Annotated in this window: 88 protein-coding genes and 7 pseudogenes; 43 read left to right on the top strand and 52 right to left on the bottom strand. The window is 69.2% G+C overall.

Annotation, left to right across the window (positions count from 1 at the left end; genetic code table 11):
- Positions 1-52: 52 nt before the first annotated feature.
- A complete protein-coding gene (locus AB0D14_RS26625) occupies positions 53-1,339 on the top strand; it encodes a PH domain-containing protein (RefSeq protein ID WP_362783689.1) in 1,287 nt (428 codons plus the stop codon).
- A gap of 114 nt (positions 1,340-1,453) precedes the next feature.
- Here AB0D14_RS26625 and AB0D14_RS26620 read toward each other — a convergent pair whose 3' ends face one another.
- On the bottom strand, positions 1,454-3,289 hold the full coding sequence (locus AB0D14_RS26620) for a hypothetical protein (protein ID WP_362783613.1): 1,836 nt from the start codon (positions 3,287-3,289) through the stop codon (positions 1,454-1,456).
- Between the two features lie 337 nt (positions 3,290-3,626).
- Positions 3,627-4,751 carry an alpha/beta hydrolase-fold protein gene (locus AB0D14_RS26615; RefSeq protein WP_362783610.1) on the bottom strand — a complete coding sequence of 375 codons (1,125 nt, stop codon included), beginning with the start codon at positions 4,749-4,751 and terminating at the stop codon, positions 3,627-3,629.
- Positions 4,752-4,953: 202 nt separating this feature from the next.
- Between AB0D14_RS26615 and AB0D14_RS26610 the strand changes: the two are divergent.
- The 6 genes and pseudogenes from AB0D14_RS26610 to AB0D14_RS26585 form a co-directional block, all read left to right on the top strand.
- Positions 4,954-6,561: pseudogene (locus tag AB0D14_RS26610) on the top strand (phosphatidylglycerol lysyltransferase domain-containing protein); the annotation flags it as partial.
- Positions 6,562-6,816: 255 nt separating this feature from the next.
- Positions 6,817-7,731: a dihydropteroate synthase gene (gene folP / locus AB0D14_RS26605; protein WP_362783607.1), complete on the top strand. Its 915-nt coding sequence runs from the start codon at positions 6,817-6,819 to the stop codon at positions 7,729-7,731.
- Entirely contained in the window at positions 7,728-8,231 is a 504-nt protein-coding gene (locus AB0D14_RS26600) for a nuclear transport factor 2 family protein (protein WP_362783604.1), read from the top strand. Before folP ends, AB0D14_RS26600 begins: the two co-directional genes overlap by 4 nt.
- A gap of 224 nt (positions 8,232-8,455) precedes the next feature.
- Complete coding sequence (gene folB / locus AB0D14_RS26595) at positions 8,456-8,815, top strand: dihydroneopterin aldolase (protein WP_362783601.1); 360 nt, start codon at positions 8,456-8,458, stop codon at positions 8,813-8,815.
- On the top strand, positions 8,812-9,420 hold the full coding sequence (gene folK, locus AB0D14_RS26590; RefSeq protein ID WP_362783598.1) for a 2-amino-4-hydroxy-6-hydroxymethyldihydropteridine diphosphokinase: 609 nt from the start codon (positions 8,812-8,814) through the stop codon (positions 9,418-9,420). The genes folB and folK overlap by 4 nt, the downstream gene beginning before the upstream one ends.
- Positions 9,421-9,504: 84 nt before the next feature.
- Complete coding sequence (locus tag AB0D14_RS26585) at positions 9,505-9,990, top strand: DUF3180 domain-containing protein (protein WP_362783596.1); 486 nt, start codon at positions 9,505-9,507, stop codon at positions 9,988-9,990.
- Between the two features lie 30 nt (positions 9,991-10,020).
- Here the strand turns inward: AB0D14_RS26585 and folE are convergent, their stop codons facing one another.
- The 6 genes from folE to dacB all read right to left on the bottom strand — a co-directional run bounded on the left by folE (position 10,021) and on the right by dacB (position 17,788).
- A complete protein-coding gene (gene folE / locus AB0D14_RS26580; protein ID WP_362783593.1) occupies positions 10,021-10,626 on the bottom strand; it encodes a GTP cyclohydrolase I FolE in 606 nt (201 codons plus the stop codon).
- 153 nt (positions 10,627-10,779) lie between these two features.
- Entirely contained in the window at positions 10,780-12,810 is a 2,031-nt protein-coding gene (gene ftsH / locus AB0D14_RS26575; protein ID WP_362783590.1) for an ATP-dependent zinc metalloprotease FtsH, read from the bottom strand.
- A gap of 234 nt (positions 12,811-13,044) precedes the next feature.
- Entirely contained in the window at positions 13,045-13,605 is a 561-nt protein-coding gene (gene hpt / locus AB0D14_RS26570; RefSeq protein WP_362783686.1) for a hypoxanthine phosphoribosyltransferase, read from the bottom strand.
- Positions 13,606-13,711: 106 nt separating this feature from the next.
- Positions 13,712-14,752: a tRNA lysidine(34) synthetase TilS gene (tilS, locus tag AB0D14_RS26565; protein WP_362783587.1), complete on the bottom strand. Its 1,041-nt coding sequence runs from the start codon at positions 14,750-14,752 to the stop codon at positions 13,712-13,714.
- 172 nt (positions 14,753-14,924) lie between these two features.
- A complete protein-coding gene (locus AB0D14_RS26560; RefSeq protein WP_362783584.1) occupies positions 14,925-16,064 on the bottom strand; it encodes a zinc-dependent metalloprotease in 1,140 nt (379 codons plus the stop codon).
- Between the two features lie 77 nt (positions 16,065-16,141).
- Entirely contained in the window at positions 16,142-17,788 is a 1,647-nt protein-coding gene (dacB, locus tag AB0D14_RS26555; protein WP_362783582.1) for a D-alanyl-D-alanine carboxypeptidase/D-alanyl-D-alanine-endopeptidase, read from the bottom strand.
- 79 nt (positions 17,789-17,867) lie between these two features.
- Here dacB and AB0D14_RS26550 point away from each other — a divergent pair, with 79 nt between their 5' ends.
- Both AB0D14_RS26550 and AB0D14_RS26545 read left to right on the top strand, forming a co-directional pair.
- Entirely contained in the window at positions 17,868-18,359 is a 492-nt protein-coding gene (locus AB0D14_RS26550; RefSeq protein ID WP_055512344.1) for an inorganic diphosphatase, read from the top strand.
- Between the two features lie 133 nt (positions 18,360-18,492).
- Positions 18,493-20,148, top strand: a complete 1,656-nt coding sequence (locus tag AB0D14_RS26545; protein ID WP_362783580.1) for a threonine/serine exporter family protein — start codon at positions 18,493-18,495, stop codon at positions 20,146-20,148.
- Between the two features lie 141 nt (positions 20,149-20,289).
- Here AB0D14_RS26545 and AB0D14_RS26540 read toward each other — a convergent pair whose 3' ends face one another.
- Positions 20,290-21,381, bottom strand: a complete 1,092-nt coding sequence (locus AB0D14_RS26540) for a VTT domain-containing protein (protein ID WP_362783578.1) — start codon at positions 21,379-21,381, stop codon at positions 20,290-20,292.
- A 142-nt stretch (positions 21,382-21,523) separates the two neighbouring features.
- Here AB0D14_RS26540 and AB0D14_RS26535 point away from each other — a divergent pair, with 142 nt between their 5' ends.
- Both AB0D14_RS26535 and AB0D14_RS26530 read left to right on the top strand, forming a co-directional pair.
- Positions 21,524-21,889, top strand: coding sequence for a YbjQ family protein (locus AB0D14_RS26535; RefSeq protein WP_362783576.1), 366 nt, complete (start codon positions 21,524-21,526; stop codon positions 21,887-21,889).
- A 287-nt stretch (positions 21,890-22,176) separates the two neighbouring features.
- Positions 22,177-23,583 (top strand): glutamate decarboxylase, encoded by a 1,407-nt coding sequence (locus AB0D14_RS26530; RefSeq protein WP_362783575.1) that lies wholly within the window; start codon positions 22,177-22,179, stop codon positions 23,581-23,583.
- A gap of 126 nt (positions 23,584-23,709) precedes the next feature.
- Here the strand turns inward: AB0D14_RS26530 and AB0D14_RS26525 are convergent, their stop codons facing one another.
- Entirely contained in the window at positions 23,710-24,300 is a 591-nt protein-coding gene (locus tag AB0D14_RS26525; RefSeq protein WP_362783683.1) for a TetR/AcrR family transcriptional regulator, read from the bottom strand.
- Positions 24,301-24,389: 89 nt separating this feature from the next.
- On the opposite strand from AB0D14_RS26525, the gene AB0D14_RS26520 reads away from it, so the two are divergent.
- Complete coding sequence (locus AB0D14_RS26520) at positions 24,390-25,334, top strand: alpha/beta hydrolase (RefSeq protein ID WP_362783572.1); 945 nt, start codon at positions 24,390-24,392, stop codon at positions 25,332-25,334.
- Between the two features lie 195 nt (positions 25,335-25,529).
- Here the strand turns inward: AB0D14_RS26520 and AB0D14_RS26515 are convergent, their stop codons facing one another.
- The 7 genes and pseudogenes from AB0D14_RS26515 to AB0D14_RS26485 form a co-directional block, all read right to left on the bottom strand.
- On the bottom strand, positions 25,530-25,751 hold the full coding sequence (locus AB0D14_RS26515) for a DUF397 domain-containing protein (RefSeq protein ID WP_362783571.1): 222 nt from the start codon (positions 25,749-25,751) through the stop codon (positions 25,530-25,532).
- Positions 25,744-26,157 (bottom strand): annotated as a pseudogene (locus AB0D14_RS26510) (DUF5753 domain-containing protein); the annotation flags it as partial. The pseudogene AB0D14_RS26510 and the gene AB0D14_RS26515, both read right to left, overlap by 8 nt.
- 92 nt (positions 26,158-26,249) lie before the next feature.
- A complete protein-coding gene (locus AB0D14_RS26505; RefSeq protein WP_362783568.1) occupies positions 26,250-27,011 on the bottom strand; it encodes an ABC transporter permease in 762 nt (253 codons plus the stop codon).
- The gene (locus tag AB0D14_RS26500; RefSeq protein ID WP_362783566.1) at positions 27,008-27,961 is read right to left on the bottom strand and encodes an ATP-binding cassette domain-containing protein; all 954 of its coding nucleotides are present in this window, start codon (positions 27,959-27,961) and stop codon (positions 27,008-27,010) included. Before AB0D14_RS26500 ends, AB0D14_RS26505 begins: the two co-directional genes overlap by 4 nt.
- 104 nt (positions 27,962-28,065) lie before the next feature.
- A complete protein-coding gene (locus AB0D14_RS26495) occupies positions 28,066-28,707 on the bottom strand; it encodes a PadR family transcriptional regulator (protein WP_362783564.1) in 642 nt (213 codons plus the stop codon).
- Positions 28,708-28,771: 64 nt separating this feature from the next.
- Positions 28,772-30,232: an aldehyde dehydrogenase family protein gene (locus tag AB0D14_RS26490; RefSeq protein WP_362783561.1), complete on the bottom strand. Its 1,461-nt coding sequence runs from the start codon at positions 30,230-30,232 to the stop codon at positions 28,772-28,774.
- Positions 30,233-30,312: 80 nt separating this feature from the next.
- Entirely contained in the window at positions 30,313-31,137 is an 825-nt protein-coding gene (locus AB0D14_RS26485; protein ID WP_362783681.1) for a helix-turn-helix transcriptional regulator, read from the bottom strand.
- A 364-nt stretch (positions 31,138-31,501) separates the two neighbouring features.
- On the opposite strand from AB0D14_RS26485, the gene AB0D14_RS26480 reads away from it, so the two are divergent.
- On the top strand, positions 31,502-31,978 hold the full coding sequence (locus AB0D14_RS26480; protein ID WP_362783558.1) for an ATP-binding protein: 477 nt from the start codon (positions 31,502-31,504) through the stop codon (positions 31,976-31,978).
- A 224-nt stretch (positions 31,979-32,202) separates the two neighbouring features.
- Here the strand turns inward: AB0D14_RS26480 and AB0D14_RS26475 are convergent, their stop codons facing one another.
- The gene (locus AB0D14_RS26475) at positions 32,203-32,445 is read right to left on the bottom strand and encodes a DUF397 domain-containing protein (RefSeq protein WP_362783555.1); all 243 of its coding nucleotides are present in this window, start codon (positions 32,443-32,445) and stop codon (positions 32,203-32,205) included.
- Between the two features lie 435 nt (positions 32,446-32,880).
- Positions 32,881-32,991, bottom strand: a pseudogene (locus AB0D14_RS26470) (30S ribosomal protein S18); the annotation flags it as partial.
- A gap of 244 nt (positions 32,992-33,235) precedes the next feature.
- On the opposite strand from AB0D14_RS26470, the gene AB0D14_RS26465 reads away from it, so the two are divergent.
- Complete coding sequence (locus AB0D14_RS26465; protein ID WP_362783554.1) at positions 33,236-33,745, top strand: hypothetical protein; 510 nt, start codon at positions 33,236-33,238, stop codon at positions 33,743-33,745.
- 46 nt (positions 33,746-33,791) lie between these two features.
- On the opposite strand, the gene AB0D14_RS26460 is transcribed toward AB0D14_RS26465, so the two are convergent.
- Complete coding sequence (locus tag AB0D14_RS26460) at positions 33,792-36,104, bottom strand: FUSC family protein (protein ID WP_362783551.1); 2,313 nt, start codon at positions 36,102-36,104, stop codon at positions 33,792-33,794.
- Positions 36,105-36,343: 239 nt separating this feature from the next.
- Here AB0D14_RS26460 and AB0D14_RS26455 point away from each other — a divergent pair, with 239 nt between their 5' ends.
- Positions 36,344-36,913 (top strand): DUF4232 domain-containing protein, encoded by a 570-nt coding sequence (locus AB0D14_RS26455; protein ID WP_362783549.1) that lies wholly within the window; start codon positions 36,344-36,346, stop codon positions 36,911-36,913.
- A gap of 1 nt (position 36,914) precedes the next feature.
- Here AB0D14_RS26455 and AB0D14_RS26450 read toward each other — a convergent pair whose 3' ends face one another.
- Positions 36,915-38,138, bottom strand: coding sequence for a DUF2786 domain-containing protein (locus AB0D14_RS26450; protein WP_362783547.1), 1,224 nt, complete (start codon positions 38,136-38,138; stop codon positions 36,915-36,917).
- Between the two features lie 75 nt (positions 38,139-38,213).
- Here AB0D14_RS26450 and AB0D14_RS26445 point away from each other — a divergent pair, with 75 nt between their 5' ends.
- Positions 38,214-38,942 carry a Clp protease N-terminal domain-containing protein gene (locus AB0D14_RS26445; RefSeq protein ID WP_362783545.1) on the top strand — a complete coding sequence of 243 codons (729 nt, stop codon included), beginning with the start codon at positions 38,214-38,216 and terminating at the stop codon, positions 38,940-38,942.
- Positions 38,943-39,070: 128 nt separating this feature from the next.
- Positions 39,071-40,789, top strand: coding sequence for a bifunctional 3'-5' exonuclease/DNA polymerase (locus AB0D14_RS26440; RefSeq protein WP_362783542.1), 1,719 nt, complete (start codon positions 39,071-39,073; stop codon positions 40,787-40,789).
- Between the two features lie 166 nt (positions 40,790-40,955).
- Here the strand turns inward: AB0D14_RS26440 and AB0D14_RS26435 are convergent, their stop codons facing one another.
- Positions 40,956-41,876, bottom strand: a complete 921-nt coding sequence (locus tag AB0D14_RS26435) for a glycosyltransferase (protein ID WP_362783539.1) — start codon at positions 41,874-41,876, stop codon at positions 40,956-40,958.
- Between the two features lie 135 nt (positions 41,877-42,011).
- Here AB0D14_RS26435 and AB0D14_RS26430 point away from each other — a divergent pair, with 135 nt between their 5' ends.
- The 3 genes from AB0D14_RS26430 (at position 42,012) to AB0D14_RS26420 (ending at position 44,749) form a co-directional block, all read left to right on the top strand.
- Positions 42,012-42,959, top strand: coding sequence for a M56 family metallopeptidase (locus tag AB0D14_RS26430; RefSeq protein WP_362783537.1), 948 nt, complete (start codon positions 42,012-42,014; stop codon positions 42,957-42,959).
- A gap of 93 nt (positions 42,960-43,052) precedes the next feature.
- Positions 43,053-43,427 (top strand): hypothetical protein, encoded by a 375-nt coding sequence (locus AB0D14_RS26425; RefSeq protein ID WP_362783535.1) that lies wholly within the window; start codon positions 43,053-43,055, stop codon positions 43,425-43,427.
- A 95-nt stretch (positions 43,428-43,522) separates the two neighbouring features.
- Positions 43,523-44,749, top strand: coding sequence for a hypothetical protein (locus tag AB0D14_RS26420; RefSeq protein ID WP_362783532.1), 1,227 nt, complete (start codon positions 43,523-43,525; stop codon positions 44,747-44,749).
- 50 nt (positions 44,750-44,799) lie between these two features.
- Here the strand turns inward: AB0D14_RS26420 and AB0D14_RS26415 are convergent, their stop codons facing one another.
- From AB0D14_RS26415 to AB0D14_RS26360, 12 genes are all read right to left on the bottom strand, one after another.
- Positions 44,800-47,235 (bottom strand): NB-ARC domain-containing protein, encoded by a 2,436-nt coding sequence (locus tag AB0D14_RS26415; RefSeq protein WP_362783529.1) that lies wholly within the window; start codon positions 47,233-47,235, stop codon positions 44,800-44,802.
- Positions 47,236-47,393: 158 nt separating this feature from the next.
- Positions 47,394-50,522: an alpha-N-acetylglucosaminidase TIM-barrel domain-containing protein gene (locus tag AB0D14_RS26410; protein WP_362783526.1), complete on the bottom strand. Its 3,129-nt coding sequence runs from the start codon at positions 50,520-50,522 to the stop codon at positions 47,394-47,396.
- Positions 50,523-50,547: 25 nt separating this feature from the next.
- Complete coding sequence (locus AB0D14_RS26405) at positions 50,548-51,462, bottom strand: beta-glucosidase (RefSeq protein WP_362783523.1); 915 nt, start codon at positions 51,460-51,462, stop codon at positions 50,548-50,550.
- Positions 51,459-53,615, bottom strand: a complete 2,157-nt coding sequence (locus AB0D14_RS26400; RefSeq protein WP_362783521.1) for a GDSL-type esterase/lipase family protein — start codon at positions 53,613-53,615, stop codon at positions 51,459-51,461. Before AB0D14_RS26400 ends, AB0D14_RS26405 begins: the two co-directional genes overlap by 4 nt.
- Before the next feature lie 9 nt (positions 53,616-53,624).
- On the bottom strand, positions 53,625-54,845 hold the full coding sequence (locus AB0D14_RS26395; protein ID WP_362783518.1) for an SGNH/GDSL hydrolase family protein: 1,221 nt from the start codon (positions 54,843-54,845) through the stop codon (positions 53,625-53,627).
- A gap of 10 nt (positions 54,846-54,855) precedes the next feature.
- On the bottom strand, positions 54,856-56,859 hold the full coding sequence (locus AB0D14_RS26390; RefSeq protein ID WP_362783515.1) for a glycoside hydrolase family 31 protein: 2,004 nt from the start codon (positions 56,857-56,859) through the stop codon (positions 54,856-54,858).
- Positions 56,859-60,596 (bottom strand): beta-galactosidase, encoded by a 3,738-nt coding sequence (locus tag AB0D14_RS26385; RefSeq protein ID WP_362783512.1) that lies wholly within the window; start codon positions 60,594-60,596, stop codon positions 56,859-56,861. The genes AB0D14_RS26390 and AB0D14_RS26385 overlap by 1 nt, the downstream gene beginning before the upstream one ends.
- Complete coding sequence (locus AB0D14_RS26380; RefSeq protein ID WP_362783509.1) at positions 60,593-62,464, bottom strand: glycoside hydrolase domain-containing protein; 1,872 nt, start codon at positions 62,462-62,464, stop codon at positions 60,593-60,595. The genes AB0D14_RS26385 and AB0D14_RS26380 overlap by 4 nt, the downstream gene beginning before the upstream one ends.
- A 131-nt stretch (positions 62,465-62,595) precedes the next feature.
- On the bottom strand, positions 62,596-65,460 hold the full coding sequence (locus AB0D14_RS26375) for a TIM-barrel domain-containing protein (RefSeq protein ID WP_362783678.1): 2,865 nt from the start codon (positions 65,458-65,460) through the stop codon (positions 62,596-62,598).
- 561 nt (positions 65,461-66,021) lie between these two features.
- Entirely contained in the window at positions 66,022-66,810 is a 789-nt protein-coding gene (locus tag AB0D14_RS26370) for a DeoR/GlpR family DNA-binding transcription regulator (protein WP_362783506.1), read from the bottom strand.
- A gap of 387 nt (positions 66,811-67,197) precedes the next feature.
- Positions 67,198-67,533 (bottom strand): MerR family transcriptional regulator, encoded by a 336-nt coding sequence (locus AB0D14_RS26365; RefSeq protein WP_362783504.1) that lies wholly within the window; start codon positions 67,531-67,533, stop codon positions 67,198-67,200.
- A 668-nt stretch (positions 67,534-68,201) separates the two neighbouring features.
- Entirely contained in the window at positions 68,202-68,954 is a 753-nt protein-coding gene (locus AB0D14_RS26360) for an SDR family oxidoreductase (RefSeq protein ID WP_362783501.1), read from the bottom strand.
- A gap of 142 nt (positions 68,955-69,096) precedes the next feature.
- Between AB0D14_RS26360 and AB0D14_RS26355 the strand changes: the two genes are divergently transcribed.
- Positions 69,097-69,687, top strand: a complete 591-nt coding sequence (locus AB0D14_RS26355) for a TetR/AcrR family transcriptional regulator (RefSeq protein ID WP_362783498.1) — start codon at positions 69,097-69,099, stop codon at positions 69,685-69,687.
- 163 nt (positions 69,688-69,850) lie between these two features.
- On the opposite strand, the gene AB0D14_RS26350 is transcribed toward AB0D14_RS26355, so the two are convergent.
- Positions 69,851-71,197 (bottom strand): hypothetical protein, encoded by a 1,347-nt coding sequence (locus tag AB0D14_RS26350; protein WP_362783496.1) that lies wholly within the window; start codon positions 71,195-71,197, stop codon positions 69,851-69,853.
- Positions 71,198-71,614: 417 nt separating this feature from the next.
- On the opposite strand from AB0D14_RS26350, the gene AB0D14_RS26345 reads away from it, so the two are divergent.
- From AB0D14_RS26345 to AB0D14_RS26315, 7 genes are all read left to right on the top strand, one after another.
- Complete coding sequence (locus AB0D14_RS26345) at positions 71,615-73,135, top strand: prenyltransferase/squalene oxidase repeat-containing protein (protein WP_362783493.1); 1,521 nt, start codon at positions 71,615-71,617, stop codon at positions 73,133-73,135.
- Positions 73,135-74,559, top strand: coding sequence for a cytochrome P450 (locus AB0D14_RS26340; RefSeq protein ID WP_362783490.1), 1,425 nt, complete (start codon positions 73,135-73,137; stop codon positions 74,557-74,559). The genes AB0D14_RS26345 and AB0D14_RS26340 overlap by 1 nt, the downstream gene beginning before the upstream one ends.
- A 5-nt stretch (positions 74,560-74,564) precedes the next feature.
- Entirely contained in the window at positions 74,565-75,230 is a 666-nt protein-coding gene (locus tag AB0D14_RS26335; RefSeq protein WP_362783675.1) for an EthD domain-containing protein, read from the top strand.
- 62 nt (positions 75,231-75,292) lie between these two features.
- A complete protein-coding gene (locus AB0D14_RS26330) occupies positions 75,293-76,945 on the top strand; it encodes an NAD(P)/FAD-dependent oxidoreductase (RefSeq protein WP_362783488.1) in 1,653 nt (550 codons plus the stop codon).
- A 4-nt stretch (positions 76,946-76,949) separates the two neighbouring features.
- The gene (locus tag AB0D14_RS26325; protein ID WP_362783485.1) at positions 76,950-77,930 is read left to right on the top strand and encodes an alpha/beta hydrolase; all 981 of its coding nucleotides are present in this window, start codon (positions 76,950-76,952) and stop codon (positions 77,928-77,930) included.
- Complete coding sequence (locus AB0D14_RS26320; protein ID WP_362783483.1) at positions 77,920-78,396, top strand: DUF4334 domain-containing protein; 477 nt, start codon at positions 77,920-77,922, stop codon at positions 78,394-78,396. The genes AB0D14_RS26325 and AB0D14_RS26320 overlap by 11 nt, the downstream gene beginning before the upstream one ends.
- A 13-nt stretch (positions 78,397-78,409) precedes the next feature.
- Entirely contained in the window at positions 78,410-79,177 is a 768-nt protein-coding gene (locus AB0D14_RS26315) for an SDR family NAD(P)-dependent oxidoreductase (RefSeq protein WP_362783480.1), read from the top strand.
- Here AB0D14_RS26315 and AB0D14_RS26310 read toward each other — a convergent pair.
- From AB0D14_RS26310 to AB0D14_RS26295, 4 genes are all read right to left on the bottom strand, one after another.
- Complete coding sequence (locus AB0D14_RS26310) at positions 79,162-80,328, bottom strand: NUDIX domain-containing protein (RefSeq protein WP_362783477.1); 1,167 nt, start codon at positions 80,326-80,328, stop codon at positions 79,162-79,164. The genes AB0D14_RS26315 and AB0D14_RS26310 overlap by 16 nt on opposite strands.
- 50 nt (positions 80,329-80,378) lie before the next feature.
- A complete protein-coding gene (locus AB0D14_RS26305) occupies positions 80,379-81,473 on the bottom strand; it encodes an NAD(P)-dependent alcohol dehydrogenase (protein ID WP_362783474.1) in 1,095 nt (364 codons plus the stop codon).
- On the bottom strand, positions 81,473-81,604 hold the full coding sequence (locus tag AB0D14_RS26300; protein ID WP_362783472.1) for a hypothetical protein: 132 nt from the start codon (positions 81,602-81,604) through the stop codon (positions 81,473-81,475). The genes AB0D14_RS26305 and AB0D14_RS26300 overlap by 1 nt, the downstream gene beginning before the upstream one ends.
- A gap of 335 nt (positions 81,605-81,939) precedes the next feature.
- Positions 81,940-82,422, bottom strand: a complete 483-nt coding sequence (locus AB0D14_RS26295) for a hypothetical protein (protein ID WP_362783469.1) — start codon at positions 82,420-82,422, stop codon at positions 81,940-81,942.
- Between the two features lie 382 nt (positions 82,423-82,804).
- Here AB0D14_RS26295 and AB0D14_RS26290 point away from each other — a divergent pair, with 382 nt between their 5' ends.
- Complete coding sequence (locus AB0D14_RS26290; protein ID WP_362783466.1) at positions 82,805-83,065, top strand: hypothetical protein; 261 nt, start codon at positions 82,805-82,807, stop codon at positions 83,063-83,065.
- Between the two features lie 1,013 nt (positions 83,066-84,078).
- Here AB0D14_RS26290 and AB0D14_RS26285 read toward each other — a convergent pair.
- From AB0D14_RS26285 to AB0D14_RS26225, 13 genes and pseudogenes are all read right to left on the bottom strand, one after another.
- Positions 84,079-84,200: pseudogene (locus AB0D14_RS26285) on the bottom strand (alcohol dehydrogenase catalytic domain-containing protein); the annotation flags it as partial.
- Between the two features lie 50 nt (positions 84,201-84,250).
- Positions 84,251-84,466, bottom strand: a pseudogene (locus tag AB0D14_RS26280) (transposase); the annotation flags it as partial.
- 136 nt (positions 84,467-84,602) lie between these two features.
- Positions 84,603-87,245, bottom strand: coding sequence for an amino acid adenylation domain-containing protein (locus tag AB0D14_RS26275; RefSeq protein ID WP_362783673.1), 2,643 nt, complete (start codon positions 87,243-87,245; stop codon positions 84,603-84,605).
- A gap of 92 nt (positions 87,246-87,337) precedes the next feature.
- Positions 87,338-88,714, bottom strand: coding sequence for a hypothetical protein (locus tag AB0D14_RS26270; RefSeq protein WP_362783464.1), 1,377 nt, complete (start codon positions 88,712-88,714; stop codon positions 87,338-87,340).
- An 81-nt stretch (positions 88,715-88,795) separates the two neighbouring features.
- The gene (locus tag AB0D14_RS26265; RefSeq protein WP_362783461.1) at positions 88,796-89,026 is read right to left on the bottom strand and encodes an MbtH family protein; all 231 of its coding nucleotides are present in this window, start codon (positions 89,024-89,026) and stop codon (positions 88,796-88,798) included.
- A 3-nt stretch (positions 89,027-89,029) separates the two neighbouring features.
- A complete protein-coding gene (locus AB0D14_RS26260; RefSeq protein ID WP_362783458.1) occupies positions 89,030-89,836 on the bottom strand; it encodes a hypothetical protein in 807 nt (268 codons plus the stop codon).
- On the bottom strand, positions 89,833-91,377 hold the full coding sequence (locus tag AB0D14_RS26255) for a condensation domain-containing protein (protein ID WP_362783455.1): 1,545 nt from the start codon (positions 91,375-91,377) through the stop codon (positions 89,833-89,835). Before AB0D14_RS26255 ends, AB0D14_RS26260 begins: the two co-directional genes overlap by 4 nt.
- Positions 91,378-91,389: 12 nt before the next feature.
- Entirely contained in the window at positions 91,390-92,604 is a 1,215-nt protein-coding gene (locus AB0D14_RS26250; protein ID WP_362783452.1) for a cytochrome P450, read from the bottom strand.
- Between the two features lie 28 nt (positions 92,605-92,632).
- The gene (locus AB0D14_RS26245; RefSeq protein WP_362783449.1) at positions 92,633-93,898 is read right to left on the bottom strand and encodes a hypothetical protein; all 1,266 of its coding nucleotides are present in this window, start codon (positions 93,896-93,898) and stop codon (positions 92,633-92,635) included.
- Complete coding sequence (locus tag AB0D14_RS26240) at positions 93,895-94,137, bottom strand: phosphopantetheine-binding protein (protein WP_362783447.1); 243 nt, start codon at positions 94,135-94,137, stop codon at positions 93,895-93,897. The genes AB0D14_RS26245 and AB0D14_RS26240 overlap by 4 nt, the downstream gene beginning before the upstream one ends.
- Positions 94,134-95,348 (bottom strand): cytochrome P450, encoded by a 1,215-nt coding sequence (locus AB0D14_RS26235; RefSeq protein ID WP_362783446.1) that lies wholly within the window; start codon positions 95,346-95,348, stop codon positions 94,134-94,136. Before AB0D14_RS26235 ends, AB0D14_RS26240 begins: the two co-directional genes overlap by 4 nt.
- A gap of 3 nt (positions 95,349-95,351) precedes the next feature.
- Positions 95,352-96,119, bottom strand: a complete 768-nt coding sequence (locus tag AB0D14_RS26230; RefSeq protein ID WP_362783443.1) for an FkbM family methyltransferase — start codon at positions 96,117-96,119, stop codon at positions 95,352-95,354.
- Between the two features lie 43 nt (positions 96,120-96,162).
- Positions 96,163-96,372: an MbtH family NRPS accessory protein gene (locus AB0D14_RS26225; RefSeq protein WP_362783440.1), complete on the bottom strand. Its 210-nt coding sequence runs from the start codon at positions 96,370-96,372 to the stop codon at positions 96,163-96,165.
- 451 nt (positions 96,373-96,823) lie between these two features.
- On the opposite strand from AB0D14_RS26225, the gene AB0D14_RS26220 reads away from it, so the two are divergent.
- From AB0D14_RS26220 to AB0D14_RS26155, 14 genes and pseudogenes are all read left to right on the top strand, one after another.
- Positions 96,824-98,602, top strand: a complete 1,779-nt coding sequence (locus AB0D14_RS26220; protein WP_362783437.1) for a non-ribosomal peptide synthetase — start codon at positions 96,824-96,826, stop codon at positions 98,600-98,602.
- Positions 98,603-98,683: 81 nt separating this feature from the next.
- Entirely contained in the window at positions 98,684-99,916 is a 1,233-nt protein-coding gene (locus AB0D14_RS26215) for an MFS transporter (RefSeq protein WP_362783434.1), read from the top strand.
- Between the two features lie 6 nt (positions 99,917-99,922).
- A complete protein-coding gene (locus tag AB0D14_RS26210; RefSeq protein ID WP_362783431.1) occupies positions 99,923-101,311 on the top strand; it encodes a condensation domain-containing protein in 1,389 nt (462 codons plus the stop codon).
- Entirely contained in the window at positions 101,308-102,078 is a 771-nt protein-coding gene (locus tag AB0D14_RS26205; protein ID WP_362783429.1) for an alpha/beta fold hydrolase, read from the top strand. The genes AB0D14_RS26210 and AB0D14_RS26205 overlap by 4 nt, the downstream gene beginning before the upstream one ends.
- Before the next feature lie 83 nt (positions 102,079-102,161).
- Positions 102,162-102,869, top strand: a complete 708-nt coding sequence (locus AB0D14_RS26200) for an alpha/beta fold hydrolase (protein ID WP_362783427.1) — start codon at positions 102,162-102,164, stop codon at positions 102,867-102,869.
- A gap of 13 nt (positions 102,870-102,882) precedes the next feature.
- Positions 102,883-103,707, top strand: a complete 825-nt coding sequence (locus AB0D14_RS26195; protein ID WP_362783424.1) for a mycofactocin-coupled SDR family oxidoreductase — start codon at positions 102,883-102,885, stop codon at positions 103,705-103,707.
- A 44-nt stretch (positions 103,708-103,751) separates the two neighbouring features.
- Positions 103,752-106,613, top strand: coding sequence for an amino acid adenylation domain-containing protein (locus AB0D14_RS26190; RefSeq protein WP_362783422.1), 2,862 nt, complete (start codon positions 103,752-103,754; stop codon positions 106,611-106,613).
- An 86-nt stretch (positions 106,614-106,699) separates the two neighbouring features.
- A complete protein-coding gene (locus AB0D14_RS26185; protein ID WP_362783419.1) occupies positions 106,700-107,557 on the top strand; it encodes an alpha/beta hydrolase in 858 nt (285 codons plus the stop codon).
- 215 nt (positions 107,558-107,772) lie between these two features.
- Positions 107,773-107,979, top strand: a pseudogene (locus AB0D14_RS26180) (IS256 family transposase); the annotation flags it as partial.
- A gap of 72 nt (positions 107,980-108,051) precedes the next feature.
- The gene (locus AB0D14_RS26175) at positions 108,052-108,432 is read left to right on the top strand and encodes a helix-turn-helix domain-containing protein (protein ID WP_362783416.1); all 381 of its coding nucleotides are present in this window, start codon (positions 108,052-108,054) and stop codon (positions 108,430-108,432) included.
- An 893-nt stretch (positions 108,433-109,325) separates the two neighbouring features.
- Entirely contained in the window at positions 109,326-113,036 is a 3,711-nt protein-coding gene (locus AB0D14_RS26170; protein ID WP_362783413.1) for a DUF6531 domain-containing protein, read from the top strand.
- Between the two features lie 11 nt (positions 113,037-113,047).
- The gene (locus tag AB0D14_RS26165; protein ID WP_362783410.1) at positions 113,048-113,605 is read left to right on the top strand and encodes a hypothetical protein; all 558 of its coding nucleotides are present in this window, start codon (positions 113,048-113,050) and stop codon (positions 113,603-113,605) included.
- The gene (locus AB0D14_RS26160) at positions 113,602-114,204 is read left to right on the top strand and encodes a DUF4291 domain-containing protein (RefSeq protein WP_362783408.1); all 603 of its coding nucleotides are present in this window, start codon (positions 113,602-113,604) and stop codon (positions 114,202-114,204) included. The genes AB0D14_RS26165 and AB0D14_RS26160 overlap by 4 nt, the downstream gene beginning before the upstream one ends.
- Positions 114,205-114,579: 375 nt before the next feature.
- Positions 114,580-115,257 (top strand): annotated as a pseudogene (locus AB0D14_RS26155) (ISL3 family transposase); the annotation flags it as partial.
- Positions 115,258-115,343 lie beyond the last annotated feature (86 nt).

The raw sequence follows: 115,343 nt of genomic DNA, 5'->3' as shown, positions 1-115,343 counted from the left end.
GCGGGGTACTCGGGAGGCGCGTGGCCCCCGGGCGGCGGGGAAGGACGCGCCCGTGCCGCACGAGCGGCGGCTGCATCCCGTGACGCCGTTGCGACGCGCGTGGGCGCCGGTGGCGGTGATCGCCGGGTGGGCCGTGCACGATCCCGACCAGGCACAGCGGCAGCTGATGCGGCTCACGACGACCGTGCTGCTGACCGCTCTCGCCGCGGCCGTCCTGGGAGCCGCCCTCTACGGCTTTCTGAGCTGGTGGTTCACGCACTTCGCGGTGACCGACACCGAGCTGCGCATCCGTACGGGCCTGGTGTTCCGCCGCACCGCGCACATCCGGCTGGAACGGATCCAGGCCGTCGACGTCACCCAGCCGCTGCTGGCCCGCGTGGCCGGTGTCGCCAAACTCAAACTCGACGTCGTCGGGACCGACAAGAAGGACGAGCTGGCCTATCTGGGCCAGGAGGAGGCCCGGGTGCTACGGGCCGAACTGCTCGCCCGGGCCGCCGGATTCGCGCCCGAGACCGCGCACGAGGTGGGTGAGGCGCCGGTCAGGCAGCTGCTGCACGTACCGGCCAAGGTCCTCGCCGTCTCGCTCGTCCTGACCGGGGCCACCTGGGGGACGCTGGCCGCAGCCCTCGTCGTACCGCCGCTGCTGTGGTTGGCCACCCACAGCGTGTGGACGGTGCTCGCGACGGCGCTGCCCCTGCTCGGCGCGGCGGGCGCGAGCAGTGTGGGGCGGTTCGTCGGCGAGTACGACTGGACCGTGGGCGAATCGCCGGACGGGCTCCGCATCGACCACGGGCTGCTCGACCGTACGCACGAGACGGTGCCGCCCGGGCGCGTCCAGACCGTACGCATCGTCGAGCCGCTCCTGTGGCGGCGGCGCGGCTGGGTCCGGGTCGAGCTGGACGTGGCGGGTTCGTCCAACTCCGTGCTCGTACCCGTCGCTCCGCGCGAGGTCGCCGAGTCGGTCATCGCGCGGGTGCTGCCGGGGGTGACGCTGCCGGTCGAACTCGCGCCGCCGCCGCGCCGGGCGGCCTGGTGCGTGCCGTTCTGGTGGCGGGGTTACGGGCTCGCCGTGACCGACACCGTCTTCGTGGCCCGGTACGGGCTGCTGCGCCGCAGTATCGCGCTCGTGCCGCACGCCAAGGTGCAGAGCGTGCGCCTGCAGCAGGGGCCGTGGCAGCACCGTAAGGGGCTCGCCGACGTCCGTGTGGACACCGGGGCCAACAGGACCGTGACGGCCCGTCTGCGGGACGCCTCGGAGGCGGCTGAGCTGCTGTACGCGCAGGCGGACCGGTCGCTCACCGGCCGGCAGGAGGCCCGGCCGGACCGCTGGATGGCCTGAGGGCAGTGGCTGATCGCCACTGCCCTCAGATCGCGCCCTCAGATCGCTGCCCTCAGGTCACCCGCCCTCACGTCGGAGGTGCTGCCCGCACGTCGGCTGCCCGCACGTCGGGGGTCAGGAAACCGCGCTCCGCAGTTCCGTCAGGTCGATCTGTTCCGTCTCGTCGTGCGCGGTCAGGTCGATGACCTGGCCGACACCGCGGGACTCCTCGCCCGCGGGCTTGAACTCGGCCTCGGACTCGGCCTTGTGGAGCGCGAGCGCCTCCTGGCCCACCACGTCGGCGAGGTCCTCGTTCTGCACGGCTTCCAGCGCCTCCGCGCCCTTCTGCGTACCGAAGAAGTCGAAGCCGCCCTCGACGGCCTGGCGCCGCGCGGGCGTGGCCGGCGCGACCGCCACGGCCGTGGGCACGGTGAAGTGCCCGGCGGGGCGCGGGGGCCGTGCGGCGGGCGTCAGTGCGGACGCGCTCGCCGGGGACGGACCCGCTCCGGCCGCGGGCGGCTGCTCCACGCGGGCCACTTCCGACGGGGCGGGCCGCGCGAGGACGGAGCCCGGCGACTCCTGCGGCGTGGTGGCGGGAGCGGTCCGGGGCGTCGTACGGGTCGCGGTGGACTGCGTGGACTGCAGGGACGACACGCCGGTGGAGGCGAACCGTGTGCGAGGCCGTACGGTCTCGGCGGGCCGTGCGTGGGCCCGTCCCGTCTCGGCGGTCTGCGCGGGCGCCGGTTCGGTCGCGGCGGCCGTGCGCTCGTGCCCGCCGGCCGCCTCGGGCTTCCCCAGCGTCTCGCCCTCCTGCCGGGCCTCGCCCTTGGACGGAGCGCCCGTCATGGTTCCGCCCGCCGTGGACGCGCCCTTCGGGGCACCGCCCGGCCGGGGCGCTCCCTTGCCGGGGCCGCCCGGGGAGGGCGTGCCCTTCCGGGTGCCGCCCTTCGCGGGAGTCCGCTTGACCACCGGGCCGCCCTTGGGAGGCGTGGTCGGCGCGGGGTCGTCCGGAGCCGGCCCGTCCAGGACCGAGCCGTCCTTCGCCGCGTCCGTCGTCGCGTCCGTCGCGGCAGCGGCCTGCGTCGCACCGGCTTGGGCACCGGCGTCGGCCGCCACGGTCTCGGCCGCTGTGGATTCATCCGCCGGAGAACCGTCCGGCACCGGGCCGGTCTCCTCCGTCACGTCTTCAGCGGTGGCGTCGCCCTCGGACTCGCCGTCGGACTCGGCGTCGGACTCGGCGTCGGACTCGGCGGTGGGCCCGGCGGTGGGCCCGTCCTCGGCCGAGCCGTCCGCCGGAGCGGCGTCCTCGTCGGCTCCGGAGAGCCGTCGCAACGCCGCGTTGGCCTTCACGTAGAGAACCGAGGCCGCCGAGGACGCCGCGAGGGCCGCCTGGACCGTCGCCGCCGTCGCCTCGGGCACCGCTGCCCCGGGCTCCGTGTCGGCCGACGCCCCGGGATCCGTCTCCTCGGAAGCGGACCCCGGCGAACCCGCTGCGGACAGCGCCGGGACCGGAGCGCTCGTCTCTATCTCAAGGAGTCGGCGGCCCTCCAGCGCGGTGGCCCGCTCTGTCTCCGCCGTGGCGTACCGCCGCAACAGCGCGGCGTGTTCGTTGCGCAGCCCGGCCAGCTCGGTCCGCTTGGCACGGAGCCGTTGCTCCAGCTTGGTACGCAGTTCGCGCGACTCGTCCAGGTCGCTCTCCAGCTCGGCGACCCGCTCCTCATGACGCCACTCGTCGCTCGCTCGCCCGCGCGCGAGGTCCGCGACGCGCATGCCCGCCGACGCGTCCCAACGGCGCATGACGATCGCGCCCACGACAGCCGTCACCGCGGCGCCCGCAGCCAGCCCGCGAAGCGCCCATGGTTCGGAGAACAGCCATGGCCCGACGGCGCAGACGGCGGATACGCCTGCGATCGCCGAGGGGGGCAACAGCCGGTGCAGAGGTGGTGAATGGCGGTGACGTCCTCGTGGCATGGCCAGAAACTTACCGCGCGTAGGCGAATGATGGTGCCTCGCGTGGCAAAAACGCAGCCACACCGAAACCTTCTCGCCGCCCCTTCACCGAACAATCCCCGCACCGGTCACTCCCTGACCACCACTTCGGCCAGGCACCGGCACTCCCATCTGCCACACGCCGTCCGCCGGTTTGCCCAGGCCTTCTTCTCCGCCTTCTCCCCCTCTCCGTGCTCTCCGCCTTCTCTGCCCGAGTTCCCGAGATCCGAAAAGGATCTCCCTGCCGGCGCCGGGGAATTCCGCGCACCGCGCCGCTTATTCGAGAACGGCGTCGACAGCGCCCTTCCGGGGCGGTGGCTCAGCGGTCGTCCAGCCGCCCGCTGAGCCACTGGAGGGTCGCCGGGATCTCACGCCGCCAGGTGTTGAAGTTGTGCCCGCCGCTGTCGAGGATGACCGACGAGATCCGGGTCGGTTTCCTCGCCCCGGCCAGGTCGATGAACCGCAGCGTCTCCCGGTAGTTGTGCTCGCCCTGTCTGCTGCTGCTGACGAGCAGTGAGGTGTCGGGCGCGGGCCTGTGCTTGAGGAACCACATCAGGTCGGCGCTGTCGCGCGCCTCCTTGTCACCGTGGAAGAGATCGCCCGTCGTGGAGTCGTTCGGCGGCCGGTAGTACGGAGACAGGCCCGCCCCGGCGGCGTACGTCTCCGGGTGGTGGATCGCGAGCTTCAGCGCGCAGTACCCGCCGGTCGAGTCACCGACGATTCCCCAGCTCCCGGGCTTTGTGCCCACTCTGTAGTGATGTGACACGGCGTCGGGGAGGTCCTCGGCGAAGAACGACTCGGTCCGCGGGCCGCCGGGGACGTCCACGCATTCGGTGTCGCGCGGCGGCGCGACGGTCGGCCGCATCATGACCAGGATCATCGGCCGCATCCTGCCGCTCTTGGCCAGCGCGTGGGCGGTCTGCGGATAGTGCAGACCCTTGATGAGCGCCTCCGCGGTACCCGGATAACCCGTGAGCACGACAGCGGCCGGAAAGGTACGGGTGCGGTACTGCGGCTGGAAGTACTCCGGCGGCAGATAGACGTACGCGGAACTCGCGATACGCGTCCGCCGGCCCACGACGTCGACCTTCTGGAGCTGGCCGCCGATCCGCGGCCGCGCCCCACCGGACACGTCGACCTGCCGGGTGCCGACCACCTTGAGCGGTCCGGCCGTACCCGCGGCGTCGTGGTCGGCCACGACGCCCTGCCCGGACTCCTGGCCGAAGAGGTCGGCCCAGCTCGCATAGAACCCGAAGGCCTGGTTGGCGGCGAGGCCGACCGCCGCGAAGACCACGATCTGAGTGGCCGCCAACAGGCCGATCCGCCCTGCCACCGCACGCCAGTCGCGGCGCGCGAGGAGCGGCCAGAACCACACCGTGCCGACGAACAGCAGCACCGCGATGAGAACCACCAGTGCCAGCAGCTTGTTACTCGTGAGACCCATGGGCTGTTCCTGCCTGCGCTTTCCGGCCGGTGGCCGACGCCGTTTCCTTCACGGTGCCTTGCCCCGTCTTTCCTCGCCCTTTGGAGCGGTTTTCCGCAAGGGAGTGAACCTGGCTCCCCAAGGAACCGTCCTAGAGGGCGCAATGTCGCCGGATGCCGGATTGGCACCGGATTCAAGGTCTCTCGCAGAACCACGGGATGCGATGTCTGTCAGGATAGATGGGGAAAAGTCGGGCCGGATTCCAGATCGAACAGGCCGTCCGCAGGGGGTACCCCGCGGTCCACAGGAGGTGCTCCGCCGTCCGCGGGGCATACTCCGCGGCCCGCGCCCCGAGGCCGTCCCCACCTGGGTCGCCGGAGCCTGCACGCTCGTAGGAGTCCTGGACATCGCCGCGGGCGTCGTCCCGCGCTTTCACCACAGCCGCATGCACACCCTCGCGGAGGTGCTGCCCGGTGCGCTGGGCCCGATCGCCGCCGCCCTGTCGCTCAGTACGGGCGTTCTGCTGCTGCTCCTGGTCCACGGGCTGCGCCGGCGCAAGCGGAGGGCGTGGCGGGCCGCCGCGGTGCTGCTCCCGGCGGGCGCCCTCGCTCAGTTCACATACCGGCACTCGCTCGTCGGCGTTCTCATCTCGCTCGCGCTGCTGGCCCCGCTGCTGCGCCACCGGGACGAGTTCACGGCGCTGCCCGACCCGCGCAGCCGCTGGCGGGCGCTCGCCAACTTCGTTCTCATGGGCGCCGGTTCCCTCGTTCTCGGCCTGGTGATCGTCAGCGTCCACCCCCACCGCATGGTCGGCGACCCGAGCCTCGCGGACCGGATCGCCCATGTGCTGTACGGCCTGTTCGGACTGGAGGGGCCCCTCGACTACACGGGCACCACGTCCTGGACGGTGGCCTTCTCCCTCGGCGCGCTCGGCCTGCTGACCGCCGTGACCACGATCTACCTGGCCTTCCGCCCCGAACACCCGGCCGCGCGCCTCACCGAGGACGACGAGAGTCGTCTGCGGGCCCTCCTGGACAAGCACGGCGGACGCGACTTACTCGGCCACTTCGCGCTCCGCCGTGACAAGGCGGTCGTCTTCTCGCCGAGCGGCAAGGCGGCCGTGACCTACCGGGTCGTCTCCGGCGTGATGCTCGCCAGCGGCGACCCGATCGGCGACGTCGAGGCCTGGCCTGGCGCGATCGAACGCTTCATGGACGAGGCCGTGGCCCACTCCTGGACGCCCGCCGTCATGGGCTGCTCCGAGACCGGCGGCGGGGTCTGGACCCGCGAGACCGGCCTCGACGCCCTCGAACCGGGCGACGAGGCGGTGGTGGATGTCGCGGATTTCTCCCTGGCCGGTCGCTCGATGCGGAACGTGCGCCAGATGGTGAAACGCATCGAGCGCGCCGGCTACGAGATCCGCGTACGGCGCATCCGTGACCTGGGCGAGGGCGAGCTGGACCGGATCCGCGGGGCCGCGGAGGACTGGCGCGGCACGGACACCGAGCGCGGCTTCTCCATGGCACTCGGCCGCATCGGCGACCCGGCGGACGGCGACTGTCTCATCGCGACGGCGCACAGGATCGAAGAGGCGGCGCGAAAGGAGCCCCCGCACGCGTCCGGCTCCGGCGAAGTCACCGGCGGGGCGGCAACAGCGGACCGGTACGGGTGGGGCGTCGGCGGCCCCGGACCGTACGGCGACCTGAAAGCCGTACTCCACTTCGTCCCCTGGGGCAGGGACAGGGTCTCCCTGGACCTCATGCGCCTCGACCGCGCGGCGGACCCCGGCATGAACGAACTCCTCATCGTGGCGGCCCTCCAGGCGGCTCCATAAGAGCGGCGTGACCGCCTCCGCCGCGTCCCCTCCCCCACCATGAACCCCGGCCGCCTCGCGACGCCCACCCCCGCGCCGCGCGGCGGCCGGCCAGGACGGGCCGGCCAGGCGGCGGGCGGGCCGGCGGGAGAGAAAGAACCGGGCCGCGCACGGGCAGCGCGGGCCGCACCCACCGCACAGCGCCGACCGGTGCGGCCCGGTGCCAACCCGTGCCGACCGGCGACCCGCCCCCTTGGGCCTAGGCTGGGCGGTATGAGCAAGAAGAGCGGGCGAGGCCAAGTGTCAGGGCTTCCGGCCTGGGACCGCTGCGCGGTCATGGGCGTCGTGAACGTGACCCCCGATTCCTTCTCGGACGGCGGCCACTGGTTCGACACGACCGCCGCCGTGAAGCACGGCCTCGACCTGGTCTCGGAGGGCGCGGACCTGGTCGACGTGGGAGGCGAGTCCACCCGCCCCGGGGCCGCCCGCGTCGACGAGGCGGAGGAGCTCAAGCGCGTCATACCTGTCGTCCGCGGCCTCGCCTCCGAGGGCGTCGTGGTCTCCGTGGACACCATGCGCGCCTCCGTCGCCGAGCGCTCACTCGCCGCGGGCGCCGTCCTCGTCAACGACGTCAGCGGCGGTCTCGCCGACCCGGCGATGATCCCGGCCGTCGCCGCCGCGGGCGCCCCCTTCGTTGTCATGCACTGGCGCGGCTTCCTCCAGGGCAGCACCGTGCGGGGGACGTACGAGGACGTCGTCTCCGAAGTCGTCGACGAGCTCCACGCGCGCGTGGAGGCCGTTCTGGCGGGCGGTATCGCCCCGGACCGGGTCGTCGTCGACCCGGGGCTCGGCTTCTCCAAGGAGGCCGAGCACGACCTCATCCTGCTCGCCCACCTCGACCGTCTCCGGGAGATCGGCCGCCCCCTGCTGGTGGCCGCGTCCCGCAAGCGTTTCCTCGGCCGGGTACTGGCGGGCCCGGAAGGCGCCCCGCCGCCCGCCCGCGAGCGGGACGCCGCCACCGCCGCGGTCTCCGCTCTCGCCGCTCACCAGGGCGCGTGGGCCGTCCGTGTCCACGAGGTACGGGCCACCGCCGACGCCGTCCGGGTCGCCCGGGCCGTGGAAGGCGCCCGCACCACGGAGGAAGCCGGCCCCGCAGAGGGACACCGCACCGCTGAGGGAGCCCGGTGAGCGCCCCGCACACGGATGTCGAGCAGGTCGAACTCGCCAACACCGCCTTCTACGAGACGCTGGAGCAGGGCGACTTCGAGAAGCTGTCCTCGATCTGGCTGACCCCGTCCGACCTGGGCCACGACGAGGAGTTCCACGACCCCGCACAGGCCGGTGAGATCTCCTGCGTCCACCCCGGCTGGCCGGTCCTCAACGGCCGCGGCGAGGTCCTGCGGTCGTACGCGCTGATCATGGCGAACACCGAGTACATCCAGTTCTTCCTGACCGACGTGCATGTGTCGGTCACCGGCGACACCGCCCTGGTGACCTGCACGGAGAACATCCTCAGCGGCGGCCCCCCGCCCGAGGACAGTGACGAACTCGGGCCGCTGGTGGGCCAGCTCGTCGTCGCCACGAACGTGTTCCGCCGCACCTCGGACGGCTGGAAACTCTGGTCGCACCACGCCTCGCCGGTACTGGCCGAAACGGACGACGACGAGCCGGACGACCCGTCATCCTGAGGCTCCGCGGTTCGACGCGCGTCAGCGGGTAGGCGTACCCGGGGCGCCTCCCACCGGGCGGCGATCTCCGTCGTAGTACGTTGGTGATCGTGGCGTCGGTCACGGACACGGACTCGCGACGGGGAACGACTGCCCGCCGGCCCGGTCCGGACGTCATCCGCGGCCGGTGTACCGCCCGCACACGGTACGACCTGCCCTTACCGACGATTGCAGGAGTGATTCGCGTGGATCGTGTCGCGCTGCGCGGCCTCAGGGCCCGTGGTCACCACGGTGTCTTTCCCAAGGAACGCGAAGAGGGCCAGACCTTCATCGTGGACCTCACGCTGGGCCTGGACACCCGCCCCGCCGCGGCCACCGACGACCTCACGAAAACCGTGCACTACGGCATCGTGGCGGAGGAGGTCGTGGCCGTCGTCGAGGGCAGGCCGGTGAACCTCATCGAGACCCTCGCCGAGCAGATCGCCCAGACGTGCCTGAAGCACGACGGGGTCCAGGAGGTCGAGGTGTGCGTCCACAAGCCGGACGCCCCGATCACGGTCCCCTTCGACGACGTGACCGTCACCATCATCCGGAGCCGAGCATGACCGCGTTCACCGGGAGCCAGAGCGACCCGACCGTACAGCCGGTCCCCGCCTCGGTGGTGGAGCAGGTGGACGCCGCCGACACGACCCTGCACAACCCGAAGCGCGCTGTGATCTCCCTGGGCTCGAACCTGGGAAACCGCCTGGAGACCATCCAGGGCGCCATCGACGCTCTGGAGGACACCCCCGGCGTCCGCGTCAAGGCGGTCTCCCCGGTGTACGAGACAGAGCCGTGGGGTGTGGAGCCCGGCAGCCAGCCGGCGTACTTCAACGCGGTGATCGTCCTCAGGACGACCCTCCCGCCCGCCTCGCTCCTGGAGCGGGCCCACGCGGTCGAGGAGGCCTTCAACCGGGTACGGGACGAGCGCTGGGGCCCCCGCACGATCGACGTCGACATCGTGGCGTACGCGGACGTGATCTCCGACGACCCGGCGCTGGTCCTGCCCCACCCGCGCGCCCACCAGCGCGCCTTCGTCCTCGCCCCGTGGAACGACGTGGAGCCCGAGGCCCAGCTGCCCGGTCACGGCCCGGTGGCACAGCTGCTCTCCGCGGTCCCCCGGGACGGTGTCGCACCCCGGGCCGACCTGGAACTCCAGCTGCCCGAGTAGTCGTTAAGAGCCTGTGTCACGTCCTCTAAGGTCAGGACGCACACGGGCGGTCGACCGACGACACGTAATCGCGAGGGGAACTGAGTGAAAGAGCTGCGCATCAGGACGCTGGCCGCGGTGTTCCTCGTGGCCGGGGTGCTGTCCTGGGCAGGTGCCCGCCTGTGGAGCTCGGTGGGCACGCTCCCCCAGGTCCCCCTGGCGGCCCCCGTCGTCCTGGCTCTGATCGCCGCGGTCCTGCTGGCCACGGCGCTCTCCCTGCGGACCCGTCTCAAGGCCCAGCGCGAGCGCCGCCCCGGCGCCAAGGGAGTCGACCCCATGATGGCCGCCCGCGCGGTCGTCTTCGGTCAGGCCAGCGCGCTGGTCGCCGCCCTCGTCGCCGGGATGTACGGCGGCACGGGCGCCTTCCTCCTGGAGTCCCTCGACATCCCCGTCCGCCGCGACCAGGCCATCTACGCCGGCTTCTCGGTCCTGGCGGGCATCGCCGTCATAGCGGCCGCCTTCTTCCTGGAACGCGTCTGCAAACTCCCGGAGGACGACGACACGAACGGCAGCACGGCCCCGGCGGCCTAGAAGATCACTGAAAATCTTGGGTTCTGGTGGTCAGCGCGCCACTATCAGGCTCATCGCCTCGGCTCGGGTCGTAGCGTCCCGAAGCTGTCCACGCACCGCCGATGTGATGGTCTTGGCTCCCGGCTTGCGGATGCCCCGCACGGACATGCACATGTGCTCGGCCTCGATGACGACGATCGCGCCACGCGCCTCCAGGATCCGTGTCAGAGAGTCGGCGATCTGCGTGGTGAGTCGTTCCTGCACCTGCGGACGCCGGGCGAAGACCTCGACGAGCCGGGCGAGCTTCGACAGACCGGTGATCTTGCCGGTGCTCGCCGGTATGTACCCGACGTGCGCCACACCGTGGAACGGCAGCAGATGATGCTCGCACAGGCTGACGATCTCGATGTCCTTCACCAGGATCATCTCGTCGTGCCCCAGGTCGAACGTCGTCGTCAGAACGTCCTCCGGCTCCTGCCACAGCCCCGCCAGGATCTCCCGGTAGGCGCGGGCCACCCGCCCCGGCGTCTCCAGCAACCCTTCGCGGTCCGGGTCCTCGCCGATGGCGATCAGCAGCTCTCGTACGGCGTTCTCGGCACGCTTCTCGTCGAACTCGCCGATCACACCCTCGCCGTCCAGCCGCACGGGGTCGGTCATCTCATGCCTCGTTCCTGAGCCTTCGACGTGTACGGATCACACGTCTCATGTGCGGGCATGGAAAGATGCCGCGCCCCCCAGGCTAAGACCTGGGGGGCGCGGCATCCATTCCGGGCCTGGTGAGGGGCCTGGTGAGGCCACCGGGGGCCGGGGTCAGCTCTCGGTGCGGTCCTCGGGGGCCGTCTCGGTCGCCGGGAGCGCCTCAGCGGATGCGTTGGCGTTCGCGGTGATCGCGGGACTCGAACCGTTCGTCAGTGACAGCTCCTTGGGGGAGAGCACCGGCGGGCGGGTGGACGGCGTGCGGCGGGAGGAGCCGGTCCACGCGGGGCGGGCCGGACGCTTGATGATGGGAGTGAAGACCTCGGCGATCTGCTCCTTGCTCAGCGTCTCCTTCTCCAGCAGCTGGAGCACCAGCGCGTCGAGTACGTCGCGGTTCTCGACCAGGATCTCCCAGGCCTCGTTGTGCGCGTTCTCGATGAGCTTCTTCACCTCTTCGTCGACGAGCGCGGCGACCTCTTCCGAGTAGTCGCGCGGGTGCGACATCTCCCGGCCCAGGAAGGGCTCGGTGTTGTCGCCGCCGAACTTGATGGCGCCGAGACGCTCGGTCATGCCGTACTGCGTGACCATCGCGCGGGCCGTGGTGGTGGCCTTCTCGATGTCGTTCGCGGCACCCGTGGTCGGGTCGTGGAAGACGAGCTCCTCGGCCGCGCGCCCGCCCAGCATGTATGCCAGCTGGTCGAGCATCTCGTTGCGGGTCGTGGAGTACCTGTCCTCGTCCGGCAGGACCATCGTGTAGCCGAGAGCACGGCCTCTGGAGAGGATCGTGATCTTGTGGACCGGATCGGAGTTCGGTGAGGCCGCCGCGACCAGGGCGTGTCCGCCCTCGTGGTACGCGGTGATCTTCTTCTCCTTGTCCGACATGATCCGGGTCCGCTTCTGCGGGCCCGCGACCACACGGTCGATCGCCTCGTCCAGCATGTCGTTGTCGACCAGCTTCCCGTTGTTGCGCGCGGTGAGCAGCGCAGCTTCGTTCAGCACGTTCGACAGGTCCGCGCCCGTGAAGCCGGGCGTGCGGCGCGCGACGGCCGACAGGTCGACGTCCGGGGCGACCGGCTTGCCCTTCTGGTGAACCTTGAGGATCGCCAGACGGCCCAGCATGTCCGGGCGGTCGACCGCGATCTGGCGGTCGAAGCGGCCGGGGCGCAGGAGAGCCGGGTCGAGGATGTCCGGGCGGTTCGTCGCGGCGATGAGAATCACGCCGCCCTTGACGTCGAAGCCGTCCATCTCGACGAGCAGCTGGTTCAGCGTCTGCTCACGCTCGTCGTGACCGCCGCCGAGGCCGGCGCCGCGATGGCGGCCGACCGCGTCGATCTCGTCCACGAAGACGATCGCCGGGGCGTTCGCCTTGGCCTGCTCGAACAGGTCACGGACTCGGGAGGCACCGACACCGACGAACATCTCGACGAAGTCGGAACCGGAGATCGAGTAGAACGGGACACCCGCCTCGCCCGCGACAGCACGTGCGAGCAGCGTCTTGCCCGTACCGGGAGGCCCGTACAGGAGCACGCCCTTGGGAATCTTGGCGCCGACGGCCTGGAACTTCGCCGGCTCCTGGAGGAACTCCTTGATCTCGTGGAGCTCCTCGACCGCCTCGTCCGAGCCCGCCACGTCGGCGAACGTCGTCTTCGGGGTGTCCTTGGTGATGAGTTTCGCCTTGGACTTCCCGAATTGCATGACCCGGGAGCCGCCGCCCTGCATCTGATTCATCAGGAACAGGAAGACGACGACGATGAGAACGAAGGGAAGCAGAGTCAGCAGGATGCCGACGAAGGCGTTCTGCTTGGTCGGCGAGACTGTGTAGCCGTCCGGGATCTGCTTGTTCTGGTACTTGTCCTGGAGGGTGGCGGCGAGGGTCACACCCTGGTCGCCGATGTAGCTCGCCTGGATCTTCGAGCTGCCCTCGACCTTTTCGCCGTCTTTGAGCTCGGCTTTGATGATCTGGTCGTCGCCGGTTGTGATCTTGGCTTGTTTGACCTTGTTGTCACTGATCGCCTGGACGACCTGGCCGGTGTCCACCGTCTTGTAGCCGCCGGACGAGCCGACGACCTGCATCAACACGACCACGGCAAGGACGGCCAGCACGATCCACATGACCGGCCCACGGAAGTATCGCTTCACGTCCATCCATACGGAGCGGTGTCGCCCCGTCCCTCCTGCCATAGTGAGTTTGATAAGACTGTTCTTCGGACGGTACCTCAGCATTGTCACCCGAAGCTGCACGGTCCGGCTGACAGACCCCGTCCACGTATGCTCCAACGGCGCGAAACCCGCTGGGGTTCCCGGTCGTCCTACAGGGGTTGAACCCCCGTAGGCGCGACGTCACCCGTCCAGGGTGCCTCAAGAGCCTGTGCCAGGCTCTCAGCCTCCGTAGACATGCGGCGCGAGCGTACCGACGAACGGGAGATTCCGGTACTTCTCCGCGTAGTCGAGGCCGTACCCGATGACGAATTCGTTCGCGATGTCGAACCCGACCCACTCCACGTCGATCGCGACCTTCGCGGCCTCGGGCTTGCGCAGCAGCGTGCACACCTTGAGGGACGCGGGCTCGCGGGAGCCGAGGTTGGAGATCAGCCAGGACAGCGTCAGCCCGGAGTCGATGATGTCCTCGACGATCAGGACGTGCTTGCCCTTGATGTCGGTGTCGAGGTCCTTGAGGATCCGCACCACTCCGGAGGACTGGGTGCCCGCGCCGTACGAGGAGACGGCCATCCAGTCCATGGTGACGGGGGTGGACAGGGCCCGCGCCAGGTCCGCCATGACCATCACGGCGCCCTTGAGGACACCGACGATCAGCAGGTCCTTGCCCGCGTACTCCGCGTCGATCTTCGCGGCCAGCTCGACCAGTTTCGCGTCGATCTCTTCCTTGGTGATGAGCACCGACTTGAGGTCGGTGCCCAGGTCTTTCGCGTCCACCCGCATCACTTTCGGTCGTCCCACCGGCTGCTTCCCGGCCCTCGGCGAAGAGGGTCCGCTCCCCGAAGGGGTTGCCCTTCAGGGGAGTCACCGCCCGAAGGGCGACTCTTTTTCAGCCTTGCCGAATCACCAGTCTGCCACCCTGCCGCTGGGCGACGACCTTGCCCGGGAGGTTGATGGCTCCCTGGCCGCGCCAGCCGGTGATCAGCCGGTCGATCTCCTCGATGTGGCGGGCGAACAGCGAACCGGCGGGCGCCCCGGCCTCGATGGCGGCGCGGCGCAGGATCCGGCGGCGCACGGCGGGCGGCAGCGCGTACAGCTTGGCGCACTCCAGGAGGCCCGCCGCGTCGCGTACCGAGGCCTCGGCCCGGCCGGCCCACGCGTCGAGTGCGTCGGCGTCGTCACGGGACAGCTGGGCCGTACGGGCGAGGGCCTCGACGACGCCCTTGCCGAGCGCCTTCTCCAGAGCGGGGAGCCCTTCGTGGCGCAGCCGGGAGCGGGTGTACGCCGGATCGGCGTTGTGCGGGTCGTCCCAGACGGGCAGCGACTGGACCATGCAGGCCTTGCGGGCGGTCTGCCGGTCCAGGTGCAGGAACGGGCGACGGTAGCGGCGGTCGGCGCCCGGCCCTCCGGAGACGGCGGCCATGCCGGACAGGGAGCGCGTTCCGGAGCCGCGGGCGAGGCCGAGCAGGACGGTTTCCGCTTGGTCGTCGCGCGTGTGGCCGAGCAGGACCGCGGCGGCGCCGTGCCGCTCGGCGGCGGCGTCCAGAGCGGTGTAGCGGGCGTCGCGGGCGGCGGCTTCGGGGCCGCCGTCACGGCCGACGGTCACCGCGATGGCCTCGGCGGGGCCCAGCCCCAGCTCGGTGAGCCGCAGGACGACCTCGCCGGCGCGCAGGTCGGACCCGGACTGCAGACCGTGGTCCACGGTGACGCCGCCGGCCCGGATGCCGAGCTTGGGCGCTTCGAAGGCGAGGGCGGAGGCGAGCGCCATGGAGTCGGCGCCGCCGGAGCACGCGACCAGCACGAGCGGCGCGCCGGGGGGCGTGCCGAGAGCGCGATCCGGGGCGCGATCCGGGGCGTGATCGGTAAGGACGTCGTGAAGTACGCGGCGGACCGCCAGGCGTATCGCCGCGACCGCAGGATGGGGACCCATGTCCGGTTCCCTTCATGAAATTGTCGGGGGGTGAGCCCGGGTTCGGTCACTCAGAGTGTCTCGATGGTGACAGAACCGGGCCGTTCCCCGAGCATTGCACGCCTACCCATGCCTCACGGTCCCTCGGACGGGTGATTGAGGAGGCGCTCACCTGCCGTCGGCCTGATTCAGTTCACGACTCTGCCTTGCGGTGCACCCGCGCGACCCAGTCCGCCGGTTTGGCGATCTCCGACTTGGTCGGGAGGGTGTTCGGCGAGGTCCACACACGGTTGAAGCCGTCCATGCCCACCTCCTCCACGACCGCGCGGACGAAACGCTCGCCGTCCCGGTACTGGCGCAGCTTCGCGTCGAGGCCCAGCAGCTTGCGCAGGGCGAGGTCGAGGCGGGAGGCACCGCGGGCCCGCCGTTGCTGGAACTTCTCGCGGATCTCGGCGACGGACGGGACCACCGCCGGGCCCACGCCGTCCATCACGAAGTCGGCGTGCCCCTCCAGGAGGGACATCACGGCGGTGAGCCGGCCGAGGATCTCGCGCTGGGCGGGGGTCTGCACGATCTCGACGATGGAGCGTGCCTCGTCACCCTCCTCGCCCTCGGGGCGGCCGCCCGCGAGGGACTGGGCGGCCTCGCGGACGCGTTCCAGGACGGTCATGGGGTCGACCTCGGTCTCCCCCAGGAAAGACTGGATTTCGCCCTCCAGGTGGTCGCGCAACCAGGGCACGGCCGTGAACTGCGTGCGGTGGGTCTCCTCGTGGAGGCAGACCCAGAGCCTGAAGTCGTGGGGCTGGACATCGAGTTCGCGCTCCACGTGCACGATGTTCGGCGCCACCAGGAGGAGCCTGCCGCCGCCGTTCGGCGAACCGGCGGGGCCACCGGCCGGGAGTTCCCTGGTGGCCGGGGCGAACGTCTCGTACTGACCGAGAACCCTGGAGGACAGGAAGGACAGCAGCATGCCCAGCTCGACGCCGGTGACCTTGCCGCCGACGGCGCCGAGCACGGCTCCGCCCGGGGTGCTGCCGCGACGTTCCTGCATCTTGTCGAGCAGCGGTTTGAGGATTTCCCTGAAGCCGGCGACGTTCGCCCGGACCCAGCCCGGACGGTCGACGACGAGGATGGGGGTGTCGTGGAGATCGTCCCCGCCCATCCGCGTGAACCCGCGGACGTGCTCCTCCGACGCCTTGGCATGCCGGCGCAGCTCCGCGACGACAGCCCGGGCCTCGTCGCGGCTCACCTCTGGGCCCGGCCGTGCGAGCCGGGTCGCGGTCGCCACCGCGAGATTCCAGTCGACCATCTCCGCACCACGGATGCTCGTCATGCAGTCAACCGTACGGGAGCGCTGCCGCTTGGGGCAGGGGTGGACCGTCGGGGTGCGCCTTGCGGGGACCGCGCGGGTCAGTTGCAGCCGCAGGAGGCCAGGGTCGAGGCCAGGCGGTCCAGGGCCTGCTGGGTGGTCGTGGGGTCCGTGGGCGGATTGGACGATGTCAGGAACGCGAAGGCGAGGAGACGGCCGTCGGTGTCGACGACCGTGCCCGCGAGGGTGTGTACGCCGGTCAGGGTGCCGGTCTTGGCGCGTACGACGCCGGTGCCCGGCCGGCCGGCGTAACGATGGCTGAGGGTGCCGGTGAAACCGGCGACGGGCAGACCGGTGAGGACCGGGCGCAGTTCGGGGCGGTCCGGGTCGGCCGCCTCGGCCAGCAGGGCCGTGAGCAGGTCCGCGGTGAGCTTGTCCGCGCGGTCCAGGCCGCTGCCGTCGGCGAACCGCGTGCCCTTGAGCGGCAGTCCGAGTTTCCTCAGCTGCTCACGGATCGCCGCCGCGCCGCCCTCGAAGCTCGCCGGTTCGCCGGAGACGAGGGCGGTCTGGCGGGCGAGGGCCTCGGCGATGTCGTTGTCGCTGCTGGTCAGCATGCGTTCGACCAGCGCCGACAGCGGCGGGGACTGCACGGTGGCGAGGGTCTTGGCGCGGCCGGTCGCCTTGGAGGTGCCCGGGGTCGTGGTCTTAATCCCCCGGTCGTGCAGGAGATCGGCGAACGCGCGGGCCGCGTCGGCCGCCGGATCCGTACTGCGGTCCGCGGGACCGCTGGAGGAGTCGTCGAGACGGCCCTCGTCGGCCATCAGGGCGCTGACCGGGGCGAGGTTGGTGTTGGCCCCTATCGGGTGCACGGCGGAGCCCGCGTACAGCGAGGTGTCGTACGAGAGCGTCACCTCGCCGCTCTTGCGGGACCTGAGGGCGCGGGCCGTGTCGTCTGCGAGGGAGCGCAGGCTCGCGTTGCCGTCCGCGTCCTTGCGGGCGGTCAGTGTGGGATCGCCGCCGCCGACGAGGACGACCTCCTCGGTGCCGGGTTCGAGGACCGCGCGGGTCGCGATGCGGTGGTCCGCGCCGGCCGCGGTGAGCGCCGCGACGGCCGTGGCGATCTTCGTGGTGGAGGCCGGGGTCAGCGCGTCGTCCGCGCCCTTGCCGTACAGGCGTTTGCCGGTGGCCAGGTCGACGACGGCGCCCGTACGGCCGGAACCCAGCGCGGGGTCGTCGAGCAGCGGCCCGAGAACCCTGGTGAGGGCCTTCTCCGTAAGGGCCGGTGACTTGTCCGCGGCGGACTTCGGGGACTGTCCGGAGCCCGCTGAGCCGCCCAGCCGGGTGAGCACGGACGCGGCGCTGGGTGCGGGCGCCGGCGCCTTTCCGGACGTACCGGACACATGGCCGTGATCTGCGCCACCTGCGCGCTCCCGCGATGCGGCCCAGTCGCGCTCCGCCGTACGCTGACCGCTGGAGTCCCAGGGTCCGGCCGCGGTGACCACGGTGGCCGCCACGACGAGTCCGAGGGTGGCGGCGCCCGTCGTGAACTGCACGGTCGACGGCCGCTTGACCAGCGGCTTCACGACTTCTGCCGCCCGGGTGAGCGGTGGCTTCACGGCTTCTGCCGCCCGAGCCAGCGGTGGCTTCACGGCCTCCGCGGCCCGTACGAGTTGCGGTCTCACGGATCGCGCGATCCGCACCACATGCGGTCGCGCGGCCCGCCAAGCCCTCAGCTCCGGCACGACCACCAGCCCCTTTCGCGATCACACACCTGCGTGAGGGACACTTAACCACCAGAACTATGTGCTGATCATGGAGGAGCAACCGGTGGAGTTCGACGTCACGATCGAGATTCCGAAGGGTTCACGGAACAAGTACGAGGTGGACCACGAGACCGGTCGGATCCGTCTGGACCGTCGCCTCTTCACCTCGACCAGCTACCCGGCCGACTACGGCTTCGTCGAGAACACCCTCGGCGAGGACGGCGACCCGCTGGACGCGCTGGTCATCCTGGACGAGCCGACCTTCCCCGGCTGCCTCATCCAGTGCCGCACGATCGGCATGTTCCGTATGACGGACGAGGCCGGCGGCGACGACAAGCTGCTGTGCGTTCCCGCGCACGACCCGCGTGTGGAGCACCTGCGGGACATCCACCACGTGTCGGAGTTCGACCGTCTGGAGATCCAGCACTTCTTCGAGGTCTACAAGGACCTGGAGCCCGGCAAGTCCGTCGAGGGCGCCAACTGGGTGGGCCGCACGGACGCCGAGGCCGAGGTCGAGCGGTCGTACAAGCGCTTCAAGGAGACGGGCGGCCACTGATCCCCCTGTTTTCTGCGGGCCGCGTGACCCGGACCGGGTCGCGCGGCCCGTTTGTCTGTCAGTGCGCATACTGGGGCGTACTGCCGGGGCGTGCCGGCGGTGCGAGTCGGGAGTCGCGAATCGGGAGTAGCGAGTGACGAATTCGGAGGCCGAGGACCACAAGCCGCAGTCGGACGAGGCACGCAGCGCCTTCGTTCCGCCCAGCGGTGTGGTGGCGCAGGCTCCACCGGTCGAGGAGGAGTCGTCGACGACGTCCGAGTTCGCCCTGCCCAAGGGGTTCGGCGTCCCGCAGACGCCCGCCACCGAGTCCGAGGGTTCGGCGTTCAACATGCCGAGGACGTACAGCGCCAAGCAGGCGCCGGTCGCCTTCACCCCGCCGGGAGGCATACCGCGGGTCGACCTCGTCAAGGACGCCCCCTGGCAGGACCGGATGCGCACGATGCTGCGTATGCCGGTCGCCGAGCGGCCCGTGCCCGAGATCGTGCAGAAGACCGAGGACGAGGGCCCCGCCGTGCCGCGCGTCCTCGACCTGACCCTGCGCGTCGGCGAGTTGCTGCTCGCCGGCGGAGAGGGCGCCGAGGACGTGGAGGCGGCGATGTTCGCCGTCTGCCGCTCCTACGGCCTCGACCGCTGCGAGCCGGGTGTCACCTTCACCCTGCTGTCCATCTCGTACCAGCCGTCACTGGTCGACGATCCGGTGACCGCGTCGCGGACCGTACGGCGCCGGGGCACCGACTACACGCGTCTGGCGGCCGTGTACCAGCTCGTCGACGACATCAGCGACGACGAGACCGAGGTCTCCCTGGAGGAGTCCTACCGGCGGCTCGCCGAGATCCGCCGTAACCGGCACCCGTACAGCGGCTGGCTGCTGACCCTCGCCACCGGGCTGCTCGCGGGCGCGGCCTCCGTGCTCGTCGGCGGTGACGTCATCGTGTTCGTCGCGGCGGTCGTCGGCGCGATGCTGGGCGACCGGCTGGCGTGGCTGTGCGCCGGGCGCGGGCTGCCGGAGTTCTACCAGTTCACGGTGGCCGCGATGCCGGCCGCCGCGATGGGCGCCGCGCTCACGATCGCGCACGTCGACGTACGGGCGTCCGCGGTGATCACCGGTGGGCTGTTCGCGCTGCTGCCCGGCCGGGCGCTGGTGGCGGGCGTACAGGACGGGCTGACGGGCTACTACATCACCGCCGCGGCCCGGCTTCTGGAAGTCATGTACTTCTACGTCGGCATCGTCATCGGCGTCCTCGTGATCCTGTACTTCGGCGTGAAGCTGGGCGCCGAGCTCGATCCGGACGCGGCCCAGCTGTCCTCCAACCGTCCCGGGTGGCAGATCGCCGCGTCGATGCTCCTCACGCTCGCGTTCGCGATCCTGCTCCAGCAGGAACGTTCCACCGTGCTGATCGTGACCCTCAACGGCGGGGTCGCGTGGAGTGTGTACGGCGCGATGCACTACGCGGGCGAGATCTCACCGGTCGCCTCGACGGCCGTGGCGGCCGGTCTCGTCGGGCTGTTCGGGCAGCTGATGTCGCGCTACCGGTTCGCCTCCGCGCTGCCGTACACGACCGCCGCGATCGGGCCGCTGCTGCCCGGCTCCGCCACGTACTTCGGGCTGCTCGCCATCGCCAAGAGCGACGTCGACGAGGGTCTGGTGTCACTCACCAAGGCGGCCGCGCTCGCGATGGCCATCGCGATCGGGATGAACCTGGGGTCCGAGATCTCACGGCTGTTCATGCACCTGCCCGGTGCCACCGCCGGGGCGCGGCGGGCCGCGAAGCGGACGCGCGGGTTCTGAGCGATCGGGTGGGTTCTGAGCGGTCGGGTGGCACCCGTCGTTGTACGTCAGACCGCCGGTGGGGGCTGGTCGCGCCCACGCGGCGGAGCCGCACATCGACGCTGCCCCGCGCCCCTGAAGGGCGCGGGCTCGCCGACCCGGTCAGTTGCGGGGGTAGTCCTGGTTCTGGTCGCCGTACGGGTACTGCTGCCGGCCCTGCTGCCCCTGCTGGTACTGCTGCTGGTCCTCGGGGTACGGGTGGCCGCCCTGTCCGTAGCCCTGGGGGTACTGGGGCGCGTACGGCTCGTTCTGCTGGTAGTGGTCCTGGCCCTGATCGCCGTACGGCTGCTGGTAGTAGTCCTGGTTCTGATCGCCGTACTGCTGGTTCTGCTGGCCCTGGTTGCCGTACTGCTGGTTCTGGTTGCCGTACTGCTGGTTCTGCTGACCGTGGTTGCCGTAGCCCTGGTCCTGGCCGGGCTGCTGGGTGTGCTGCCGGCCGTGCTGCTGGCCGTGGCCGTTCTGGTGGGCCGGCGGCACCTGGCGGAGCTGCGTCGTCCGGTCGTCCATGGCGTGGCCCGCCGGAGGAACGTGGGCGGCCTGGGACCCGGACTGCGCCGGGTTCGCCGGGTTCTTCTTGGACTTTCCGCGGGCCCGCAGGAACTCGATGATGATCGGGACCACCGAGAGGAGGACGATCAGAAGCAGGATCGGCTCGATGTTCTTGTGGACGAACTCGATGCTGCCGAGCCAGGAACCGAGCAGCGTGACACCGGCGCCCCACAGGACGCCGCCAATCACGTTGAAGATCACGAACGAGCGGTACTTCATGCCGCTGACGCCGGCGATGATCGGCGTGAACGTGCGCACGATGGGCACGAATCGGGCCAGCACCAGCGACTTCGGGCCGTACTTCTCGAAGAACTCGTGCGCCTTGGTGACGTTCTCCTGCTTGAAGAGCCGGGAGTCCGGTCGGGTGAAGAGCGACGGGCCGACCTTCTTGCCGAACATGTAGCCCGCCTGGTCGCCGAGGATCGCGGCGACACAGATCAGGGCGACGGCGCCCCACAGCGGGAAGTCCAGGGTGTTGGCGGTGATCAGCATGCCCGCCGTGAACAGCAGCGAGTCACCCGGCAGGAAGAAGCCGATGAGCAGGCCCGACTCGGCGAAGACGATCAGGAGCAGGCCCCAGATTCCGAACGAGTCCAACAGGTAGTCCGGATCCAACCAGCTTGGGCCAAGGGCAAGCGTCGTCACGTTTCCGGGCTCCTGAGGGGTGGTGGATGCGGCGGCGGGCGAAGGTGTGGCCGACCAAAGTTATCAACGCGCCATGACGTGACCAGGTTCCACCGACTCCTACAGGATGCACTGTGCCCCGACTGGGACAAAGCTGTGAGCCATGGGTATCGAAGAATACGGCGGCGGTCAGGGCCCCCAGCCCGACGTGCTGGTCGTGACGACGAACGACGTACCCGGCTACCGGGTCGAGCAGGTCATCGGTGAGGTCTTCGGGCTGACCGTCCGCTCCAGGCATCTGGGCAGCCAGATCGGCGCGGGGCTGAAGTCGATGATCGGCGGCGAGTTGAAGGGTCTCACCAAGACGCTGGTGGAGACCCGCAACCAGGCGATGGAACGGCTCGTCGAGCAGGCACGGGCGCGGGGCGCCAACGGCGTGCTGATGTTCCGCTTCGACGTGACGGACGCGCAGGACGTGGGCACGGAGGTGTGCGCGTACGGCACGGCCGTGGTGATGATCAAGGAATAGCGCGACCCGTCGGTAAGGGTCGCCCGTCCTGACGGTCGCCCCTTACCGACGGCCTTTACCGACGCCGCCTACCGATGGATGCCTTTCACCGACGCCTCTCACCGACAGCGCCTGTCACAGCACCGGCCTCCGTGCCGCGCCGCGTTCGCCTTGATCGCGTCTCGCAGGTGCTCCGCACGTCACGTGAGGTGCAAGCCGGAAATCCATCCTGCGCCATGCCGGTTTCACCCGCTTATGACGAGGGGGTGGCTCACCATGGAGCCCCGAGCCCGACGACCGGAGGCATCATGCCGCTGCACAAAGGCCCCGCGAAGTCCGACGAGCGTCCCTCGACCGTCAATCCCTTCTACGGGGAGGCGAATCCGGTCGGCGGCATGACCGAGGCCCCGCCCCAGCACCGGTTGCCCGACGGGCCGCTGGCGCCCTCCACCGCCTATCAGCTGGTGCACGACGAGCTGATGCTGGACGGCAACTCCCGGCTCAACCTCGCGACCTTCGTCACCACCTGGATGGAGCCGCAGGCCGACGTGCTGCTCGGCGACTGCCGGGACAAGAACATGATCGACAAGGACGAGTACCCGCGCACGGCCGAGCTGGAGCGCAGGTGCGTGGCGATGCTCGCCGACCTGTGGAACGCGCCGGATCCGGCCGCCGCAGTGGGCTGTTCCACGACGGGGTCCAGCGAGGCGTGCATGCTCGCGGGCATGGCTCTCAAGCGCCGCTGGACCAAGCGGAACGCGGACCGCTATCCGGGAGCCCGCCCGAACCTCGTCATGGGCGTCAACGTGCAGGTCTGCTGGGAGAAGTTCTGCAACTTCTGGGAGGTCGAGGCGCGCCAGGTACCCATGGAGGGCGACCGCTTCCACCTCGACCCGCAGGCGGCCGCCGAACTGTGCGACGAGAACACCATCGGGGTCGTCGGCATCCTCGGCTCCACCTTCGACGGGTCGTACGAGCCGATCGCCGAACTGTGCGCCGCGCTGGACGAGCTGCAGACACGCACAGGTCTGGACATCCCTGTCCACGTGGACGGCGCGTCCGGCGCGATGGTCGCGCCCTTCGTCGACGAGGACCTGGTCTGGGACTTCCGGCTGCCGCGCGTCGCCTCCATCAACACCTCGGGGCACAAGTACGGGCTGGTCTACCCGGGCGTCGGCTGGGCGCTGTGGCGCTCGGCCGCCGAGCTGCCGGACGAACTGGTCTTCCGCGTGAACTACCTGGGCGGCGACATGCCGACCTTCGCGCTCAACTTCTCCCGCCCGGGCGCCCAGGTCGTGGCGCAGTACTACACGTTCCTGCGGCTGGGCCGCGAGGGCTACCGGGTGGTCCAGCAGACGACCCGGGACGTCGCCCGGGGACTCGCCGACCGGATCGGAGCCATGGAGGACTTCCGGCTCCTCACCCGGGGCGATCAGCTGCCGGTGTTCGCCTTCACCACCGCCCCGGACGTCACGGCGTTCGACGTCTTCGACGTGTCCCGGCGCATGCGGGAGCGGGGCTGGCTGCTGCCGGCGTACACCTTCCCCGCCAACCGCGAGGATCTGTCCGTGCTGCGGGTGGTGTGCCGCAACGGCTTCTCGTCCGACCTCGCCCAGTTGTTCATTGAGGACCTGGGCCGTCTGCTGCCGGAACTGCGCCGCCAGTCGCAGCCGCAGACACGGGACAAGGAGACGGCGACCGGCTTCCACCACTGAGCCGCGCGCACGGCGCCATAGGAGCGACCCGCACGTCAGGACCCCTCAGCAAGGTTCATCGTCCCAGGTCAGGAAGGCACCTTCGCGTTTCCGCCCCAACCGCCGCCGCACCCAGGCGAAACGGCACTAGCTCCGGGCATGCAAGGCGTGCGAGAGCGCGCTCATGCTGATGTCGATGACCGTGCGGAGCTGCTTCTGGCTCGCCCTGGTCCTGCTCATCACGGCCAGCGACTGGTTGACCGCCGTCATGTGAACCGCGAAGTCGTCGGCATCGCCTTCAGTCAACCGCGCGGCGCTCAAGGCGGTCCGCAGCCGCGCATGCTGAAAGCCCAGAGCTTCGATCGCGCGTGCGGCGATGGCAGGGCTGAGCGCCGGTGCTGCCATCGCGGTCTGTGCGATCAGGCATCCATCAGGTACGTCAGGGTCGGCGATGCGCTGCAGGGTGACCTCGAAGAACGCCCGTACCGCCTGGAGCGGTTCCTCGGACGCACGTGAAAGCGCCTGGTCGTACCTGTTTCCGTACCGCGCGGCGTAGCGGTCCAGGCAGCGCAGGTAGAGCGAGTCCTTGTCGCCGAACGAGGAGTAGATGGAACTGCGGTTCAGTCCGGTCGTCCTGGAGAGGTCGTCGAGAGACGTGTCGGCGTATCCGGCCCGCCAGAACTGGACCATCGCCGCGTCGAGCGCGACGCCCACGTCGAACTGCTTCTTCCCGGCCATCATGCACGCACCTCGTTCTTGGACCAGCCGTTGTGGCCCTGCCCATCCTATCTTGAACTAACCAGTCCAAGATGCAGTAGGCTCAAGGCATGACCGACGACGCCATAGTCCCGAACCGCTCCTGCGACCGGAATCCGGTCCCCGGGCTGCCGCTGCACGACCTTGCGGGTTTCACTCACCGCTGGGTCGACGCGGAAGGAATCCGACTTCACGCCGTGGAGGGCGGCCGGCCGGCCGGTCCCACCGTCGTCCTGCTCGCCGGATTCCCCCAGACCTGGTGGGCTTGGCGAAAGGTGATGCCAGGCCTTACCGAGCGATTCCACGTGATCGCGATCGACCTGCCGGGGCAAGGCCACTCCGACCGCCCTCAAGGGGGCTACGACACGCACACCGTCGCTTCGCGTATTCAGGCTGCGCTGACCGCGCTCAACGTGTCGAAGTACTGGCTCGTCGCCCACGACATCGGGGCCTGGGTCGCCTTCTCGCTGGCCCTGAAGTACGAAGAGCGCCTGCATGGTGTCGCTCTGCTTGACGCCGGCATTCCCGGAATCACCCTCCCGGACTCCATCCCAACGGATCCCGACCGGGCCTGGAAGACCTGGCACTTCGCCTTCCACCTGGTGCCCGAACTGCCCGAGACTCTGCTCACCGGCCGCGAGCGTGACTACGTCGGCTGGTTCTTGAAGGTCAAAACCCTGTCCCCGAACACCTTCGACGGCGCCGAGATCGACCATTACGCCGCCGCCATCGCGGCCGAGGGCGGTCTATCAGCGTCTCTCGCCTACTACCGCGACGCCGCGGAATCAGCGCGAAAGAATCATGACGCTCTCGAACGAGGGCATTTGACCGTCCCGGTCCTGGGAATCTCCAGCTCCCATGGCTCGGTCCCCGACATGGCCGCCTCGATCAGCCCGTGGGCAGAGAACGCGACCGGCGTCTTCATCCCACAGGCCGGACACTTCATTCCCGACGAGCAGCCCGACGCAACTGTGGACGTGTTGACCGCGTTCATCGATCACGAGCGTGTCGAGTAGTTCGCGACACGCTGGTCAGTCCGGTGACGTCGGCGACTACCTATAGGGCGTGGGGATACCGTCGCGAGGCGTTGGCTGCCCCGTACTCGTACGCGCGCGAGCGGGAACAAAACCGGATGCCGCTTTCACCGGGACTCCGACCACCGAGCCACGCAGCACGGCGCTTCAGGTGCTCAGCTGCTCAGTGCTCAGTGCTCAAGAGGGGAGGTCGCCGCTCCTGAGCGCCGCGACGAACGACGACCACGCGGACGCGGGGACGATCACCGCAGGGCCGTGCGGGTTCTTGGAGTCCCGTACGGGGACCCCTGACGGGTGGCCGTCCACCACCTCGACGCAGCTGCCACCTTCACTGTTGCTGTAGGAGGACGTCCGCCAGCCGCTGAGCAGGGCAGCATTCGGTATGACCTGGTCAGTCATGATGTCCGTAGTCCTTCGCTAGTGCCCTTAGCAGGGCCAGAGACTCCCTGAGCGGCATAGCGTCGCTCAGCGCGAGATCGTAGCGACCCAGCAACTCCTGGACCACTGACGGGGAGTCGTGCAGCACCCCCATGCGTAGGCCCTCGCCGTAAGCCACAGGCGGCTGATCCTCGAACTGCATCATCGTGAGCATGCCGTCCAACAGCGAGTAGAAACCCAGCTCGAATGGCAGCACATGAATCCGGATACGCCTCGACTCAATCAGCCGGGCCATGTGCGCGATCTGCTCCGCCATGACGTCCCGCCCGCCCACAACGCGACGCAGCACCGCTTCATCGAGCAGCGCCCGGACTACGGGTGTCACCGGATCGTCCAGGACTTTCGCCCGCTCCAGGCGTGTGACAACACGAAGGCACCGGCACCGATATCGATATCGGTGCCGGTGCCGGTGCCGGTGCCGGTCTGCACGGCAGCCGCTGACCTGTCGGCACGGCACGTTCACCCACTGAGCCTGCTGAACCTCCGTACCGCGAGCGGGAAGAACACCGCCAGGAGCGCCAGCGGCCAGGCGACCGCCGCCCAGACGCGGCCCGCCTCGGCGCCCGACCCCGCGAACAGGCCGCGTACCGCCGTGGCCGTCTGGGACAACGGGTTCCACTCCACGACCGTGCCCAGCCAGTCCGGCATGGACTCGGGGGACGCGATCGCGTTGGAGAGGAAGCCGACGGGCCAGACCAGGATCTGCACGGCCTGCAGCATCTCCGGCTTTCCGGCCACCATCGCCAGCAGGATGCCGATCCACAGCATCGCGAACCGCAGCAGCAGGAGCAGGCCCATGGCGCCCATGAAGGCACCGAACGTGCCGTGCACTCGCCAGCCGAGCGCGTACCCGACCCCGACCAGCACGACCAGGCCGAGCGCCGACTGGAGCATGTCGGCGACCGAACGGCCCACCAGGACCGCCCCGTTGGCCATCGGCATCGAGCGGAAGCGGTCGATCACCCCCTTGTTGAGGTCCTGGGTGACGGCCAGCATCGTGCCCTCCAGGCCGAAGGCCATGGTCAGCGCGAGCATGCCGGGCACCAGGAAGTCGACGTACTCGCCGCCGACGCCCCGGCCGCCGCCGATCAGGTAGCTGAACATCAGCAGCAGCATCACGGGGAAGACCAGCCCGACCAGGACCTGGGCCGGCTGACGCGCCCAGTGGGCGAGTTCGCGGCGGGTCATGGTCCAGGAGTCGTTCAGCGCGTACGTGGTCACACCGCCTCCTTCACAGGTTCGCTGTCCTCGGTGAGGCGCAGGAACACCTCGTCGAGCGTGGGCCGCCGCAGGACCACGTCCTCCGCCTCGATCCCGGCCTCCTCCAGGGCCCGTACGACCCCGGCGAGCACCTTCATGCGGTCGGCGGCCGGGGCGCTCAGCAGACGCCGGTCGACGTCCACCGAGACCTCCGCCCCGCCGAGCGGCAGCAGGGCCACCGCGGCTCCCAGCTGGCCGCCGTCCCGCAGCACCACGTCGATGCGGTCACCGCCCGCCAGGGCCTTCAGTTCGTCCGCCGTGCCGCTCGCGACGACCTTTCCCCGGTCGACGACCGAGATCTGGTGGGCGAGCTGGTCCGCCTCCTCCAGGTACTGCGTGGTGAGCAGTACCGTCGTGCCGCCGCCGACCAGGGAACGCACCGACCCCCACACCTCCGCACGGCCGCGCGGGTCGAGGCCCGTGGTCGGCTCGTCGAGGAAGAGCACCTCCGGTTCGGTGATGAGTGAGGCGGCCAGGTCCAGGCGGCGCCGCATGCCGCCGCTGTACCGCTTGACCGCCTTGCGGCCGGTGTCCGCGAGCCCGAAGCGCTCCAGGAGCTCGTCGGCCCGCACGCGCGCGTGGCGGGCGCCCAGGTGGTAGAGGCGGCCGAACATCTCCAGGTTCTGCCGTCCGCCGAGTTCTTCGTCGAGCGCCGCGTGCTGGCCGAGCAGGCCGATACGGCGCCGGACCTCCCGCGCCTGGGTCGCCACGTCGTGTCCGGCCACCTCCACCCGGCCCCCGCCGGGCCGCAGCAGTGTGGACAGGACGCGGACCAGGGTCGTCTTGCCCGCGCCGTTGGGGCCGAGCAGCGCGTGCACCGTGCCGCGCCCGACCCGCAGGTCGAGCCCGTCCAGCGCGCAGGTGTCCCCGTACCGCTTCTGTACGCCCTCGACGACGATCACGTCGGTCATCGGGCTCCCTCCGCATCCAGGTAATCAAACTTGACTACCAGCTTGCGACGGAGAGTACATCCGAAGGGGGTGTTAGTCAAACTTGATTACTTCTGGATCGCTTCTTATTCGGCATCTCCCGGATGCGTGTCCCCCGTGCGGTACGGGTTCTCGTCGCCCTCCGCGAGCACGCCCACGAACGGCTCGCCCTCGCCCGCGAAGCTGTACGCGCCGCCCTTGATCCGCTGGATCAGACCGCGGGTCCACTGTGCGCCGCTGTCGGCGGAGTGGACCCAGAAGTTCATGATCTCGCCGATGTGACCCAGCTGTTCGGGACCGTCCTCCGGCACGTAGTGCTCCGTGACGGCGGCGCGCCACTCCTCGATGACACGCACCCGCTTCTCCAGGAGTGCGAGCACCTCCTCGCGGCCGAGGTCCACCACGAAGCCGAGCGCCGCGGAGAGGATGTCCGGCTTCTGGTCGTACGAAGTCAGGGACTCACGCAGGAGCGTGAGGTACTCCTCCGTGCCCTTCTCCGTGATCTCGTACTCCGTGCGCGGCGGGCCGCCGGCCGTGGAGGGCGCGATCTCGTGCGCGATCAGCAGTCCCTGCTTCGCCATCTGCTTGAGCGCGTGGTAGATCGAGCCCGGTTTGGCGTTGGACCACTCGTGCGCACCCCAGTACTCCAGGTCGTTGCGCACTTGGTAGCCGTGGGCCCGGCCGTGCTGGCGTACGGCACCCAGGACGAGGAGGCGGATCGCTGACATGTTGTCAAGCCTAGATCGCCCCGCTCCGCCCCGGGTACCGGCCCCGGCCCGGCCCGGCGAGGGCTCAGAACGGGAAGGAGCTGCGGCCGTGCTGCACCGAGATCCACTTCTGGGTGGTGAACGTCCCGACCGTCGCCTCGCCGTTCAGCCGGCCGAGGCCCGAGGACTTCTCGCCGCCGAAGTCGACCAGCGGCTCGTCGTGCACGGTGCCGTCGTTCACGTGGAACATGCCGGTGTCGATCCGCTTGGCGAAGGAGACACCGCGCTCGACGTCGGCGGTGTGCACGGCGCCGCTCAGCCCGTACGGAGTGTCGTTGACGATCCGTACGGCCTCCTCCTCGCCGTCGAACGGGACGAGGAGCGCGACAGGCCCGAAGATCTCCTGCCGGAGGATCGCGGAGTCGGCGGGCAGACCGGTCAGGACGGTCGGCTCGACGAGGTTGTCGGTGGTGGCGCCGTGCACGAGCGCGGTGGCGCCCTCGGCGAGCGCCTGGGCCACGGCGGCCGCAACGGTGTCCGCCTGCGAGGAGTTGATGAGCGGGCCGATGACGGTCTGCGGGTCGCCCGGGTCGCCGACCTTCAGCGTCTTCACCTTGGCGACGAACTTCTCGGTGAACTCCGCCTCGACCGAGCGGTCCACGAGGATGCGGTTCGCGGCCATGCAGACCTGGCCCTGGTGTACGAAACGGCTGAAGACGGCGGCATCCACGGCGTAGTCGACGTCCGCGTCGTCCAGGACCACCAGGGCGCTGTTGCCGCCCAGTTCGAGGACGGAACGCTTGAAGTTCGAGGCGCAGACGGTCGCGACATGGCGGCCGACCTTGTCGGAGCCGGTGAAGGAGATGACCTTCGGGACCGGGTGCTCGATGAAGGCGTCGCCGATCTCCGCGATGTCGGTGATCACGACGTTGAGCAGACCGGCCGGCAGGCCCGCGTCCTCGAAGATCTTCGCGACCAGGGAACCGCCCACGATCGGGGTGTTCTGGTGCGGCTTGAGGACCACGCCGTTGCCGAGGGCCAGGGCGGGCGCCACGGACTTCAGCGACAGCAGGAACGGGAAGTTGAAGGGGCTGATCACGCCGACGACGCCGACCGGGACGAGGTAGAGGCGGTTCTCCTTGCCGTCGACCGGCGAGGGGATGATCCTGCCCTCGGCGCGCAGCGCCAGGTTGACCGACTCGCGCAGGAACTCCTTGGCGAGGTGCAGTTCGAAGCCGGCCTTGAGATGCGTGCCGCCGAGCTCCGCGACGATCGCCTCGGCGATCTCCTGCTCGCGCTCCTCGACGATCCGCAGGGCCTTCTCGAACACGGCCCTCCGCGCGTACGGGTTCGTCGCCGCCCATTCCTTCTGGGCACGGGCGGCGGCCTGGTAGGCCTGATCCACCTCGTCGACCGTGGCTATCGTGATCGAGGCCAGCTTCTCACCGTTGTACGGGTTGAAGTCGATGATGTCCCAGGAACCGGTACCCGTGCGCCATCGGCCGTCGATGTACTGCTGAGCCAGGTCGGTGAAGTAGGACGACATGTGATCCCTCAATCCCTTGCTGCCGCAGGCAACAGCCCGTTCATCTTCACGGTCTGATCACATGTCATCGTACGGGTGTTTCAACTGAGTTGGAGCAGTCCCCTGAGCAAGTCGCGGCTCTCGTCGGGGCCCGGACTGTCCTGCTGGAGTTCCTTCATCGCCTTCTCGTACTGGGCGACGTCCTCGCGCTTGTCCAGATACAGCGCACTGGTGAGCTGTTCCAGGTAGACCACGTCGGACAGATCGGACTCGGGGAAGCTGAGCATCGTGAAGGCACCGCTCTCCCCGGCGTGCCCGCCGAAGCTGAACGGCATGACCTGGAGCCGCACGTTGGGCCGCTGGGAGATGTCGATGAGGTGCTGGAGCTGACCGCGCATCACACCCCGGTCGCCGTACGGCCGCCGCAGCGCGGCCTCGTCCAGGACCACGTGGAACTCGGGCGCGCTCTCCGCCACGAGGTACTTCTGGCGCTCCAGGCGCAGGGCCACGCGCCGGTCGATGTCGGCCCCGCTCGCGCCCTTCATGCCGCGGGTGACCACCGCGTGTGCGTACGCCTCGGTCTGCAACAGGCCGTGCACGAACTGGACTTCGTACGACCGGATCAGGGACGCGGCGCCCTCCAGGCCGACATAGGTCGGGAACCAGCTGGGCAGGATGTCCGAGTAACTGTGCCACCAGCCCGCGACGTTGGCCTCCTTTGCGAGGGAGAGCAGTGACCTGCGCTCCGCCTCGTCGGTGACCCCGTAGAGCGTCAGCAGATCCTCGACGTCCCTCGTCTTGAAGCTCACCCGGCCCAACTCCATACGGCTGATCTTCGATTCGGAGGCACGGATCGAGTAACCGGCCTTCTCCCGGGTGATCCCGCGCGATTCGCGCAGCCGCCTAAGGTGCGAGCCGAGCAGCATGCGCCGTACCACCGATCCCGACTCCTGCGTGCTCACGTTCGTCAGCCTCCCCAACCGTTCCAAGGGCCGCAGTCTGCCACTAAAACACTTCAAGCAGTACTCGTTCGGTTACAGAAACAGCAAGCTTTCAAGGAAGTCACGCAGGAAACGACAAGGAGAAGACAAGCCAGACCCAGAAAAGTGGCGCCGAGATGGCGGAAAAAATGACCAAGAAGTGGCATGGGAAGGTCCAATTCGGGCGCGTGCACGTGCATCTGCCCTTGCATCTGCTGAAGACAGGCGGAACGATGGTCTCGCGCCACCGCTGCATCGCAACGACCGCGAACCCCGGGAGTGCCTTCGCATGGGGACGAATGGATCGACCATGCTCGAGCCGTTACGGCAGGGGCTTCCACCACTGGACCCCGCGACCGTGTCCAACGCCGCTTCCTGCGCCCTTCCGGCCCGTTACGAAGCGGTGCGCGACGCACGGCGGTTCACCCGCTGCACGCTCGACCAGTGGGACGTCGGCAACCGCTTCGACGACGTCTGTCTGGTGGTCTCGGAACTCGTCACCAACGCGCTGCGGCACGCCCTGCCCTCGGACACCCCTCGCTCCGCCGACCAGGACCCGCCCGTGCGGCTGCACCTGATGCGGTGGACCGAGAGAGTCGTGTGCGCGGTGCGCGACCCCAGCCACGACAGTCCGGTCGCGGGCGACTCCGACGACTTCTCCGCGGAGTCGGGACGCGGCCTGTTCCTGGTCGAGTCCTTCGCCGACGGCTGGGGCTGGCACCCGCTGGCCGGCACGCTCGACGGCAAGGTCGTATGGGCGCTGTTCCGGCTGGGATCCTCCGTGTAGTGCACCACGGCGCTTTTTCGCGTCGTGGTTCTACGCGCGTTACGGGCCCCGGGGGCCTGCGCCCGTTTCGCACCCCGGGTTCGGCGGGGCGCCTGGGGTTTGCGTGACGCCCGCGGTTGACGGGATGCCTGGGGTTTTCGGGACGCCCGGGACCCGCGGGATGCGGCCGAGCACCCCCGCACACTCCGGCCGGGTACGGCCGTCAGCCGGGCCGCGGCCTGCCCTCAGCCCGCTATCAGGTGGTCGAACTCGCCGTCCTTGATACCCAGGAGCATGGCCTCGATCTCCGCGCGCGTGTAGACGAGGGCCGGTCCGTCGGGGAAGCGCGAGTTGCGCACAGCCACCTCACCGCCCGGCAGCCGGGCGAACTCCACGCAGGAACCCTGCGAGTTGCTGTGCCTGCTCTTCTGCCAGGCCGCCTCGTACAGCTCCGTGGCAGCCATGCCGTTGTACACGTCGTGGTCCACAGGTCGCTCCCCGATGGTGCATTGGCGGGTGTTGCCATTGATGCCGTGGTCAACTGCCCCGGATCATAGCTGTCTTCACATGCAGATGCATGGGCATATGCACGTGCACGGGGGGTGGTCTCCTGATTACAACTTTGACGGTTGCGAACCCCGAATCGTTCCAATGCGGCCCCCGCCATGGAGAAGACGCGCCCCGGGCCCTCCGCGTTGCAGAACGGCCCCGCCCCACCCGGCGGTTGAACGATCGGAGCGGGGGCGGTGGGGACATGGGTGCTGTCAAGACCACCACGGAGGCCTCGGCGACCTCGAAAAACTGGGACAACTGGGGTGGACAACCGGGGCAACTGGGGTGGACAACCGGGGCAACTGTGGGAACTGGCGGGCCTGGCGGGACCCAGGGCGCCCGATGCGGCTGTCGGCGCGGCCGGGCCGGCCCGACGCGTACGGCAGCAGAGCCCTCTCGCGGGCGTCCCTGATCACACGGACCGGTCGGCGCCGCTGCCGGGCAGACACCCGGGTGACCCTGCGACTGCGAATCCTCCCGCGGCCGCGGCCGCACCTACCAGCCGCTCCGAGTGGAACGGCCGACACCGGTACCGTACGAGCGCGGCGACCCCGCACGCCGACCCCGCACGTCCAACTGCCCTCGGTGTCCTGTCCAGGTGCACTGAAAGGTGGAGCACTGGGCAAGTGTTCGGTAGCTTGCAGCGGTCGTCGCGGTGGCATCGACGCCACCGGCGGTACCCGGCGGGTACCGGCGACTCGTCCGGCCAGACCCTTGGGGGCTTCAGTGACTTCGGCGACCTTCTCGCGCAGGCAGGCGCGAATCACGGCCGCGGCGGCGGCGCTGACAGCCGCGCTCTCCTTGACGACGGGCTGCAGCGGCGACGGTGGGGACGGTGACGAGGACTCGTCACCCGGGACGAGCACGGCACCGACCGGATCTGCGGACACCGGTGGCGGCTCCGGCGACAGCACGGGCGAGGCCGGCGAGCTGGAGGGCAACTGGCTGGCCACCACGGGCGGCAAGGCCGTGGCACTGGTGATCACCGGTAAGAAGGCCGGGCTGTTCTCGACGAGCGGGTCCGTGTGCAGCGGCACCGTCGGCAAGACGTCCGACATGCAAATGATCACGCTGAAGTGCTCCGACGGGAACAAGGACCGGGCCGAGGGCATGGTGAACTCCGTCGACTCCACGACGCTGAAGGTCACCTGGGAGGGCTTCGGCAAGGAGACGTACACAAAGTCCGAGGGCGAGGGCCTGCCGTCCGGGTTGCCTACGGCGAGTCTGGGTTCCTGACACCGCAGGCATCAGGCATCAGGCATGAGGAACCAGGCGCCAGGCACTAGGCGCCGGTCCCGCGGGCCGCGGAGTCCTCCGGATTCCGCGGCCCGTCCGGCTTCTCCGCGGCCGTCTCAGCGGCCGCCGTCCCGTCGAGCCTCATGGGCGGTACGGCGGTGTCGAGGGCCTCGGACAGCTCGGTGAGAGTGTCGAGGACGAGCCGCGCCGTATCGCGGACGAACGTGTCGTTGTCGGGGGTGGCCGGGGTGAGGGGCTTGGCGCCGGCGGAGGGCTTGGCACTGCCGGAGGGCTCGGCGCTGTCGGAAGGCTCGGCGCCGGCGGGGGTGTCGGCACTGGCGGGGGTGCCGGGGGCTGCCGGGTTTCCGGCCTCCGCCTCCGCCTCCGACTGCGTCTCCCAGGCGTCCAGGGCGGCCCGTACGGCGTCCCACGTCGGCACCCGGCGCTCACGGATGGCCTTGGCGCCCTGCTGGGTGGACTCGCGCAGAGCCGCAGCGAGGCCGGCGGCTGCCGGAACCGGGGTCGCGCCGCGTTCCGGGAGGTGGGCCTCCAGGAGCATGGCCACGCGGCCCAGTTGGGCGAGAGCGTCCTCGGCGTCGTCGGCGGCGGTCCGCGAGAGGCCGCGGTGGCGGACCGGTTCGGCGAGGGCACGGGCCACGCCGGTGTGCCAGGCCGCGCGGGCGGTGCGCGCGGTGAGCAGGGCCTCCCGGACGTCCGGGACGTTCCTCAGCGCGGGGTCGGCGTAGGAACCGAAGACCACGGACGCGTAACGGCCCTGCGTCGCCAGCCAGTCCGCGAGGCGGGTGCGCAGGCGCGCCGTCTCCCACGCCGGGTAGACGGCGTACGCGAGCATCGCGAGGAGTCCGCCGAGCAGGGTGAGCAGGACGCGTTCGGGCACGGTCTGGGTCCACTGTTCGCCGCCCATGCCGAGCAGGAAGACGACGTACGCGGCGATACAGCCCTGGGCGGCGAACTGGCCCGTACGCATCAGCAGGTACATCAGCGCGGCGCTCACCACGGCGAGGGCGCCTGACAGGTAGGTGCCCGGGTCGGCCAGCCGCACCACGGCCGTGGCCACGGCCACGCCGACGACGGTGCCGCCGAGACGGGCCACCGCCCGGCTGTACGTCTGCGAGAAGTCCGGGCGCATGACCATGACCGAGGTCAGCGGTGCCCAGTAGCCGTGGCCGAGAGGGAGCGCGGTGCCGAGGACGTATCCGGCGGCGGCGACCGCGGACACCCGCGTGGCGTGGCGGGCTATGGGGGAATCCTTGCGGAGTTCCTTGCGCATGGCCGTGAGCGCGGTGGGGATCAGGGCGAGGAAGGTGGGGCGGCTGCGGGAGCGCTGGGGTGTTTCCCCAGGGGCCTTCGGGGTGCTGCCGCCCGCCGTTTCCATCACGTCCTGGAGGAGGGTGTTGAGGCGGGCCGCCGCGCGATAGGGGCGGCCGGTGAGGATGCTGCCGGTGTCCGGGGTGCGGAAGGTGGCAAGGGCCGCGGCCGGGACGGCCACCGGCTCGCCCCGGCGGATCGCGTGGGCCGCCACGTCGAGGATGGCGCCGGCGGCGGCGAGCAGTTCACGGACCCGGTCGCGGGCGGGGCCCTCCGCCGGGACGCCCATCGCCGGGTCGGCGAGAGAGGCGAGGACCGGGCGGATGCGCTCGGCGATGCCGCGGGCGCCGTGGAGTTCGGCGGGACGGCGGCGGGCCTGGCGGGGGGTGACGGCGGCCGCGTTGCGGGCCTCCATCAGGGGCAGCGGGTCGAAGGACGCGAGGGGGTTGTCGCGCAGGCGGCGCGCGTAGTCGCCCTCGGCGGCCAGCGCGTCGGCGAGCGCGTCACGATGGGCACCCCAGCGTCGTACGGGGAACAGCACGATCAGCGCCGCCTGGACGACACCGCCCACGATCATCATCGCGGCATGGCCCGCGGCCTGGGCGACGGAGGTCGGCAGGGTGACCGTCACCAGCATGATCGCCACGTTCGAGGACGCGATCAGGCCGATGGTCGGGCCCGCGGCCCAGCTCATCCCCGCCGTGAACGCCCACCCCACCAGCAGAGCGAGGAAGAGCAGCTCCTGGGAGATGGTGAGGTAGCCGAGGAACGTGGACACGGCGAGGCTCGCACCGGAGGCGAGGGCCAGTTCGGGGCGGGGGCGCCAGCTGCGCTGGAAGGTCGCGATCGCCGCCTGGAACGCGCCGAACGCCGAACTCGCGGCGGCCGCGGGGCCGAAGGCCCACAGGCTCACCGCGACCACGATCGCGAGCCCTGCCGCTCCGCGCACCGCGACGAGGGGTTCGAGCCGCGTCCTCTCCACGGCGAGCCCCGAGCGCGCGGTGTCCTTAAGCGCTCGTCGCCAGCTCACCGCGCCAGCGTACGGGAGGGGCTGAGCAGGCGGAGTATCCGGGGCCAGGGATGTGTGAAGGTTCGGCCAGCGGTGGAATCCGGGCACGCGGAACCGCATGATGATCGATGCCCGATGCCTGATGCCCTATGCCCGATGATCTACGAGCACCATCACCGGCCCGGAGAGCACCGCGGAGAGCACCGCCACGCCTCGGGCGCACGACCCAGTCCTAGAGTCCCAGAGTCCAGAGGAAACCCATGCGCACCCTGCCGATCGCCATCACCGCCCTCGCGGCGACGCTCACTCTGACCCTGACCGCCTGCGGCGGCGACGACGGTGGCGGCGGTGACAAGAAAACCGGCAGCGGGACCGGCAGCGGGAAGAGCAGCTCCTCGAGCGCGTGCGCGGCCGACAAGCTCGGCCAGGAGGTCGTCGCCAGCGAGGCCCCGGCCGCGGGCGACACCGGGACCGTCTCCGCCACCCTCACCAACGAATCCGGAGCCGACTGCACGCTGGAGGGCTTCCCCTCCGTCGACCTGATCGCCGGCGGCACCACGTTGGCCGTCGCCGCGGACAAGTCCGCGAAGCCGGAGAAGCTGACCGTGAAGCAGGACGAGACGGTCAGCTTCACGATCACGTACGTACGGGGCCCCGCCGGTGACGCGGCGAAGAGCGCCGCCGTGGGGACCGTGAAGTTCGGGCTGCCAGGGGCGGACGCCGCGGACACCGGTCAGCTGTCCTTCGCCTGGAAGTACGGCGAGGTGGCCCTGCGGAGCGGCGGCGAGCCGGACGCGTCGGTGACCCCGCTCCAGCGGGCGGGCGACTGATTCAGGGGCGTCGCAGCGGCGGGCGCGCCCTCACCTGGGCGCGGTCCGCCGCCGCGGCCCCCTCCTCCCAGCCGGCCAGGTCGTTCACCCCGCGCATCCGGGTCGTGACGATGTCCGGGAACATGCGCTGCGTCTCGTCCGCGACCGCGACGTCGCGAGCCGCGAGGACCGGCAGCAACTCCCCCTCCGCGGCGGCCGCCTGGCCCTCGGCCCCGTCGGTCGCCGCATCGGTCGCCTCGTCGGCGACCTCGGCCAGCCGGTCGCCGATGCGATGCGCGTACGCGGCGAGGAAGGACTGCCGGAAGGACTTCGTACGCTTCCTGCCGCCCGCGCGCTGGGCCGCCTCCGCCTTCGTCATCGCGGTCGTGGCCTGCACGAGGAGGGAGGTGTAGAGGAGTTCGACCGCCTCCAGGTCGGGTTCGAAGCCGACGACGGTGGAGAAGCCGAGAGCCTCGTTCCACACCGCGCGGCAGCGGTTCGCCCCGGCCACCGCGTCGAGGAGGACCGCCTTCGCTGTCTCGTACGGCGGATCGACACCGATCCGGCAGGCGCCGGGCGCGTCCTTGGCGTGGGTCCGCGCCGCCAGCAGCGCCTCGTCGATGCTGTGCCGCGCCATCAGCTCCTGCGCCTTGGCGCTCAGCGCCTCCGCCTCCTCCGGGAACCCGGTCGCCTCTGCCTTGGCGAGGAGCGCGCGGATGCGGGTGAGCATGCGGGTGTCCCGCGGGACGGCGGCGCCCCCGGACGGCCCGGACATCCCGGACAGTCCGGATAGCCCGGACGCGGCTACATGCGCGTCCAACGGTTCCAGGGAGGGCAGGCGGAGCAGCAGCCGGTACAGCGCCAGGACGGCGGTCGCGTACGAGAATCGGTCCGTTCGGGGTGTTCCGCGCCCGGCAGCCGACGCATCGCCGTCCAACTCGTCGAGCTGCGCCGCCCAGCGCGCGCCCCGGGGGCGGCGGTCCCGGCCGGCCTCGGCGAGGACCAGCTCCACCACGAGGCGTTCGTGCACGTCGTCCAGCTCGCGCCGCACGATCCGTACGACGTCGGCGGGCTGCCAGCCGCGCCGCCAGGCCGCCGCGACGAACTCCTCACCACGGCGGGCGAGTTCGGCGTCGGAGGCGGGGTCGGCGGCGAGCAGGGAGGCACCGGTGTCGAGGGCCGCGTCGGAGTCGGCGTAGAGGGCTGCCCCGAAGGCGCGCTCCACCGTGGTGGACGTACTACTCATTCCTCGATCGTGCCACGGGAGCGAGTATGTCAACCCGGGGTTGACACCTCCCCACTGTCAACCTACGGTTGACACATGACCACGAATCCCCGCGCCACCACTTCCGTACGCCTCGACGACCTCATCGAGGCCATCAAGAAGGTCCACGAAGACGCCCTCGACCAGCTCCAGGACGCGGTGATCGCCGCGGACCACCTGGGCGACGTGGCAGACCATCTGATCGGGCACTTCGTCGACCAGGCCCGGCGTTCGGGCGCGTCCTGGACGGACATCGGCAGGAGCATGGGGGTCACCCGGCAGGCGGCCCAGAAGCGGTTCGTACCGAAGGGCGAGTCGGACCTCGACCCCAGCCAGGGCTTCAGCCGCTACACACCGCGGGCCAGGAACGTGGTGGTGGGCTCCCAGAACGAGGCCAGGACCGCGGACAACGACCAGATCCGAACCGAGCACCTGATCCTCGGCCTGCTCGCCGAGCCGGACGGCCTGGGGGCGAAGGCGATCACCGCGCAGGGCGTCACCCTGGACGCCGTACGCGAGGCCGCGACCGCCGCCCTCCCACCGCGCTCGGAGAACATGCCCGCACTCGTCCCCTTCGACGGCGGCGCCAAGAAGGTCCTCGAACTCACCTTCCGCGAAGCACTGCGCCTGGGCCACAACTACATCGGTACGGAGCACATCCTGCTCGCCCTGCTGGAGCACGAGGCCGGCACGGGCGTACTGAGCGGACTCGGTGTCGACAAGACGGCGACCGAGGCGAACGTCGCGGAGGAGTTGGAGAAGGTGACGAAGCCTCTCCAGGAGTGACCGGCCCCGGGCCGGGCCGGACCCGTACGGACTGCCCCGGGTCGGCCCCATCCCGACTGCCCTGGGCCGGCCCCGTAGGACTGCCCTGGGCCGGGGGGATTGTCAGACCCTCCTGCGAGACTCGCGTCATGACCGACCGGTGGGCTCTCGCGCCGGCCGAGGACGGCGGCGCCGAGCTCGCCCCCCTCGGCCCCGACGGGCTGCCCGCCGGACCACTCCTGCGGGAGCCGGACCTCGCCGAGTCCGTACGCTCCCGGCCGGAGGTCACCCGCTGGGTGTGGCGGGCCACCGCGGAGGTCTACCCGCGACTGCGCGCCGAGGGCGTCCGCGTGGAGCGGTGTTACGACCTGGAGGCCGCCGAGACCCTCCTGCTCGGTCACGAGGGACGGCTCGGCGAGCCCCGCTCGGCCGCCGCCGCCCTGGCGAGACTGCGCGGCGGCCCCGTACCGCCCGACCCCCCGCAGCGTTCCGCCGAGCCCGGCTCGCAGTCCTCCCTCTTCGAGCCGCGCTCCGGCCTCAGCCACCTATCGCTGGCTCCGCTCATCGAGGTGTACGGACACCAGCAGCGAAGACACGACGCGACCGCGCACCCCGGGCGGATGAGGCTGCTCACGGCCTCCGAGTCGGCGGGCATGCTCGTGGCCACGGAGATGAACGCGACCGGGCTGCCGTGGAGCACGGACGTGCACCGCGAGGTGCTGCACGAAATGCTCGGCGAACGGTACGCGGGCGGCGGCGAGCCACGGCGGCTGGCCGAGCTGACGGAGGAGGTGTCGGCCGCGTTCGGCCGCCGGGTCCGGCCCGACCTGCCCGCGGATGTCGTCAAGGCCTTCGCGCAGGCCGGGATCAAGGTGAGATCCACCCGCCGCTGGGAGATCGAGAGCATCGACCACCCGGCGGTGAAGCCGCTGATCGAGTACAAGAAGCTGTACCGAATCTGGGTCGCCCACGGCTGGTCGTGGCTCCAGGACTGGGTGCGGGACGGGCGGTTCAGACCGGAGTACCTGGCGGGCGGCACCGTCACCGGCCGCTGGGTGACCAACGGCGGGGGCGCGCTGCAGATCCCCAAAGTCATCCGGCGAGCCGTGGTCGCCGACCCCGGCTGGCGGCTCGTCGTGGCGGACGCCGACCAGATGGAGCCACGCGTGCTGGCCGCGATCTCCCGCGACCCCGGCCTGATGGAGGTGGCCGGCCGCGCGAGCGACCTCTACCAGTCCGTCTCCGACCGGGCCTTCTCCGGCGACCGCGCACAGGCGAAACTCGCCGTCCTCGGCGCGATCTACGGTCAGACGTCCGGCGACGGCCTCAAGAACCTCGCGCTGCTGCGCCGCCGCTTCCCCAGGGCGGTGGCGTACGTGGACGACGCGGCACGGGCGGGCGAGGAGGGCCGGCTCGTACGGACCTGGCTGGGCCGCACCTGCCCACCGGCGGCGGGCTCGGACTCCTCGGGGGAGGAAGCGGGGATTCCGGAGAGCGAGCAGGCCGCCGGCGGTCCGCGTGAAGGGGCCGAGCCCGGGAACGCCCAGGACTGGGTGCCCGGGTACGCGTCCACCAACTCCCGCGCCAGGGGCCGCTTCGCCCGTAACTTCGTGGTGCAGGGCAGTGCCGCCGACTGGACCCTTCTCGTGCTCGCGGGGCTCCGCCGCGCCTGTCGGGACATGGCGGCCGAGCTGGTCTTCTTCCAGCACGACGAAGTGATGGTGCACTGCCCCGCGGAGGAGGCCGACGCGGTGGTCGAGGCGATCCGGGAGTCGGCGGAGGCGGCGGGGCGGCTGACGTTCGGGGAGACACCGGTGCGGTTCCCGTTCACGACGGCGGTGGTGGAGTGCTACGCGGACGCGAAGTGACCCGCGCCCAGGGGCCGCGGGCAGCAGCGGGCAGGTGCGTACCTGACCGGCGCCCACCCCCGGCCGGGACAAGCGCGGTGAGCGACGAGCGCGGTGCGCGGTGCGCGGCGAAAGCTCCCGCCGTTCCGGACGGCGGTGGCAGTGGCAGTGGCAGTGGCAGTGGCGGTCAGATGATCGGCGGACGCCCCAGCCGGGTGAGCCGCCACACCGTCGCCCAGCGCATCGGCCGGCGTTCCCCGGCCGACGCCCTCAGTCCCTCCGCGAAGCCGCCGAACCACGCCCGCAGCCCACCGGCGGACCGGGTCCGTACGAGGGTCAGCGCGATCCAGACCGCCAGGTGGACGGGGATGAGCGGAAGCGGCAGCCGGCGCCTGACCAGCCAGACCCGGTTGCGGGCGGTGACGCGGTGGTAGATGGCGTGCCGGGCGGGTGACGTCTTCGGATGCTGGAGCAGCAGCTCCGGCGCGTACCGGATGGTCCAGCCGGCGTCGGCGGCCCGCCACGCCAGGTCGGTCTCCTCGTGCGCGAAGAAGAACTCGGCGGGCCAGTCACCGGTCTGCGCGAGCATCTCCATGGAGAGGGCGTGGCCGCCGCCGAGGAAGCAGGTCACCTCGCCGCCCCGCATGGGGTCCTTGGCACCGAGCCTGGGTACGTGCCGCCGCTGGGTCTCGCCGTTCTCGTCGGCGATACGGAATCCGACGATGCCCAGTCGCGGCTCGGCGGCGTACAAGTCCCGTACCGTCCGCAGGACATCGGGGTCGACGAGCAGTCCGTCGTCGTCCAGTTCGACGACGACGTCCACGTCCCCGAACTCCCGCAGCCGCCGCAGTGCGACGTTGCGGCCGCCCGGGCAGCCGAGGTTCTCGTCGACCTCGATGGCGGTGACCTCGCCGGGCAGGTCCAGCCGTTCGGCGAACTCCGGCAGCGGACAGCCGTTACCGACGATCACGATCCGCTCGGGTGCGACGTCCTGCTTGGCCACCGACGCGAGCAGCGCGTCGACCTCCTGGGGCCGCGTCCCCATCGTCACCACGGCCACCGCGATCCGCGGACCCACCGACACGGTGCCCACCCCAACCCTCGACATCGTCGGACCATCAGGGAGCGATGCTAGCCGTTCACGGTAAGGACTCTCCCCGTACGCGGATTCTTAAGAGCCCGCGTCGCCGACCGGTAGCGTGTCCATGAGGACCGCGAGGACCGAGAGGAAGGAGCCCACGACATGACCGTATCCATCTCGCTCCTGTTGATGGCGGCCGTCGCGCTGACCGCCGCCGTGGTGGCTCCCCGCGTCCTGACCGGCGCCTCCTGGCCCGAGCGGGAGCCCGTCCTCGCGCTGTGGGTGTGGCAGTGCCTGGTGGCCACGGTCCTGCTCTGCTGTCTGACGTCGCTCGTGCTGAGCGCCTCCGCCGTCTTCCACACCGTCCGCGCCCACGTCTTCGCGCCCGCGCCGGCCGCCGTCACCGAGGCGTACGACCTGGCCGCCGCCCCGCCCTGGACCACCGCGCTGGCCTTGCTGCTGGCCGGAGGCGCCGCCTGGACCACGGCCATGCTCGCCCGCGAGGTGACGGAGGCCCGCAGGCGCAGCCGTCTGCGCCGAGAGCACCTGCGGGAACGCGCCCCCGAGCTGCCGGCCGGCCTGCCGGCCTCCCGCGGCCCGCTCCTCGTGCTGGAGGACGAGTACCCGGACGCCTGGTGGATGCCGGGCAGCCCGCCGCAGCTCGTCGTCACCACGGGCGCCCTGCAGCGCCTCACCACTCACCAACTGGACGCCATCCGGGCCCACGAGCTCGGCCACGCACGTGCCCACCACGACTGGCTGCTGCACTTCTCCCAGGCCCTGGCCGACGGATTCCCGGGCATCCCGGTCTTCAGCCACTTCCGGGACCAGACCCATCGCCTCGTCGAACTCTCCGCCGACGACACGGCTTCGCGCCGCTGCGGCCACCGCACCACCGCACTGGCCCTCATCGAGCTCAACCAGCACCGGGGCGTCCTCTCCTGCGCCACCCCCAGGCCCCTGCTCCACCAACGCGTGGAACGGCTCCTGGACCCCCCGCCCCGCCTCACCCGAACCCACCGCCGAGGCACCACGACGGCCGCCGCACTGGCCCCCTTGATCCCCCTCCTCATCGCCTTCGCCCCGGCCCTGACGACACTGGCCTCCTAGGGCGTGTTCGGGGCAGAGCGGTTGCGCGTACCAGTGGGCGAGGACTCGGGGCGATGGGTCACCCGCGCGGACTGCCGTCGCGTCCTTTTCATCGTGCACAACGTCACGTCCGCGACCCGCCTGCTGGATGTGCTTCCGCTGTTCCACAGCGACGTTCGCGTGCAGTTGCTCGCCACCTGCACCGGTTCGTCTCCGTTTCTGGCCGGTGTGCCCGAGTTGCTGGCACAGGCAGGACTGCCGGTGCTCCCTTGGGAACAGGCCAAGGACACCACGTTCGACCTGGCGGTGGCGGCGAGCTATGGCGGCGAACTGGAGGCGATACAAGGAAAGTTGTCCATTTTGTCGCACGGCGTGGGCTACAATAAGAAGCTGGCGACACCGGACACCGGACACCGGACACCGGGCGGCAGGCGTCAGACACCACACGTCGGACGCCGGTCTTCGGACTGTCGCCGGAGTGGCTCCTGAAGAACGGGCGTCCGCTCGCCACCGCCACTGTCCTGTCCCACCCCGAACAGCTGGCCAGGCTGCGTGCGTCGTGTCCTGAGGCAGCGCCCACCGCGGTGCTTGCCGGGGACCCCTGTTATGACCGCGTCCTCGCCGCCCTCCCCCAGCGCGACCGCTTCCGCCGTGCCCTGGGCGTGGCGCCGGGCCAGCGGCTGATCGTCGTCAGCTCGACCTGGTCGTCACGGTCCCTCTTCGGCGGCACCGATGATCTGCTGCCCCGGCTGCTGTCACAACTGGCCGCCGAGCTGCCGGCCGATGAGTACCGGACCACCGCCGTCCTGCATCCGAACATCTGGCACGGTCACGGCCCCGGCCAGGTTCGCGCCTGGCTGGACAGTGCCCGTCGAGCCGGTCTGGACGCCATCTCACCGCTCGAAGGGTGGAGACAGGCACTGATCGCGGCCGACTGCGTCCTGGGTGACCACTCCAGCGTCACCTACTACGCGGCGTCCATAGGCGTCCCCGTCGTCCTCGGGACGTTTCCCCAGGAGGACCTCGATCCGCTCTCCCCGGTAGCCGCCCTCGGGCGAACGGCACCCCGTCTTCTTCGCCACGGAAGTCTGCGGGAACAGATCGACCGGGCGATCGCACTGCACGAGCCCGGCCAGTACAAGCAACTCGCGGAGCAGACCAGTTCGTCACCGGGAGAGTCGGCCACCCTCCTGCGCCGCCTGTTCTACGACCTCATGGATCTCAAGGAGCCCGAAGACCACCCGGCTCTGCTCGACCCGCTGCCCCTGCCGCCCTACGCACCCGCCCGCCGCACCGCACCGGTTCGCGTGCTCACAGGGGCGATCGGCACGGATCCGCCACACGTCGCGGTCGTGCGTCACGCCGTGGTCGGCGACGGGCCGGACCTGCCGGAAGGCCCGGCGGAGCAGGCCGACACCACCCACACCGTGGTCGACGAGGAGACACGGGAGACTGGCCGGCTACAGCTCGCGGACGTCGTCGTGCGGTGCGCGGCGGCGGACGACCCACGCGTGGGCCCGCCCGCCGCCTGGACGTCGGAGGCCCTCGCGCGGTACCCGTACTGCGGGCTGGTCGCCTACGTCGACGGGCCCGACCGCTGCGTCGTCCGCACCCGCGCGGGAGACCTCGTACGCCTTTCCGCCGCCCCGGATCCGGACGGCCGACCCGATCTGTGCGACCCGGCCGCCTACGCCTCCGCGCTCTACGCCTGGCTCGCGAGCGGGAGGCCCCTGAACGAGGCCCTCCCCGAGATCACCGTACGCACCGGCGCCACGGCACACCGCGTCACTGTCGAGCTCCTCGCGCCGTAAGCCGCGAGGCGCGTAGCGCGTGAGGCAGGCACGCCACACGAGCGGGACCCTCACACCTCCAGTTCGGCCAGACGCGCCCGCATCCGGTCGAGGCCCACCTGGTCGCCGCTCTTCTCGTAGCACGCGGCGGCAGTACGGAGGTCCGACGCCTCCTCCGCCGAGCGGCCGGAGCGCCGATGGCAGGAAGCCCGCAGAAAGGCGGCGTCGGCGAGCTGCAGTCCGGACCCGTCCTCCTCCATGACCTTGACGGCTTCGTCCAGGCACACCCGCGCGAGGTCCGCGTCCCCCGCGTCCAGGTGCGCCTCGCCCAGACTCATGTAGACCCGGCCCACGTTGTAGGAGTCGCCGCCGTTCGGCAGCCGGCGGAACCGTGCGAGCGCGTCGTTGAGCCGGGCGACGGCGGCGTCGAAGTGCCGCCGCCGGGCCTGGGAACGACCGATGTGATGCTGCAGAAGCGCCTCGGCACGGGGCACGTCCTGCCACCCGTCGTCGCCCTCCCTGATTCGCCCCAGGACCGTTCGCGCCTCCTCGAAGCACCGCTGGGCCTCCGCGTGCTCCCACAGCCTGAGGTGGAGCAGCCCGAGGGCCTCGACAGCACTCGCCTGCCCGCGGTGGTGCCTGCAGGCCAGGTCCGCGGCCACCGCCTCCTCAAGGACGGCCTTGGCCTCGTCCGCCCTCCCGGATCCCATATACCCGAAGGCGAGTTGCACCAGCATGCGACCCACCGCGCGCCGGTCACCGAACTCCGCCGCACTGCGCCGGGCCGCCTCGACTCCGAGCAGATGCGTGTCGATCCACTGGGCATGAAAGCCGAGCTTCAGATGCAGACCCCACATGGCCTCGCACAACTGCCATACGAGGTCGTCGAAGCCGTGGTGATCGGCCGCCCGGATGACGGCCGCGAGGTTCTCGCGCTCGCGGCGCAGTTCCGCCAGCGCGTGTTTGCCGTCCGCAGGGTCACGGTCCGCCGGGTCCTCGGGCAGGGCAAGGGTCCGATAGGCGGGGCCGAGCCGCCAGCGCAGCGGCATGACCCGGAAGTCCGCTTCCGCCGCGAAACGCAGGAGCGCGACCGCCACCCGGCGGACCCCGGCGGCCATGCGGCCGTGACCGTCCTGCGCCACCGCGAGCTCACGTGCGTGCGCCCGCGCCAGGTCATGGAAGCGGTAGCGCTCCTCCCCGACCTCCTCCAGCAGATGCGCCCCGGCCAACTGCTCCAGCAGTTCCCGGGCCTGGTCCTCCTCGACACCGGCGGCCTGCGCGGCGCACATGACGGTCACGGTCGGCCAGGCCCACCCCCCGAGCGCACGGTAGAACGCGGCGCACTCGGGAGTCAGTTCGCTGTACGCGACATCCTGCGCATGGCGAACAGCGTCGTCGGGGTTCCCCTCTCGCATGGCGTCCCCTTCGCCTCCCTGGCCGTGGACCCGTTCGGACAGCTGTCGCGCCACCCGCTCCCAGGACAGGTGTTCCCTGACGGCGAGGCCGGCACCCGTGGTGCACAACGCGAGAGGAACACCACCGGCCGATTCCGCGACGGCCTGAACGACCGTGTCCGGAGCCGTCGCTCGCTCACTCCCCGCGACCCGCCGGAGCAGGAGGACGGAATCCGCGGTCGACAGCGGCCTCAGGACGAACGGACGAGCCCCGTGCTCGGCCACGAGGCGGCCAAGACGGTGCCGGCTCGTCACCAGAACGAGGGACCCGGGCGAAGCCGGGAGCAGGGGAACGACCTGGGCGTCGGCATGGGCGTTGTCCAGTACGACCATCATGCGCCGGTCGGCCGTGCAGTCGCGGTAAAGATCCCGCTGCCGGGCCTCGTCACCCGGCACCATGGCGGACGGCACCCCGAGCCTTTCCAGGAACCGCGCAAGCACGTCGGAAGGGGGGAGAGCCGTACCCGCGGACGCGCCTGCCAGGTCCACGAACAGAACCCCGTCGGGGAACCGCTCCCGCAGTGCGTACGCGCACCGAACGGCGACGGCCGTCTTGCCGATACCGCCCGGCCCGGTGAGGGCGGCGATCGCCGGCGCTGCCGGTACGGGGTTCACAGGGTCCGCGTCGTCACCGTCCAGCAGTGCCGTGATCCACTCGACCACGTCCTCGCGGTCCGTGAACACCGAGGTCGCCGGCGGCAGCATCTGCGGACGGGAGGCACCGTGAGCCAGGGCAGGCACGGCCCGCGGCGCCAGCCAGGAGGCCTCACTGACCCACTCCGCGACTTCGCGGGCGAACTCCGGTGACCTACGGGCGACTTCCATCAGCCGTAACGCGGCTGCCGTCTGCTCGGGCTCACCGGCGGGCAGGGTGGGCCCCGGCTCACCCTCTCCGGAACCGGTGCCCGCTCGCCCGCGCCCTCCCTCGTCCTCGGCACGTGCCCGGCTCAGCAGACCGTGGAGCCTCTCGGAGGTCCGCCTGCCCATCTCACCGCCCGCTCCGGAAAGAGCACCCGAAGCGACGGTGCCGACAGTCGAGAGCACCACACTCATCAGCGGTTCCACCCAGGGCTCCCCCAACTCGGCGTCCCCGCAATGGTATCGACAGGATCGGAGCGACGCGCGGGGTTCCTGAGCCGGAGACACGTGATGCGGCCCCGGTCCGGACCCGGCCTGGCCTGGCCGGGTCCGGACCGGACCGGACCGTCCACTCAGTCGATGGAGAAGTCCTCGAAAGCGGCGATCCCGCGGGTGTCTGTCCAGCCGTTCGCGGCCGTCATGAAGACGCCGATGTCCTGGGTGGCGGCAACAGCGCCCGGGGAGGCAGTGCCTACCTTGGTCCAGGAGACGCCGTCACGGCTGTACTCGCCCGTGTACGTGCCGCCGGAGCGCGTCAGCCGCAGATGCACCGGGGCGGCCAGGGAACCGGCCAGTTCGATGGAGTCGAACCCGCCGTTGCCGTCGGAGTCCCAGGACAGCGCGCAGCCGTTGGACGGAGTCACCGCCAGGTTGACGTAGCCGGCCGAGCCGTTGCCGCTCTCGGAGAGGTCGTTGCGGACGACCAGCCCGGCGCGGGCCCAGCCGCCGGTGGTGTCCTGCGAGGTGACCTGGACGGTGGCGGTCGAGGAGGACCCGAAGGCGGCGGGGCGGTAGACCGTGCCGAACTCGTTGGTGCCGCCCCACAGGTCGGCGCCCGCGCCCTCGATGGCGATCGCGTCGCCGGTCTGGCCGAAGACCGCGTCGTTGGAGGAGGAGCTCCGGTAGGGGTCGACCACCCCGGTGCCCGCCATCAGCCGGACCGCCGCCGAGGCCGAGCCGTGCGCGCCGCCGGTCCGGTAGGACGCGCCCACCGGCACCCGGGAGACCAGCGCGCCGACAGTCTTGGTGAGGGCGACCCGGAAATTCGCCGAGAAGGTCTCGCCCGGGGCGACCGACGCCGCGGTGGTGGCTCCGGCCGGCTCGGCGGTCATCCCCTCCGGCGCTTCAACGGACAGCGTCACGTCCGTCGCCGGCCCGAAGCCGTTGCGGTTGGTGAACGAGACCTTGACCGTCACCGGGTGGCCCTCCGCCACCGCTCCCCGGTCGGCGGACCCGGTCAGCGCCACCTGATGGGGATCGGTGGCCAGGGTGTCCCGCACCTTCCGGGCCAGCTTGTGGACGTCACCCGACGTCTTCACCGGATAACTGTCGTGCTGGTGCGCCCAGCGGTCCTCCAGCGCGAACCAGTCGATCCCGGCCGGCTCCTTGCCGGTCGCGAGGGCGGTGGACAGCGCGGCGAAGTACGTCTTCCAGCGCGTGAGGTAGAGGCCGCCGACCAGCCCCGCCCATTCCCGGTTCGCGTAGTCGTGCAGCCCTTCCTCGCTGCTCGCCCGGCCTCCCCAGGTGGTGATGATCGACCGTGCGTCGTACTCCAGTTGGTCCTTCTCGGCCTTGGTGGCGCCCCAGGAGCGGGCATCCGCCAGCCATCGTCCGAGCAGGTGCTGCGGGGACGTGGCCAGCACCTTGTCCATCAGCTTCATCCAGCTGAGCCAGGTCTTGGTGAGCCGGTCGAAGCCGGCCCGGTCACGGGCCTCGTACGCCGCCTTGATCCGGGGCAGCAGCACACGGCTGCGGTTGGACAGCACCTGACGGGTCACGTCGGCGAGGTCGTAGGCGTAGGCGGAGCTGTCGCGCAGTCGCGGCGCGACCTGGAGCAGTTCGGTGAGGGCCGCGTCGAAGAGCGTGGTGTCGTAGCGGTCGGCCTCCGGGCCCCAGGCGGCGGCCTTGTTGGCGCCCAGACTCGGCCGGGCCCCGAACAGTCCGTCGGGTGCTTCGCTCCACCCGTCCTTGCGGGTCATGTTGTACGCGGTGTCGCGGATGGTCTTCCAGGCGGCGGTGGCGTGCGGGTCCTCGCCTCCGTACCGGGACACGGCGTACGCGGCGAACCAGTCGTCGAGGTCGATGGTGCCGGGTGTCCACGCCAGGTCGGTGAGGAGTGCGAGCGCGGGCGCGTTGTTGTCGGCGGCTTCCGGCATGGCCGCGATACCGGCGAGCGCGCTGCCTTCCTTGTCACGCCACTTGGGGTACTGCTCCACCCAGTCCGGGGCGTTGGCGCCCATCGGGGTGTGGCCGCCGAAGTTCCAGATGCTGCCGAAAGCGTACGGGGTGCCGCCCCAGTCGCTCTCCCGGTCCGTGACGGTGGTGTAGCGGTCGGACAGGCCGTCCACGATCAGCATCCGGGACTTGTCGACCCCGTCGAGCAGCGCCGTGGACGGGTTGGACTGCCAGCCCAGGATGGCCCAGATCGCGCCCGGGTGAGCTTTCTGGAGCGCTCCTTCGACGGCTGCCGCGGCTTCGTCCACCGGAACGTCACCGGGGTTGCCGCCCTCGTGCAGCAGGTCCATCTTGTACATCGTGCTGTCGCCGAACCGCTCCGACTGGGCCCGGTAGAAGGCGGCGGACACCTCGTCGAAGGCCGTGGTGCGCGGGTCGAGCCAGTCGGGTCGCTTGAAGGCGCCCCAGGGGCCCTGCGGGACCACGGCCGCGTCCCCGCCGTGTTTGGCGACGAAGTCGTCCGGCACGGTGCCGAAGTAGCCGGGCAGCACCGGTGTCATGCCCAGTTCGCGCACCCGGTCGGTGATCTTCCGGGCGAGATCGGCGCGCCTCTCGATGAGCCGCTTGGACACCGGGCCGCCGAATTCCGACATGTTCTGCAGCAGCCACCACGGCTGATGGGCCGGTGCCGGAATCCACGCCCGCATTTCGGCGTCCGAGTAGCCGAACTGCCGGAAGGTGTCGTAGTAGACGGCATCGGCGCCCGTGTAGACCAGCACCCTGTTGATGCCGTGCAGCGCGAGCACGTCCAGCTCGCGCTGCCACGCGTCCCAGTCCCGGTAGGGGCCGGTGTAGCCGTCGTTGGTGTCGTTGAGGGCGAACCGGTGCGGCACGTTCGCCGATCCGGCGATCTCCCCGTCGGGGGCCGGAAGCAACCTGGGGAGGTTCAGCTGTTCGCCGTTCCAGGAGATGTCGGCCTTCGCCGCCCGCGCGAGATAGGTGTTGAAGCCGGTGAGCAACACCGCCGGGCTGGTGCCCTCCACGGTGATCGCCCCGGCCCGGCCGGTGACCTTGAACCGGTCGGCACTGCCGGCGCCCAGCGCGCGCAGCGTCACCTGCCGGTGGTGGTCGGGCAGCAGCCGTCGCAGCGCGACCGACGCGGGGGTCGTGTCGAACGGCTTCGCGACCGTGTCCGCGGCCGCCGGCGCGGCGTGGGCACCTGGCGGCGGGGTCAGCAGCACCACTGAGCCGAACGCGGCCGCTCCGGTCAGCAGGCCTCTGCGGCTGAGGAGGTGATTGCCTGTCATGGATGTCCTCTCAGAACTTCTCGGTTCAGGCGACGGTCATCGCGAAGACGTGCAGAGCGGGACCACCGCTCGGCAGGCCGTCGCTGACCTTCGGCAGCACGACGGAGTGCAGTTCCCTGTCCTCCAGCTCGACGCCGAAGGTGTAGAGACTGATCGGGTTCCTGTCCTGGCCCGAGGGGGTGTTGCGGTAGGGCAGCACCACCGCGGCCGCGGGGTTCGCCCAGTACCAGTCGGGGACCTCGGCGGAGAAGGCCTGCTCCGTACCGTCCGCGTAGACGACCTTCCCGGGCCCCTTGCCGTCGCCCCAGGTGCAGGTGCCGAGGAAGTCCAGCCTTGAGCCGGTGCCGGACAGTCGTACGGTCTGCCCGGAGGACACCACGTTGTCCTTGGCCCCGGGCTCGGTGTCCGGCCAGGTGAAGGCCGTCCCGTCGTAGGTGACCGAAGCTCCGGGGGTCAGGCCGACCGATGCCAGCGCCTGGGCGGACAGGCTGGAACGCGAGCCGTCGATGTCGGCGGTGGTCGTGGCGTCGTCGGACGAGATGCCGGCGTTGTCGAAGGCACTGGCCAGCGACTTGTACGGCAGTTTCAGCGACGAGGTCGCGCGGGTGCAGTCGGATCCGTGCTCGTGCACGTCGAAGAGCGCGTGCGCGAGGCAGGGCACCACTCCCTCGGCGTCGTCGGGGAGCCTGGTCCGCCAACTGCGGGTGACCGACCGTCCGGGCGCGATGTCGCCCAGGCCGTCCGACTCCTCGACGTCGCCCACGGCGAGGTAGAGGACGGTGTTGCGCAGGGTGATGCCGGTGGTGTTCTTGAGGGTGGCGGTCAGGGCCACGGCCTGGCCCGGCTCAGGGGTGGCCGGGGTGACGGTGAGGGAGACGGGCGGCGGGAGGAAGTCCTGTCCGGGGCGGTAGGGGGCTTGGGTGAGGCGATGGGTTGTCATCTCGTCTCCACTGAGAAGTGGTCGAACACGGCCTGCACGGTGGTGCCGGGGTAGTTGAGGTTCACGGCGCTCGCCACCACGCCGGCGTCCAGGGCGCCGCTCGCGGAGGGGACGTCCGCGCTCGCGATCTCGGTCCAGGAAAGGCCGTTGTTGACGCTGGAGTACGCGGTGTATGTGGTGCCGTCGCGGACCAGGCGCAGCCAGGCGGGGTGGGTGGAGCCGCCGCCACCGGCCCAGGTGTCGAGCCGTCCGTCGCCGTCGCTGTCGGTCAGGAACTCCAGGCCGTACTGCGCGGACATGGTGAGCACCGCGTAGCCGCCCGCCGCCGGCGCGGTGAGGTCGTTGGCGACGGCGATCCCCGCCTTGGCGGAAGGGCCGCTGCCGGTCTGACCGACGATCCGGGCGCTCACGGTGCCGGACGGCGGTGCGGCGTCGGCGAGGTAGACCGCCGCCTTCTCGTCCTTCCAGCCGGACAGGTCCTGGCCGCCCGCCCAGATGGCGAACTGGTCGCCGTTCTGCGCGTATTGGGCCTCTTCGGTGGTGGTGGCGGTCGTCAGGTACGGCGCCCGGACCTCGGACGGAGCGGGGGTCACCGTCGCGTCCACGCTGTCGGAGTCACGCCGCGTACGGCCGTCCTGGAGGAAGGATGTGCGTACGCCGATCTCGTGGGTGCCCCAGGCCGCGTCGGCCGCGGGGGTCACCGTCCAGGTGACGGCGGCGCTGTCGCCCGGGGCGAGGGAGCGTGTCCGCGTGCCGCCGGCCGGTTCGGCGGACCAGCCGTCAGGGAGATCGAGGCGTGTGCTGACCTGGGTGACCGTTCTGGTGCCGGTGTTGGTGACGGTCGACATGATCTCCGTGCCGTCGCCGTGGGCTTGCAGGGTCGGCCGGTACGGGGTGAGCCGGACGCGGGCCGAGGGGCAGTCGCGGGCCACACGCAGACCTGCGAGGTCCACCGCGTCGGCGAACGCCTTCATCCCCGTGCCGTTGGGGTGCAGATGGTCACCGGAGTCGAACGCGGCGCCGTAGCGGGTGGGGTCGTCCGGATCCCGTACGGCCTTGTCGAAGTCTGCGTAGCCGTCGAAGACACCGCCGGAGTCGCGTACGAACGTGTTGACCTTCTGCCGGTCGGCCTCCTTGGCCTCGGTCCACCAGTCGCCCCAGCCGCGGTACGGGACGACGGTCGCGCCGATCAGGCGCAGCCCGCGCGCGTGGACACGGCGTCCGATCTCCTTCATACCGTCGATCACCTGATCGCCGGTGGCACCGCCCCAGCTGAGGTCGTTGACACCCTCGAACAGGATCACCGTCCGGGCGCCCGGCTGCGACAGCACATCGCGTTCCAGCCGGTCCATGGCCGACGGGTTGCCGTCGACGCCGACCGTGATCCGGTTGCCGCTGATGCCCTCGTTCAGCACTCCGGCGGTGGTGGAACAGGCCGACAGCCGCCCCGCCAGATAGTCGGGCCAGCGCCGGTTGGCGTTCGAAGCGGAGGCCGCGCCGTCGGTGATGGAGTCGCCGAGCGCCACCACGGAGCCCGCCGCGTTTGCGCCCTGTACGTCGACACCGGTCAGGAACGGGAAGGCGGAGTCGGTCCGGGTGAAGGCGTCCCCGTCGGCGTCCGAGGCGTGGTCGCCGCCGCCGTCGGGCGTCCAGTAGACGGTCTGCAGGCCCATCCAGTGCTGGCTGATGTGGGTGAGCCGGCCCGGGAAGTACAGGCTGACGACCAGGTCTCCGCGGGCCGGCACGGGGATCCGGACGGCATCGCTCACCGCCTGTTCCCCGGCGGCGATCGTCACCTCGTCCTTGCCGCCGAACCGCAGCTCGTACGGCTTCGCGACGGCGGAGCCACCGGCACCGCGCCCCACGGTCGCGTGCCCGATCGTCACCGGCTCGGTGGTGAAGGCGTTGGTCAGGCGGATGCGTACGCTCGACCCGCCGGCGCTCACCCGCACCGGTATCCGGACCGTCACCTCCGAGGTGCCCGGATCGTACGAGGCGTGCTGTGCGGTCGCCCAGGTCCCCGCCCACTGCGGCTGCTTGGTGTCGGCCGCGGCTGGGACCGCCGGGAGCAGGGCTGCCAGGGTGGCCGCCAACGCTGTGGCCAGGGCCGCGAATCTTCGGTGCCCGCGTAGGTGTTCAAGCCGTCTGGACACGGTTCCTCCTCAGGAACAGCCGCGGCCGAGGCCTAGCGACGTCAGGTCGATGGAGTCGGCGAATGCCCGCATCCCGGCGTCGTTGGGGTGCAGATGGTCACCGGAGTCGTAGGCGCCGCCCAGCCGACGCGGATCCGCCGGGTCCCGGACCGCCCGGTCGAAGTCGGCGTAGTCGTCGAAGACTCCGCCGGAGTCCCGGACGAAAGCGTTGACCTGCTGTCGCCGCGCCTCCGTCTCCTCGCTCCAGCCGCCCCAGGTGAAGTCCTTGTACGGCGTGACCGTGGCGCCGACGACCCGCATCCCGCGCTGGTGCGCCCGGTCGGCGATCTCCGTCATCCCGGCGATGATCTGCTCGGCACTCGCCCCGCCGAGATCGTTGATCCCCTCGAAGAGGATCAGGGTCCTGGCGCCCGGCTGGGAGAGCACATCCCGTGCGAGCCGGTCGAGCGCCGAAGGGTTGGTCTCGGTTCCGGCGGTGATCCGGTTGCTGGTGATGCCCGCGTTGAGCACTCCGGCGCCGGGCCGGCAGGCGTTCAGCCGGGCGGAGAGCAGGTCGGGCCAGCGCTGGTTGGTGTCGGCGGTCGAGAAGGACCCGTCGGTGATCGAGTCGCCGAGCGCCACCACCGCCCCGGTCCTCGGCGCGGTCACGTCGACGCCGCTGAGGAACGGCCAGCTCGTGGTGGTCCAGGTGTAGGCGTCACCGGCGGTGTCGGCGGCGTGGTCACTCGCCCCGTAGTCCGTCCAGTACACGGTCTGCTGCGCCCACCAGTGATCGGTGATGTGCGTGACCTGACCGGGCAGATGGAGACTGACCACCAGGTCGGCCAGGGCCGGGACTGCGAGGCCAACCGGATCGCTGACCACCTCGCCGCCCGCCCGGATCGTGACCTCGCGCTTCCCGCCGAACCGCACGTCGTACGGGCGCGCCACGGCGGAACCACCGTCACGCAGGCCCACGGTCGCGTGCCCGATCGTCACCGGGTCGGTGGCGTAGGCGTTGGTGAGCCGGATGCGTACGGTTGAACCGCCGACGCTGGTGTGCACCGGCATCCGTACCGTCACCTCGGACATCCCCGAGACCTCGTAGTGCTCGCTGGCCGCCGTCGCCCAGGTTCCCGTCCAGCCGCGCCGATCGTCCTGCTGACCGGCCCCGGCGGGCGCCACCGTCCCGGCCACGACAGCCGCGACCGCCAGGAGCAGAGCCGCGAGCCTGCCGCGTATCCCCTGCATGAGCCGCCCCCTACTGTTCCGCGCCGGTGCGCGCGAGCGCCCGGTACGCCTTGGTGGCGTCCTTGGCCTTGAGGTTCACGAACGCCGAGGTCACCCCGAGTGGCGCCGGGTATTGCTTGAGCGTCACGGGGCCGCGGACGACCTTGCCGTTGGTGACGTCACGCCAGGTTCCGGACGGCAGGAAGACGTCCCGGGTGGTGCCTTCGTCGAGCTTGGGCGCGGCCAGCACGGCCGGGCCGAGCATCCACTCGTCGGTGACCGTGTAACTCGCCTCGTCCCGAGGAAAGTCGAAGAACAGCGGCCGCATGATCGGATCACCGGTCTTCAGGGTGCTCTGCACCTGATCCCAGATGTACGGGGCAAGCTTCTCGTGCGTCTTGATCGCCTCCCGGTAGAGATCGACCGTCCCCCGGTCGTATCCGACCCACTGGCCGGTCGTCGCGTCCCGTACACCGGTCGGCGAGGTCGAGGCGTACATCAGCGGCGTCAGGGATGCCGCCTGCGCCCAGCGGACCAGGACCTCCTCGGTGGGCGGCGGGTAGCTGAGCGAGCCGCCGATCATGTCGGTCTCGACGAAGGGGTACCCGATCGTCGAGACGGCCAGGTTGGCCGAGACCGCGGCGCGCAGCCCCCCGAAGGTGGTGGGCTTGTCGGCCGTGCGAATGGCGAAGCCCTTGCTCTGCGCGGCGTTCCACGCGACCCGCAGCCCGGCCCCCTGCTGGTCGAACTCGTCCGCCAGCTCGGCGCCGTACTCCACGTAGTCGGCGCGGGTCGCCCCCGGATACGGGGCGCACCGGTCGTCGAAGAAGGCGGTGTCGAACTTGAACCCCGCCACCCCCGACTCGTTTGTCTGCGCCTTGAGATCGTCGGCGTACCACTGCCGCGCCGCGGGATTCGCCAAGTCGATCAACCCGGTCCGGCGGCCGTTCCACCACGTGAACAGGCACGGCTTGGACGGATCGGACGGGTCCTTCAGCAGATACCCGTTGTCGACGGCTTCGGAGAAGTTGGCGGCTGTCTCGGGCATGTAGAGGCCCGTCCACATACCGAGGTCGAAGCCGAGCCGGTCGAGTTGCCGGGACAGGGCGGGCAGATCGGGGAAGCGTTCGCCGAAGTCGGCGGCGATCACGCTCTCCTCGATCTGGAGAGCGTGCCCGCCGAGCCCGGCGCCGGCCAGTGCACGGGCCCAGGCGAGGACGTTCTCCTGGGTCTGCTCGCCGTAGAGCTGGGCCCAGGAGTTCCAGAGCGGGGTGGCGTACTGCTCGTAGGAGGTGTCGGAACGTTCGGGCCTGCCGACCAGTGCGATGTGGTCGCGGTACACCTCGGCGGGGGTGTCCTCGACGAACACCGTGGAGGCGGCGGGGCGTTCGCCGGTGACGGTGAACTCGCCGAGCCCGCTGCCGCCGGCGTTGATCCGCACGTCCATCGGGTCGTTCGTGTCCGCCCGCAGCCCGGTGGCGCTGGAGGTGTACCAGAAAGGGGAGACCACCTGGTAGGACGCCGGGCTGAACCCGGTGTCCACCACCTGCCCGGAGTCCAGCGGCCACGGCTGGACGGTCTGGTCGCTGTTCTCGCCGTGCCCGTACCAGTGCCCCGCGCTGTTCAGGTCGTACGCCGTGCTGAGCGCGTCGGCCCGGGCGCCCGACAGGGACCAGTTCATGTCGTACCGGTCTGAGCGCAGGGTGATCCGCAGATCCACGGTGACGCCCGGCAGGTCGGTGGCGGCGGTGACACGCAGGGCGTTGCCGTCACGCGTACTGCCGGTGACCTCCCGGACGATGTGCCAGTCGGCGCCGATCCGGAACCGGAACGCCGCGGGCGCGGTGGCCAGGACGGTCCGGCCCGCCCGCACGGTGGTGACGGTCAACCGGTCCGTGGCGACGCGCAGTTCGTAGGCGGGCGTCGCGAAGGTGACCGGCCCGGAGTCGGCAGCCGCCGGGGCCGTGCCGAGAAGCGGCGCGGCCAGGATCAGCGCCGCCGAGCCGCAGCGGACGGTCCGTCTCACCGTGGGCATCAGGCACCACCGCCGCCGCACGTCAGCTTGGACTCTGCCCAGTCGGCGTGGTCCGAGGAGACATCGCCGTCACCGTCGACCAGCAGGTCCAGCCAGCGGGCGCCGGTCACGTCCACGTCGATGCCGGTGCCGCCGTCGGAGCCGCCTACCACCGGGGTTGTGGTGAGGGAGCGGCCGTCGGCGATCACCTGGAAGGAGACGCTTCCGCCGTCGCCGACCTCGTCGTCCACTCCGGCGGTGGCGGTGAACCGGGTGCAGCCGCCGCCGAGATAGACCCGGATCTGGCTGTTCGCGTGAACGCCGAGGCCCTTGGTGTAGGTGGTGCCGCCGATGCTCAGGGGACGGCCGTCACCCGCCGCGTCCTCCCCGTTGGAGGCGTCCTTCTCGACCGGGCCCCAGCCATTGACCGCCTTGACCAGGGTCAGGTCGCTCACAAAGGCATCGGCGGACAGTCCGGGTGGCGGCACCTGCACGGCCCGTACACCGGTGACGGTGCCCGGACGGCCGGGCTGGACGAGCTTGGCGGCCGCGGTCAGGAGGGCGTAGTGGACCGGGTCGCCCGGCGGGGTGACGGTGTAGTCCGCGGTCACCGTGGCGCCGGGCCGGACCCGGTCGAAACGGGTGGTGCCGTCGGTGATGGCGGTCCAGCCGTCCGGGACCTTCAGGGCCAGCTCGACGTTCCGGGCGGTCGGCGCGTCCTTCGGCACGCTGAGGGTGACAGGGACCTTGGCTGCGGTGCCGGTGCCCAGGAACGGCTCGGCGTCCACGGTGACTTGAGCGCCTGCGGCCGGCATGGCGTACGTCTTGGCGTCGTACGAGGGAGCGGCCACCGTGCCGACCTTGATCCCGCCCGCCGAGGCGCCGAGGTCGACCAGCTTCGCCGAAGCCGGGCCCGCGCCGGCCTCGGTGGACCACACGGCCAGGGCGATGGTGTTGCCGCCCTGCTCGCGCAGGATGCCCTTGGGGACGACGAACCGTGTCTGGGGTCCGGTGTCGGGCAGGTAGCGGCCGATCAGCCAGCCGTTGACGAAGATCTCGGCGCGGTAGCCGGTGCCGCCGCCCGCGGTCTCGGCCAGGTCCAGCGCGATCGCGTTGTCCTGGCCCTGCGGCAGGTCGAGCCGTGCGGAGGTGCGGTACCAGCGCACGCCGGGCCCGCTCTTCCCGGTCTGCTCGGAGAGGGTGGTGCTCTTCCAACCGCTGTCGGAGTATCCGGGCAGCGACCAGCCGGCCCGCTCCCCGTAGAGCCCGCCGTTGTTGTACGGGCCCCGGGCGGTGTCGACGGGGTCCTCACCGCCCCGGCTGCCCTGGATCTTCCAGGTGAGGGTGGAGGCGCCGCCGATCACCTCGGCGCCGAGCAGTCCGCGCGGCTCCTTCGAGTAGTCGTGGCCCCATTCCTCGTTGTGGCCCGCGTTCTCCACGAGGACGGAGAGGACGTTGTCCGTGCTGTCACCGCCGGCCCTCAGCGTGTCCGCCGGGATGTCGAAGGTGTGCGCGCCGTCGCCGGAGCTGCCGAGGTAGCGGCCGTTGAGCCAGACCGCGTACTGGCCGGTCGGGCCGGTGTTGGCGGTGAGTGCGAGCGCGGTCGCCTTACCCGTGCTCTTGAACCGGCCGCGGTACCAGACGTTGCCGTGGTGGTAGCCGTACTCGTCCATCGCGAGGACCGGCAGCGCCCCTGCCAGGTCCGGGTTGTTGGCGGTGAGGTGGTCGGCGGTGGTCCAGGTGGCGTCGTCGAAGTGCGGGGCGGACTCCGGTGCCTCCTCCTTGTACTTCCATGTCGTCAGCCTGGGCAGCTCGACGGGGCGCGGCGCCTTGGTGACGGTGACCGTGCTGCCGTTCCAGGTCACCTTCTTGGCGTCCGCGATGACCTCGATCTTCGCGGCCTTGGTGGAGTCGCCGGTCAACTTCAGGGTGCCGCGCGCCAGTTCGGCCGTACGGACGAGGGACGGTCCGCGTACCAGGACCGGGCCCGCGGCGGTGTCCTGCCGCCACCAGTGGGCGGTCTCGGCGGTGTCGGCGATCAGCATTTCCAGGCCGTTCACCAGCACCCGGGCCAGCCCCTTGTGGGTGTAGTTCAGCCGCAGGTCACCTCGTTCGGCGTCCCAGGCGGTGGTGACGTCGCCGTCGAGGACGGTGACGTCGGGCCGCTCCGCATACCGCAGCACGGTCTCGCCGGCCTCGCCCGCACGCCCGTACAGCAGCGCCACCTCCCGGTCGCCGATCCGGGCGTGCGTCATGATCTCCGAGGTGGAGTAGACGAGCCGCTGGCTCTCGCTCAAGTCGTAGCCCGCTACCAGGAGTTTGGCGTCCCGGCCGTCGACGGTGATCGTGCCCTGCTGCGGTACGCGCGGGTACTCGCCGTCCGCGCCCTTCAGCGACAGGGTCGTCTCGTCCTTGTCCTTCACGCGGGTGTCGGCGTGCCGGACGGTGAAGAACTGGGTGCCGTCGTCCGGATTGACGCGCCGGTCGATGCGCAGCGCGTCGTCGGACGGGGCGGGGGCCTCGGCCTTGTCGGTGCGTGCCAGCGAGGTGACAGAGTTGACCATGTAGCCGAGGCGCTTGAACTCCTGGTATTTCTCCGTCAGTTGGCGGGACTCGTTGATCGGGGCCCCGTAGTCGTACGACGTGTAGACCGCGTTGGGGTCGGCGAGCCAGCCCCAGTTGGTGCCGCCGTACGTCATGTAGAAGGACTGGCCGCTCACCCCGGCGGCGATGTTCATCTTGCTGAACACCCGGGTGAAGTCGGTGCCGGTGAGCTTCGCGCAGTCCTGGTATCCGGTGCCGCCCCAGGGGTCGAACGCGCCGCCCTGTGCCTCCGGGATGATCAGCGGAGACTCGGGCTTCCACTCGTTGACGTACGAATAGTCGGGCAGGTTCTTCCAGCTGTCGGGGTCCTTGCAGTCGAAGCCCTGCGGGTAGGCGTCGAAGCCGTAGATGTCGGGGGCGCCCTTGCCGCTCACCCAGTTCTTGTTGGCGCCACCGTCGTTGACGAAGGTCGGCACATCGATGCCGTCCTGCTTCGCCCAGTCGATGAGGGTCTGCATGTAGTCGGCATCGTGACGGCCGCCCTGGTACTCGTTCTCGACCTGGTAGAGGATCACCGACCCGGTGCCACGGGTGAGTTGGTGCCGGGCGATGATCGGGTTGATCCGGCTCATCCACTCCCGGGCCGCCTTCAGGTACTCCGGCTCGGAGGTGCGGTTCACCCCGGCCTGGGTCTTCCGCCAGGCGGGCATGCCCCCGCCGGAGACCTCCGCGTTGATGTACGGGCCCGGCCGGGCGATCACATACAGACCCGCACGCTCGGCCTCGTCGAGCAGTCGCTCCACGTCACGGGTGCCGGTGAAGTCGTACGAACCCGGCTTGGCCGAGTGGTAGCCCCAGTCGAAGTAGAGCGAGACCGCGTTGAACCCGCCTGCCTTGATCTTCTGCAGTACGTCGCGCCACGCGTCGGGGCTGGGCAGCCGGAAGTAGTGGAACTCTGCGCCCCAGATGTACAGGGGTTTGCCGTCGACCTGCACGGCGTACTGGTCGTAGGTGACGGTGTGCCGACCCTGACCCGGGGGCTGGGTCCGGTCCTGGGTCTGGGGCTGAGCCTGGGCCGGGGCCTTCGGCTGCACCCGGGCCGGTGTCGCGGCGCCCGCGCTGGTCAGGGGCATGACACTCAGACCAGTCAGCGCTCCGGCGAGCAGCAGAGATCTCCACTTGCCCCTCCTGACGCCAGTCATGGCGGCCGTCATGACGTCAGCCCCTTCACGACGGCCGCCCGCGCGGTCTCGATGTCGTTGACGTCCTTCGTCCGGCCGTCGAGGTTCCGCGTCGCGGTGGTGAGTGCCTCGGTCAGGGCTTCGCTGTCGGCGCCCCCGCCGCTCTTCTTTCGCAGCTGCGTGATGAGTTCGAAGTCCTCGATGCCCTCCTTCAACTGCTCCCAGCGGATGCTGGACATCGGGCCGTCCTTGCCCGGGTAGACCAGATACTCGTCGCCCTGCGTGAAGATGTGGACCGGCTGCTTGAAGGGGTCGCTGGTCCAGCTGTTGTACGACCAGCGCAGGAAGCCGTCCAGATTCCGCTGGGCGGAGATCCACGGCAGCATCCGCGACTCGACGGCGGGCGAGTACGAGAACGTGTTGGGATGGGCCGGCGAGCCGTACACGTAGAAGGTCGTGGTCTTGCCGGCCTCGCGCCGCTGTGCCACCTTCTCCTTCGTCATCGCGTCGATGCCGCCCCAGTCGACGGACAGGTTGGACGCGACGCGTTCGGTGCTGATCGAACCGGCCACGGAGATACGGTCGTCGAAGGCCGGCGCGACCTCGTGGACGAAGTCCTTGACGACCGTCATCGTGGCGATGGGCCGCTCGTCGAAGGACAGCCAGGTGTCCTCCAGCAGACCCTTCGCCTTCAGATGCTTCTCGAAGGCGGGCAGGAACGCTCCCCATGCCTCCCGCCAGCGGCCCCCGCCCAGATCGACGTTCTCCCGGACGGTTTTGCCGGTGCGGGTGTCCGTGTAGGTGAGGTGCTCCTGGTCCTGGAACGCCAGCATGGAGAACGCGCCGATGTCGGGCCCGAGACCGGCACGCTGGGCGGTCCTGACGTACTTGTCCCAGCGGTCGAAGTCGAAGGAGAACTTCTTTCCGTTCCAGGTCCAGCCCACCATGCTGGTGTACGGCGTGGCGGTCTGCGACTCCCGGGTGCCGAGTGACCACTGGTGGTGCCACGGGTTGTCGACGACGGTGGTGTTGATGACCTTCTGGCCGCGCGACGCCAGGTCACGGTCGTACTTGTCGATCAGTTTCCAGTGCTGGTCGGACCAGAGTTTGACACCGTGGTTCTTGGCCATGGTCTCCGGCTGCGCCCATACGTCGAGGAAGAAGTCGTAGTCCTTCGGGTCGGGCACACTCGTGTCCGCGACCTCGATGGTCAGCGGGTAGGTGGTCCGGGTACGGCCGTCCGCCTCGACCTTCACCGTGCCGGTGTAGGTGCCGGGCCTGGCCCTCTCAGGTATCTGGAAGGTGAACCACAGCGGCTGCGCGGCGTACGCGGATACGTCCACGGAGTTCCGCTCGTCGAGCGCGTCGCCGACCACGTCGGGGTTACGGTCGCCGGACACTTCCTTGCCGGAACTGACCTGGTCGATGGTGGCGGACCAGTCGACCTCGCTCTTGGAGCGCTGCACGGGCACGTACTTGACGAACCGGACCTGGGCGTCGTCACCGGACAGCTTCGCGCCGCCCGGTCCGGTGAGGTCGCCGACCACGGCCTTGACGTCGTCGAGGTCCCGGCCGGAGGCGATCGCCAACTGCGCCGAGACCTGCTCGTTGCGCACCGCGGAGAGCTTGAGCTCCTTGGTGTCCTTGCCCTGGATGGCGGTCATCGGGTAGCGCGGGACCCGCTCCTCCGCGGAGCCGGCGAAGGAGCCGGAGGGAACCCAGGTGATGGTGTCCCTGGTGCCCATGGCGTCGGCGACCTTGGCGGTCAGCCAGGTGGTGGTGGCCTTGGAATTGAGGTCGGTGCCGGTGGTAGCCGTACCGGTGACGGCTATCGCGGTGGCGCTCGCGGCCACGACGACGCCCGCGACGAAGCCGGCGACAACTGAGGACGTACGTGCCATGGGGGCGGGTTCCCTCTCTCACGGGTCTCACGGGTCTCACGGGTCTCACGGACGTGCGGGCCGGCCCCCGCGCCGGTGGGTTCAGTGGTGCGGGGGATCAGGGGCGCTACGAGTTCAGTGGCGCTGCGAGTTCAGGAGGTGACGGAGAAGCCGCTGAAGACGGCCTCGATGTTCTCGCCGGGATAGTTGGCGTTGGCCGCACCGGCGACCATTCCGGCGTCACCGGTACCGGCGGCCGACGGCACCTCGGCGGTACCGACCTTCGACCAGGTCCCGCCGTCCTTGCTCGCGTACGCGGTGTAGGTGGCGCCGTCCCGGGTCAGCTTGAGATACGCCGGGTGGTAGGTGGAGCCGCCACCCGCCCAGGTGTCGAGCTTGCCGTCGCCGTCGCTGTCGGTCATGAACTCCAGGCCGTACCGCTCGGTCATGGCCAGCACCGCGTAACCGCCCTTTTCCGGCGCGGTCAGGTCGTTGGCCAAGGCGACACCGGCCTTGCCGACCGGTGAGGCACTGCTCTGGGAGACCAGCTGGGCCTGCACGGTGGCCTTCTCCCCCGCCGCGTCGTCGCGGTAGATGACGCCCTTCTCGTCCTTCCAGCCGGACAGGTCCTGTCCGCCCGCCCAGATGGCGAACTGGTCGCCTGCCTGGGCGTACCGGGCGTCCTCGGAGGTGGTGTCGGTCGTCAGGTACGGGTCCCGCACACTGCCCGGGGCGGCCCTCACCCGCGCCTGCACGGTGTCGGAGGCCTTCTGCGATCCGTTGTGTCCGCCGTAGCCGTTGTAGGTGACGGTGCCGGTGAGGTCGTGGTTTCCCCATCGGGCGTCGTCGGCCGGGGTCACCGTCCATGTGGTGGTGAGGGTGGCTCCGTTTCTGAGGGACTTCGCGGTGGCCGGTCCGGTCGCCCTGGCACTCCAGCCGTCGGGCAGGTCCAGTTCCGCCTTGGCGTTCTTGAGGGTCCGGGTGCCCCAGTTGGTCGCCTCCGTGGTCACCTCGAACGGTGTGCCGGAGTCGGTGGACGGGGCGTCCGGGGTGATCAGGACGGAGGCGGCCGGAGCGTCGTCGCGCTTGAGCGCCTTGAGGGCCTTGGCGGCCCCCTTGGCCTTGAGGTCGACGAAGGCCGGGGTGACACCGAGCGGCGCCGCGTACCCCTTGAGGGTCTTGGGCCCACGGATCACGGTGCCCTGGTTCACGTCGTACCACGTGCCCGGCGGCAGGTGGACGGAGCGGGTGGCGCCGGTGCTCAGCTTGGGCGCGGCCAGTACGGCCGGGCCGAGCATCCACTCGTCGGTGACCGTGTAACTCGCCTCGTCCTTCGGGAAGTCGAAGAACAGCGGTCGCATGATCGGATCGCCGGTCTTCAGGGTGCTCTGCACCTGGTCCCAGATGTAGGGGGCGAGCTTTTCGTGGCTCTCGATCGCCTCCCGGTAGAGGCCGACCGTCTGCTGGTCGTAGTCCACCTTCTGCCCGGTTGTGGTGTCGTTGGTGTCCACCGGCGAGGTCGAGGCGTACATCAACGGCATCAGCGAGGCGGATTGCGCCCACCGCACCAACACGTCCTTCGACGGTGCCGGCTGGCCACCGGAGCCACCGATCATGTCGGACTCGACGAACGGATAGCCGACGGTGGAGATGGCCAGGTTCTGGGTGGCGGAGGCACGCAGCGAGTCCCAGCCGGTGCCCTTGTCGATCTGGCGGGTGACGAAGCCCGCCTCATGGGCCGTCCGGTTCCAGTGCACCCGGATTCCGGCGCCCTGGAGGTCGAACTCATCGGCGAGCTGTGTGCCGAGCTTCTGGTAGTCCGTGGCCTGGTGGCCCTCGCGCGGCGCGCACTTCTCGTCGAAGAAGCGGGTGTCGAACTTCAGCCCGTCGATGTCGTACGTGTCCATCAATTTCTTGAGGTTGCCCTCGTACCAGGCCTTGGCGTCGGGGTTGGCCAGGTCGATGATCCCGGCCTGGCCGTTCCACCAGGTCACTTCACACGGCTTGCTCGTCTCCTTGGCGTCCATGAGCAAGTAGCCGTGGTCGACCGCGTACTGGTAGTTGTCGGAGTCCAGGTTGATCCACAGGGTGACCCAGATACCGAAGTCGAACCCCATCTCGTGGATCTTGTCGGACAGGCCCTTGGGATCGGGGAAGGTCTTGGGATCCCACGTCAGATTGCCGTAGTTCGACTCCCACTTGTCGTCGAGCTGGATGGTGTGCCCGTCCAGCCCGTTGTCGTGGAGGTCGGTGGCGTAGTCGAGAAGTTTCTCCTGGTCGACCTTGGTGTAGAACTGCGCCCAGGAATTCCACAGCGGCTTGGCGTACTGCTCGTACGTGGCGTCGCTCTTGGCCGGCTTGCCGACGATGCCGATGTAGTCGCGGTAGACGTCGAGCGGGGTCGACTCGACGAACACCGTGGCCTTGTAGGTGCCGGGCGACTCGACGGCGAAGGTGCCCAGGCCGTCCTTGCCCTTGTTGAGCGCCACGTCCATGACGTCTCCGGTGTCGACGCGCAGACCGGTCGACCTGGAGGTGTACCAGAACGGGTCGATCATGTTGTACGACGCCGGCCCGAAGGCCTTGTGGTCGACCTCACCGGCGTCGAGCGGCCAGGGCTGGTTGACGCCGGGACCACCCTGCGGGGTCTCGGCCTCGCCGTGGCCGTACCAGTGGCCGGCCGACGACAGGTCGTAGGCGAGGCCCAGTCGGTCGGGGCTGCCGCCTTCGACGTCCCAGTCCAGTTGGTAGCGGTCGGCCTCGGGCTCGAGCCGGGCCGTGACGGTGGCGCCGTCGAGGGTGGTGTCGGTGGTGAGGGTGAGGACGCCGCCCTGCCACGTCCAGTCGGTGACCGCGGTGGCGTGCTCCCACTTCCCGCCGGAGCGGAAGCGGAGCCCTCCGCCATCGCCCGCGGTGTCGAGCACGGTTTTTCCGGAGCGCTCGGTGGTGAGGGCGAGTTCGCCGGTGGCGATGTCGACGGTGTAGCCAGGTGCGCCCTTGGTGCCCGGCACGGACATGGTGAGGCCGTCCGCGCTCCGGGTCACCTTCGGCCGGTCGGCGGTGGCCGCCCGGGCCTCGTTGATGAGGGGTCCGGCAACGGGCGGTACGAGCGTCAGGGCCAGCGCGGCGGCCAACAGCGTGCCGGGACCACGGGACTTGCACCGTCTGAGCGGTTTGATGCGCACTCACGTCCTCCTGCTGGGCGGGGCGTTGCTTCGCGGAGCGGTACGGCGTACGGCGAGATCATGCTCATTTCTGCTCATGTTCTGGCCACAAACGTCACCTGTCAACATCCACTTCCATGATTTCTCGGCCACATCTCAGACCACGAACGGCCTCGCGATGCCGTTGCCGGACCGGGTTCGCGCCCGTGACAGCATGCGCGACCTGCTGAGCATGACGACGATTACTGCTCGAAGTTAGCTCATTTCGAGCAGAAAAAATCACTAGGTTGCAGCGAAGTTGATTCCTCGTAGAACGGCACCTCATCGGTATCGCAGCTCCTGGCCGACCACGCGCAGTACGAAGGCGCCCAGTACGGCCTGCCGTTCGTCTCCGGCGCGCGGCTCTTCTTCCGCTCAGGCCCGAACGATCTCCACGCCCGCCGCGGCGAACGGCTCGGTCAGCTCCGGGCCCGCCGCCTTGTCGGTCACCAGCACATGAACGTCTTCCACCGGGCAGATCCGGGCGAAGGCCCGCCGACCCAGTTTGGAGGAGTCCGCGACCACGATCACCCGTTCGGCGCGGCAGGCCAGCGCCCGATTTATGCCGGCCTCGCCCTCGTCCCGGGCCGTCGCCCCGTGCCGGACGTCGAGCGCGTCCACGCCGATGAAGACATGGTCGAGCGTGATCTGCGCGAGCATCTCCGTGGCAAGCGGTCCGGTGAGCTCGTACGAGGCCGGGCGGGCAACTCCCCCGGTGACGACGACCTTCACATGACGGCGTACGACCAACTCGTTGGCGATGTTCAGCGCGTTGGTGACGACCGTCAGCGAGGGCCCGGCGCCCTCCGTTCTCAGCTCGGGCCTGATGGCCAGCGCCCGGGCGACCGCGGTGGTCGTGGTGCCGCCGTTCAGACCCACCACGGCACCCGCCTTCACCAGCCCCGCCGCCACGCCGGCGATCCGCTCCTTCTCCGGGGCCTTGCGCGCGGCCTTGTAACGGAGCGGCAGGTCGTACGCGATGGCGTTGATCAGGGCCCCGCCGTGGGTACGGGTGACCATCTGCTGGCGCGCCAGCTCATCCAGATCGCGTCGGATCGTGGCCGTGGACACCTGCAGTGCTTCCGCGGCGGCCTCCACCTCGATCCGCCCGTCGCGCGTCAGCATGTCAAGCAAGGCACTCCATCTGTCCTGCGGTGCCGGCATGCGCCCTCCCCTGTCCGTGGTGTGCGGACCCGTGAAAGCACGAGCCGTGTCCGATTCTCGCGTCGACGGCCGCGGCCTGTACCAGGAGGGCTTCGACGCCATGGACGCCGTCGGGCTCGACTTCAGTGAGATCGTCGGGAACACCGGCCCCGGCAACGCAGACGGCTCCCTCCCGCGCTCTCGGCATCCAGCGCCACGCCGTCGGCGCAGACTTCCACCGCGCTCTGCAACTCCTCGACCTGCTGACCGCCGCCCAGTCCGTGGCCGGTCCGTGGCCCGGTCCGTGGCCGCGCACGGCCAGGAAATGCAGGTGCCGAAGATGATCAGGAAGAAGGTGGCGTGGTCGAGCCGCCCCGACGTCACCAGAGGCAATGACCACGCACTGCCTCAGGCCGCGGGCGCGCCGGACACTTCGGCGGCGCGGCGGTGTCCGGCGTTGATGCGCTGGGCTTCCTCGAGTTGGTCTTCGAGGATGACGATGCGGCAGGCGGCTTCGATGGGCGTGCCGCGGTCGACGAGTTCGCGGGCGCGGGCCGCGATGCGCAGTTGGTAGCGGGAGTAGCGGCGGTGGCCGCCCGCGGAGCGGAGCGGGGTGATGAGGCGGGCATCTCCGATCGCCCGGAGGAAGCCCTGGGTGGTGCCGAGCATCTCGGCGGCCCGGCCCATCGTGTAAGCGGGATAGTCATCGTCGTCAAGACGTCCGAACACGTCGCCTGCTGTCATTGCACCTCTCTGTGGAACGCGTGGAGGGGCCCTGGTGCCATGTGGCACCAGGGCCCCGAAGGAACTGCTACACCATCTGCCGGCCCCAGTGCTGCGCCGGCCTTCTGTTTCCGCGGACCCGGCCTGAATGCTGTCGGGGTTGCGGGGATCGCGGTTGCTCGACCGGAGACCACCTCACTATCGATGTCCTGCGGTACCCGGGCCCAAGACTTCCGCCCGGGCGATCCTGATGGCGCCTGGCTCCTCCGTTCTTTCCCTCTAACCGAATTACCTGCCAAGCGGGAACTGCGTACTGCTGGTGTTGCGTAGTGCACTTACTGAACTGCTTTTCGGTACTGCTCACGGCGGCCCCTGATCACTGCGGGCCACCCGGTCCGGTCGTCAGTCCCGTCGCCGTCCTGCAACCACCCTGGCTTCGGAACTCCACCACCGCACCGCCCTGCGAACTGCACTTGCTGGTACTTCTGCTGCTGGTACTTCTGCCCGGCAGTTCGTCCCTGCCGGGCCTCGCTCGATCTCGACTACGAGAGAAACCATAACCACACCATCGCCCAATGTCTACTCCGGCCAACATAGATTTCCGGGAGCCAGAAGGAGAGATGGTCGAGCCCGGCCGCAGAAGGGGCACGCGGGCCAGGACGCGACGGGCGGCGCCTCGTCACGGCTGGTCAGACCTGGACCAGTCCGCCGTCGACGAAGTGTTCGGCGCCGGTGACGAAGGAGCTTTCGGGTCCGGCGAGGAAGGCGGCGAGTGCGGCGACCTCCTCGGGGCGGCCCATGCGCCGCAGCGGGATGTTCGCGGCCAGCGCACCGTGGAAGTCCTGCGTGCTCTGGCCGAGCCGGCCGGCGATGCGGTCGATGGCGGGGGTGGCGATGGGGCCGGGCGTGATGACGTTGACGCGGATGCCGCGCGGGGCCAGTTCCGCGGCCCAGGTCCGGCCCAGGCTGCGTACGGCGGCCTTGGAGGCGGCGTATACGCCCATCCGGTCGGCGCCCTGGTGGATGGTGGAGGACGCCAGCAGGATCACCGAGGCGGGCTCGGCGAGCAGGGGCAGCGACTTCTGCACGGTCAGCAGACTGCCTTTGGTGTTGACGCCGAAGACGAAGTCGAACTGCTCGTCCGTGACGTCCTGGAGGCGGGCGCCGTCGCCCAGGCCGGCGTTGGCCACGACGGCGTCGAGCCGGTGTCCGTCGGCGCGGATGACGTCCATGACACGGTCGAGGTCGGCGGCGCGGGAGACATCGGCCGGCACGGCGACCGCATCGGGACCGATGGCCTCCGCTGCGGCTTCGAGCTCGTCCTTGCGGCGGCCGGTCAGGTAGACGCGGGCGCCGTCGTCGGCGAAGCGCTGGGCGATGGCCCGGCCGATTCCGCTGGAGGCTCCGGTGACGAGGGCGGTCTTTCCGTTCATGGGGAGCATGGCACCTAATCCAATCGAGATGGCAACGGCGTTTGCGCTGCTCATGTGCCATTGCCGGGACAGGCGATCGATGTTCTTGACCGTCTCGTCCAGAACGTAGTCGGTTATGGACGAGGTAGTCAAGAACTGCTATCGTCCGAGCATGGCACGACCCCGAAACTTCGATGAGGACGAGGTGCTGCGCGCCGCCAGGGACCAGTTCTGGTCGACCGGATACGCGGCGGCGCGGGTGGACGACATCGCCGCCGCCACCGGCCTGGGCAAGGGCAGCCTCTACGGCGCTTTCGGCGACAAGCACCAGCTGTTCCTGCGTACGTACGCCGACCACTGCGCCGGGCTGGTCGAGGCCGTGCGCCGGGCGCTCGACGGTCCGGACACCGATGCCTACGAACGGCTGCGCGCGCATGTGATGAAGGTGGCCGAGGCCACCGCCTCGGACGTCTGCCGACGGGGCTGCCTGCTCGCCAAGGGCGCCGCCGAGCTGTCGGAGCAGGACCCGGCCGTCGCAGCGACGGCCCGCCGGACGTTCACGGCCATCGAGGAACTGATCACCGCCTGCGTCGCGGGAGCGCAACGCGCGGGCGATATCGCGCCGGACGCAGACCCCGCCCGGCTCGCCGGGCTCCTGCTGGCCGTGCTGCGCGGCATCGAAGCGCTGGGCAAAGGCGGCAGCAGCCCCGGCTCACTTCGCGTAATCGCTGAAACGGCCCTGGCGGTCCTGCCACGACCGTAGAGCGACCGAGACCGCCCAGCCCACCCAGCCCGCCCTCAGTCAGGTTGAAAACAGCTCATCACCCGGCACACCCGCGCCACGCCTCTGGAACCGGGCACCGCGGTGGCCGAAGTGCGTCGGCAACCCCTCGGCCCCGGGGTGCGCCCATGGGCCGCGGTGCGCGTCATCGCAGGGCAGCTGCCCGTGCGAGCAGGGCCGCTGTGGCTCGGTGACGGCGGTGGGGGTGCAGGAGTCGGCGCAGGGTGTGGAGGCGGCGGACGGCCCTGGCGGAGTGAAGGCCGGCGCAGGTGTCGAGGAAGAGGTCCCAGTGCTTCAACGCCGCCTCCAACTGCCCCTGACTCAACAGGGTTTCGGCGAGGCTGGCCCGGGTGAGAGCCTCGGCGTGACGCTCTTCGGGGGTCCGGACACGCAGCGAGGAGGCCAGGGCGCTGACCGCGGCGGCGCGATCGCCGAGCGTGGCCAGGGTCTGGGCGCGCTGGTAGTGCAGGGCACCGAGGGAGTAGGCGGTGAACGGGCCGGGGGCGGCGGTGGCCTGGTCATGGTGGCGCTCTGCCACGGTGAGCGCGGCCAGCGCGGCATGCCGGTCGTGGTGCGCCTGCATGACGGACAGGTGAGCCTGGGTGTAGGCCCGCACTATCGATGGGGCGTGGCGGGCGGCGGCGGCGGCCCGCTCGGCCAGGCTGAAAACGGCCGGCGCGTGGTGCCCCAGGCTGTGGGCGTGGGTGGACAGGGTGCGCAGGGCGATGGCATAGGTCGCCGGGTCGTGGCTCTCGGCGGCCAGTTGGATGGCGGTGCGGTGGTAGTGCTGGGCAAGGCTGTCGGCGCCGTCGTCGGCGCACATGCCGCCCAGGAGCAACGTGAGTTGAGCGGTCCCGGTCAGCAGACTCCGGTGCAGTGAATCGGGTGCGGGGGCGTACAGATAGCCCGCGACGTCGTGGCGGAGGTAGGCAGTCAGCGCGGTGCGTACGTGGCCCCCGCCATGAACCGCGGCGACCTGGGCGAAGGCGGTGGCCATGGTCTGCATCTGCTCGGCGTGCTCCGCTCCGGCCGGACTCACCGCGATCCCAGAAGCGGATGACGGCCGATCGGCCAGTGCCCGCCGGCGGGGGACGAAGGCGTCGGGGACAGTCAGCGCGGTCAGCCTGTAGAGCCCGGAGCTCAACAGGCGGCGGCGCGTGGGATCGAGATCCGTATCGGTGAGCGCGGACAGTTTCTGCAGCGGGTCGGCCTCCCAGGACAGCTCGAGGGTGGGCGCCGGTGCGCGGCTCAGGCCCGCCTCGACCGCGGTGACGGGTCGCCCCAGCTTCCGGGAGAGGGCTTCCAGGATGAAGGTCGCGGCGGGAGGACGAGGCTGAGCGCCGGACAGCCAGCGGGAGGCCGCGGAGGCGTCGCAGGCGGAGGAATGCCCGTGTTCGGCGGCCACCGCACGGACGGCGGAGGCAAAGCGGGCTCCGCTCCAGTCGGCTTCGTCGAGCAGGAGTCGCAGCCGGGCATTGGGGGTGTGGGGCACCGCTTTCCTCGCATGGGCTAGGCGGACGGACCGCACCGCCCGCCCGGATTTCACAAACGCACAAACTGTCCGCGTCCGCACGACGCTCACTGACCCGCCCCCCTGTGCGGGCCAGGCCGCCGACGGTTAACTGACTACGTACCCAACGGCCGCCGGGCTCTAATCCGGTGAGCGGCCGGCCGGACGCGTTCTGCGCCGGCCGTTCCGAACCTGACTCAGCGAGAAGGGCACAATGACGTCTGGTCCCGCCACTGCGCACCCTCGGCCACGACTGGCAGCTCCGACCGGCCCGCAGAATCCGCGGACCCCGCGGGCTGAGGACCTGCCCCAACTGGGGGACGGGAGCCGGGCGTTCCTGGTGCAGGAGGCACTACGCCTCGTCGAAGAGTCCCCTTCCACTCCGGCAGGTGACGCGTCATGACCACTCTGCCCGTGAAGCTTGACGACGTACTCGAGTCCGCGACTGCCTACTGCCTGGCGACCCAGACCGACGCAGGGGCGTGGGAGACCGAACCGGACCCCCGTGTCACGGAGACGGCACTGATGTGGTGCGCCCTCTCGCCGCTGCCCGACGCGCCGAGCCAGGCCGCAGCGGGGCGTGCCCGAAAGTGGCTGATGCGCGCGGCTCCGCAGCGTCACCATCCCGCGGCCGAGGCGTTCGAAGGCGCGCTGCGCTCGCTCGTACTGGACCGGGACGGTGCGATCGACATCCGGTCCTCGGTGTTCGACGACCCCGTCGTGGCCTCCCGTGCCCGGCTCCTGCAGGTCATCGCAACGCACCGGAATCGGGTAGTGCTGGGGGGCAGCACACCGACCACATTGCGTGAAGCGCTGGCGCATGCCTGCGCACAGGCCGAGACCGCCCGGTTCAAACCGTGGACGCGCACCGAGTACCTGTCCGCCCGCGCACTCCTGGAGGCCCACCTCGGCTGTCCCGCCCAGGCCCGGGAGACCACCGAAGCGCTCTGCCGGGACCAGTCACCGGACGGCATGTTCCACGCCAATCCGATCACCACCGCTCTGGCCCTCCTGGCCCTCACCGCCACGATGCCCAGGTCCCGTGCATGGCGGCGGGCCCACCATGGCGTCCTGCGCGCACAGCGACCGGACGGAACGTGGCGGTTCTGTACGAGCGACGTGTGGGACGCCACGCTGACCGTCAGGGCGTTCAAGGGCATTCCACAGTTCGACCGGCAGGGCCTGGCTCCCGCCGTGCGCTTTCTGCGCCGAGTGCAGAACGACGACGGAGGCTGGTCCTTCAGGTCGGGGACGGAGTCCGACAACGACACGACCAGTGCCGCCCTGATCGCGCTCGCCGGCTTGCCCGAGGTGCCCGATGCCGTCACCGGGCGGGCCTTGGCCTACCTTGCGCAACGACGCACACCCGACGGGCTGTGGAGGACCTGGCAGCACCTTCAGGACCCGCCCACCGAGGACGTGGTGGCGCATGCCGTCACCGCGTTGGACCGGTACGACTCCCGCCACTCCGTCGGCGTCGAGGATGCGCGCCGGTGGCTCGTCGGGCGCTGGAAGAGCACCGGGCGGTGGACCGCCAGCTGGTACCGGGGACTTCCGTACTCCGTTCTCGAGGTTTCCTCGGCACTGCACGACCGCGCGATTCTGCGCGAGGTCGGTGAGGACCTGCTCACCGCCCAGAACGATGACGGAGGGTGGCCCGCCGAACCCGGCGGCGACAGCCTCCCCAGCGCCACCGGCCTCGCTCTCGCGGCTCTCGACCGCTGCGGGGTGGAGCATGCTCACGCACGTCGCGGCGGCCTCGGCTATCTGGCCGACAGCCAGTGCGGCGACGGTACATGGCCGGGTATGCCAGAAATGGTCGGCCCCCGACCCCTTTTGACGCACTATCAGACGCAAACCCACGCCTTCGTGGCCATGGGGCTGCGCACCGCCTTTCCGTATGGACCAGGGGGCCGCTGATGTCGGATGTCGTGAGTGGCCGGCCATTCCCGCCCGGGCGGGCACGGGCCGTACCGACCGCCCCGGGGCGCAACCCCCTTGCCGGGCATGCCGGGAGGCTGGGCCGGGATCCGCTCGGGTTCGTGTGCGGTCTGCGGCAGCACGGAAACCTGGTGCGGATCTACGTCGGGCCGAAGCCGGTGTACGTACTCAACAGCGCGGACCTGATCCGGCAGGTGCTGGTCACCGATGCGCGGGCGTTCGACAAGGGGGCCCTCTTCGACGAACTCCGCGGTCACCTGGGCGAAGGGCTTGTGACCTCGTCGGGCGCGTTCCACCACAGGCAGCGCCGCCTGGCCCAACCCGCCTTTCACGCACGGCGGATCGAGCGGTACGCCGAAACCATGACACAGCAGGCAGCGGACCTTGCCGCGTCCTGGCGGCAGGGGCAACAGGTGGACCTGACCGCGGAGATCGACCGGACGGCCCGGGAGATTCTCCTCAGGACGTTGTTCGCGGCGCCCCTCGCGCCGGAGGCGGTGGAGGCGATCGCCGCGTGGATGGCTGTCAAACACCATGCGATGGAGCGAACTCTGTCCCCGGCCGGAGCCTGGAGCGAGTGGCTGTCGGCCCGCTTGCGCCGGCCGACCCGTCCCGTGGGGCGGCCCGGCCGGAAGCACGCACCCGGGCTGCGGGCCTTCCTGACCCACACGATCTCGGAGTACCGGACGCACGGCACGGACCGCGGTGACCTCCTGACGATGCTGCTGGACGCACGGGACGCGCGTACGGGTGAAGGGATGCGTGACGCGGAGGTGTTCGACGAGCTGCTGACACTGTTCACCGCGGGCATCGGCACCGTCAGCGCCGCGCTCGCCTGGACCTTCCACGAGATCGCCGGACACCCGGAAGCCGAGCAGCGGCTTCGGGACGAAACCGACACCGTGCTCGGAGGCCGGCCCGCAGTGGCCGCCGACCTACCGAAACTCCCGTACACGCGCAGGGTTGCGCAGGAGGCGATGCGACTGCACCCGGTCTGGCTGCTGATGCGACGCGCGGTGCGGCCCGTCACCCTCGACGGCGTCGCCCTGCCCGCGGGCACCGAGTTGTTCGTCAGTCCGCACGCGCTCCACCGCGACCCGGCTCTCTTCCCCGACCCGGACCGTTTCGACCCCGACCGCTGGCTGCCGGAGAGGTGCGCGCATCTTCCGCGCGGCGCCTATCTGACCTTCGGGGCCGGGAACCGCATGTGCATCGGAGAGAGCTTCGCCTGGACCGAGATGGCCATCGTCACAGCGACGATCACAGGCCGCTGGCGGCTGCGCCCGGTCCCCGGCGATCAGGTCCGCGCCCAGGTCGGCACGGTCACCCGGCCCGACCGCCTCCGGATGATCCCCGAACTTCCGGCCCCCCTGGGCAGCGCGCCGCGAGGAGGCATCCGTTGATCAAGGTGATGGCGCTGCTGACCAGGCTGCCCACGCTGTCGCTCGCCCAGTTCGACAGCCATTGGCACAAGCCGCACGGTGACCCACTGACGCTCGCGATTCCGACGATCCGCCATGTGGTCCAGAATGTCCGCCTGCTGAAGGCCGAGGACCTCAGCGACGCCGGCTACCACGGCATCCCCGAAGTGTGGTTCGACGACCTCGAAGCGGCTCTGGGCCTCCAGGACGCCCCCGGCTATGCCGAGGCCCAGGCCGACCAGGTTCATTTCATGGACGTGGCGGCGCTGCGCTTCCTGGTGATGCGGGAGGACGCCGTCGACGGGGCGGCCGGACCGGGAGACGGTCGCGGAGTCAAACTCATCCGACTGCTGCGCCGGGCCCGGGGGACGGAGAGGGCCGCCTTCCACGCCGCCTGGAGCGACGACACCGACCGGGCGCGCGGCCGTGCGGTCGGGGCAGTGCGCCATGTCCGGGCCGATTGTCGCCCGACCGGCGACACGGACGGTGAGCTCGTCTTCGACGCGGTGCGTGAACTGTGGTTCGGCGATCTGGACGCGCTGCGGGCGGGGCCGGCCCGGTCACCGCAGGCGTGGCGCGAGCTGCTGGAACCGGACGGTACCGATCCGGCGGCCTCGGTGAACTACGTCGCCGTGGAGCGACGGCTGCGCTGAGACGGCGTCGGCGTCCGACGACCCGGCTGGAGCACTGCGCGGGAGAAGGGGAGGAATCTCAGGTGGACAACGGAACAGAGCAGGTGGAGAACGCAACAGAGAGGGTGGACGCCGTCGTGGTCGGAGCGGGATTCTCCGGCCTGTACATGCTCCACAGCCTGCTGAGGCAGGGCATGTCGGCGCGGCTGTACGAGGCAGCGCCCGACGTCGGCGGGACGTGGTACTGGAACCGGTACCCCGGTGCCAGGTGCGACGTGGAAAGCATCGACTACTCCTACTCGTTCGACGACGCTCTCCAACAGGAGTGGGAGTGGAGCGAGCGGTATCCGGCTCAGCCGGAGATCCTGCGCTATCTGCGGCACGTCGCCGACCGGTTCGGTCTGCGCCGGCACATCGTGCTCGACACCCGGGTGACCTCGGCGCATTTCGATCCGGGCCGCTCGACATGGACCGTACGCAGCGAGGGCGGCTCCACGGTCGTCAGCAGCTTCTGCGTGATGGCGGTCGGCTGTCTCTCCGCGCCCAAGCAGCCCGACCTGACCGGCATCGACGATTTCGCGGGCGACCTCTACCACACCGCCCGCTGGCCGAAGACAGCGGTGGACTTCACCGGGAAGCGGGTCGGCCTGGTCGGAACCGGCTCCAGCGGCGTCCAAGTCGCTCCCGAACTCGCCTGCCAGGCCGCGGAATTGACGGTATTTCAGCGCACGCCCGCTTTCTGTTCCCCCGCGCGCAATCGGCCACTGTCCCCGTCCGCCCTGCGCGCCGCCAAGGCCACCTATCCACAGCGCCGAGAGGCGAACCGCAACTCCCAGGTGGGCGTGGTACGCGACGACAACCCGGCATCCGCCCTCGACGCCTCTCCCCGGGACAGGCTGCGCACCTACGCCGAGCACTGGGAACGCGGTGGGTTCGCGCTGCTCGGGGCGTACGGCGACCTGATGCTCGACCAGCAGGCGAACGACACCGTCGCGGACTTCGTACGCCAGAAGATCCGTGAGGCCGTGGCCGACCCGGACGTGGCGCGGCAGCTGCTGCCCTGGGAGTATCCGCTCGGCGCCAAGCGGATCTGCCTGGAGGACGGCTACTACGACATGTTCAACCGGGACAACGTCACGGTCGTCGACCTGCGGACCACCCCGCTGGAGGCCGTCACAAGGGACGGCGTACGCACGTCGGCGGGGGTACATCCGCTGGACTGCCTGGTCCTGGCCACCGGGTTCGACGCGATGACCGGCGCCCTGGCCGGCATCGACATCCGGGGTCGCGGCGGCCTCGCACTGGCCGAGACATGGCAGCAAGGGCCACGCACCTACCTCGGACTCGCCGCCGCGGGCTTCCCCAACCTCTTCCTGCTCACCGGCCCCGGCAGCCCGTCGGTTCTCACCAACATGGTCACCTCCATCGAACAGCACGTCGAGTGGGTGGCAGCCTGCCTCCACCACCTGCGCAGCCAGGGGTACGCCAACGTGGAGGCGACCGGCGAAGCAGCCGAAGCCTGGACGGACCACGTCGACGAAGTGGCCGCCGCCACCCTCTTCCCCAAGGCCGACTCCTGGTACACCGGTGCCAACGTGGCAGGAAAGACCCGGATGTTCATGCCTTACGCGGGGGGCTTCGCGACGTATCGGCAGAGGTGCGAGGAGGTGGCCGCGCAGGGCTACCAGGGATTCGACTTCCGGCGGACACCGTACGGTGTCGACAGTCCGAGGTGACGACATGGCACTGGACGCGGCCACCACTGAGTTCCTCACCGCGATGGCGGAGCAGGGCGGAAAGCCGCTGCACGAACTCCCCCTGGAACAAGCACGCGAACTCACCGCCGGCCTGAAGGACCTGTTCGGCGAGGGCCCTCGGATGGTCCGCGTCGAAGAGCACACCGTCCCGACGGGTGAGCACCAGACCGTGCCGGTCCGGTTCCTGCTGCCGCGGGAAGATCCCCCTGCGGTCGTCGTCTATTACCACGGCGGCGGTTGGATGCTCGGCAGTATCGACGGATTCGACGCGCTGGCCCGGCGGCTGGCCGAGGGCACCGGCTGCGCCGTGGCGCTGGTGGACTACCGGCTGGCTCCGGAGCACCCGTACCCGGCCGCGGTCGACGATGCCTGGGCCGCCCTGAGCTGGGTGAGCGAGCACCTCGCGGGACTCGCCGGCGGTCAGGTCCCCCTGATCGTCGCGGGTGACAGCGCAGGCGCCACCCTGGCCACGGTGGTCGCCCGCAGGGCGCGGCACAGGGGCGGGCCGCCGCTGTCCCTCCAGATCCTGGTCTACCCGGTAACGCACTACGACCTCGACACCTCGTCCTACACCGACCCGGCCAACCAGCTGCTGGTCACCCGAGACCTCATGGCCAGGTTCTGGGACGCGTACGTCCCCACCCCCGCGGTCCGGCTCGAACCGGAGGCGTCGCCGCTGCGGGCGGACGACCTGACGGGTCTGCCACCCGCCCTCGTGATCACGGCGGAGTACGACGTCCTGCGCGACGAGGGCGAGGCTTACGCCGAAAAGCTGCGCGCGGCAGATGTCCCTGTCCGGCACCGCCGCTTCGAGGGCCAGATGCACGGGTTCTTCACGATGAGCGGGGTCCTGCCGGGCAGCGCGCAGGGCATCGCGCACATCGCGGCGTACCTCGCACACCACCTCAAGGAAGACACCTCTGAACAGGATCTGAACAGGAAAGGGGCACGCGGTGAACGCTGAAGAGGCACGGAGCAGGTTCCGTACCCTGCGAGGGCTTGAGAGCGGGGTCGACCCCGATGAACTCGACGAGGTGTGGGCGTGCTTGCCGACAGGCACCATCGAGGACGTTCTGGGCGAGTGGCAGGGCTCGTCCTTCGAGACCGGACACAGCGCCATCCAACAGCTGGACGAGGTGCGGTGGTTCGGGAAGACGCTGCGGTCACGGCTGGATGTCCAGCCGGCCATCTGCTACGACGACGAGGGAAAGCTCTACTCGAACCTCGCGGCCGGCAACGGTGAGGCGAGCCTGTGGATGATCGAGTTCCGCGACGAGGTCACCGCGACCATGGTCTACGACGGCCTGCCCATCTTCGACCACTTCAAGAAGGTCGACGAGGACACGCTCTTCGGAATCATGAACGGCAAGGAAGCGGCGTTCCACAACGGCCGCCACTACTACTTCATCCTGGACAGGGTGGATTCGTGATCCGGGGCCGAGGGTGAGCACGCACACCGTGACACAGGGGCCGGGTCCGCGGGTCGCGCTGGTCACGGGCGGCGCGTCCGGGATCGGCGCCGCCTGTGCCCAGCGGCTCGCAGACGACGGTTACACGGTTGTCGTCGCCGACATCGACGAGCCCGGGGCGGAGCGGACCGCCCGGTCCGTCATCGCCACGGGTGGTGCGGCGAGGGCCCGGCCGGTGGATGTGTCACAGGCGGGTTCCGTCGCGTCGCTGGCCGACTGGATCGTCGACGCGTACGGAAGCCTGTACGCCGTGGTGAACTGCGCCGGTGTCACCGGGCCGTTGGTGTATCTGGCCGACTACCCTCTCGACGCCTTTGCCTCCGTGATCGGGACGAATCTCTGCGGCGTCTTCCACACCATGCGCCAGTGCATCCCCGTACTGCGTGACAACGGCGGCGGAGTCGTGGTCAACGTCGCCTCGGTGGCGGGGCACACGGCGCAGCGGGCCCACAGCCCCTACGTCGCGGCCAAGCACGCCGTCATCGGATTGACCAAGGCGGCTGCCCGGGAATACGCGCGGGACGGGATCCGGGTGGTATCGGTCTCCCCCGGGCTCATCGACACCCCGATGACGGCGGGCCTGGCGCCGGACGTGCTGGCCGGGGCACTCGACGATGTCCCGGCACGGCGGATGGGACACCCCCGTGAGGTGGCGGCGGCCGTCGCCTTCCTGGTGTCCGACGACGCACGGTACGTCACCGGGAGCGATCACCCCGTGGACGGCGGCTATCTGACGTCGTGATCCGGAGACTGAAGGCGCCGGACGATGTCGCGTAGCCCAACTGTCTGTATCCGCCCGGGCAGTTGGGCCGTCTCTTTCGGGTCCACCCAGTCGTATCCCCGGATGTACCGCGCCTCCACAGGCTCCAGTCCGCTGCGGCTGAGCGGGGGCGGGTGAATCGTCCGGCCGAGATAGGCGGGTTCGACGCCACGGTAGCGTCGGCCGTTCCAGTAGGAGTCACGGGGGACCAGGACGCGGCGGTCGTACACGCTGTCCTGCGCGAGCCCGGTCTCCTCACCCAGTTCACGTCGCGCGGCCTGGAGCGGACTCTCTCCCGGTGCGATGCCGCCTCCCGGCAGCTCCCATGTGTACGTTCCGTCGAAGGGGTCGTACCAGCGCAGGAGCAGGACGCGGTGGGACTCGTCGAGACACACCACGCGGACAGTGGGCCGCGTGCTCATGTCCACGGTGGGCTGGCGGTGCAGAAGCAGGCAGCCGTATGCGACGAGTCCGGCGACGGCGACGAGACGCCCCGGCCACGCGGCCGTTCCCGAGCTGAACGCCGTGCAGAACGCCGTACAGAACACCTGGAGAAGAATCACCGGCCACAGCGTCGCCAGACGTGGCCGTGCCGCTGTCAGTGCGAACGCGAGGGCCATGCCGGCAACGGCCTCTCCTGCGGTCCCGTACACCGCGCCGGAGAGGACGGCGACCACGAGCGTGCTCCGCCAAGGACCGAACCGGCGCAGAACGAAATGGCCGACCCCCTGGTGGACGACGGCCGAGGTGAAACCAAGTCCGCACGCCAGCACCGCGGACGTGGGCGTATGGGCGGGAAGCGTACCGGTGAGGCAGAGACCCGCGGCCGGGAGTACGAGGCACCACCGCCGGTTCGGCCGGCGCCATCGCAGGCCGGTCTCACGCCACCAGCCAAGACGCCGGATGGACCCGAACAGGCCGGCCATGAGGACGAGTTGGCACAGAGCCAGGGCAGCTTCTGCCGAACCCTCCGGGACGTGGCGCGCCGTTGCCGGGCCCGCGGCCAGAGCCACCGCCGCCCCGGCGTAGTACGACAGGGGGTGGCGCTGGACCAGCCTTCGCGTCAGAGTGAGCTCCTCACTCTGGCCATCGGCACGTACCTGCTGCCTCGGGTCGCGGGAGGAGATGGACACGATCGGACTCCTCTGGATACGCGGAGAGCGAACCACTGGCGTGATCGCCGCTACATGGTGAGCACTGGCTTGATCACCACGCCCTTCTCGGCGTCGGCCACTGCCTCGTCCATCGAAGCGAAGGGGTATGTCTCGATCAGGCGGTGGAAGGGGAAGATGCCCTGCTGCCACATCGCGATCAGTCGGGGAATGAAGATCTGCGGCACCCCGGCCCCTTCGACGACTCCCTGAATCCGCCGCCCCCACAGAAGGTGCGACATGTCGATTGCGGCCTCGGTGCCCGGCGGCGCCGCCCCCACCAGGGCACAGGTGCCGCCCGGGGCCAGGACACGTACGGCCTGCCCCAGTACGGACGGCACGCCGGTCGCTTCCACCGAGAAGTCGGCACCTCCTGCGGTGATCTCGGCGATGCGCTCGACGGTATCGGTGCCACCCGCGTCCACGGTGTGATGCGCTCCGAGTTCCTCGGCCAGAGCCAGCCGGCGTGGACGGAGGTCGACCACGACGACACGGGCGCAGCCGACGGCCTTGGCGGACAACAGGGCGCTGAGCCCCACCGCACCCGCGCCGAAGATCACCAGCGAGCTTCCCGCAGGCGGTCGCAGCACGTTCAGAACCGCGCCCGCGCCGGTCTGAACACCGCACCCGAGCGGACCGAGCAGTTCCAGGGGGAGCGAGTCGGGCACGGTGACGACGCTGTCCTGGGTGACGAGTGCGTGCGTGGCGAAGGAGGACTGGCCGAAAAACCTTCCGCCCACGGGTACGTCCAGCACGGACAACGTCGAGGAACCGTCGCAGCGCACTCCTGAGAAGTTCCGGCCGGCGAACTCGACACAGTGGAACGGTGCCCCTTGTCGGCACATGAGGCACCGCCGGCAGGACGAATAACTCAGGACCACGTGATCGCCCGGCGCCACCTCCCTGACCCCGGCCCCGACACGCTCGACGACTCCGGACCCCTCATGTCCGAGCACGACAGGCGGAGCCGGTGAAAACCCCAGGTCGCGCACCATCAGATCGGTGTGGCAGATCCCCGAGGCGACGACGCGGACCAGCACTTCGTCGTCCTGCGGCTCGGCAAGGTCGACGTCGGCGACCTCGAACGGGCCACCGACCTCCTTGAGTACCGCCGCACGGATACGCATCAGATACCCCCGGTCGGCTTGCGAGCGGCGAGACCGGCGCCCGCGGGCTTCCCGGTGACCTGCGTGGCGACCAGGGCACGGGCACGGTCGAGCAGGACGGCGACGTCCGTCGTCGTGTGCAGCACGGCCATCACGGAGCCTCGCTCTCACTGTGCGTCGGGGGATGCTGCCGCACTCGGGCTCTTCGTCCTCACCGAGTGCCGCACGGTTCCATTGGCCCACCGTCATCCGACCCGCGCAACGAGCCGAAGAGGCCAGACAGGTGAACGCGTTGAACACATGTGAGCTTGTGAAATTGGCGTCCGGGCGGCTGAGTTCACTTCCCATGTCGGGACCCGGGAGTGACAGGGCAATCGAAGCTCGACTGCTGCCTTCATGGCCGGTGCAGACCTCGCCGGTCGGCTGTTCCCGAGACCGTCCTTCAGGTCCGTTCCTGGTCAGCTAAATTCTTGGCGTGCGAGGCGGGTCAGGCGGGGGCGGACTCCTCCAGCGCCACCACGACCATCACCGGTAGATCGGCGTCCTGCTGGATCACACCGGCGGTCAGGATCCGGCCGTCCAGGGTCCATTTCTTCACGTTGATGAACTCGTCCTTGTCCGCCGCCGTCTGCTCTGCCTCGACGAGGTGGCCGGCGAGAGGGGATTCCTCGATCTCGGGGAGGAAGCCGGCCAGCGCCTGCTCCCCCTGCTCGTAGACGGCTTCCACGTCGTCGAAGTAGCCCGACTCGTCGACGTCGCGGATCCAGACGGCGAACGAGACGGAGACCGCCCCACCGCCGAACGTCTGGATCCAGCCTCCGACGCCGTCCTTGTCCCACGACGTCTCCACGCCGTCACGGGGCTTGCCCCCGGGCGTCCACTCGTGGGCCGAGAACCGCGCCGCCGCACCCTCGGCGGCCAGCGGGTCGAGGCCCCTGAGCTCTTCCAGCATTGCGATCACCGCAGCCATGAACTCATTCCACTCATGCCGTTGCCGGGCACGTGATACGTGCGCGGCACCCCATTCATTGGACACCATTTGACTTGTACCTCGTGCTGAAGCACGAGGTACAAGTCAATCCCTGCGCTTCCAGCACAACTCTTCCGCACCTACGACCCGGACATATCCACTCCAAGGATCCGCCCCGCTGGAGGAACTTCCGCCAGTTCGAAACCGATCGGGGAGCGCGGGTCATCGTGGAACACACCCACGACCCGGCCGGCCTCCACTCCCACGCGGGCACACCCGAGGGGGCGATGCGAATGGAGTTCGAAATCCCCGTGGAGAAGCTGGACCGATACAACGAACCGACCCAGGGTCGCAGTTGGATATCTATTTACGGAAGACCGAAATGACCTTGCGCAATCATCGAGAACTCGATGTGACCGTGATCGCGGTCTCCGCAGTGGGCGCGAAGGTCGAAGTCGACGGCGAGACCGGATTCATCGACCAGGTGAAGCACCCCTCCTGGTGGGACGAGAACAGCGCTCCGCCCCAGACCGGGGACCGGCTGCAGGTCGTCGTGCTCGACTCGAGCCGGGAGCCGCCCCGGCTCAGCGCGCTGCAACGGGACATCGACATCGCGCGACGTCTGCGGGACGCCGACGCGTGAGAGCACGACAACGGCCTCTACGACTCCCCTTTATGGGTCTTTGACCTCGTTTCGTTGCCCATCCCCAGCCCTGAGGCCAAAGCCGGCGAAAGCCCGGTCCGTCGGAGGGGGATACCCGGAAAGGACGCCCGAACCACGCCCGAGCACGGCCCGCACGGCAGCAGAAGCCGCGCCCACGGCGTGATCAAGTAGCACCTCTCCCGGCTCGCGCGCGGCGCGAACTGCGCCGAAGCTACTGGTCTCTCCATGATTCGCGCCCGACTTAGAGCGATGAACCCAGCAGGGTGACGCGAAGATCACCGACGGCCAGGCGTAGCGCAGGGACGCATTGCACCAACGGGCCCTCGTCGCGTCACGTACCGCAACCAACGTTCCCGAACCCCGCATTGTCGGATAGCCACAAACCCGGAGCTCGGCACCGGTTCCGCCAACAGCTCTGCAGCCCTCATCCGTGCACCACCGCTGCACGGATGGCCACCGCTCGGCCACCGCACGCCTCGCCCATGGCTCACTGAACCCAAAGAGTAAACCTCTGACCTACGCATTCCATGCACAGGTGTCCGGAGCGCTACATACGCACATTCCAAGGTCAATAGAAGAAGGAAACCCCAGGTCACGGCGAGTGAGTCCTGGGGTTCCTCAGAGCCGCCTTCGGGATTCGAACCCGAGACCTACGCACACGGAGGGCGCCTTCGCCGGCGAGGTCGTGCTGCCCGCCGCGATGCTGCGCGCAGTGCCCGCCGGAACCGACCTGCGCGTGGCGGCGCTCGCCGAGCCGGCGCCGCCGAGATCGTGGCGGTCGACCTCCACGAGAAGCCCCTCGGCATCGCGACCGCAGTCGGGGCCACCCGGACCCTCAGAGCCGGGAAGCGCGCGGCCGAGCCCAGGTAGCGGACTCCGGGAGAGAGGTTGGGCCGGTTCCCGGGGAACCGGACGTCGGTGTGCTCGTGCGTGGCCAAGTGGGCCGTGACCCAGGTCTCCGCAGCGGGGCCGGTGCCGTCGACCGCCGCCCGCAGGACGGTTCCGACCACCTCGTGCCCGAGCACCATCGGTGCCCGCAGGACGGACTCCCGACCGCGCCGTGCCGCCAGTAGTGCAGATCGGAGCCGCAGATGCCGCCGTAGGCGACGGCGACGCTTTTTTGAGGATCTCGATCGTCTGCTGCTGTTCACGCACCTCCTTGCGCAGTTGCTCCAGTTCCTCGCGCTCGGCGCTGGTTAGCTCGCCGGACTCGTCCTCGCCCTGGTCCGCCTTTACCCGGCGGTACCAGCCGCGCAGGGACTCGGAGCTGATGCCGAGTTCCCGGGCGACGGCGGTGACCGTCCTGCCCGACGAGTCAACGCGCGCGATCGCATCCCGCTTGAACTCCTCGGTGTACCGCTTCGTGCACTCGCTTCCCACCTGGTGCTACTTCCTCTGAAACCTCAAGATCCCAGTCTCCAGATGTCCACGATCAAGGGGAAGCTTCAGCCAGTCGGTTCACACCGGCGTCCTCGCACCGAAGCGCACGGCCCGGCAATCGAGCCCCGCCCAGGACTCACTCCGATGGGCCGACGCCGCTAGCGCCGCTGCTGGCCACAGACTCGCTCACGACGAGCGCCAGCTTCGCCGCGGTCCGCCGCTCCATCAAGTCGCGGGGGGAAAGGTCGAGCCCGTGACCACGAACCCTGGAAACCACCTTGATCGACATGATGCTCTCTCCTCCGAGGGCGAAAAAGTCGTCGTCGACCCCCACCAACGGTCGATCAAGAACCTCCGCGAACACCGTGCAGAGGATCTGCTCCACGGGAGTACACGGGGCGCGGTAGGCGCTGTCGAGCGATCCGGGGTCGGGGAGGGCCGATCGGTCGAGTTTCCCGTTCGGGGTCATCGGCAATCGATCGAGCTTCACGTATAGCGGCGGCACCATGAATTCCGGCAGGTGCCGGCCCAGGAACTGCCGCAGCTCGCCGCCCCACGCGTCGTGCCGTTCGCCGCCAGTCGCCGTCTCGTCCGCATGCGGCTCGCCCACGGGGTCGGAACCGACCACATATGCGACCAACTGCCTGCTACTCACCGACCCGGCGACATCGCGCACCACGACCACGGCGTGAGCTACCGCGGGATGCCGCATGAGAGCCGATTCGATCTCGCCCAATTCGATCCGATACCCGCGGACCTTCTCCTGCGTGTCCACGCGACCGACGAATTCGAGATCTCCTCCGGCGTTCCAACGGACCAGGTCTCCCGTGCGATACATCCGTTCGCCCGGCGTTCCGAACGGACAGGCGACGAAACGGCTCGCCGTCATGGCGGGACGCCCCAGATAGCCCCGGGCCAGACCTGCTCCCGCCACGTACAACTCGCCGACGACGCCGACGGGAACCGGCTGGATTCGTTCGTCCAGAACGTACACGCGACTGTTCTGAATCGGAAGACCGATGGACGGCGGGCGGCCGTCGGCCAGCTGCGCGCACATGGTCGGCATGACCGTGGTCTCCGTCGGACCGTACGCGTTGGCCATCTGCCGATGCGGAGCCCAAGCGGTGACCAGCTCCGGCGAGATCGGTTCGCCCGCGACGATGAGACAGGAGACGCTCGGCAGCGAGCCGAGCGGCAGCGCCGCGAGCACGGAAGGCGTCAGCAGGACGTGGGTGACCGCAGCCGCATTGATCGTATCGACCAACGGCTGTCCGGGTTCGAGCCGTTCCTGCGTGTCGACGACGAAGGTGGCCCCGGAGAACAGCGCCATACACAGTTCCCATATCGACGAATCGAAACTCGGCGAGTTGAACTGCAGAACTCTGGACTCCGGCGTGACGCTCAGCCGCTTGGTTTGCGCCGCCAGCAGGCTGGCCAGTCCCCGATGAGCGACCGCCACTCCCTTGGGCGTGCCGGTCGATCCCGACGTGTAGATGAGGTAGGCGGTGTGTGCCATCGTCAGTGGCGCCAGCCGATCGGTGTCCGTCACAGCGGTCGTCTCACAGTGCGTGAGTGCGGTGATCAGCGCGGGGTCGTCCAGCCGCAGGACGGGCGTCGACAGACCAGCCCCGTGTGCGGCCGTCGCGGATTCGGCGATGATGACGTGCGCGCCCGAATCCTTCAGCATGAAGTCGATGCGCTCAGCCGGATACGCGGGGTCCACGGGCATGTAGACGCCGCCCGCCTTCGCGACCGCCAGCGCCGCCGTCCAGAGGTCGGGAGAGCGCGGCACCATCACGGCGACGACCACTTCGGTGCGCACACCATGGTCGATCAGGAGACGGGCCAGCCGGTTGGACCGGGCGTCGAGATCGCGATAGCTGATGGTCTCGTCGCGGAACACGATGGCGGGGGCATCCGGACTCGTCATGACACGTCGTCCGAAGAGTTCGGGAATCGTGCCGGGGTTCACCTGCGCATGCGTCTGATTCACCAGATCGAGCACCTGATGCCGCTCGGCCGGGTCGATGACGTCGACGGAGTTCACGGCCACGGTCGGATCGCCGGCCGCGATCGTGGCCGCGCGCACGAGACACCGCACCAGCCGCCGCGCGGTGTCCGCGTCGAACACGTCTGTGGCGTAGACGATATCCACGCGCAGGCTCGCCCCGTCACGGGGCGAGACGACGATCCGCGCGTCGAACGGCGCGGTTCCCGGCCGCTGCGGAGCGGGTCCCGCCGAACGGCCGTCGGCCCCGCCGTGCCAATCGAACCCCACCTGTGTCAGAGGGTGATGGGCCGTCGATGGATCGACGACCAGAACCGAGACCACGTCGTCCAGCGCCATACCTCGGTGCTGTCGGGCCGCTTGAACCCGGTCGTGCACCGCGTGGAGCAACTCCCCGAACGAGATGTCACCGGGCATGTCGGCGCGCAGTATCCAGCGGCCATCGCTCGATCCGCCCTCTATGTCCGAAAACGCCTCGGCGCCGCCCACGTTCCGTGCGCCGATCGTCACCGTCGTCTGCCCGGTGAGGCGCCGAAGCGTCATCACCCATGCGGACAGCAGAACGACTGCCGGGGAGACTCTCTGCGCAGCGGCCAGCGTCTCGACTCGGCCCCGAACGGCGGCGGTGAGTTCCACGCCGACGACCCCGACGTCGAGGCTCCGATGCGGCGGGCGCGGTCGATCCATCGGCAGGGGCAAGGGCTGAGGCACGTCTGCCAACTCCTTTGCCCAGTAGGCGGCGTGCCTGGCGGACCCCTGCTTCGGCGGCACGGGTCCCCGTGCCTCACTGGCGCTCACGACAGAACCCACCCTTCACGCCGCGGCCACTCCTCAGGCGCGGCCGACTGAGAGGCCACCGGTGGTCAGACTTCACGTCGCGGAGGGCGCGTGAAGGACGGCCTCTGGGAAAAGAAGTTCAGCCGCTCCTGAACATCACGGAAGTTCGCTTGCGTCACTTCGCCGGTGATGGAGAGGAGTAGCTGGTCCGAGGACTTCGGGCCGTCCAGATAGCCGTCGAGAGGTCCTGCGACCGCCGCGGGACGATCGGGTGTCTTCGGGCACGTCGGGTCCGCGGACGCCGCAGTGTCCCGCATCTTCTGCACGGTCCTGACCGCGTCGGGCGCTCCCGTCAGGGACTTCGTCTGCGTCCCGCCGAGATTGTTCCGCGGAAGGTGGAGGTGCATGTCTCGCCACGAGAAGATGAAGACGCGGAGATCGGCGACATGACGCCTCAGCCGGGCAAAGCCGCTCCCGTCGGGGGCGGCGTCCTCCAGGGCCATGACCTGCTGCGCGAACTGTTCATACAGATCTGTGAACAGGTGGAATCGCATGGCGACGGAATGGCTGCCACTCGTCATTCCCAGATTCTCGCGGATCTGGTGGTAATCGAATGTGCTCAGATTGTCCACAATCGGCGGCAACGACGCCTCGATCGCGGGATACAACGACGCGGCGCCGTCAAGCAGTTCGAGAGCCCGCGCGTCATCGCCGTCGCGCAGCGCTTTGGTTGCCAACTCGAGCCGATCGTTGATCTCCCTGACCAAGAGCTCGGGAATCTGATGCAATGCGCGGAACTGCGTGAAGTAGGTGTCGCCGACCAGATGATGTTCATGGACGGCATGACGCAGATGGGAGGAGGCGAGCGCTGTCTCCAGCGCCTCTGCGGGCTGAGGGTGAACCGCGCGAGCCAGATTCGTAGCCCACACACGCGCGTCGTGATTCACGACGCGCACGCAGTGCAGAATCGTGTACGCGCTGTCGGTCAACGATGCCTCGGAGATGATGGTCCTGACGTCCAGCTCCCCCCGGTCGACGACCTCGGCCAAGGAGCCGTCGAATGACTCCAGCGCTATCGTGAACTCAACGAACGCAGGCGTGTCCTGGAGTGGCCATCGCGGCGCGGTCGCCGACCAGTCGCTGCTGATGCGCAAGGCGTCACCGCTCAACCGCACCAGCAGCCGATGGAAGCTCCGGGTCCACAGCAGCTTGATCGCACACGCATCGACATCACCCGATGCCAGATCTGCGGCGGCGCGCGTGAGGAGATCGGCCACGTTGTACATGGCGATCTCCGATGACTGATAAAGCCCGATGAGCAACGCCCCGGGTGTGGCGCCCGGAACCGTCATGCTCGCACGAGCCGCCTCGATGGCGCCGATGCTCTGCAACTCGTGATAGTTCTCCGCTATGACGCCGCGGTCGTTCTTGATCTTGTCCGACTCCATCAGATCATCTGTCATCTGAAATCCTCCTCATAGACGACGGACTGCAACGCACGAGAAGACCGCGCTTCGCAGGGTTGAGCACTGTCTGACGGCACGTCACGCCCGGCGCGCCGGTGTCTCGTCCATGACATCGCGAAGCGACGGCGGCCTCATATCCGTCCACTCACGTTCGATGAAAGCGAGGCACGGTTCCCTCCCGTCCGACCCGAAGACGCGCTTCCATCCCGCTGGCCTGTCGGCGAAGGCCGGCCATAGTGAGTACTGCCCCTCGTTGTCGGCTAGGACAAGGAATTGCGCCTCGTCGTCTTCGAACGGATTGCTGCTCATTGTCTACCCCCTGCCATTGCTGATCCTCTCGGCCAAGAACGACAGAACGGCCGCTTTCGCACCTGGATCGAGCACCAAGCCGTCTCGGTCCGTCGAGATCTCGACGACTTCCTCCGAGCGGGTTCCCACCCAATCCACCACCGGATGCGACTTCGAAATCAATTGGAGTACATCCCCACCCCAATGCGGCCACTGAGCATTATGAGCGGCAATCAGATAGACCAGCCAGTCGGAGAACCATTCAGCGAACATCCCGACATCCTTGGCGATGTCGGGGCCCTCTCCGTCGGGGCACTGTTGCGCACCGATCGACGTCATCGAGTCGTGGATCTCCCGGGCGATCTCGCGGGGCTGAGCGAGCAGTTCGTCATCGGAGAGTGCGCGTGTCACACCGTCGGCGACGTCGGCGCCCACCATCTGGGCGATACGTAGCAGGGCTGTCCCCCATTGCTCTCGGATCGCCTCGCCCGTCGACGGCTCGCCGTCCAGGACCACGAGGGGCACGTCGTAGTGAGGTGACGAGAGTTTCGCCGCCACCTCCTGGGCGATCGACCCGGCCATGCAGTAGGTCACGACCGCCGCCACCTCGGAACCCGCGTAGGTGCGCGGTTCGATGAGCGCGGACGCGTAGCCTGCGGCGTCGAAGGCGCGGACATAGGGCGGTCGCAGGATCTCGACCACCCGGAACCCGTGGTCCTCCAAGCGAAGCGCGGTCAACGGCGGCTCGGACCTCAAGCCCACGAAGTCGACGACGAGGATGGTCCGTCGACCGGTGAGCGTGCGTTCCTGATCTTCGTGCATCGACGTCATCGAGGGCCCTTCGCGTCCTTGACGAGCCGGGTCAACGCCGTGATGTAGGCACTCGTCATTGCCTTGAGGTCCTCGTTCGTCCACCAGTGAGCGCTGGCCGAGCCTTCCACCCGCATCGCACCGCGGCTCGCCTCGTGAACGACTTCGATCAGGAGGGGCAGACTCGTCGCGTCTACAATGCGTGATTCATCGATCCAGGCCTCCGGGCGCTTCTCGAACTCGACGTAATTGAAGGCGCCGTCGAAAAGCGCATGCCCGGCCATTTCCCTGATCTTCAGGTACGGGAAGTTCCCAAAGGTGGTGATCTGGCGTTCGGCCTCGAAGACCCGCCGCACCAGTTCCGCACCCGTGGCGTCTACCCGGCAGTGCAGCGGGAGCAGGTTCAGGAAGAGTCCCACCATCCGCTCTGCCCCGGGCACGGGTGGGCGCCCGTTGACGACCACCCCCGTCGACGGGGCGTCCACGGCGTGGACCTCACCCCACGCCACGAGGTGGGCAGCCAGTGTGAAGCTCTTGACGGGAAGTCCCGTGTGCGCCGCGGCGCGCCCGAGGTCGGTCACGAGCCCGGGGTCGATGTCCACGCGCGTACGCACCGTGTCGCCGTCGACAGGCCGCGGGCGTGCCCGGGGCAGGGACCGGATATAGGCCGACCAGAACTCCTGGGCATCGGGCGAGGCCACGGCCTCCCGCTCGCGTCGGACCAGCTCGTCCATGCCGGCCACGGCGGGCGGCAGAGCTGGGACCGCTCCCCGCAGCGTCGACGCATAGGCGGACATGAGCTCGGAGGCGAACACCGTCTCGCTCCAGCCGTCCATGATGGCGTGGTGGAATCCGTAGGTGAGCCAGAACGAGCTGTCGTCCGGCACCGAGACACAGACGCGCAGAAGCGGCGCCGCGGTCAACGCGAATTCCCGGCCGGCGCACGCGACGTCGTCGGTGAGATCGATGTCGTGCCGGCCGGTCCGTACGTCGAGCACGCGGACGGGGATCGTGGTCGACGCCTCCGTGACGCGCACCACCTCGTCGTATTCGGTCAGGTCGAATCCGGTCCGCAAGGCTTCGTGGCGGGCCGTGAGGACGTCGAGCGCGGAGCGCAGAGCGGTCTCATCGAACGGGAGCCGGACGCGGTGGGACACCACGTCCAGGTACACCGCTCCCGGTCGCAGTTCGGACTCGAAGAGGAGGCCCTGCTGCAGGAGGCTGGCCGGACCGATCCGCGGTCCCTCCGCCACCGGCGCGGCCGCAACGGCCGGTGCCGAGGAGGCCTCGTCCACGTCGGGCGCAGCCTCGACTGCCGACGCCACCTGGCTGAGCTCCCTGATGGTCGGGCTTCCGAGTATGTCGACGAGGGTGGTCACGATCCCGCGCGACTCGGCGTCGACGATGGCTCGAACCGCAAGCATGGAGTTGCCGCCCAGAGCGAAGAAGTTGTCGTCGAGCCCGATCGACTCCGTGTCGAGGACGTCGACCCATACCTGCGACAAGACACGCTGAACGTCCGTCAGGCTGCGGCCGAGGGCGCCATGGGATTCAGGGTTCATTTCCATCCTTCGTCACCGCATCCGCAGGGGAAGATTCGAATACCCACTCAGCAGGTTCGAGTAAATGGGGAGCGGTTCGCCGGCTGGTTCCAGCTCGCGCACTTCCTCTCGCATTGTCCGCAGCAGGGCCGCCACCTCGATCTTCGCCAGATAGGCGCCGATACAGAAGTGCGGACCATGGGACAACGTCACGTGGCGGTTGGGCGCCCGCGTCACGTCGAAGCTCTCAGGATCGCTGAACTCGGCCTCATCGAAATTGGCCGATGACAGCCAGGCGATGACAAGGTCGTCCTTGGCTATCTCACGCGCGCCCAGCGTCGCCGACGCGCTGGCCGTGCGTCCCACGTGCATGACCGGAGTGCTCCATCGGAGCACTTCGTTGACCGCCGCGTCGATGGGCGTCCCCGACTTCAACAACGTCCATTGATCGGGACGGCGGGCGAGCTCCAGAACCCCGCTGATCATGGCGAGTCGCGTCGTCTCATCTCCACCGAGGATCAGACTGTAGCAATTGTAGATAATCTCCTCAGACCGCAGATTCCGGCCGTCGGCAGTCCCGTCGATCAGCACATCCATCAGCGGAGACCTTGAGGACGACGGCTGACGGGAGCAGTCGGCGACGAAGCGGGTGAAGTAGAGCAGGATTTCGCTCTTGGAACGCATGGATTTTTCGGCCATGTGCTCCTCGGTATCCGAACTGAGGGCCGAACTCGCGTGACGCAGGATGAACGCCCGGTCCGATGCGGGGATGCCGAACAGATCGCAGATGGCCATGAGCGGGATATGGGCCGCCACGTCATGCGCGAACTCGCACGACCCGGCGGCGACCGCGCGACGGATCAGGTCGCGGGTGTTGACCCGGACGCGGTCGGCCGTCCGGCTCAGGGCCTCGGGCGTGAGGGCCTTCCACAGCAGCTTGCGAATTGCGGCGTGGCGCGGACCGTCCGAGACCGCGAGCATCTGCTGGGCTGCCGTATCGCCGCCCGCGAGGAGCGTGTTCAGGACGTTTCCCCGGCCGGACGCGAACACGTCGGCAGATCTGCACACCTGCACGACGTCGGCGTATCGGGTCACGTTCCAGAATCCCGCAACGCCGTCGCGAGCAGGCTGCCACGCCACCGGGTCATGCCGCCGGAGCTGCCGGAGGTGGTCGTGCGCGGCTGTACCCGTGTGAGATCCCGGATCGGCGAGGTCCGCTGTCGGCTCTACGGGCGTGGTGAAGGTCATGGCGCTCCCGCCGTATCTGCGTGGCTCTTCATCTGTCCACCAAATCCCGCGCTGCCACGGCGGATTCCGTGCCGTCCATATCAAGTCGATAGACGACGTGGTCGAGGAGTCTGTCGACCTGCTCCAGCATCTCCTCATGGGTCTTTGCGTACCCGGAGATGACATCGAGCGGATTGGTCATGACGCCAAAATCCAGTGCATCGCCCTTCTGGTAGTAGGGCGTGTAGTGCGAGACGCCCTCAAGAGCGGTGACCGTGGCCGCGTGGGCGTTCGCCGTCAACCGGGCCGGCCGCCGCGGGGCCGGCGTGTTGTACTGCCAGAACACCCCGGGAGGGGGACTGAACATCGACGGTGCCGGGTCCTCTCCGAGCGCGATGGTCCCCGCGATCCCGATCGGCGAGGGGACGCCGGTGCGTCGCGCCAGTTCGTGGATGTGGCCGCCGAGCCGACCGTTGATCTCGATGATGCGCGGTCCGTCGTGTGTCAGTTTTATCTCGGTGTGCGTCACACCCTGACGCACGTCCAACGCGGTAAGGCCGGCGGTCGCAAGGTCCAACGACGCGCGCCGGACGTCCTCGTCCAGCAAGGCGGGCCAGAACTGTCCGACCTCTCGGAACGGCGCCGCGAGGGCGAACTTACCGGTCACCGCCAGGTGGGTGACGCGCCCGTCCACGACGGCACTCTCGATCGAGATGTAGTCCCCGACCCCGGCCGGCATCCGACGACCGACCAGCAGCTCTTCGATGACCAGTCCCGCCGGGAGATGCCTGTCGAGGAGCGCGTCGACGATCTGCGCACCCCGATCCGGATGAGTGACCACATGCGTATCCCGACTCGCCCCGCCTCGCGCCGGCTTCAGGATGACCGGCGCGTCGAATTCCGCCATCGCCGCGGCGACATCGGCGCGGGTCTGGATGCGACGGCTCACGGTCGCGTCCACACCGCTTTCACGCAGGCGCAGCCGTTGCAGATGCTTGTCCTTGAGGCGTCCCAGGGTCGGTTCCTGATGGTAGGAAAGACCCAGGTGCCTCGCGAGTTCGGCGGTGGCCTCCACCATGTCCTCGCTGAACGTCACGATGCCGGCGGGTGTGAACCTCCGCAGGCGATCCGCGGACCGGCTCACCGAGGACCCGAGAACGACGGACTCGCCCAGCCTCTCCACCACGTTGAGGGCCCGCTCACCGTGTTCCGACGATGCCACGGCAAACACAGGCTGCGCGATGGCGGACAACCCGGCGTAGGCGTCGAGCGGGTTCACCGCGCCCTTGTCATAGACGACGATCAGCTTCTTCATGCGTCCGCGGTCTCCAGAGCGCTCACGAATGCGCCGAAGGTGCTGTTCTTGAGCAACAGCTTCACCGGCACCTTGCGGTCGAGAGAGCTACTGAGGCGTGCGCAGAGGCGCAGCGCCTTCAGGCTGGTGCCGCCCGCCTGGAAGAAGTTATCGGTCTCGGCCGGGACGGCTCCGTCCAGGATCGCCGCCCATGCGACGGCTACGTGTTCCAGGGTGCGGCTGACGGTTTCGTCGGTCAACGTGTCTCCCTCGACAGGGCAACCGGTAGACGGTCGATACCCCACATGAAATTGGACCTCATACGTTCCACCGGGCCGGTGATCTCCATACGGCCCACCCGTTCCGCCAGCACCCGCAGCAGCACCTTCAGCTCGACCCGTGCCAGAGGCGCTCCCAGGCAGAAGTGCGGCCCTATCCCGAATGTGAGGTGTCGGTTGGGTGTACGTCCGAGGTCGAATCGGTCCGGGTCCGGGAAGACGCTTTCGTCTCGGTTCGCCGAGGCGTTCCACAGCACCACGGCTTCGCCGGCACGAACGTGCTGCCCGCCGAGCTCCACGTCCTGCGTGGCCACGCGCATAACGTGCAGGGCGGGACTGGTGTAGCGGAGCACTTCGTCGACTGCGGACTCGATATCGACCTCGCCCGCCTTCAGACGCCGCCACTCCTCCGGGTTCTCGATGAGCGCGATCAGTCCGGCGGACGAGCCGTGACGGGTCGTCTCGTTCGCGCCGGTGACGAGTCCGTCACAATTGAGCAGGACTTCCTCGTTGGTGAGCTTGCGTCCGCCCATGTCGCCCCGGATCAGCGCGCTGACCACATCGTCTCCGGGATTACGTCGGCGCTCTTCCACGAGATCCGTGTAGTAGAGGAAGATCTCCGCGTGGGCTTCGGTTTTCCGCAGCTGGTCCATGGGGCAGCCGCTGGAGGTTCCTACAGACGCGCCGAACGCCTGGCTGGTCAGCTCGATCATCGTCGAGCGTTCCGCCTGCGGCACGTTCATGATGTCGCAGATGATCGCCGCGGGCAGGACGGCGGCGATCTCTCCGACGAAGTCGACCCTGTCTTTCTCCAGCGCCTGCTCCACCAGGGGCTCGATCACCCTGCGCATGGATTCCTCGAGCGTGGCCACCACCCGGGGCACGAATGCCGAGTTCATCAGCTTGCGCAGGCGAGAGTGGACGGGTGGGTCGCTGACAATCAGCATCTTGCCGGCCGCCGCCTTGACCGCGGTGGGGTCGGAGTCGACCCGCATGCCCAGCTCGGAGGTGAAAGCCGTGGTGTCGCGGTAGACCTGGAGGGCTGGCTCGTACGACGTGACGGACCAGAATCCGAGGCGGGGTGGGTGCTCGGTCCAGACGACAGGTGTCGTGGCACGCAGTTGTGCCCAAACGGCGATCGGATCGCCGGACTCGTAGAGGCTGGGGTCCGCGACGTCGATGATGTCGGACACAGCTCAGGCTTCCTTCCGGACAGCGAAGGCCTCGTAGATTTCGGTACCGGCCAACAGCGCGTCCTGTTCGAGAGCGACCGTGAACCCGTGTTTCTGCAGCAGTGAGGTGAACCGTTCGAGCGCACCGTCGATGTCGTGGACTTCGGCGACGACTTGGCGGACCTTCGGCCAGTCCTCGTCCGCCAGGCCGCGCAGCACCTCCAGCTCGCTCTTCTCGACGTCGATCTTCAGTAGATCGATCGAGCTGATGCCGCGCTCGGCGATCACCTCGGACAGGGTTCGCACCGGACATTCGACGGCCTGCATCACGTGCCGGCCGCTGACCATGTCGTCGACGTCCTCGTCGTCGAACCCGCTGCGCGTCAGGAATGTGCGCATCAGGGCCGACTCGGCCTCCGGGTCGGCGTGGAAGCCCGACATCGACGTCGAATCCGGGTAATAGGTCAAGGTGGCGGCACCCGAATGATCGGAGAGCGCGCAGGGTGTCGTGAACCCCTGGATGCCGTGCAGGGAAAAGTTCTCCTGCAGCGCCGCATAAGGAACGGGTGCTGGCTCGAAGCCGTGAAAGATCAGCCCCTGGCATTCCAGATGAAAAAACAACGAGGCCATGCCAATGTTTGCGCCGACGTCGATTACCGTATCCCCGGGCCTGAGCGATACCGCGTGCTGCATGTAGCAGCGTTCGACAAATATGTCCCGGTACAGCAGGGCGGTCTCCCCTGGGTTGATATGGCTCACCGTCAGCCCGTTGGGGAGTTTCATCGCTTGCATGACCGCGCCCCTTCCATGGAAATACCCTGGACTGGCAAACCCCTTAGACCACGGAAGGGCCGAGTGCTCCTCGAAGACTCAGTGGCCTCATGTCCGTCCAGGCGGCGTCCACGTGACGCATGCACTCCTCTTCCGTGCCGGCATACCCGGTATCTCGCCACCCCTTGGGAATCGGCAGGTCGGTGGGGTACAGCCCGTACTGTTGCTCCGAGTTGACGAGAACGGTCCAGGCGAGAGTGGTGACGTCGGCCATGAGTCGCTCCATTGGCTGAGGAGAGGAACATGCGGATCCAGAATGGACTCCAGACGGCGTCGGCGGCCGCTCTCGCAACGAAGTCGAGCTCGACGAGAACGCACTGCAATCACTATTCACCGCATACGGGAGTGAGCGCTTACCTGGCATCGATGCATTGGCCAAACGATATGAGTCAGGCGACAGGAAGTCCACCCTCGGTTTTCGGCCAAACATTATGAGCCAGGTGCCAGGAAGCCCACTCTTGATTTTACGCGGTGCAGGTGATGCACTGCGAACCGATCCAGCGCTCACGCCTTTCAGGACAGCTACCGGAGTTCGTATCAACTACGCGCCTTGCACGCTCCGCCACTAACTGGACTTTCTCGACATCTCTCGCGCACAGGAGAAGCACAGTTGAGCGCTTGCGAAAAGGTTCCCTTCACTGAGTGACGGAAGTGGGTTTCAGGCAATGACTGCACAGCAGGATGTCGTGGATATCAGAGCGTGTGGCGATGGACAAACAACAGCCGGAGATCCCTTCAATCCCGCAGCAGCAGTCGCCGTACACGCTTGCAGGACTCCTGGAACCGTGGCTGTGCGTGCGTATGACGGCACCTACACGTTCGGGGAGCTGAACGAGCGGGCGGACGCGATCGCCGCCGAACTGCTGCGCCTGGGTGTGGGCCCGGAGATGGCCGTGGGGGCGCATCTCGACCGGTCGCGCGATCTGGTGGCCACGCTCATCGGCACGTGGCGCGCAGGCGCCACGTTCGTAGCGCTCGACCCTGGTCATCCGGACGCTCGACTGTCCACCCTGGCCCAGGACGCCGGCGTCGCAGCGGTCGTGTCCCGCGACAAGGCTGCATTCGCGGACAGCCAGGTCGCACATATCGACCCGGCAGTCGCCGGCGCATCGCCGTCAGCCGTTCCGCCCGGCCCGCTGTCCCTGCATTCCATGGCCTACATCGTCTACACCTCGGGCACGACGGGTGCTCCCAAGGGTGTCGTTATCACCTACGGAAACATCACCAACCTACTCACTGCCGTAGACACCCTGGCGCCGGACGAAGGCCTCGAGGGCGGCAATGTACTGGCCCCCTCCTTCGACGGCTGGCTCTGGTCCACGCTCATCCCTCTGGTGAATGGGCGGGGCGTCGTGCTCTCGGACCCGCGGGACGAGGGCGGCTCGCTCCTTCGTGGCGAGGTGGCCTTTATAACGGCCACTCCCTCCCTTCTCGCCGTCAACGAACCACCGGCACCGGAGGCGGGCCTGCGGGTCGTGGTCTCTGCGGGTGAGGCATGCGCGCCCGACCTCGCGGCCCGCTGGGCGAGCGGACGGCGGTTCATCAACGCCTACGGACCGACCGAGACGACGATCTGCGCGACATGGGCGGACAGCGACGCTGGAGACGACCCGTCCACCATTGGCCACCCACTGCCCAACTACCGCGTTCAGGTCCTGGACGAACGGCTGCGTCCGGTTCCGTCCGGGGAGGTCGGTGAACTGTTCATCTCCGGTGCCGGTGTAGGGCGCGGCTATCTGAATCAGCCTGGCCTCACAGCCGCGCGCTTCTCTCCCGACCCGTCGGGAGACGGCGAGCGGATGTATCGCACCGGCGACCTCGTGCGCAGCCGTCCCGACGGAGCACTCGAATACGTCGGGCGGGTCGACGGCCAGCTCAAGATCCGGGGTTTTCGCGTGGAGCCCGGCGAGGTTGAGAGTGCCGCGCGGGCATTGCCCAACGTGCGGACCGCCGTGGCCTTCGCCGCGTCTGTGGCCAGCGGCTCCGTGCTTGCCTTGGCTGTGATCCCCGAGGCCGGTAGAGTGCTGGACCCCGAAGCGGTACGGGCCGCACTTCAGGCAGAACTGCCCGAACATCTGGTGCCGTCTCGGATCCTGTGTCTGGACCTCATACCACAGACCGTCGCAGGCAAGGCCGATCCGACCCAGCTGGCGCGGCTGGTCCAGGAGGCCGACCAGAAGATGCCGGCGGCTGGCCTCAACACGCCGACGCAGAAACTTGTTGCCGAGGTCTGGGCCGCCGTGCTTGATGCACCGGTCGAAAGCGCTGACGCGGACTTCTTCGAGCTCGGCGGCCATTCACTGATCGCCACGCGTGTCGTCGCCGTGCTCCGCGACCGCCTCGGCGTGCGCCTGACGATGCGCCAGCTGTTCGCCTCCCGCACCGTCAAAGCGCTTTCAGCCGAGCTCGACGAACTGATCGCCGCCCAGCCGGCCGACGCCTGATCCTCCGCCGACACCCCGACCTCAGCCCAGGAGCCTCTCATCTCAACTCGCCACCCAAGCCCCTCCGGCTCTTCGACGACCGTGTCGACTGCAGGCACCAGGGGTGCGCGGCTGCCGGGTTCCTACTACCTGTGGCTGGCCGGCATTCTGGCCTCGGTCACCGGGGACGCGGTCTTCTACTTCGCGATCGGCTGGGCAGCGAGCGCGAGTGGCGGTGCGGTCGCGGGACTGGCCCTGAGCGCCATCACCCTGCCACGAGTGCTGCTGCTCCTCATCGGCGGTGCCGTCAGCGACCGGTTCAGCGCGCGTCGCGTCCTGATCGCAGGTGACGCGGCGATGCTGGCCTTCTCCCTCATCCTGGCTGCTGTCGCCTATCACCTCGGGGCCTCGCCCTCCGTGCTCATTGTGGCCGGCCTTGTGGTCGGCATCGCCGACGCGTTCTACCTTCCAGCCTCCGGCTCTATGCCCCGACGCCTGGTATGCAAGGAGCAGTTACCCCGTGCGCTCTCCTTGCGCCAGGTAGGCGGTCAGGTTGTCAACATGGGAGGCGGGCCGCTGGGTGGCCTACTGGTAGGCCTGGCCGGGCTGGCGGGGGCTGCTCTGGTGAACGCCGTCACCTTCGCGCTCGTCCTGGTGGTACTGATCGTGGTCCGACCTCAGTACGAGCCACCCCCGGCGCCGAGGAGCGGTCATCTGGTCAAGGAGGCCTGGGACGGTGTGAGCGTCGCCTTCGCCCATCCGGTCCTGCGTCCGGCGCTGATGATGACCGGTGCTGCCGCAGGCTTCCTGTTGCCCGTCCTCCTCCTGCTGCTCCCGCTCCTGGCGCGAGAGCAGCACTGGGACGCGAGTGCCGTCGGCCTGGCGATCGGGGCGCAAGGGGTCGGTATGGTAGCCGTCACGCTCTTGGTCCTGCGCCGCGGAGCGCTGGGCCGCCCCGGGCTCCTGGCCGCATGCGGTCTCATCGTGGCCGGTGCCGGTGTCCTGGGCATTGCGCTCTCACCCGGTGCTGGAGCCGTGCTCGTGGCCAGCTTCGGTGTAGGTATCGGCAACGGCCTCTTCGCCGCACACATCATGCCCCTGGTCCTCGCGGTGACACCCGACAGTCACCTTTCGCGCATCCAGGCGGTGCTCGTTCTCGTCCAGAGCCTCGCCCTGCTGCTCATGAACAACGTGCTGGGCAACCTCGCCGGATTCAGCAGTGCGGTCACCACCCTCACCGTCTGCGCTGCCGTGATCGTCGCCGTCGGACTGCTGGGACTGGCCTCGGGCCCGCTGCGCAACAACCGCACGGGGTTGGGCTCGGCCCCAGGCTGAGTCACGATGCGCCGAACCTTGGAGAGAGACATGCCTGACACCGGTGATCCGGTTGCTCTGTCTGCAACGCAGGAACGTCTTTGGGTAGTGGACCAGCTGGCCCCGGAGGGCAGCTACAACGTCCCCTTGTGCTTCCGGCTCACAGGGGCGCTCGACGACGACGCTCTGCACAGGGCGGCGCAGTCGGTGACGCGACGCCACGGAGCCCTGCGCACACGCTTCGAGGACACTATGGGCGTGCCCTCGGGGAGACTGACACCGCCGGAGGACGTCCGGGTCGACGTGGAACGAGCCGAAGCAGACGGTCGAGGCCGTGCACTGGACAGGCTTCTGCACGAGGCGGCGATAGGGCCGTTCGATCTGAACATGGGGCCCTTGCTGCGCCTGCAGGTCGTGAATCTGCCGGGGGCGGTCCATATCGTGCTGGTCGTCGTCCACCACGGCGCCTTCGACGGACTGTCCGGCCCCATCCTGACCCGGGAACTCTGGCACCTCTATGACGCCTACGCCTCCGGGAAGGACCCGGCTCTACCCGAGCCGTCTGCCGCTTACGGCGACTTCGCCCGGCTGCAGCGTGACTGGCTCGACAGCGCCGACGCGGCTGAACAGCTGAACTACTGGACACAACGGCTTTTCGATCCGCCCGCACCGGTGCACGTCTCCGCACCGGACCTGCGTCCCGCCTTCCCTGACGAACCCTCCCCGGGGATGGTCGAGTTCAGTTTCTCGCCCGAGGCCGTGCAGGCCACCACGCGGGCCTGCGCCGACCTGGGGGCCACCCCGTTCATGGTGCTGCTGGCCTCGTTCGCCGCGTCGCTGGCACGCCGCACCGGCGCTCAGGACCTCATCATCGGCACGCCGGTCACCGAACGCCCCGCAAAGGAGTTCGAGGCCGTCATCGGGCCCTTCGACAACACGTTGCTGATCCGCCTCGACGCGGAACTCGCCGCCACCGCCGGACAGTTCGTGGAACAGGTCAGTGACGTCACGGTGCAGGCCCTGCTCCACAAGGACATCCCGTTCCAGCACGTGGTCCGCTCCGCGGCTCCGGCCCGAGGTGAGTCCGCCGCACCGGCGCTGTGCAACGTGGCGTTCTCCGTGGAGGAACGGCCGCAGAACCCGGGAGCGGTGCACGGGGCCGTGGTGACCGCGGACCCCTGGCTCTTCGTCCCGCCGGCCCGGTTCGACCTCACTCTGATGGTCGAGCTGTCCGAAAGCTGCTTCACGGGACGTTTCTACTTCGACCCCGAGCGGGTGGGCGAGTCCGCGCTGCGGGCGATGGCCGAAGACCTGGTTGCGATGCCGGTCCTGTTCGCGGGTGAGCCGGACTCTCCGCTGTTTCCCGCCGACAGGCAGTCGCGCAACGCATCTCATGAGAAGAAGGGATCTTCATGAGCAAGGCGAACGCCGATGCCCTCGGCCAGGACCTGAACAAGTGGTTGTGGGAACCACGGCCGACCGCAGTGGCACCGCGCGTAACACTGGCCATCCTGCCGCACGCCGGCGGGCTGGCCCAGGGATATGCCAAGTGGGCCCGGTGGTTCCCCGACGATGTGCGGGTCGTCGCCGTGCAGTATCCCGGTCGCGGCCCCCGCTTCGCGGAGCGCGCCGCCCTCTCGATGGCCGAGCTCGCCGACCCGGTAGCCGAAGCCCTCGCAGCGGAGGAGGAGCTCCATGTCTTCGGCCACAGTCTCGGCGCCATGCTCGGCTTTGAGGTGTGCTGGCGCCTGGCACGCATGGGCCGGCCGGTCAGAGCCTTCTTCCCCTCGGCCGCCCCCGCCTCGCACATCCGGCGTGACGTCCTTGTCCCGGACGGCGAACCGACCGACGCGGAACTCATCGAGGCCCTGGTGGACCGCGGCGGAATGGATCCGGAAGCCTTCGAACACCCCGAACTCATGGAACTGGTCCTCGAAACGCTGCGCGCCGACCGCCGGATCTCGCTGTCGTACCGCTACGGGGAACAGCACCGCACGCTGGACTGTCCCGTCGTGGCCTTCGGCGGCACCGCCGATACCGCCGTCGTCCCAGCGGATGTCGCGCGGTGGGAGGAACTGACGACGGGCCCCGGCGAGGTGCACCTTCTGGAAGGCGGCCACTTCTACGTCAACGATCACATGGCGCCGGTGACCGCCCGTATCCGGCGGCAGATCGCGGTGTGAGCGGTCGTGCGTATTCGATCCCACGGCTGACACCCGACCATCCGAGCTGACCGTTCGGGTCGCTCCACAACAACTCCAGGACCATGACGAACCAGCCTTTCACTCTCGTTTGTCTCCCCTTCGCCGGCAGCGGAGCCTCGTTCTACCGCGCCTGGCCGCCGGTTCCCTTCGGCGGTCAGGCCCGCGTCCTGGCCGTTCAGTTTCCCGGGCGGGAGGAACTGTTCGGAGAGGAGCCCTTCGACGACGTCCAATCGGCCGGGGCAGCCCTCGTCCCTGACGTACTCGACGAAGCCGATCCCGACGCGCCCCTGATTCTGTTCGGGCACAGCCTGGGCGCGGTGGTCGCGTACGAGATGGCGCGGGCCATCGAACGATCACACCCCGGCCGCCTGAGCCACCTCTACGTGAGCGGGTCCCCCGGGCCGCGGGGTGGCCGCACCGAGCGGGCCACCGGTCTCGACGACGAGGAATTCCTCGCCCGTGTCCACGGGTTCGCCGGGTACCGTCACGAGGCGTTCGACGTGCCAGAACTGCGGGAAATCCTCCTGCCCGTTCTGCGCGCCGACGTCGCCATGCACGAGAACTACCGGCCGGTCGACGGCGAACCGCTGGCCGCGCCGATCACCGCGCTGCGCGGCGCCGACGACCTCCTGGTGTCCGCTCGGCAGTCGCGTGAATGGGCAACCTGGACCCGAGGCGCCTTCACCTACCAGGAACTCCCTGGCAGCCACATGTACCTGGCCGAGAGCCCTGATCCGCTGCTGCGCGTCCTGTCCAGCACACGGCCCTGAGGGGGACGACACCATGAGACTCACGGGCAAGACAGCGCTGATCACCGGCGCAGCACGCGGTCTGGGACGCGACTGCGCCCTGAGATTCGCCGCGGAGGGCGCCGATCTGGTGCTTCTCGACATCGGACGGGACATCGACGGTGTCCCGTACCTCCTCGGTTCGCTGGCTCAACTGGACTTCACGGCTCAGGAATGCGAACGCGCCGGTGCCTGCACCGTCGCCGTCACGGCCGACGTGCGCAGCCAGGACGACTGTCAGGCCGGTGTCGCCGCCGCCCTGGAACGCTTCGGACGCCTGGATATCCTTGTCAACAACGCGGGCATAGCCGCACCTTCGGGAAAGCTCATGGAGGACATCACCGAGCCGGAGTGGTCGCTTATGATCGACATCGATCTCTCCGGCGCCTGGCGCATGATGAAGGCGACACTTCCCCATATGGCCGGGCAGCGTTCGGGCAGCATCGTCAACGTCTCCTCCACCGCAGGCCTGGTCGGGTACCGGCGCTTCGCCGGATACGTCGCGGCCAAACACGGACTGATCGGCCTGACCAAGGCCGCGGCACTGGACTACGCGCCCGCGCAGGTTCGCGTGAACGCCCTCTGCCCGGGATCGGTGCACGACGACCCGGCGCTAGAGGGCCGCATGCTCTCCGAGATCGCACGGTCGCTGGATGTGTCCGTGGCGGAACATGAAACGATCTTCGTTCGTGATCAGCCCATGAACGCCCTGATCGACCCCGCCGATGTCTCCCATGCCGCCCTGTGGCTCGCGAGCGACGAATCCCGCCAGGTCACCGGCACCGTTCTCACGGTCGACGGCGGCTTCACGGCTCGCTGACGGTACTCACTCCCACTCACCTTTGCACCGGCGGAGGGCTATTCATGACCATACGCGCGACCACGGATACCGTGCCGATTCTGCCGGGTGCGGCATGCCACAGCCTCGCTGTCAGGCTCGCTTACGGCTTCGACGCCGAGCGCGCACGCGAACGGCTCGCCGAAGCCGATATGCAGGCCGTGTACGGCGGGACGAAGCTCTGGACCACCCGCGTGCACGCGCGGGTGTCGGCACCCGAGGCGCAGCGCAGACGAGCTGCTGAGGCGGCGCGTCCGATCCGTGCAGGAGTCGCTCCGCTGCGTGCGGTGCTGCTGCGCTACGACGACGCGCACGATCTCATGCTGGTGGCGGACCGTTCCCGCGTACCGCTTCCGAGCCTGCGCCGGGCCGCCGCCGTGCTGACATCTCTGCTGACGTCCGAAGGCCCCGCCTCCGGTGCGGTCCTGACCTGCGACACGCTCCCGGAACCTGCCCCTGGCTCCGGCCGAGGAGACACACTTCGGCCCACGTGGGGACTCCCCGACCACCACGACGCATGCCCGACCGACTGGACCTCTCTGCACCTCGCGCTGGAGAGCGCAATCGACAGGACGTCCTTCACCGGGGCCACGGCGCTGACCGTGGCTCGGTACAGCGGAGAGGAGACCGTCCGGCTCGGCACCCTGGATCCCGCCGAACATCCGGAGCCGCGCGTCATCACCGTCACGACGTATGAGGGCCGTCACGTCGTGTCCGACCTGCTCGCCCGCGCCGCAGCCCGCCCCGAGGAGCGAACGGCTCACGAACCTCTGCCGAGTGTGGGCATCATCCACACGAAGGAGGGCAGAGAAGAGTACGAGCCCACACTGGGGCCGCTGTTCCCCCTCACCCTCCGCGTCACCGAACGGGCTGACGGAACGCTGGACGCCATCTGCCGGTTCGAAGAGGCAGCCGTCTCCCGCACCATCGCCGAACAGTTCTGCTCCTATCTGGCCGGGGTCGCCGCGCAGCTGAGCTCCGGGACAGGGCGGCGGCTGCTCACTGAGGTGGACCCCCTGACCGGTGATACCGCACGCGACATCCTCGCCCTGGGGGGACTGGGCATCACGGCGCCCTCGTCAGACAGGGCGATTCACCAGCGCTTCGCGGAGATCGCAAGGACGTCGCCTCATGCCACGTGCTTGACGGCCGGCTCCACCCAGCTGACCTACCAGGAGCTCGACAGCCGTGCCGAGATCTGCGCGGCCGGACTCCGAGACCTGGGAGTCGCTCCCGGGGACCTGGTGGGTGTGTGCCTCGAACGCGACGCGGACCTCGTCGTGGTTCTGCTGGCCGTCCTGAAGGCCGGTGCCGCCTACGTCCCGATGGATACCCGGCACCCGGTCGAACGGCTGCGATACACAACTGCGGACGCGGGCCTGTGCGTGGTCGTCACGACGCTGGACACGTTTCCCGCATCGGACGGAGCGGTGGTGGTGAGCCCCGCCGATGTGGCCGAACGAGGCACTGCCGCGCCGTCGCCCGAGCTTGAGCCCTCGGCCGACAGCGGGGCGGGCACGGCGTACGTGATCTACACCTCGGGTTCGACGGGGCGACCCAAGGGCGTCGTCGTGCCGCACCGCAACGTCATTGCCCTGGTGGAGGCTACGACAGCTGATCTCCGACTCGGCCCGGACGACACTTGGACCCTCTTCCACTCAAGCGCCTTCGACTTCTCGGTCTGGGAAATGTGGGGATGCCTGCTCACCGGTGGACGTCTGGTAGTGGTGCCGTACTGGGTGACACGGGACACCGACGAATTCTGCGAGCTTGTTCTCACCGAGCGGGTCACGGTGCTGAACCAGACGCCCTCGGCATTCTCCCAGCTCCTCCACACGGGCAGGTTGCACGAACGCGATACGGCGCTCCGGCTGATCGTCCTTGGCGGTGAACCGCTCGACACCGGGATGCTGGGAGCCTGGTACGCACGCCGTTCGCCCGCGCACTGCCGGCTCGTGAACATGTTCGGGATCACTGAGACCACGGTGCATGTCACCTCCCACACCGTGACACCGAAGGACGTCGCCTCCGGCTCCCGTTCGGTCGGCAGACCTCTGCCCGGTTGGCACATGTCCGTCCGCGACACGCACGGCCGGCTCCTCCCCCCGGGGGCGGTCGGCGAACTCTGCGTAGGGGGCGCGGGAGTGGCCGACCGCTATCTGGGCAAGCCCGACCTCACCGCCGAGCGTTTCGTGCACGACCCTGTCACGGGCGGACTCATCTACCGAAGTGGAGATCAGGGGCGGATGCGGCCCGACGGCAGCTTCGACCACCTGGGCCGCTTGGACAACCAGGTCAAGGTGCGCGGCTACCGCATCGAACTGGACGAAATCCGGGCCGCGTTGATCGACTTCGGTGGCGTTTCCGCAGCGGCTGTGGTCCTGCGTCAGGACGACCCGGCGAACCCGGCGAGCAGGCGGCTCGACGGCTATGTTGCCGCAGAGGACGACACATTGGACCTGGACGCGGTGCAAGCCCGCCTCCGAGCCGTGCTGCCTGACTACATGGTCCCGTCCACCTTGACGAGGCTCACCGAGATCCCTCTGACCATCAACGGCAAGCTCGACACGACCAGGCTGCCTGATCCTCGCGCTGCCGCCACTCGCCTATCGGCGGTTTCCGCGGAAGTGGCACCCCAGACGGCTCGGGTCGCCCCTGCCGACCCGGCCGCAACCGTCATTCGCGTCTGGAGCGCCCTCCTGAAGACCGAGGTCGGACTGGATGACAACTTCTTTAAGTTGGGCGGCAATTCGCTCATGGTGGTCCAAGCCCTTGGCGCGCTCCGCGCCGAAGGGCTGCCCAAGGTCTCACCCAGGGAGCTCTACAGGAACTCGACGGCCCGCCAGTTCATTTCACTGGTGCAGCAGCTCACGGAAACCTCCCATTGATCGTAGATACCTGAAGACCGGGGCCTGAGGTTCCGAGGGAAGTAGCACCATGCGGGAAGCAGGAACAACCGGAAGGAGCCGCGCGCGTGCCCACGTTCCCGTCTTTCGACGGCCTCGAACTCACATACCACATATCCGGGGAGGGGCCACCGATCGTCTGTCTGGCGGGAGGTCCCGGACGAGCGTCCGCCTATCTCTCCGGAATCACTGCCGGCCTCCCCGGCAGCACCGTCATCCGCCTGGACAACCGTGGCACCGGTCAATCCGCCACCCCGGACGACCCCGCGACCTATCGTGCCGCCGCGTCGGTCCACGATGTCGAGGCATTGATGAGGCACCTCGACTACGAGCGCCCCGTTCTGCTCGCGCATTCATCCGCCGCCAACACCGCGATGCTCTATGCTCTGCGCTATCCTCGCCGGATCTCTCATCTCATCCTTGTCGCTCCCAGTAGCCGTCTCGTGGGCATCGACGTCAAGGACTTCCACGAAGCGTTGTTGCTGCGGACAGACGAAGAGTGGTACCCGCAGGCCCGCCAGGCGATCGACGGCTGGGTCGGCTCCAACACCATGGCGGAAACCCTGCCCTACCGAGTGCCTGCGGCTCCCTTCTACTACGGCCGTTGGGACGACGCGGCGCGGACGCATGCGGAGAGCGAACCGGAGCAGATCAGCCTCGCCGCGGCCGAAGGCTTCTACGAGGGATTCAACTTCGACGCTGAATCCCTGCGCACGGCTCTGCGGCAGCTGCCCGTTCCCGTACTGGTGATCACCGGTGAGCTGGACCCCTTCCCCACACCGAGCACCGGCGAACGGCTTGCAGCCGTATTCCCCCACGGGAAATCGTTCGTTCAACCGTCGGGAGGTCACTTCCCCTGGCTTGACGACCCTTCCGTTCTCGCTGAGGCGATCCATGACCACCTCAAGAGCGGCGGGGCTGCTTAGCGAACGTGAGGCTGTGGGTACCTGGTCGACAACCCGGGTGCCCGGGACGCCGTATGTGTCTCTACTGATGCTCCCTGTGAACACACCAGGTCGAGCAATGCTCAGTACCTGTGGATCAGTTCCGGAGGGCACGCGAAGGGCGTACCTTCCCGAATGATCCTTTGATGGTCACCGAGTAGGCCGGCGTTGCGAGCGCCGGTCGGGAAGGCACGCCTGTGCTCACCGTAGTGAATGACGACGACGCCGCGCGAGACGGCTCCCTGATCGACGAGATCGTGCGCGAGGGCGCCCGCCGCATGCTGGCCGCGGCGCTGGAGGCGGAAGTCAACCAGTACATAGCCGAGTTGGCGGCCGAGGCCGACGAGCGTGGGCGCCGTCTGGTGGTCCGCAACGGCCACCACCGGCCCCGCACCGTGGTTACCCTTAGGTTCAACCGGTAAGAGCAACAGCGCTGGTTGGGGACGGTATACGTGGCGAGACTGGGTCGGCCGGGGATGTCGGACGAGATGAAGGCCGACCTGTGGCTGCGGTGGAGGTCCGGTGAGTCGATCAGCGTCATCTCGAGACAGATCGGCAAGCCGCCCGGCTCGGTGTTCACCGTCCTCAAGCACCACGGAGGAATCGCTCCCGTGGCCCGTAAGGCGCGCGCTGGACGCTTGACCATGGGCGACCGCAAGGAGATCTCACGCGGGCTTTGTGCCGGCGATTCCTACCGCGCGATCGCTGGCCTGCTGGGCCGTGCGGTGTCGACGATCAGTCGTGAAGTCAGCAACAACGGCGGACGCGACGTCTACCGGGCGATCGCTGCGCAGGAACGGGCACTTGACCGCGCTCGGCGGCCGAGCAGTGCCTGCTTGCCCGCAGGCCCGCGCTGAGGGAGACGGTGCTGCTTCCGCTGAGGGAGGAGTGGTCGCCGGCACAGATCGTCGGCCACTTGCGTCGGCATCATGGTGACGACCCGGGGATGAAGATCAGCCACGAGACGATCTACCGGTCGGTCTACACCACCCGCTGGAAAGTGATCCCCCGCGAGCTGTCCAAGCGCCTGCGAACTGGCCGCATGAACTGGCCGGGGCGGGCTGCACGCAGGCGCGTGACCTCATGGCCTGCCCGATGCTCGTCCCTCAGCGCGAGGCTCGGGGGACTGGCGCCGTAAGTGGCGTTCCATTTTCACCCCCCGACCCTACCGAGAGCCACACCCAACGGAGACTGCCTCGGCTGGTCCAGATGTAGTGCCGCAAGTCGCCTCAACCCGGGCATGGCGACCGCCGCACCCAGATCGGCGATCACTGTCGGCTGCGGCGCCTGTTTGGCAGGATTCGACTCTCAACCTGGTTGTCGAGTGCCTACAAGACACCTGTCAGCACTGAGCCCAGAACGATGGCTCCTGATGGCCGTACCAGCACTGTTGCTGCACGCGTGGCCGCACCTTGGCCGCACCTGATCCTTGACAGCTCATCAACTAACGCCGCCGTGACGACAAAAGCCCAGCTCAGGGGCCAGACTCCTGGACATCACTACAGAATCTGCACCTTGGACCTACGCATTGCGATGCGTAGACCGCATGTGTCCGATTGACCCGGATTACAAGGTCAGCAGAAACAAGAAACCCCAGGTCACGGCGAGTGAGTCCTGGGGTTCCTCAGAGCCGCCTTCGGGATTCGAACCCGAGACCTACACATTACGAGACCGTGAGCGATCATGCTGCGTAAACCCCACCGACCCCTACAACCTCACCCACCCCGCCGAGTACGCGCAGAACGTCTCCATGACGCTCTCCGGGCTGGTGTCGACCGCCGCGCACCCGGAGCGGATCGTGACCGCCGCCGTGGACGGCTTCAAGAAGGACCCCTCCGAATTCACCGGCCGCCTCATCCCCGAACTCATCGGCACCAAAGGCGCCGGCCTCGCCCGCACCGGGGTGCGTATGGGGCTGAAAACCGCAGCGAAGGACGCGCTGAAGGAGAGCGCGGAGAACGGGGCCCGCAAGGCGGTCGACAGGCACCCAGATGCTGCCGCCCGTGTCGAGAAGGACAAGGTGTGCGTCGACGACCCGGTCGACGTCGCTACCGGGCGCATGGTCCTGCCTCAGACGGACCTGGTCCTGCCAGGCTCCATGCCGCTGGTATTCACCCGTACCTTCGAGTCGTCGTTCCGGGCCGGGCGCTGGTTCGGGGCCTCTTGGTCGAGCACTCTCGACCAGCGCCTGGAGATCGACACGACGGGCGTGATTTTCGTGGACGGGGACGGCAGCCTCCTTGCCTACCCTCACCCGGCACCGGACGTTCCGGTGCTGCCCACCCGCGGCAGACGTTGGCCACTCGTGTTCTCGTCGGAGGCCTTCACCGTCACCGACCCCGAGTCGGGCCACGTTCGGCACTTCGCCCATGACGGCCGCCTCGTCCGGGTGGACGACCGCAACGGCGCATGGATCGTCTACGACCACGACGCCGACGGCACTCCTACGGGCATCCGGCACAGCGGCGGCTACGAGGTCCGGATCGCGACCGCCGAGGGCAGAGTCACCTCGCTCTCCCTCGCGGACGGAACACGGATTCTGGACTACGGGTATGACGACGGAGACCTCACCGAGGTCGTCAACTCCTCCGGTCGGCCCCTCCAGTTCGGCTACGACGGGAGCGGGCGCATCGTCTCGTGGACCGACACGAACGGTCGTCGTTTCGACTACACCTACGACGAGCAGGACCGCTGTGTAGCCCAGTCCGGAAGCGATGGGCACATCAACTCCCGTTTTCGGTACGAGAAGGGGGCGACCACCGTCGTCAGCGGCCTCGGTCACCTCAGGCGCTACACCATCGACGCCCGAGCGCACGTCGTCTCCGAGACCGACGCGAACAACGCGACGACGTACTTCGAGCGGGACCGGTTCAATCGTCTGATCCGCCGCATCGATCCCCTGGGGCGAACGACCGGGATCGAGTACGACGAACACGGCCAGGTCACTTCGGTCACCCGTCCGGACGGCCGGCGCACCACCATGGAGTACAACGATCTCGGTCTGCCGGTCCTGGTGACCAAGCCCGACGGTTCGAGGGTGCGCCGGGAGTACGACGAGCGGGGTAACCTCACCGCGGTGACCGGCCCCTCCGGCACGACGCGGTTCACCTACGACGCCCTGGGCCATCCGGCTTCGACGACCGACCCTGCGGGCCGCACCACCCGTGTCCGGTGCGACTCTGCCGGGCTCGCCGTGGAGTCCGTCGCTCCCTCGGGGGGTGTCACGCGGCACACGTACGACGCCTTCGGACAGCCCACCTCCATCACCGACCCGCTGGGTCGTTCCACCCGCCTGGCATGGAGCGTGGAGGGGCGTCTGCTGCACCGGACGGACCCCGACGGCAGCGCGCACGCGTGGACTTACGACGGCGAAGGGAACGTGCTCAGCCACACCGCTCCTGACGGCGGGCGCTCGGTGTACGAGTACGGCGCCTTCGACCGGTTGACGGCACGGACGGAGCCGGACGGCGCCCGGTACGAGTTCGACCACGACATCGAGTTGCGGCTTCGCCAGGTCACCGATCCACGCGGACTCACCTGGACGTACACCTACGATCCCGGTGGCCAACTCGTTTCCGAGACGGACTTCGACGGCAGGACACTGCAGTACGGGTACGACACGGCGGGCCAGTTGACGACCCGCACCAACGCGGTCGGCCAGTCGGTGCACTACGCCTACACCACCACCGGTCAGCTTGCCCACAAGGATGCGGGCGGGGCGGTGACGACGTACGAGTACGACACATTCGACGAGCTGACGAGCGCAAGCAGCCCGGACGCGACCCTGGCCCGGCTGCGCGACCGGTCAGGGCTCCTGCGGTCGGAAACCGTCAACGGCCGCAAGCTGTCCTTCGAGCAGGATGAACTGGGTCGCACCACGCGCCGCACGACGCCCACCGGCGCGGTGAGCGAGTGGAGTTACGACCCGGCGGGGAACCCGGACCGGCTGACGACGTCGGGACGGACGATCACGTTCCGCCACGACGACGCGGGACAGGAACGCCTCCGCACCTTCGGCTCGAACGCGACCCTGTCGTACGGCCGAGACGAACTGGGCCGCCCTGTCGAGCAGTTGCTCACCGGACCGGACGGGCACGCCATGCGGCGGCGGGGCTACCACTACCGGCCCGACGGCTACCTTGCCGCGATCGACACAGGCGACGGCCGCCACGACTTCATCCTGGACGCTGTCGGCCGGGTCACCGCAGTGACCGCCCCCGGCTGGGAGGAGATCTACGCCTACGACGACTCCGGAAACCAGACCGAGGCCACCTGGCCCGACTTCCACTCCGACGCCGCAGTCGCCACCGGGCAACGCACGTACGAACGGAACCGGCTCGTGTCGGCGGGAGGCGTGCGCTACGAGTACGACGCCCAGGGCCGTGTAACGCTACGCCAGAAGACCCGGCTGTCCCGCAAGCCGGACACCTGGCGATTCGCCTGGGACGCCGAAGACCGCCTGATCGGCCTGACTACGCCCGACGGCACCAACTGGCGATATCTGTACGACCCGCTGGGGCGCCGCATCGCCAAACAGCGGCTGTCCGCAGACAGCGACGTCGCGGAAGAAACCATCTTCACCTGGGAGGGCTCGGCGCTGTGCGAGCAGACGACCACACTCCAGGAGAACTCGCCCTCCGTCACCCTCACTTGGGACCACCAGGGCCTGCACCCGGTGGCGCAGACGGAGCGCCTCCTCTCGGCGGACCAAGAGGAGATCGACAGCCGCTTCTTCGCCATCGTGACGGACCTGGTGGGCACCCCCACCGAACTCGTCGACGAGCAGGGGGCCATCGCCTGGCGAATCCGCGCGACCCTCTGGGGCCAGACGACCTGGAACCGCGACGCCACCACCTACACCCCGCTGCGCTTCCCAGGCCAGTACTTCGACCCCGAGTCGGGACTGCACTACAACGTCTTCCGCACCTACGACCCCGAAAGCGCTCGGTACCTGACGCCCGATCCGCTGGGCCTCACACCGGCGCCCAACCCGGCGACGTACGTCCACAATCCGCTCACCTGGTCCGACCATCTGGGCCTCGCGCCGGACAAGTGCACCGTCACCGTGTACCGGAAGCAGACCGAGCACCCGCTGAGCAAGCGCGTCCACGTGGATGAGAACGGCAACGTCACCATCACTGGAAATAACCACCTCTACGTCAATATGAGCGACGACATCAAACATACGGTGGAATTCCGGAGCGGCGACGGCGGCCAGATCGTATCCTTCGAAGTACCGAAGGGCTTCGTCGAGGACATTCGCCACAATGCGGTGCCGCAGGCCCAGCCGGATGGCCTGGGGTTCACCAAGCAGGAATGGAAACAGCTAAAGAAGTACTACCCCGAGATTTCCGATCCCTCAATGGGCCCTGACCTGTACGGATTACCTGCGGAAGTCATCGACAGAATGCGAAAAGTAATCATTCCAGGATCTGGTAAAATTGTCGAAAATCTTGACTGAAGGTTAGGGATATGATTCACGAGATCGAAGGCGTGGAACGGGAACTTGGGCGGGTCTCCAGTCGTCCTGAAATCGACCTGGGAACTCCGATACTCACCTATGTCGAGTTGACCCCGAGCGGCGATCCGGAAGCTTATTCCGGAAGGCTGCGCGACGTCCTTGCGGCCGTATTCGACCTCGCAGTGCGGCCCGGCTTCGACGAGGACGAGGTACCCGTGGACACCATCCCCGAATGGTTCGTCCGCGCCTGCGAGGACGGTGCGGCCGTCGACTCGTTCGTCGCAGAGGGACAGGCGCGGCACAGAGAACTAAACAGTGTCGGGCCGTGGAGGATTCAGGACTGGCTTTCCCGTTTCGATCCCGAACTGGAAAACAGGGGCTGGGCGTTCTGGGACCTCACCCGATCCCCCGACGACAGTCGGCGCCTGCGCTTGTGGCTGGACACCTGGGGAGAACCGTTCTTCGCCTGGGAGGAGCTGCGCTGGCTCGCTTACACCTGCGGTGCGGCCTCCGTCGCCAATCCTATGGTGGTCAAGTCCGAGCAGTGGGCCCGGGAGCAGTCCGCGTGAACGACGCGCCACCCTCGCACCAGATCCGAGCGGCCTTCGACGCGAAGGCCATCACCGTCTACCAGGCGTACTCGGAACGGATCGCCGCTCCCGTGTTGCAAGCAGGCACTTTCGTCACGCCTTTCAAGCGAACCCGCATGACCTGGATCAAGCCGTCGTTCCTATGGATGGTGTACCGCTGCGGCTGGGCGACCAAGCCCGACCAGGAGCGGGTCCTCGCCATCGACATCACCCGTGAGGGCTTCGAGTGGGCCCTCGCCCACGCCTGCCTCAGTCACTTCGACAGCACGCGCTTCCCCTCCGAAGCCGCTTGGCAGGAGGCGCTTCAGACCAGTCCGGTCCGGGTCCAGTGGGACCCCGAGCGCGATCTCCAGCTGAATTCGCTGCCCCACCGTGCCATCCAAGTCGGCCTGTCGGGCGAGGCGGTAGACCGGTACGTGGACGACTGGATCACCTCGATCCGGGACGTGACACCACTTGTCCACGAGATACATGCGGCTGTGGTCACGGGCGACAGCGACACGGCTCGCTCACTCCTCCCCGCGGAACAGGCTTACCCGCTTCCCGATCACCTCATCGACCGGATCGGGCGGCACTGAAGCTCCGGTACTCGCCCGCAGATCTGATGAGGCGACATCCGCAGCGACGACGAGGTGTCGATGGACGATCTGTCATAGGGCGAGGCGTCCAGACGCTCCGGGAAGAGTCCGAGCGCGCCAACACGACCCAAAGCAGCTTCACAGGGTCGACTACTGCCCACGTAGACGTACGGCACTTGAAGTGATTCCCGGAGCCACCGCTGAGGCGAGAGCCCGTGAGGCCACGGTGCCCCGAACGACGCCTGCCGTCCAAGAGGCGCCCTACCGTATGCGGGGTCTGTACGGTGATCGGTTCTGGCCCGTAGTCGGTGGTGACGCCGGGTAGCCGTCCTTGATCATAATTTTGTGATGGATGTCAACTCCCTTGTCAGCACGGTGTTTTCCGGGCTGTCGGTGCTGGTCGTCGTGGACGTGGTGGACGGTGGTGACGCGGTGGTGGTCACAGCTCGCACGCGGGATGCGGCGGTGCCGTGCCCCGCGTGCCGGACGCCGACGGCAAAGGTCCACGGATATCACCGCCGGACGGTGACGAACGTGCCGGTCGACGGCCGCCAGGTCTTCGTCCACCTGCGCGTACGGCGGCTGGTCTGTCCGGTCCTGGGCTGCCGGAGGCAGACCTTCCGCGAGCCGATTCCCGGACTGCTGGAGCGCCATCAGCGCCGCACGGTGCGCCTCGCCCGGCAGATATCCCAGGTGGCGCGGGAGTTGTGCGGCCGGGCGACCGCACGCCTCGCCGGCCTGCTGGCCGTGCCTATGTCCCGCAGTACCGCACTGCGCCATCTGCGACGTCTGCCGCTGCCACAGCAGGCGGCCCCGCGGGGGATCGGCGTGGACGATTTCGCCCTGCGCCGCCGCCACCGCTACGCCACGATCATCACGGATGCCGAATCCGGCCGACGCGTCGCGGTCCTGCCCGATCGCGAGAGGGCCACCCTGGAGTCCTGGCTGCGCGAACATCCTGGTGTCGAGGTCGTGTGCCGCGACGGCTCGGCCACCTACGCCGAGGCCATCCGCCGTGCCCTGCCCCACGCGGTACAGGTCAGTGACCGCTGGCAGTGCGCCATGAGGCGCCTTGTCGTATCCCCGATTCAATCGGGATGAATTTGGAGGGAGATTCTTGGGTCCAATGGCTTACCTAA

Source organism: Streptomyces sp. NPDC048484 (genome assembly GCF_040651415.1).
Taxonomy (GTDB): Bacteria; Actinomycetota; Actinomycetes; order Streptomycetales; family Streptomycetaceae; genus Streptomyces.
This window is presented reverse-complemented; position numbering and strand designations above follow the sequence as displayed.

Bases quoted from the DNA above. Each gene is read 5' to 3' on its own strand.
- AB0D14_RS26620 (WP_362783613.1), bottom strand. From the start codon at position 3,289: ATGCCACGAGGACGTCACCGCCATTCACCACCTCTGCACCGGCTGTTG.
- AB0D14_RS26615 (WP_362783610.1), bottom strand. From the start codon at position 4,751: ATGGGTCTCACGAGTAACAAGCTGCTGGCACTGGTGGTTCTCATCGCG.
- folP (WP_362783607.1), top strand. From the start codon at position 6,817: ATGAGCAAGAAGAGCGGGCGAGGCCAAGTGTCAGGGCTTCCGGCCTGG.
- folK (WP_362783598.1), top strand. From the start codon at position 8,812: ATGACCGCGTTCACCGGGAGCCAGAGCGACCCGACCGTACAGCCGGTC.
- folE (WP_362783593.1), bottom strand. From the start codon at position 10,626: ATGACCGACCCCGTGCGGCTGGACGGCGAGGGTGTGATCGGCGAGTTC.
- ftsH (WP_362783590.1), bottom strand. From the start codon at position 12,810: ATGGACGTGAAGCGATACTTCCGTGGGCCGGTCATGTGGATCGTGCTG.
- hpt (WP_362783686.1), bottom strand. From the start codon at position 13,605: ATGCGGGTGGACGCGAAAGACCTGGGCACCGACCTCAAGTCGGTGCTC.
- tilS (WP_362783587.1), bottom strand. From the start codon at position 14,752: ATGGGTCCCCATCCTGCGGTCGCGGCGATACGCCTGGCGGTCCGCCGC.
- AB0D14_RS26560 (WP_362783584.1), bottom strand. From the start codon at position 16,064: ATGACGAGCATCCGTGGTGCGGAGATGGTCGACTGGAATCTCGCGGTG.
- AB0D14_RS26535 (WP_362783576.1), top strand. From the start codon at position 21,524: ATGGGTATCGAAGAATACGGCGGCGGTCAGGGCCCCCAGCCCGACGTG.
- AB0D14_RS26530 (WP_362783575.1), top strand. From the start codon at position 22,177: ATGCCGCTGCACAAAGGCCCCGCGAAGTCCGACGAGCGTCCCTCGACC.
- AB0D14_RS26525 (WP_362783683.1), bottom strand. From the start codon at position 24,300: ATGGCCGGGAAGAAGCAGTTCGACGTGGGCGTCGCGCTCGACGCGGCG.
- AB0D14_RS26520 (WP_362783572.1), top strand. From the start codon at position 24,390: ATGACCGACGACGCCATAGTCCCGAACCGCTCCTGCGACCGGAATCCG.
- AB0D14_RS26515 (WP_362783571.1), bottom strand. From the start codon at position 25,751: ATGACTGACCAGGTCATACCGAATGCTGCCCTGCTCAGCGGCTGGCGG.
- AB0D14_RS26500 (WP_362783566.1), bottom strand. From the start codon at position 27,961: ATGACCGACGTGATCGTCGTCGAGGGCGTACAGAAGCGGTACGGGGAC.
- AB0D14_RS26495 (WP_362783564.1), bottom strand. From the start codon at position 28,707: ATGTCAGCGATCCGCCTCCTCGTCCTGGGTGCCGTACGCCAGCACGGC.
- AB0D14_RS26490 (WP_362783561.1), bottom strand. From the start codon at position 30,232: ATGTCGTCCTACTTCACCGACCTGGCTCAGCAGTACATCGACGGCCGA.
- AB0D14_RS26485 (WP_362783681.1), bottom strand. From the start codon at position 31,137: ATGCTGCTCGGCTCGCACCTTAGGCGGCTGCGCGAATCGCGCGGGATC.
- AB0D14_RS26480 (WP_362783558.1), top strand. From the start codon at position 31,502: ATGCTCGAGCCGTTACGGCAGGGGCTTCCACCACTGGACCCCGCGACC.
- AB0D14_RS26455 (WP_362783549.1), top strand. From the start codon at position 36,344: ATGCGCACCCTGCCGATCGCCATCACCGCCCTCGCGGCGACGCTCACT.
- AB0D14_RS26450 (WP_362783547.1), bottom strand. From the start codon at position 38,138: ATGAGTAGTACGTCCACCACGGTGGAGCGCGCCTTCGGGGCAGCCCTC.
- AB0D14_RS26445 (WP_362783545.1), top strand. From the start codon at position 38,214: ATGACCACGAATCCCCGCGCCACCACTTCCGTACGCCTCGACGACCTC.
- AB0D14_RS26440 (WP_362783542.1), top strand. From the start codon at position 39,071: ATGACCGACCGGTGGGCTCTCGCGCCGGCCGAGGACGGCGGCGCCGAG.
- AB0D14_RS26435 (WP_362783539.1), bottom strand. From the start codon at position 41,876: ATGTCGAGGGTTGGGGTGGGCACCGTGTCGGTGGGTCCGCGGATCGCG.
- AB0D14_RS26430 (WP_362783537.1), top strand. From the start codon at position 42,012: ATGACCGTATCCATCTCGCTCCTGTTGATGGCGGCCGTCGCGCTGACC.
- AB0D14_RS26415 (WP_362783529.1), bottom strand. From the start codon at position 47,235: ATGAGTGTGGTGCTCTCGACTGTCGGCACCGTCGCTTCGGGTGCTCTT.
- AB0D14_RS26410 (WP_362783526.1), bottom strand. From the start codon at position 50,522: ATGACAGGCAATCACCTCCTCAGCCGCAGAGGCCTGCTGACCGGAGCG.
- AB0D14_RS26405 (WP_362783523.1), bottom strand. From the start codon at position 51,462: ATGACAACCCATCGCCTCACCCAAGCCCCCTACCGCCCCGGACAGGAC.
- AB0D14_RS26395 (WP_362783518.1), bottom strand. From the start codon at position 54,845: ATGCAGGGGATACGCGGCAGGCTCGCGGCTCTGCTCCTGGCGGTCGCG.
- AB0D14_RS26390 (WP_362783515.1), bottom strand. From the start codon at position 56,859: ATGCCCACGGTGAGACGGACCGTCCGCTGCGGCTCGGCGGCGCTGATC.
- AB0D14_RS26385 (WP_362783512.1), bottom strand. From the start codon at position 60,596: ATGACGGCCGCCATGACTGGCGTCAGGAGGGGCAAGTGGAGATCTCTG.
- AB0D14_RS26380 (WP_362783509.1), bottom strand. From the start codon at position 62,464: ATGGCACGTACGTCCTCAGTTGTCGCCGGCTTCGTCGCGGGCGTCGTC.
- AB0D14_RS26375 (WP_362783678.1), bottom strand. From the start codon at position 65,460: ATGTCCGTGCCGGGCACCAAGGGCGCACCTGGCTACACCGTCGACATC.
- AB0D14_RS26370 (WP_362783506.1), bottom strand. From the start codon at position 66,810: ATGCCGGCACCGCAGGACAGATGGAGTGCCTTGCTTGACATGCTGACG.
- AB0D14_RS26365 (WP_362783504.1), bottom strand. From the start codon at position 67,533: ATGACAGCAGGCGACGTGTTCGGACGTCTTGACGACGATGACTATCCC.
- AB0D14_RS26360 (WP_362783501.1), bottom strand. From the start codon at position 68,954: ATGCTCCCCATGAACGGAAAGACCGCCCTCGTCACCGGAGCCTCCAGC.
- AB0D14_RS26355 (WP_362783498.1), top strand. From the start codon at position 69,097: ATGGCACGACCCCGAAACTTCGATGAGGACGAGGTGCTGCGCGCCGCC.
- AB0D14_RS26345 (WP_362783493.1), top strand. From the start codon at position 71,615: ATGACCACTCTGCCCGTGAAGCTTGACGACGTACTCGAGTCCGCGACT.
- AB0D14_RS26340 (WP_362783490.1), top strand. From the start codon at position 73,135: ATGTCGGATGTCGTGAGTGGCCGGCCATTCCCGCCCGGGCGGGCACGG.
- AB0D14_RS26325 (WP_362783485.1), top strand. From the start codon at position 76,950: ATGGCACTGGACGCGGCCACCACTGAGTTCCTCACCGCGATGGCGGAG.
- AB0D14_RS26305 (WP_362783474.1), bottom strand. From the start codon at position 81,473: ATGCGTATCCGTGCGGCGGTACTCAAGGAGGTCGGTGGCCCGTTCGAG.
- AB0D14_RS26300 (WP_362783472.1), bottom strand. From the start codon at position 81,604: ATGGCCGTGCTGCACACGACGACGGACGTCGCCGTCCTGCTCGACCGT.
- AB0D14_RS26295 (WP_362783469.1), bottom strand. From the start codon at position 82,422: ATGGCTGCGGTGATCGCAATGCTGGAAGAGCTCAGGGGCCTCGACCCG.
- AB0D14_RS26290 (WP_362783466.1), top strand. From the start codon at position 82,805: ATGACCTTGCGCAATCATCGAGAACTCGATGTGACCGTGATCGCGGTC.
- AB0D14_RS26270 (WP_362783464.1), bottom strand. From the start codon at position 88,714: ATGACAGATGATCTGATGGAGTCGGACAAGATCAAGAACGACCGCGGC.
- AB0D14_RS26265 (WP_362783461.1), bottom strand. From the start codon at position 89,026: ATGAGCAGCAATCCGTTCGAAGACGACGAGGCGCAATTCCTTGTCCTA.
- AB0D14_RS26260 (WP_362783458.1), bottom strand. From the start codon at position 89,836: ATGACGTCGATGCACGAAGATCAGGAACGCACGCTCACCGGTCGACGG.
- AB0D14_RS26255 (WP_362783455.1), bottom strand. From the start codon at position 91,377: ATGAACCCTGAATCCCATGGCGCCCTCGGCCGCAGCCTGACGGACGTT.
- AB0D14_RS26250 (WP_362783452.1), bottom strand. From the start codon at position 92,604: ATGACCTTCACCACGCCCGTAGAGCCGACAGCGGACCTCGCCGATCCG.
- AB0D14_RS26245 (WP_362783449.1), bottom strand. From the start codon at position 93,898: ATGAAGAAGCTGATCGTCGTCTATGACAAGGGCGCGGTGAACCCGCTC.
- AB0D14_RS26230 (WP_362783443.1), bottom strand. From the start codon at position 96,119: ATGCAAGCGATGAAACTCCCCAACGGGCTGACGGTGAGCCATATCAAC.
- AB0D14_RS26225 (WP_362783440.1), bottom strand. From the start codon at position 96,372: ATGGCCGACGTCACCACTCTCGCCTGGACCGTTCTCGTCAACTCGGAG.
- AB0D14_RS26220 (WP_362783437.1), top strand. From the start codon at position 96,824: ATGACTGCACAGCAGGATGTCGTGGATATCAGAGCGTGTGGCGATGGA.
- AB0D14_RS26210 (WP_362783431.1), top strand. From the start codon at position 99,923: ATGCGCCGAACCTTGGAGAGAGACATGCCTGACACCGGTGATCCGGTT.
- AB0D14_RS26205 (WP_362783429.1), top strand. From the start codon at position 101,308: ATGAGCAAGGCGAACGCCGATGCCCTCGGCCAGGACCTGAACAAGTGG.
- AB0D14_RS26200 (WP_362783427.1), top strand. From the start codon at position 102,162: ATGACGAACCAGCCTTTCACTCTCGTTTGTCTCCCCTTCGCCGGCAGC.
- AB0D14_RS26195 (WP_362783424.1), top strand. From the start codon at position 102,883: ATGAGACTCACGGGCAAGACAGCGCTGATCACCGGCGCAGCACGCGGT.
- AB0D14_RS26190 (WP_362783422.1), top strand. From the start codon at position 103,752: ATGACCATACGCGCGACCACGGATACCGTGCCGATTCTGCCGGGTGCG.
- AB0D14_RS26175 (WP_362783416.1), top strand. From the start codon at position 108,052: ATGTCGGACGAGATGAAGGCCGACCTGTGGCTGCGGTGGAGGTCCGGT.
- AB0D14_RS26170 (WP_362783413.1), top strand. From the start codon at position 109,326: ATGACGCTCTCCGGGCTGGTGTCGACCGCCGCGCACCCGGAGCGGATC.
- AB0D14_RS26165 (WP_362783410.1), top strand. From the start codon at position 113,048: ATGATTCACGAGATCGAAGGCGTGGAACGGGAACTTGGGCGGGTCTCC.